General features: G+C 52.6%; 63 protein-coding genes and 1 tRNA gene. 21 read left to right on the top strand and 43 right to left on the bottom strand.

The window, feature by feature from the left end; translation table 11 throughout:
• Positions 1–51 precede the first annotated feature (51 nt).
• The gene (locus VE954_RS30760; protein WP_324960199.1) at positions 52–1,005 is read left to right on the top strand and encodes a deaminase; all 954 of its coding nucleotides are present in this window, start codon (positions 52–54) and stop codon (positions 1,003–1,005) included.
• Between the two features lie 331 nt (positions 1,006–1,336).
• Here VE954_RS30760 and VE954_RS30755 read toward each other — a convergent pair.
• Positions 1,337–1,422 (bottom strand) — tRNA-Leu (locus VE954_RS30755).
• A 139-nt stretch (positions 1,423–1,561) separates the two neighbouring features.
• Positions 1,562–1,993 (bottom strand): thioredoxin TrxC, encoded by a 432-nt coding sequence (gene trxC, locus VE954_RS30750; RefSeq protein WP_324960197.1) that lies wholly within the window; start codon positions 1,991–1,993, stop codon positions 1,562–1,564.
• Positions 1,994–2,187: 194 nt separating this feature from the next.
• Between trxC and VE954_RS30745 the strand changes: the two genes are divergently transcribed.
• Complete coding sequence (locus VE954_RS30745) at positions 2,188–2,568, top strand: PilZ domain-containing protein (RefSeq protein WP_324960195.1); 381 nt, start codon at positions 2,188–2,190, stop codon at positions 2,566–2,568.
• A 50-nt stretch (positions 2,569–2,618) separates the two neighbouring features.
• Here the strand turns inward: VE954_RS30745 and VE954_RS30740 are convergent, their stop codons facing one another.
• A complete protein-coding gene (locus tag VE954_RS30740; protein ID WP_324960193.1) occupies positions 2,619–2,945 on the bottom strand; it encodes a hypothetical protein in 327 nt (108 codons plus the stop codon).
• Positions 2,946–3,222: 277 nt separating this feature from the next.
• Between VE954_RS30740 and metH the strand changes: the two genes are divergently transcribed.
• Entirely contained in the window at positions 3,223–6,933 is a 3,711-nt protein-coding gene (gene metH, locus VE954_RS30735; protein ID WP_324960191.1) for a methionine synthase, read from the top strand.
• A gap of 10 nt (positions 6,934–6,943) precedes the next feature.
• Here metH and VE954_RS30730 read toward each other — a convergent pair whose 3' ends face one another.
• On the bottom strand, positions 6,944–8,026 hold the full coding sequence (locus tag VE954_RS30730; RefSeq protein ID WP_324960189.1) for a two-component system sensor histidine kinase NtrB: 1,083 nt from the start codon (positions 8,024–8,026) through the stop codon (positions 6,944–6,946).
• Between the two features lie 103 nt (positions 8,027–8,129).
• Between VE954_RS30730 and VE954_RS30725 the strand changes: the two genes are divergently transcribed.
• The 3 genes from VE954_RS30725 to VE954_RS30715 all read left to right on the top strand — a co-directional run bounded on the left by VE954_RS30725 (position 8,130) and on the right by VE954_RS30715 (position 10,156).
• Positions 8,130–8,600 carry a hypothetical protein gene (locus VE954_RS30725; RefSeq protein ID WP_324960187.1) on the top strand — a complete coding sequence of 157 codons (471 nt, stop codon included), beginning with the start codon at positions 8,130–8,132 and terminating at the stop codon, positions 8,598–8,600.
• A 97-nt stretch (positions 8,601–8,697) separates the two neighbouring features.
• Positions 8,698–9,189, top strand: coding sequence for a hypothetical protein (locus tag VE954_RS30720; RefSeq protein ID WP_324960185.1), 492 nt, complete (start codon positions 8,698–8,700; stop codon positions 9,187–9,189).
• Between the two features lie 313 nt (positions 9,190–9,502).
• A complete protein-coding gene (locus VE954_RS30715; RefSeq protein ID WP_324960183.1) occupies positions 9,503–10,156 on the top strand; it encodes a DUF4360 domain-containing protein in 654 nt (217 codons plus the stop codon).
• Between the two features lie 75 nt (positions 10,157–10,231).
• Here the strand turns inward: VE954_RS30715 and VE954_RS30710 are convergent, their stop codons facing one another.
• Complete coding sequence (locus VE954_RS30710) at positions 10,232–10,543, bottom strand: DUF4389 domain-containing protein (protein ID WP_324960181.1); 312 nt, start codon at positions 10,541–10,543, stop codon at positions 10,232–10,234.
• The gene (locus tag VE954_RS30705; RefSeq protein WP_324960179.1) at positions 10,540–11,526 is read right to left on the bottom strand and encodes an AgmX/PglI C-terminal domain-containing protein; all 987 of its coding nucleotides are present in this window, start codon (positions 11,524–11,526) and stop codon (positions 10,540–10,542) included. Before VE954_RS30705 ends, VE954_RS30710 begins: the two co-directional genes overlap by 4 nt.
• Positions 11,527–11,618: 92 nt before the next feature.
• Here VE954_RS30705 and VE954_RS30700 point away from each other — a divergent pair, with 92 nt between their 5' ends.
• On the top strand, positions 11,619–12,434 hold the full coding sequence (locus VE954_RS30700) for an MOSC domain-containing protein (RefSeq protein ID WP_324960177.1): 816 nt from the start codon (positions 11,619–11,621) through the stop codon (positions 12,432–12,434).
• A 40-nt stretch (positions 12,435–12,474) separates the two neighbouring features.
• Here VE954_RS30700 and VE954_RS30695 read toward each other — a convergent pair whose 3' ends face one another.
• The 10 genes from VE954_RS30695 to VE954_RS30650 form a co-directional block, all read right to left on the bottom strand.
• On the bottom strand, positions 12,475–12,765 hold the full coding sequence (locus tag VE954_RS30695; RefSeq protein ID WP_324960175.1) for a hypothetical protein: 291 nt from the start codon (positions 12,763–12,765) through the stop codon (positions 12,475–12,477).
• Positions 12,766–12,777: 12 nt separating this feature from the next.
• Positions 12,778–13,503, bottom strand: a complete 726-nt coding sequence (locus VE954_RS30690) for a hypothetical protein (protein WP_324960173.1) — start codon at positions 13,501–13,503, stop codon at positions 12,778–12,780.
• Positions 13,504–13,733: 230 nt separating this feature from the next.
• Positions 13,734–16,493: a 7TM diverse intracellular signaling domain-containing protein gene (locus VE954_RS30685; protein ID WP_324960171.1), complete on the bottom strand. Its 2,760-nt coding sequence runs from the start codon at positions 16,491–16,493 to the stop codon at positions 13,734–13,736.
• A gap of 69 nt (positions 16,494–16,562) precedes the next feature.
• Complete coding sequence (locus tag VE954_RS30680) at positions 16,563–19,226, bottom strand: ATP-binding protein (RefSeq protein WP_324960169.1); 2,664 nt, start codon at positions 19,224–19,226, stop codon at positions 16,563–16,565.
• A 38-nt stretch (positions 19,227–19,264) separates the two neighbouring features.
• Positions 19,265–22,066, bottom strand: coding sequence for a 7TM diverse intracellular signaling domain-containing protein (locus VE954_RS30675; RefSeq protein ID WP_324960167.1), 2,802 nt, complete (start codon positions 22,064–22,066; stop codon positions 19,265–19,267).
• Between the two features lie 115 nt (positions 22,067–22,181).
• Complete coding sequence (locus VE954_RS30670) at positions 22,182–24,827, bottom strand: peptidase U32 family protein (RefSeq protein WP_324960165.1); 2,646 nt, start codon at positions 24,825–24,827, stop codon at positions 22,182–22,184.
• 231 nt (positions 24,828–25,058) lie between these two features.
• Complete coding sequence (gene ggt, locus VE954_RS30665; RefSeq protein WP_324960163.1) at positions 25,059–26,801, bottom strand: gamma-glutamyltransferase; 1,743 nt, start codon at positions 26,799–26,801, stop codon at positions 25,059–25,061.
• A 267-nt stretch (positions 26,802–27,068) separates the two neighbouring features.
• Complete coding sequence (gene tatB, locus VE954_RS30660) at positions 27,069–27,728, bottom strand: Sec-independent protein translocase protein TatB (protein WP_324960161.1); 660 nt, start codon at positions 27,726–27,728, stop codon at positions 27,069–27,071.
• Between the two features lie 76 nt (positions 27,729–27,804).
• Positions 27,805–28,464, bottom strand: a complete 660-nt coding sequence (locus VE954_RS30655) for an O-methyltransferase (RefSeq protein WP_324960160.1) — start codon at positions 28,462–28,464, stop codon at positions 27,805–27,807.
• A gap of 82 nt (positions 28,465–28,546) precedes the next feature.
• Positions 28,547–29,578: a transaldolase family protein gene (locus tag VE954_RS30650; protein WP_324960158.1), complete on the bottom strand. Its 1,032-nt coding sequence runs from the start codon at positions 29,576–29,578 to the stop codon at positions 28,547–28,549.
• Positions 29,579–29,816: 238 nt separating this feature from the next.
• On the opposite strand from VE954_RS30650, the gene VE954_RS30645 reads away from it, so the two are divergent.
• The 3 genes from VE954_RS30645 (at position 29,817) to VE954_RS30635 (ending at position 32,220) form a co-directional block, all read left to right on the top strand.
• Positions 29,817–30,500, top strand: a complete 684-nt coding sequence (locus VE954_RS30645; protein ID WP_324960156.1) for an START domain-containing protein — start codon at positions 29,817–29,819, stop codon at positions 30,498–30,500.
• 82 nt (positions 30,501–30,582) lie between these two features.
• Positions 30,583–31,584: a hypothetical protein gene (locus VE954_RS30640; protein ID WP_324960154.1), complete on the top strand. Its 1,002-nt coding sequence runs from the start codon at positions 30,583–30,585 to the stop codon at positions 31,582–31,584.
• A gap of 84 nt (positions 31,585–31,668) precedes the next feature.
• Positions 31,669–32,220, top strand: coding sequence for a histidine phosphatase family protein (locus VE954_RS30635; RefSeq protein WP_324960153.1), 552 nt, complete (start codon positions 31,669–31,671; stop codon positions 32,218–32,220).
• Between the two features lie 10 nt (positions 32,221–32,230).
• Here the strand turns inward: VE954_RS30635 and VE954_RS30630 are convergent, their stop codons facing one another.
• From VE954_RS30630 to VE954_RS30620, 3 genes are all read right to left on the bottom strand, one after another.
• On the bottom strand, positions 32,231–33,748 hold the full coding sequence (locus VE954_RS30630; protein WP_324960151.1) for a hypothetical protein: 1,518 nt from the start codon (positions 33,746–33,748) through the stop codon (positions 32,231–32,233).
• A 48-nt stretch (positions 33,749–33,796) separates the two neighbouring features.
• The gene (locus VE954_RS30625) at positions 33,797–34,204 is read right to left on the bottom strand and encodes a hypothetical protein (RefSeq protein WP_324960149.1); all 408 of its coding nucleotides are present in this window, start codon (positions 34,202–34,204) and stop codon (positions 33,797–33,799) included.
• A 126-nt stretch (positions 34,205–34,330) separates the two neighbouring features.
• A complete protein-coding gene (locus VE954_RS30620; protein ID WP_324960147.1) occupies positions 34,331–35,194 on the bottom strand; it encodes a TIGR02147 family protein in 864 nt (287 codons plus the stop codon).
• 204 nt (positions 35,195–35,398) lie between these two features.
• Here VE954_RS30620 and VE954_RS30615 point away from each other — a divergent pair, with 204 nt between their 5' ends.
• The gene (locus tag VE954_RS30615) at positions 35,399–36,511 is read left to right on the top strand and encodes a hypothetical protein (protein ID WP_324960145.1); all 1,113 of its coding nucleotides are present in this window, start codon (positions 35,399–35,401) and stop codon (positions 36,509–36,511) included.
• Between the two features lie 13 nt (positions 36,512–36,524).
• Here the strand turns inward: VE954_RS30615 and murJ are convergent, their stop codons facing one another.
• Genes murJ through thiC form a run of 6 tightly spaced genes read right to left on the bottom strand, consistent with a single transcriptional unit; the run spans position 36,525 to position 43,405 of the window.
• Complete coding sequence (gene murJ / locus VE954_RS30610; protein WP_324960143.1) at positions 36,525–38,102, bottom strand: murein biosynthesis integral membrane protein MurJ; 1,578 nt, start codon at positions 38,100–38,102, stop codon at positions 36,525–36,527.
• 35 nt (positions 38,103–38,137) lie between these two features.
• Positions 38,138–39,589, bottom strand: a complete 1,452-nt coding sequence (gene thiE / locus VE954_RS30605) for a thiamine phosphate synthase (protein WP_324960142.1) — start codon at positions 39,587–39,589, stop codon at positions 38,138–38,140.
• A gap of 1 nt (position 39,590) precedes the next feature.
• Positions 39,591–40,379, bottom strand: a complete 789-nt coding sequence (locus VE954_RS30600; RefSeq protein WP_324960140.1) for a thiazole synthase — start codon at positions 40,377–40,379, stop codon at positions 39,591–39,593.
• Between the two features lie 2 nt (positions 40,380–40,381).
• Complete coding sequence (gene thiS, locus VE954_RS30595) at positions 40,382–40,582, bottom strand: sulfur carrier protein ThiS (RefSeq protein WP_324960138.1); 201 nt, start codon at positions 40,580–40,582, stop codon at positions 40,382–40,384.
• Between the two features lie 10 nt (positions 40,583–40,592).
• Positions 40,593–41,651, bottom strand: a complete 1,059-nt coding sequence (locus VE954_RS30590) for an FAD-dependent oxidoreductase (RefSeq protein ID WP_324960136.1) — start codon at positions 41,649–41,651, stop codon at positions 40,593–40,595.
• Positions 41,648–43,405, bottom strand: coding sequence for a phosphomethylpyrimidine synthase ThiC (gene thiC, locus VE954_RS30585; protein WP_324960134.1), 1,758 nt, complete (start codon positions 43,403–43,405; stop codon positions 41,648–41,650). The genes VE954_RS30590 and thiC overlap by 4 nt, the downstream gene beginning before the upstream one ends.
• A 290-nt stretch (positions 43,406–43,695) precedes the next feature.
• On the opposite strand from thiC, the gene VE954_RS30580 reads away from it, so the two are divergent.
• Positions 43,696–44,865, top strand: coding sequence for a hypothetical protein (locus VE954_RS30580; RefSeq protein ID WP_324960132.1), 1,170 nt, complete (start codon positions 43,696–43,698; stop codon positions 44,863–44,865).
• An 18-nt stretch (positions 44,866–44,883) separates the two neighbouring features.
• On the opposite strand, the gene VE954_RS30575 is transcribed toward VE954_RS30580, so the two are convergent.
• The 4 genes from VE954_RS30575 to acs form a co-directional block, all read right to left on the bottom strand.
• The gene (locus tag VE954_RS30575) at positions 44,884–46,050 is read right to left on the bottom strand and encodes a type IV pilus twitching motility protein PilT (RefSeq protein ID WP_324960130.1); all 1,167 of its coding nucleotides are present in this window, start codon (positions 46,048–46,050) and stop codon (positions 44,884–44,886) included.
• 75 nt (positions 46,051–46,125) lie between these two features.
• A complete protein-coding gene (locus VE954_RS30570; protein ID WP_324960128.1) occupies positions 46,126–49,980 on the bottom strand; it encodes a hypothetical protein in 3,855 nt (1,284 codons plus the stop codon).
• Positions 49,974–54,323: a hypothetical protein gene (locus tag VE954_RS30565; protein ID WP_324960126.1), complete on the bottom strand. Its 4,350-nt coding sequence runs from the start codon at positions 54,321–54,323 to the stop codon at positions 49,974–49,976. Before VE954_RS30565 ends, VE954_RS30570 begins: the two co-directional genes overlap by 7 nt.
• Positions 54,324–54,591: 268 nt before the next feature.
• The gene (gene acs, locus VE954_RS30560; RefSeq protein WP_324960124.1) at positions 54,592–56,571 is read right to left on the bottom strand and encodes an acetate--CoA ligase; all 1,980 of its coding nucleotides are present in this window, start codon (positions 56,569–56,571) and stop codon (positions 54,592–54,594) included.
• Between the two features lie 157 nt (positions 56,572–56,728).
• Here acs and VE954_RS30555 point away from each other — a divergent pair, with 157 nt between their 5' ends.
• Positions 56,729–58,249, top strand: coding sequence for a serine protease (locus VE954_RS30555; protein ID WP_324960122.1), 1,521 nt, complete (start codon positions 56,729–56,731; stop codon positions 58,247–58,249).
• Here VE954_RS30555 and VE954_RS43910 read toward each other — a convergent pair.
• Positions 58,172–58,450, bottom strand: a complete 279-nt coding sequence (locus VE954_RS43910; RefSeq protein ID WP_349263848.1) for a DUF962 domain-containing protein — start codon at positions 58,448–58,450, stop codon at positions 58,172–58,174. The two genes, VE954_RS30555 and VE954_RS43910, sit on opposite strands and share 78 nt — an antisense overlap.
• Before the next feature lie 103 nt (positions 58,451–58,553).
• Here VE954_RS43910 and VE954_RS30550 point away from each other — a divergent pair, with 103 nt between their 5' ends.
• On the top strand, positions 58,554–59,441 hold the full coding sequence (locus VE954_RS30550; protein ID WP_324960120.1) for a S1 family peptidase: 888 nt from the start codon (positions 58,554–58,556) through the stop codon (positions 59,439–59,441).
• Here the strand turns inward: VE954_RS30550 and VE954_RS30545 are convergent.
• Together VE954_RS30545 and VE954_RS30540 are read right to left on the bottom strand one after the other, a co-directional pair.
• On the bottom strand, positions 59,428–60,060 hold the full coding sequence (locus VE954_RS30545) for a Pr6Pr family membrane protein (RefSeq protein WP_324960118.1): 633 nt from the start codon (positions 60,058–60,060) through the stop codon (positions 59,428–59,430). The genes VE954_RS30550 and VE954_RS30545 overlap by 14 nt on opposite strands.
• Positions 60,057–61,112, bottom strand: coding sequence for a sterol desaturase family protein (locus VE954_RS30540; RefSeq protein WP_324960116.1), 1,056 nt, complete (start codon positions 61,110–61,112; stop codon positions 60,057–60,059). Before VE954_RS30540 ends, VE954_RS30545 begins: the two co-directional genes overlap by 4 nt.
• A gap of 542 nt (positions 61,113–61,654) precedes the next feature.
• Between VE954_RS30540 and VE954_RS30535 the strand changes: the two genes are divergently transcribed.
• Both VE954_RS30535 and VE954_RS30530 read left to right on the top strand, forming a co-directional pair.
• Positions 61,655–62,161, top strand: a complete 507-nt coding sequence (locus VE954_RS30535; RefSeq protein WP_324960114.1) for a hypothetical protein — start codon at positions 61,655–61,657, stop codon at positions 62,159–62,161.
• Between the two features lie 96 nt (positions 62,162–62,257).
• Positions 62,258–65,653 (top strand): hypothetical protein, encoded by a 3,396-nt coding sequence (locus VE954_RS30530; protein ID WP_324960112.1) that lies wholly within the window; start codon positions 62,258–62,260, stop codon positions 65,651–65,653.
• Here VE954_RS30530 and VE954_RS30525 read toward each other — a convergent pair.
• The 4 genes from VE954_RS30525 to htpX form a co-directional block, all read right to left on the bottom strand.
• A complete protein-coding gene (locus VE954_RS30525; RefSeq protein WP_324960110.1) occupies positions 65,650–66,021 on the bottom strand; it encodes a phage holin family protein in 372 nt (123 codons plus the stop codon). The genes VE954_RS30530 and VE954_RS30525 overlap by 4 nt on opposite strands.
• Before the next feature lie 107 nt (positions 66,022–66,128).
• Positions 66,129–66,725: a hypothetical protein gene (locus tag VE954_RS30520; protein ID WP_324960108.1), complete on the bottom strand. Its 597-nt coding sequence runs from the start codon at positions 66,723–66,725 to the stop codon at positions 66,129–66,131.
• A gap of 251 nt (positions 66,726–66,976) precedes the next feature.
• A complete protein-coding gene (locus tag VE954_RS30515) occupies positions 66,977–68,002 on the bottom strand; it encodes a TerC family protein (protein WP_324960106.1) in 1,026 nt (341 codons plus the stop codon).
• Between the two features lie 21 nt (positions 68,003–68,023).
• Complete coding sequence (gene htpX, locus VE954_RS30510) at positions 68,024–68,938, bottom strand: protease HtpX (RefSeq protein ID WP_324960105.1); 915 nt, start codon at positions 68,936–68,938, stop codon at positions 68,024–68,026.
• 244 nt (positions 68,939–69,182) lie between these two features.
• Between htpX and VE954_RS30505 the strand changes: the two genes are divergently transcribed.
• The 3 genes from VE954_RS30505 to VE954_RS30495 are packed head-to-tail and all read left to right on the top strand — an operon-like array spanning position 69,183 to position 72,138.
• On the top strand, positions 69,183–69,803 hold the full coding sequence (locus VE954_RS30505) for an exopolysaccharide biosynthesis protein (protein WP_324960102.1): 621 nt from the start codon (positions 69,183–69,185) through the stop codon (positions 69,801–69,803).
• Between the two features lie 57 nt (positions 69,804–69,860).
• Positions 69,861–70,343, top strand: a complete 483-nt coding sequence (locus VE954_RS30500; RefSeq protein WP_324960100.1) for a DUF3015 family protein — start codon at positions 69,861–69,863, stop codon at positions 70,341–70,343.
• The gene (locus tag VE954_RS30495; protein ID WP_324960098.1) at positions 70,324–72,138 is read left to right on the top strand and encodes a DUF4105 domain-containing protein; all 1,815 of its coding nucleotides are present in this window, start codon (positions 70,324–70,326) and stop codon (positions 72,136–72,138) included. Before VE954_RS30500 ends, VE954_RS30495 begins: the two co-directional genes overlap by 20 nt.
• Before the next feature lie 31 nt (positions 72,139–72,169).
• Here VE954_RS30495 and VE954_RS30490 read toward each other — a convergent pair whose 3' ends face one another.
• The 6 genes from VE954_RS30490 to VE954_RS30465 form a co-directional block, all read right to left on the bottom strand.
• Complete coding sequence (locus tag VE954_RS30490) at positions 72,170–75,253, bottom strand: FG-GAP-like repeat-containing protein (RefSeq protein WP_324960096.1); 3,084 nt, start codon at positions 75,251–75,253, stop codon at positions 72,170–72,172.
• Between the two features lie 118 nt (positions 75,254–75,371).
• Positions 75,372–76,082, bottom strand: a complete 711-nt coding sequence (locus tag VE954_RS30485) for a hypothetical protein (protein ID WP_324960094.1) — start codon at positions 76,080–76,082, stop codon at positions 75,372–75,374.
• A gap of 157 nt (positions 76,083–76,239) precedes the next feature.
• The gene (locus VE954_RS30480; protein WP_324960092.1) at positions 76,240–79,671 is read right to left on the bottom strand and encodes an ATP-binding protein; all 3,432 of its coding nucleotides are present in this window, start codon (positions 79,669–79,671) and stop codon (positions 76,240–76,242) included.
• Positions 79,672–79,794: 123 nt separating this feature from the next.
• Positions 79,795–80,112, bottom strand: coding sequence for a translation initiation factor (locus tag VE954_RS30475; RefSeq protein WP_324960090.1), 318 nt, complete (start codon positions 80,110–80,112; stop codon positions 79,795–79,797).
• A 9-nt stretch (positions 80,113–80,121) separates the two neighbouring features.
• Positions 80,122–80,418: a ribosome assembly RNA-binding protein YhbY gene (gene yhbY / locus VE954_RS30470; RefSeq protein ID WP_324960088.1), complete on the bottom strand. Its 297-nt coding sequence runs from the start codon at positions 80,416–80,418 to the stop codon at positions 80,122–80,124.
• Between the two features lie 56 nt (positions 80,419–80,474).
• A complete protein-coding gene (locus tag VE954_RS30465) occupies positions 80,475–81,419 on the bottom strand; it encodes a hypothetical protein (protein WP_324960085.1) in 945 nt (314 codons plus the stop codon).
• A 71-nt stretch (positions 81,420–81,490) separates the two neighbouring features.
• Between VE954_RS30465 and hisS the strand changes: the two genes are divergently transcribed.
• Both hisS and lspA read left to right on the top strand, forming a co-directional pair.
• Positions 81,491–82,828 carry a histidine--tRNA ligase gene (hisS, locus tag VE954_RS30460; RefSeq protein ID WP_324960083.1) on the top strand — a complete coding sequence of 446 codons (1,338 nt, stop codon included), beginning with the start codon at positions 81,491–81,493 and terminating at the stop codon, positions 82,826–82,828.
• Positions 82,829–82,896: 68 nt separating this feature from the next.
• Positions 82,897–83,547 (top strand): signal peptidase II, encoded by a 651-nt coding sequence (gene lspA / locus VE954_RS30455; RefSeq protein WP_324960081.1) that lies wholly within the window; start codon positions 82,897–82,899, stop codon positions 83,545–83,547.
• Here the strand turns inward: lspA and VE954_RS30450 are convergent.
• Positions 83,544–84,728 (bottom strand): aminotransferase class I/II-fold pyridoxal phosphate-dependent enzyme, encoded by a 1,185-nt coding sequence (locus VE954_RS30450; protein WP_324960079.1) that lies wholly within the window; start codon positions 84,726–84,728, stop codon positions 83,544–83,546. The two genes, lspA and VE954_RS30450, sit on opposite strands and share 4 nt — an antisense overlap.
• Positions 84,729–84,744: the final 16 nt, after the last annotated feature.

The raw sequence follows: 84,744 nt of genomic DNA, 5'->3' as shown, positions 1-84,744 counted from the left end.
CTCTGCGCAAAACCTCGCGGAGTTTACGGCGCTCATACGGCGATAATTCAATTGTGGCCACTGGCAATCCCTCCGATCGCCGTTGACCCTACTATCAAGTTGCAAAGTGATCAAAGACTTTTGCTTAGGTACCTAGCTTTCTCAGCTTCTCTGAGGACGGCTGACATGGCCAGACAGATCGGATCAGCCCTGGTGGATAAAGAAGGTACGCTTATTTCTGTGGGAAGTAATGATGTTCCAGCTTTTGGAGGAGGTCAGTATCCAAAACTTCATCTTGATGAACGAGATCATGCTCGCGGATTTGACACAAACACCATTGAAGTTGAGAAAATAAAAAAAGACGTTAGCTCGAAGTTTATAGAGAATTTTCTTGAAACTTTTGAGGTTGATGATTCAATCAAAACAGATATAACCCATATGATTACCAGGAATTTTACTTCTTCTCTGAAGCCTATTTCAAACATAACGGAGTATTTCAGATCGGTTCATGCCGAAATGGAAGCTATTCTAGCGGCTACAAGAACAGGGCGTTCTCCTTTGGGTGGAACCATATATACAACGACATTTCCTTGTCACAATTGCGCAAAACACATAGTTGGAGCAGGAATTGAAAGAGTTGTTTATATCGAGCCATACGGAAAAAGCAAGGCCGCTTCTCTTCATGCAGATTCCATTTCACTACAGTTTGATAGCGTTGTAAAAGACCGCGTTTGTTTCCAACCGTTTTTTGGAGTAGGTCCACGACGGTTTTGGGACTTATTTTCTCTTCATATGAGCACTGGCAATGAACTCGAAAGGAAAGATCCCGATGGTAAGAAAAAAAACTTTAAACCCGAAATAGCAAACATGCGCTTGTATTCACCCCTGCCGGCGGTAAAAGCGATGGAAGGTACTGCAATTGAAGTCTTTAAGAAAAATCACACTAAACCCAAGAAAGCGTTCGACCAACATCAAATCAAACTTGCTAGAAGACGGTTAAATCAAAAAAAGACGAAAATAAAATAATCGCCTCCTGAAATATGATGTTCCCGTTCTCAGTCTAAGCCAGAAAAAATAGTGCGTAAACTCCCGAGAATCTGACTGATCCATCATGATAGTCGCGTCTGTATTCGCGTTTCTCACATCGTCTTGGAATACGATTTTGTGCCGAGATGACGGTTGCGAGGGCAGATTTTGGGTTGATTGTCCGTCTACCATTTCGAGCCTCAAAATGAATCCAAAGTCTTCAGTAGCAACGGCTCGCGGGTAAAAAAGCGAATTGGTAACGCAGATCGAGTTCCGTATACCATTTCACACTTTCCAGAAACAAAAAAAGGGCTTCACGCCCTTTTTTTATTGGTACCTCAGGTCAGACTCGAACTGACACGTCCTTGCGGACACAGGATTTTGAATCCAGCGTGTCTACCATTCCACCACTGAGGCACTCGATCGGAAAAGATCTGCAGGGCAACCCCTGAGAGGACCCGATTATGCGGAGAAGCCTTGCGGCTGTAAAGAAAAAAATAAAAAAAATGCTGAGGGCGGCAACCTGACAGGAAATCCGCCTGCAGCTGGTTTTGACCTAAGCCCGACCAAGCCATTGAATGAAGTGTGGCATGGGCAATGCGCCCGATATTCTTTGTTTCTCCTGACCCTTATCAAACAGCACAAGCGTGGGAACGCCACGCACCTGATAGGTTTGCGAAGCCTGTGGAAATTTTTCTGTATCCACTTTGGCAAAGATAAAATGCTGCTTCTGTTGATCCGCCACGCGTTCATAGGTTGGTGCAAAGGATAAACAGGGACCACACCATGGAGCCCAGAAGTCGACGACCACGGGACGGTCGGCGGCTTGAATCAAGGCCTGAAGACCCGCGGGATCCTGTTCGACAAGGCCGCCATGGATCGGCAGGGGGCTTTTGCACTGGCCGCAGTTGGGATGGTGGTTGGTTCGTGCGATTGGAACGCGGTTCACAGCATGACATTGCAGACAAGCTACATAGGTTTTATCCATCACCGATTCTCCTGCATTAAACGTCATCTCCACACCGATTCAGCTCCATTTTATAAGATAAGTCGGCTTTTTCGTTACACAAGGGCCCCCCTGCAAACCTGTCTGATTGTTTCGTTTTCAGCATAGTCTGCGCTTTTTTAAAGTATTTTTCCGGAGGGACGATACAGAAGACGTAGAGTCGCAGCGGAGGAACCATGCTGTTAGCCAAGAAACCCTTTAAGAAACAAAGGGAACCTAGGGTACATGTGTTACCCATTGAAATTAAAGGCCTTTTGGTGAGCGATAAGCTGACTGAAGAGCCCATAACACCCTTTTTGGTCTGGGACATTTCGCCCAGCGGCCTGGGTATCCTTCTGTCAGATCGACTCAAAGCGGGCGATATTATGCGCCTTACGTTCAGTACGCCGATTGCTCTTACTGTGGTGTGCAGTGTGGTTTGGTGTGAATTGCAGGAAGCGGATTACGATTTTCAGGAGCCGAGCTTTCGAGTGGGTTTGATTACGGTCGGTAATAACAAACCGCTTCAACCTTTGGTGGATCGCCTGGATCAGGCCCGTCTGCAGCGCAAACCCTGAGCGATTCCTGTCCCCAAGTCCCTGCGGCTGCAGGGACCTCATGCCTCGGTTTAGGCCGATTCCTTGAGATTGCCCAAATGATCACGCAGCTCATTGACGATGAGCTTGAGCCTATTATGATGGGTCAGATCTTCCAGTGTCTTCAGCGAGATATGCACGGACTCGCAATGCTGGCAGCACAGAAGGCTGATCTCCTCACGCACACGCTCTTCCATTCCATGACCGCATTTGCTGCATTTATGATAGTGCTGGGTGCGCTCCAGAATATCCTTTTTCTGCTTCTCAGCCGCCTTCATCTTCTCGATGAGTTCACGGTCTTTCTTATAGAAATACTCGTCTTCAATGCGACTGGGATCGCCTGGGCCTTCTTTGTACATACCGTCTCCTGGATGAGTGAGCAGCGTCTCGCCAAAACTTATAAAGCCCCATCGGTTGTACTAATCTGACGCTGAGCGATGGAGTTTCCCTGGCTCCTTACAGGGGTTTGCGTCAAAAATTACCCGGAAGGAGACAAGGGCTAACCTTCAAAAATGCCATCCAGCCGTGCTAGCCCAACCGGGGTGTAATAAACTCCGTGTGCTGGACGGGAATCTTTGGTAATTTTTACGGAAGCTGTTAAGATAATGTGCTTTCGGACAGATATAAGGAAAAGCCATGAAACCCTTATCCATTCGGGGTCAGGAGCTGGAAGCAGCTCTTCGCGAACGCATTCTCATACTCGATGGTGCCATGGGTACCATGATTCAGCGCTACAAGTTGGATGAGTCCGCTTTTCGTGGCGATCGTTTTCCCAATCCCAAGGTGGATCTTAAGGGTAATAACGACCTGCTCTGTCTGACCCGTCCTGATGTCATCAAGGAAATTCATCTCGACTACCTCGAAGGTGGCGCCGATATCATTGAAACCAACACCTTCAGTTCCACCAGCATTGCGCAGGCTGATTATCATCTCGAACACATCGTGTACGAGCTGAATAAAAAAGCTGCCGAGCTGGCCAAGGAAGCGGTTGAAGAGTTCAAACAGAAGAACCCGGATCGCGATTGTTACGTCGCGGGCGCTCTGGGGCCGACGAACCGGACAGCCTCCCTGTCACCGGACGTCAATAACCCTGCCTATCGTGCGGTGACCTACCAGCAGCTGGTGGATGCGTACTACGAACAGATTCGGGGCCTGGTGGACGGCGGCGTGGATATCCTCCTGCCGGAGACGACCTTTGATACGTTGAATTTGAAAGCCGCGATTTTCGCGATCGAAAAATTCTTTGATGAACATCCTTATCGTTTGCCCGTCATGCTTTCGGTCACGATCACGGATGCCTCGGGCCGAACTCTGTCCGGACAAACGGTCGAAGCCTTTTGGTATTCCGTGCGTCACGCGCGTCCGCTCAGCGTGGGGATCAACTGCGCCCTTGGCGCCAGCGAAATGCGGCCTTATATCGAAACGCTGTCGCGGATTGCCGATTGCTATATCAGCTGCTATCCGAATGCCGGTCTGCCCAACCCATTGAGCGATACCGGTTATGATGAAACACCGGATATGACCTCAGCGCTCCTGGATGAATTCGCCAGCAGCGGTTTTATCAATATCGTCGGCGGCTGCTGCGGCACCACGCCTGAGCATATCGGAGCCATTGCTCACAAAATGCGGCAGCATCAGCCGCGCATGAAACCCAAAATCGAAGGTGCGACCCGCCTCAGCGGTCTCGAACCCCTGATTATCAAGCCCCAGGGCGGCCTCTTTTATATGGTGGGCGAGCGAACCAACGTTACGGGTTCCCCACGCTTTGCCAAGCTGATCAAGGAAGGCAACTTCGATGCGGCTCTGGCGGTCGCGCGCCAGCAGGTGGAAAGCGGCGCCAACATCATCGATATTAACTTTGATGAAGGCCTCCTGGATTCCGAAGCCTGCATGGAACGCTTTCTGAACCTGATCGCGGCCGAACCGGATATTTCCCGTGTGCCGGTCATGCTCGATAGTTCCAAGTGGTCCGTCCTGGAACGTGGTTTGCGCTGCGTGCAGGGCAAGTGCATTGTGAACTCGATCAGTCTGAAGGAAGGCGAAGCCAAATTCGTTGAACAGGCGCGCCTGATTCAACGTTATGGTGCTGCCGTCGTGGTTATGGCCTTTGATGAACAGGGCCAGGCCGCCACGCGGGATGAAAAAATTCGTATCTGCCAGCGCGCCTATAATATTCTGACCGAAGAAGTCGGCTTCGATCCGCACGATATTATCTTCGACCCCAACGTCCTCACCGTGGCCACAGGCATGGATGAGCACAATGATTATGCGGTCAACTTCATCGAGGCGGTGCAGGCGATCAAGAAAAATTGTCCCGGTGCGCTGACCAGCGGCGGCATTTCCAATGTCTCCTTCAGCTTCCGCGGCAATAACCCGGTTCGTGAAGCGATTCACTCCTGCTTCCTTTATCACGCGATCCGCGCGGGTCTGGATATGGGGATAGTGAACGCCGGCATGCTCGAGGTCTATGAAGAGATCGAGCCCACCCTGCGTGAAATGGTCGAGGATGTGCTGCTCAATCGCCGTTCGGATTCCACCGAGCGCCTCATTGATTATGCGGAAAAATTCAAGGATCAGGCACGCACCATCAAGGAATCAGACAAGAATGCCTGGCGTCAGCTGCCGGTCAAGGAACGCCTGGCCCATGCCCTGGTGAAAGGCATTGATGAACATATCGATGTCGATACCGAGGAAGCGCGTCAGCTCCTGCCACGACCGCTGGATGTGATTGAAGGGCCGCTGATGGACGGTATGAAAATCGTCGGTGGTCTGTTTGGTGAAGGCAAAATGTTTTTGCCCCAGGTGGTGAAAAGCGCCCGCGTGATGAAAAAGGCCGTGGCTTACCTGCAGCCCTTTATGGAAGCGGAAAAAGCCAAGGCCCAGAATGCCTCAGCCCGCAAAAGTCAGGGCCGCTTTTTGATTGCCACGGTCAGGGGTGATGTCCACGATATTGGCAAGAACATTGTCGGTGTGGTGCTGGCCTGTAACAACTATGAAGTTGTGGATATGGGTGTGATGGTGTCGTGCGAGGACATTCTGCGCAAGGCCAAGGAATGGAATGCCGACATCATCGGCCTCTCGGGTTTGATTACGCCTTCACTCGACGAAATGATTTATAACGCTGGTGAAATGCAAAGGCAGGGCTTCAACGTTCCGCTTTTGATCGGCGGCGCCACGACCAGTCGCGCTCATACGGCCATCAAAATCGCGCCTTCGTATCAGGGCGCCGTGTGCCATGTGGCGGATGCATCGCTGGTCGTCGAAGTCTGCAATGATCTGATGAGCGACGAGCGCCGGTCGAAGTATATCGAGAAAAATAAAGTCGATCAGCAGGTCCTGCGGGAACGTCACGCCGCGTCCATCCGCGACAGCGTCTTCCTCTCGATCGAAAATGCGCGGAAGCAGGCGTTCCAGAGTAATTGGGAAACGCAGCCGATCGATCGACCCACGCGCCTCGGTGTCTGGGAACACGAGGATCTCAAGCTGGATGAAATCGCCGCTTATATCGACTGGTCACCCTTCTTCTGGACCTGGGATATCAAGGCGCTTTATCCCAAAGTTTTGACTCATAGGACCTGGGGACCTCAGGCTCAGGAACTCTTCAAGGACGCCCAGACCCTGCTGGAAGATATCATCAAGAACCAAAGATTCAATGCCCGCGCCGTCACCGGCCTGTGGGCGGCCAACCGGGTGGGGGATGACGTCGAGGTCTATGCCGACGAGCAGCGCAGTTCGGTTTTGAAAACCCTTTATTTCCTGCGCCAGCAGAAGGAGCGGAGCGAGGGCAAACCAGCCTTCTGTCTCGCTGACTTCATCGCGCCGCGGGAGTCCGGGCGCCTCGACTACATCGGTGGTTTTGCGGTCACCTCCGGCTCGGAAGTGGACCAGTGGGCGCATTCCTTTGAAAAGAAGCATGATGACTATACAGCGATCATGATCAAAGCGCTCGGCGATCGTATGGCCGAAGCGATGGCCGAGATGATCCATAAAAAGATGCGTAAGGTCTGGGGCTTTGGTGTGAATGAAAACACCGGCATCGAGGATCTGATCAAGGAGCAGTATCGCGGCATTCGTCCGGCTCCCGGTTATCCGGCCTGTCCCGATCACACGGAAAAAGGCGCGCTCTGGCAGCTGTTGGATGTGGAAAGGCATGCCGGCATCAAGCTGACGGAAAGTTACGCCATGTATCCTGGATCATCGGTGTCGGGTTATTACTTCGCGCATCCGGAAGCGGAGTATTTCCGAGTGGGCTCGATTGATCGGGATCAGATGGAAGATTACGCGCGACGCAAGGGCATGGACCTGGCCACAGCGGAACGCTGGCTGCAGCCCAACAAGGGTTATTGATCATGCATGATCAGGACGCGCTACGCTCGGTCCTGGTCGGAACCTTAGGCAGCGAAATCGAGAAACAGGTCGCGCCAGGGCTGCTGATGAAACTGATGCGGCCCTCGTGCTCCTCGATCATGCCTTTGGCTGTGCTGAGACCCACCCCAACGCTTCGCATCTGGTCCTTGGTGGTAAAGAAAGGCTCAAAGATTTTGACCCGCAGAGACTCGGGAATTCCGGGTCCGTTATCCATCACCTCAATACTCGCCCGATCCCCATGATCCAAAGCCTGAATACTCACCTTGGGTTCTTTCACCTGCAAAGACGCTTCACAGGCATTGGCGAGCACGTTGAACAGCGCCTGGATCAATTGCAGGCGTCGGCCCTGCAGATTCACATCATTCAGGAGAGGCTGCCAGTAAAGTTTTACGCCCATCGCATGGAAAGTTTGCTCGCTGAGCTGCAGGGCGACCGACACGATATCGTTGACCGAACAGGTCTCAAAGGCATCATGGGACCCATCACGGGCAAAATGTTTCAAACTTTCAATAATGGCATGACAGCGTCGGCAGGCCTCCACAATCTTGCTGGTGGAAAACAGCAGTCGATCGTCAGACAATTGACCCTTTTGCGCCTGATTATGGAGTTGTTCGGCGTAGCCGCTAATGATAGCCAGCGGATTATTGATTTCATGGGCCAGACCGCTGGCAATCCCTGCCAATGAATTCAGCCGCTGCGACGCCAGCAGCCGATGCCGCTCGTCATCCAGGAACTGCTCCATTTGAAGATGCTTGGTCATGTCCTGGGTCATGCCCAGCACGGCCTGGATTTCGCCATTCTGTTGCATAGGCTGCAGAGTTGTTTCGTAGCTGGAACCTTGCACCGACAGGGTTATGCTGAAGCTGTGGCCGCCAAACGCCTTGCGGAAGTGACTTCGCTTGATAGGGAGAGCCGCGATCTTGAAGGCGGGCGTGCCTATGACCTCATCTGCCTTCAAACCCAATTGGGTACCGAGTCCTCCGTTGAGAAGAACCAGGCGTTCGTCCTTGTCGATGACGAAGCAGAGGATAGGTGTGCGCAAGAGTATATCTTCAAGTTTCCAGGAATGCATGCGTCCCCTGACGGTTGCTGCCTTTTTGATCTGGTGATCTCTTATATATTTTTGCATACTGAGGCATGGGAAAAGAGGGAACCTTTTGCCGAGGGGGGGCGCTGTGCTGCAAGTGACTGTGGAGCAGCAGGATCAACAAACGAGACTCATCCTGGCTGGCCCCATCGATGATCTGGCTGGACCGGTTCTGCGCGCGACGTTGCCGCAGATTAAAAAACAGGTCCTGATCAATTTTTCTGCCGTGGAATACTTCAATTCTCTGGGAATCCGGACCTGGGTTAACTTTCTGCGGGTGCTGCGGGATGGGCGCGAGGTGGCGTACGAGCACTGCCCCATGGATTTTCTGCAGCAGATCAATATGATGCCGGCGCTGTCCCAGGGTGTGGAAATTCAGTCCTTTCAAGCGGATTTCGCCTGCAAAAGCTGTGGGCTTGAGAAAACCATGGGCTTCACCTGCCGGGTCTCCAAGGAAGCGCTGCTGGAAGAGTTAGGGCGACAGATCTGCGAGCGATGCGGGTCCAGTCTCTCACTTCAAGATGATGCCGAAACTTTGCTCTTGTTCCTGAAAGAATAGGGACTTGGTTTTTGGTGCTTTTGGCAAAAGGACAGGAGATGACGCCTCGGACTCAAGTCTCCTGACCACACGCCGATGTTTCATCAGAGGATGGAGCATGAAACACTGTACGATCAAGTGGTTGGCCCAGAACGAAGTCGCAATAGCCGGCATCGTTGACGAGTATGCGGATTTTTCCGAATTCGCCCGCTGCGCCCAGAGTACGTTAATCGTCGATTTCGCGGATGTCACGCGGATGAACAGCTCAGGCATTCGCAGCTGGATCCAGGCGATCATGAAACACAAGATCAAACTCGTCCTGCGCAACTGCTCGTCGGTCGTGGTGGAACAGTTTTCCATGATCCCGGAGTTCGTTGGCAAGAATGGTTATGTGGAATCCTTTTATGTCCATTACCATTGTGTGTCCTGCGAGTATGAAACCAAGAAATTATTTATACCCGGTCGCGATATCCAGATATGTGAAGCCCCTCACGCGGCCCCACGCTTGAACGAAGCGTGTCCGAAGTGCGGTGATGCGATTGAACTGGATCATAATCCTGATATCTATTTTGCCTTCCTGCGTTTTATGAAACCCCGACAGGTCTCCTAATACCGACTCTTTTCAATTCCTATGAACCATTTTTGTCTTTGTGCATCTCAGCGTCTGAGATCATCGCAGAGATCTTTTTTGATCTTAGTGATCTTCGTGAATCTCAGTTGGCGAAACTCACAAAGTGGTCTGAATAAACGTGTGTATGCCATTGAGATGCATGCATAACTCATTGAATTTTAAGATTTAAAACAGATTAAGAAAATATAGCGACCACGGTGATCCGCGCTCATGCCTGGCACGAGCTCTGCAATATATCGCTCGTGTTGGAAATTGCTCCTCGACTCAATAATCTCTAGGAAAGGTAATTCGTATGAGCATGGTAGGAAATCTTGCTAAGGTACTCGCCCCCGCTGCGTTGTTGGTTTCTTCTGTTTCTTTCGCTGACGGCCTGGTTCCAGCAGAACCTGTCACCATAAAAAGCATCCAAGTAAACGGAACTGGCTGCCCGCTGGGAACCGTGGCTCAGAATATCTCGGAAGACAATCAAGCTTTCACGCTGACCTTCTCTGAATTCGTTGCTGAAACAGGCCCAGGCCTTTCCCCTACCTCTTCGCGCAAAAACTGCGTTGTCACCGCCACACTGAAAGTTCCAGTGGGCTGGCAGTATTCGATCGGTAGCTTCTTCTACCGCGGTTATATGGGTCTGGATGAAGGCATCCGCGCCACCCACTCGACCTCGTACTTCTTCGAAGGCCAAGGCAAGACCGGTACTTTCGCATCGGTTAAAGAAGGTCCTTTGGCTCAAGACTTTGTCTTTACAGACAAGATCGGTCTGTCGTCGGCTATCATGCCTGACACATGGTCTGAGTGTACGAAAGAACGCGCTTTGAACATCAACACTTCGATTCGCGTTTCCAACGTCAACGCGAACTCATATCCCAATGCTCAAGGCTTGATCACCAACGACTCGATCGATGGCGAAATTAAGCAAGTCTTTGGTCTGACCTGGAGACGCTGCCCGTAATGGTTGAAGTGTGAGGCAAGACTGAAGAGAGTCACTCACTGCCGCCCTTGCCTTCACGGGCAAGGGCTTTTCCATTTAAATTTCCTGGCATTCCTGCCCGATGTGGCAGCTGCTTGACCAGTCGGCGAAGGGAAAAATCTTTTGATCGCTATTATAAGTCAGGAAGAGCCAAAGATTCCGCGAGTAGTTGGCGAGATCAACACTGAACGCGTACAGGTTTTCCAGCCGCTTCTGGAAGAGGAGCTGGGCGAAGAACTGCACCAGCATGATGGCGATCAGGATCGGCTGGACCAGCGAATAAAAGGCGATAAATAGCACCAGCATGGGCACCGCTCGCCTCCAGGTCTCCACATTCTTAATGTTGTCCACGATAGCTTCGGGATTCATGGACTCGCCCTCCCCATGTCGTCTTTAAAGTTGAAATAAAATGTCACGCGACCGTCGAGGTTTTTCGCGATCGGAAATTGCATTTTGCCGAGTGCAAAGTACAGGCACTCCACCACCTTCTTGCTGTTCAAAGATCCCCCGCTGAATTTGATGTTCTGCATGGCACCGTCCGCGCTATTCACCCGAAAACGAAAGCTGAGCTGACCCTGCAGCGATCCATCGCGATCCAGCTGATCCATGTAACACGTTCTGAGATCCAGATCCTGCGAGGCCAGAGTATTCACAATGCTCTTCGAATAACGCTGCTCGGCTCCCAGATCGACCTTGTAATGCATGGAAATCTGGCGTTGCATGGAGAACGCGGCGCGTGCCTCATCGCCGGAACTGAAATCGTCTTCGGATTTGGCAAAGAGATCGGCTCCGCCTAACTTTTTCTGTACCTTTTGCGTATATCCGTCCATGACTGCTGCAAACGCGTCATGCTGAAAGGCATTGACGAACTGGTTGGCCGCAGGTTGAAAAAGCACCATGAGGGACTTGCCCTGACCGGGAGCCAGGACGAGGTTGCCCAGGTTCGACAGAAAGAGATGCTTGATGAAAATCTGCGGCTTGCCCTTGCTGATCCAGGTGCGGGTCAGACCCGAGTTATCGTTTAAACTGAGTTTGTGGATCACATAATTGCCGGCCGGAATTTTCCAGACCTTCTGCTGGCCGGTGGTGTCTGTCCCCAAGGCCTGGCTGACCAGGTATTTTTTTCCCTGCGTGACCTCGTGCAGGTGGATAAAGACATTGCTGGTGATAAAAAGGCCACGGGAATTCTTTTTAAAACCCTGCAGCCGCATTTTCACATAAAAACCGCCATAATCCTTGGGCAGAAGCTCGCCGCCCCAGGCTTCCAATGCGGTATAGAGATCTTCCGCGTGCCCACGCTGTGCCGACAGAGTCAGCACGAGCACATTTAAAATGATAAAAAGGAATTTCAACTGTGGGTCCCCTGACACGGGAATATAAAGCCTGCTGGCTCGATCTTAACATCCGTGATATGGGCAAATGTTGCTTTTAGAGAGGAGCGGCCATGATCATCTCGGAACTCTATCGTTACCCCCTGAAAAGCGGCAAAGGCGAAGCGCTACCCGAAGCCCCCTTGCTCGCCACCGGTTTTCCCGACGATCGGCGATGGCTCTTGGTGGATGCCCTGGGGCGTTTTATCAGCCAACGTGAATACGCAAAGATGGCTTTTATTCAAACCCGCGTGGATGATCGGCTGCACTTTCACTATCAGGATCAAACGCTGGCGGTCGATCGTGCCCAACCCGGTCACCCGACGCTGACCGCCACAGTCTGGGCCGATACGGTTCCGGCCTGGGATTTGGGTGATGAAGCGGCCGCTTTTTTTTCAAGCATCATGCAGCAGGAAGTCCGACTGTGCGAAGCGATGCCCGAGCATGCCCGGCACGTGGATACCAAGTACACCGAAACGCGTGCGGTGGATTACTTTTTTGCTGATGCCTTTCCTTATCTGGTCATCAGTCAGGAATCGCTCGATCTTCTGAATGAAAAGCTGCAAGCATCGGGTGAAACGCCGGTGACCATGGATCGCTTTCGGCCGAATATTGTCATCAAGGGTTGGGAGCCGCATGCTGAGGATGAGGTGCAGACACTATCCATCGGTGGACGTGTGGAGCTGCGCCTGACGAAACTTTGCAGTCGCTGCAACGTGACGACCATTGATCAAACGACCGCGGAATCCGGGTCGGAACCCCTGCGGACCCTGGCCCGCTATCGCAAGCTGGGGACGAGCAAGATTTACTTTGGCATGAATGCCTGGGTCCTGTCAGGAGCCGGGTCCATGATTCAGTTAGGTGATCAGGTCACCGTCGAAAGCAGGTGAAGCTCCCCCTTTCGGACTGAGGAGCTTCATCTCATAAAAATCAGTCGCGGGGTACAACCAGGAATGTCTTGTTGTATTCCACAATCGCTTCTTCCGATTTTTTAACGGTGTAGGATCCGGTCGGCAGCGTCAACGGCGCGACGTCTTCCACCGACAGGCGCGCTTTGGTTCGACGGTAGGTATTCCCATCGACTTCAATACGCGGCAGATTTTCATCAGCGGATTGTCGAGGACCGGTGCTGCCCCCAAACGTTGAGGCCGGGAGTTCGCTGACCAAAGGGGTCGCAAACAGGATGGCTGGAGCCAGGAATTTGAAGAGAAGTCTTTGCATGAGTCACTCACTTTAAGCAGATGGGCCCTTGGGATTCAAAACTGTACTGACGACAACGGTTGCGACACTTTGCGAACCTCGGCAGTTTTTGTCATCCATGATCGATTGGATGGATTTTTCAGCCAAGGTCATCACTTCTTGAAGTTTTTCGATTCCCTTATCATTGAGTCCTTCAATGCGCAGGGATGTGAAACTGCCCATCTGATCGGAACGTTCCCGATCAAAAAGGTCCAGGACATAACCCATCCACCGTAAAACACGTTCGGGGTTGGGATCAAAGAAATAATCAGCGGTGAGCTTCATGCGCTCTTCTTTGCGGCACAGAATTTCCGCATCGATGAGCGACTGAATGCAGCGCGCGGCACGCGTGCCCATGATGGTGTCCAATTCCTTGGCGTCGATGCCTCCGTCTGGACAGCTCAAAGCCACAGCGAGCATGGCTTCTTTACTGGAAATGGGATCATGTTTTTCATTGGGGAAAAAGCGGAAGGGTCGTTCCAAACCCAGGCGTGCTTCGGGAAAAAAATCCTGAACGGCTTGCCTTGTCTCTTCGGGACTCATGATCACCGATGCGAGTTGCAAAAGACTTTGTAGATTGGCTTCACCGTCACCCGACGCAAGTCGGCGTACCGTACTGTAACCCAGTCGGCTTCTTTCCGCCAAATGGAGCAGCGTATGGCGTCGGCTCGCCTCTGTCCATGCGGTGATTTTTTCCCGCAAAAATGACCTAAGATCCACCGTGTCGTCCCCCCGCGTGGCCTGGCTATGATGCGCGATGTTCTGTGACCGACGCTAATTCAGGCAGGGCCGCTTGTCAAGCCATGGTGAGCTGGTGGGCCGTTTCAGTACAGCCTGGGGAGGCCAGGAGAGACAGGGCTTCCAGAGCCTTGCAAATTGTTGAACAGGACATTTTGGAAAGTGACAGAAGCGAATGAGCGGCAGATGCTAATGGGCCAGGGGGCGCGCCCTTAGGCGGCCACGGATGCCATAAGATAATAAAAGTGTGACGGCAGAGTGATATGAAACGAGAACGGGATGTAGGTGGCTTGCGCATCCACGTTGTCAGGAAATTTAACCTGAATCGTTCCTCCGTGTTCACGGATATAACGGGACACAGCATCCATACCCACACCTCGACCGGAAATATCCGACACGGTATGGGATGTGGTAAAGCCACTGGTAAAGATGAACGCGACCATTGTCTCGACGCTGGGATTGGCGTCCGCGCCCAGCAGTCCGCGACGCAGGGCCGCATTACGAATGGCCTTCAAATCCAGCCCGCGGCCATCGTCAGAATAGTCAACGGTCATGGACGTGCGGTCGGCGCGCAAGTGGACCCGGATTGCACCCTTGGTCGACTTGCCTTTTTTAAACCTCTCGGCTGAACCTTCAATCCCATGATCCATACTGTTACGCAGAAGATGGACAAAAATATTCCGGAAGAGGTCTTCCGCTTCATGGGTGATAAGCACTTCGTCCAAGTCCATCTGAACGTACGGCACTTCCTTGGCCAGATCCTTGGCCAGGCGAGGCAGACTGGCAAAAATATCCGTGAAAACCCGATCCGGCGCCTGGTAATACAGCTGCGTGAAGAGCTGTCTGATATCAGCAACAAAGTTTTTTGTTTCATGGGAATTATTGATATCCAGGCGATCAATTCTTTGCACCAAAGGTTCCAGGTCTTTCATGGGGAGCAGCGCGTGCTCATTGATCTGCATCGATCGCCCCAGATCCTTGCTGCAGACAATTTCGTAGGTATCCAGCTGATTGTCGATATCCTGGATCGATTGCAGCAGGCGATCACGCGAAAATCCGACCTGACCCATCCGCAGGTCGGCGAGATGATGCTCAATATTATGGTAAATATCGGCTATCTTGTTCAGGTGGAGGCTCCGGGCCAGACCTTTCATCGTATGCAGATTGATGAAGAGGATCTTGTTGATTTCCGGATCGTACTCTTTGAGGTTCTGAATCAGCCGCTGGTTTTCCGCTTGAAAGGCTCGGCAGGATTTCATGAACCGCAGAAAGGCGGTAGGGTCGATATTGATGATTTCGCTGATCAGCTCAAGGCGCTGCATCTGCTTGTCCGATTGAACCTGCAGCGTTCGCAATGAGGTGACGTCCCGCACACTGAGCAGAATGTATTCAATATGACCTTCCGTATCCAGAATCGGATACCAGCCCATCTCCAAGGTCTGCTGCTCGCCTCGACGGGATTGACGCCGAACTTCCAAAGGAAAGCAGTCTTCATTCAGCTGAAAGGCCAGCTCCGGTTCGCCCAGGCAGGCCTGCAGGGCGGAATGCAGCTGGGCCATGCGATCCGCGCCCCATTGCGTGCCATGGAAAACAGTGGCAAGAGCCTCGCGTCCGTGCAGATCATTCTGCTCAAAGAGTTGGGTGCAGAAGGATGAGAAATCGCGGTGGATGGTCAGATCCTTTTGGATCATGAGCAGGCCCTGCGGAAGATTGGTCATGATCGAGTGTATTTCACGGGTTTTTCTATCCACCAGCTCGTTCACATGATGCACGTGCTGCTGCAAATCGTCATTGAGCGTGACAATTTTGTTATGGGCGCTTTTTTGATCCAGATGCAATTTATCGCCTATGCCCAGAGACAGCAGAATGGATTGCAGATTGGAGGCCGCAAAAAATGGCCAGAACGACCATTTGGGATCCACCAGACCCATGGCAATCGAGTTTTCCAGCGTCCCACCCAAAATAATCAGGAGGAAGCTGACCAGATAAAAGATGGCCGGACGACCGCGTTGCCAGACGCCCCGGAAACCGGCACCCATACAAAGGAGTGTAAAAGGCGTCAGCAGCAGACTAAAAATTTGAAAGCTGGCGGCCCGCGACGCAAATCCCACCAAGGCCGTAGCGATGAAAGCCCAGTAGAAAATCCGAAAAGTCCTCGTGAGACGCGGTGAGTTCGCATGCAGATGCAGAAATTGGATCGTGAAGTGGCAAAGGAAAACACACATGAAACAGGCCGAAGCCATCCAGGTTTTGGTAAAGAGCAGCCGCCATGGTGTCGGAATACTTTGCGAAAATCCAGACCAGAAAATCAAATACCAAAGTGTGGCTATGAGGAAGCCTGCATAATAAATCTGCTGTTTGAAGCGAAAGGTGACAAGGAGGAAAATATTGTAGAGCATCATGGCAAGGGTCACGCCCACCAGAATGGACGCTGCGACATCCTCCTTGTATTTGTTATGCTGAAAAGATTGCTCAGACCAAAGGCGCAGGGGAAGGCGCACAGATCCGACATGTTTCATATGAATATAAATGGACTGGGTACCGGGATAAAACAGCAGTCGATGGGCCGCATAACGGTGGAGAATAAAAGGCGTTCGATCAACATCATTACCGAAACTTTGATCGCTGCTGGGGAGAATCTGAACCATACGAACAAAATCACTGGGCCAGTTGTTTTCAAGCACCATGGCGACCGGTTCAGTTCCCGCATGATGAATCTGCAGGCGGAACCAGTAGGAGCCTTCACCCAGGGTGAGAAATGGAATTTCCGTGCCCTGGTCGGAGCAGCCCAGGCTGTCCCACTTTTGATGGATTTCCTCAATGGATCCGGGTACGGATGACTCCGGGCAGATGGTCAGATGCGGACCCAGATACATCCCATCACGATAGGCCGCTAAATCAAGCGGTTGCACGGCGGCTTCCAGAAGGCTGGAGCCGCAGATCATGATGAGTATGAGCCAGAAGCTTAACAAAGGCACCTCTTACACGGATACCTTTGTGTTATCGACCGGATTTGAAAAATCGGAACGGGAATTTTCTGCCTACGCCACCTGCTGGTAACCTGAACGTGGCCAATGAAGGATCAGTGTGGTCCCACGACCAACTTCACTTTCAAGCTTAAGGTCGCCACCTAACGCACGCACCGCCTGGCGTAAAGCTTCCATACCCAGACCGCGTCCGGAAATTTCCGTCGCCTGATCTTTGGTGGAAAAGCCACTGGCAAAGATGAATTCGTAAATTTCTTCCTTACTAAGATTTTGACAGGCCTCGGCGGTCACCAGACCCTTTTCCACAGCGCGGCGACTGATGATGTCGGGATCGAGGCCACGACCGTCATCCGCAATACGAATCGACAAACTTGCGCTGGTTTCATAAAAGCCGATCTCGATCCTGGCCTGAGAGGGTTTGTCCTCCCGATCCTCTGGGGCTTCAATCCCATGATCGACCGAGTTGCGCAGGGCGTGAGTCAGCTGGGCTATCAGAGGACTGACCCGATCGGGATCCAGCATCACATTCCCGCCGACGACAGATACGCTGACATTTTTACCCATTTTGTGAGCCAGGGCTTGAATTTGTTCGGGAACGATTCCCAAAAGTTCCTGGGCGCTGCGTTGTTTCGATTCCTGCATCAAGCGTCGGAAAATATCCCGTGCTGTCCCGAGATCGCGTGCGGCTTGCAGGTCTTTCCAATGCCGATCGATAGCGTCCTGAGTCACCGTCACACGCTTGTGATCCAGGTTCTTCAGATTCAAGACATCATCATTTTTATCGACAAATTCCTGTAGCATGGTGGTCAGCTGATTGAGTTCCTGAATCTGCACCCGATTTTGCGTTTCCAATTCATGGATAACATGGGCAAACTCATCCAGGCCGAACATCAGAGCATTGCCTTTGATCGTATGCAGCTGCATGCGGGTTTGGTGCAAATCAGACTGAGCCACAGCCTTACGCGCACGTTCCAGACACTGCGAGGTTTCCTCCATAAAGCGCTCAAAAGCTTCGCAGTGAGCAATGATCTTGAGCAGGCTGCGGTGCCTTTTGTTTTCTTTGAGCAGATGCTCCAGCTCCGTGATGTCACTGATTGAAAAGAGCAGTCGTTTGATTTCCTTCTTGTCGTTTTCAATGGCCTTGACGCTGATGTCATAGATACGATCTTCAATCGTAAAGCGCTGGGGGATCAGAGAGGTTGTGACTTCAAGCGGCATGATATTCTCAAAGATCTGCTCGCAGGCCAGGATAAACATGGCCCGCTTCTCCTGATCAAAGCGAAAAAGTTCGGCCACATCACGGCCCGCGAGTTCAGCGGTCCGGAAAATTCCAACACACGAGGCGCTGAAGCTGCCACCGACGCGGCGGTCTTCGCTCACCACCAAAAACCCATGTCGGACGTGATCGAGGATTTCCCGAATGTCGCGGGTACGGTCCTGAACCTTGAGTTCAAGTTCCTCATTCACCACTTTAAGCCTGGCCACTAAGCGTCGGTTTTGCACCAGCGTATCCGCCAGGGCGTTGGATGAAACCAGCACCTGGGCAATGATGGAAACGAGACAGCCTGAGAAGATCAGCTGCACCGAATTGATTTTGCCCAGAGCGATGAGGACATCGTGAATTCCCACCGTTAAAAAGAATGTGGCGGCAGCCCAGGGAAGATAGAGGCTGGACGTCCGGGGTCCCGGGCGCAAAAAGCAGCGAATGTAATTAACCTTGGCATGAATCACGGCCAGCAGTGCACTGAAAATGGCGATCTTGCGTGCCACCATCATCTGATCGAGATTGAATCGAACGCTGAGGATCACGAACCACAGGCTCAGCCCAAGACCCAAGCAGGCCATGAAAATGTTCCACTTGTGGCTGGCGCGAAACTGATGCTGTGCGAGGAGATTCAGCGAAAAAGGTCCCAGCACGATCCCGATGAAGTGCAGGCAAAAGTTACGTTGCGGTTCCACCAGGTTCTGCATGAAGTCAGAGGTATGCAGGAAGAAAGGAAAAAAGCCCAGACAGGCCAGGGTCGTCAAAAGATAAAGCGTATATTGAGTTTTGACGAAATAGAGCAGGAAGATGGCACCCGCAAACAAAGCAAAGAAAGCCGAGAATGCGCGCATATCACTGGAAAAGAAATGCCAGAGCCCCAAAGCCCGGTCGACGCGCTCGTAGGACCTGAGTTCAAATGGGAGCTGATAGACACCCACCATGTTCAAGGTATCCACGCGCATAGCGAAGGTGTGCTGAGTCTGCGTCACCGTGAAGATGATGGGAACCGCCTGGACACCGTAATATTTTTGTCCCGTTTGCAGACCAGCCCGCTCATACACGAGTGAACCATCGACATAGACCTGCATGCTGGCCAGAAAGCTGTCCACCAGGAGCACAACTTTCTTTCCCACCAACTCCGGAGCGAAATGGAAAACGCCGCGGTACCAGCCGACCTGAAAGTTTTTGCCATCGGCGTAAGCTTTGTTCCAGGCTCCGGGGGCCTTGACCAGGGTCCAGCTGCTGGTATCAATCCCGGGGTCCTTGTTGGAGAGCTGATCATCCCTGGTAAATTGCCAGTAGCCGGATAAACGCAGCGGTTCATCCAAACTGTTGACCTGAATGGAGCAGGAATCGCAAACAGGAGCGCTCCCTTTGTCAGCACTCCAGCCGATTGAGGCCAGTCCTGTGCCGATCCATCCTACCAAAAGCAGAATCATGAGTTTATTCAGCATGTATTGACCCCAAACTTGGAAATCCAAGGTTTTTCATGTCAGGCGGCCTTGGTCATGAAAAACCGATTCCCGACCGTAAAAAACAGCTCAAACGGCACGAACTCAGGATCGATGACCTGATCCGATGTGCAAAGATTGATGGAGACCGTCCCGTTGCTCTGCTCAACATATTCTTTGACCGCATTCATGCCTACGCCACGGCCGGAAATATCACTCACGTTTTCGCTGGTACTGAAACCCGGCTCAAAAATCAGATAGGCAAAATCCTCAAGATTCAGACGGTCGGCCTCCTTGATAAGCCCTTTCTTTTGCGCCATGCTGCGTATGGCTCGAATATTGAGACCGCGGCCGTCGTCTTTATAGCGGATCTGGATAAGATCGTCCCTCATCTCGACGAGGACGTCGATTCGCCCTTTGGCTGCTTTGCCGCTGCGCTGGCGTTCATCAGCGGGCTCAATGCCATGATCCATGCTGTTGCGAATGATGTGAAGAAAGGCTTTGCGAACAAAATCCTGGCCCTCGATGGACAGCCGGATGCCGCTATCCTGGATGACGATATCCGGGCTTTCCTTGCGCAGATCGCGAGCCAGCATTTCAGCATTGGAAAGAACTTCGCGAAAGGTGGATTCGGCGCGGACAAAGGTCTTATCTTCAAGATTTTCCCGGAATGGCTTGACGTTGGCCCGTAGGCTGGCTGCGGCGTCTTTTTCCACAAGGCACAGCGCATGGTGCAGACGTCCCACGAAGTCCGAAGTCAGCATGATGGCATCGGCTGAGTTACGACCCAATTTTGTCTGATTGAGGTCGAGATAGTGGTCAATGAGATCCTGGACTTTTTGTGTCCCTTGCAGCAGCTCATTGCGGTCCCACGGCTTTTCCTGCTGGAGGACCGACGCCATACCCTGCTCGACGTCATGAATCAAAGGCGTGAGGTGGCGGAGCTGAAGGGCCCGCGCCGACCCTTTGATCGTATGCATGTTGATCAGGAGGATCTTCAGAAGTTCTCTGTCGGCGTTCCTATTGGCCTTGAGCAATCGAATACTCTCGGCCAAGAGCGATTGGGCGGTGCTGATAAAAATCCCGAATTGCCGAGCCGGAACATCGAGGATTTCACCGATCAGCTCCAACTCCCTGGATTTTTCCGCCGTCTCGATCTCGAGTTTTTTCAAAAAGGAGATGTCCCGGATGGAAACCAGCATCTTTTCGATCTTACCGGATTGGTTGATCACGGGATTCCAGTCCAGCTGCATAATACGTTCGTCCTGACTGAATCGGCACACCAATTCGGCAGGCAACAGATGACTGTTCATCTCAAAGTTGATGCTGTCCTCATCCAGGCAATTTTCCAAGGCGTTCTGCGCCTGGCTTCTTTGTTCCTGGGACACGGTCGTGTGGCTGAAGAGGAGTTCGATGATCGGCCGGTTGGTGACTTCTTTGGTTTCGAAAAGTGTTCTGACTGAATCGGAATGGGTTGCCGTGATTTGCAGGTCGGGTTTTTTAACAACCATGATTCCAAGCTGGATATGCTTGAGAATGGACTTGATTTCACGGGTTTGCTCGTCGACCATTCGCTCCAGGTTGTTATTCAAAGCCACGACTTTGGAATGCTCTTTCTGAAGATTCTGATTGAGAATCTCAATGCGATCAAAGGCTGCTTGTTCCGTCACGCGCATTTTATCAGCCATAGCCAGGGACAGAAGAACGACCTCGAAGACGGAACCGATGAGAACACCCCAATCAATAAGGAAGGTGGCTGGAATGCTGCCGGCAAGCATGCCCATGCGCATAACGTTAGCAATAAGCATGACCGCCCAGGCTAGAGTAAAGAAATAGGCTGGTCGGAATCGATTGATGCAACACGCAATGCCAATGGCCAGAGTGATCACCGATGAGAGTAAGGCGGCAAGAACCGAAAGCTTGGCTGCCATGTTATATGAGGCAAAAGTTGCCATGACACCGGTCAGGGCCAGGATAATTTGCAGGACAGCCAACCGCATCAGCCAGGGATGACGCTTCGGCAACGAAAGGAAGAAAATCACAAACAGGCCGGCCATGACGAGGTTGACGTTAGCAATCAAAAGGTAGCCGTCATTCATTATCCAAATGGCATCTTGCAGCAAATGAACGCCAAGACCCGCAGTGATCGAGTACTGACTGCTGGTTGTAATGATGAAGCCAACGTACACAAGGTAAGTGAGGCGTCGGAGCTGAATCCACATCAGCAAGTTATAAAGGGCCATAACGATCAGAATGCCGAACATTGCCGAGAAAAATGCGTATTCCCTGACTTGGGTTGTACGAAAATCATCTTCCGATTGGGCGGTGATGTCAAAAATCAAGCTGCCTTGGGTTTTGATTCTGAAAAAGATCGCAGAATCGCCAGGAGGCAATTGTGTTTTGAAACTCGGTACACGGGAAACGATCTGCTGCAAACGTTGAGGCACGCGATCACCCGCCTGCCTATGTTCCACCACGCCTTGAGTCGGATCCACCCGCCAGAAATCGATCTGATCGACCAGAGCATAATCCTGGGTCAGATAGATTGTCACGGGTTGAGTGCTTGTATTGCGGAGCAGGATGCGGGCCCACCACTGCGCATTGGAAAAGCCGAAATTGGGCGTCCTTTTATCGGTTGGCGCGAACTGAGTCTGGAATGTCGGTGAGATCAGATCATCCGGGGTTTGGGTCAGCGCCACATCTTCAAAGAACCAGAGCGCAGGGCTAAGGTCGATGGAACGCAGCGTCTCGTTCACCTCGATAGGTTCCTGCGTCCGCACCGAGGACTCGGCTGCGCTGATAAATACACCCATTAACCATGAAAGGATTATAATTTTCAGCATTCTAAAGTTCTCCATGCTCTGGTATCGGAGTCCATGGAAATGACTTCAGAATAAAGGCTACACTTAGCCCATAACGTATGAATGGCAGGATCGATCCTGCCGGTTTGGAAAGAACTTAGAGCAGTTCCCTTTCGAAATTCGCTCCGTGAGTTTCTGGCAGTTTAAGGCCTTCACGGATCCCGTCGAGGATGACGGTCAACGCTTCAGCTGTGTATTCACGGGTCAGAAAATCGATGCGGAAATCGCGAACGCCGAGTTCCATGAGGCGACGGCGGTGATCGGAGACCGCGAAAGCCTCCTTGCCATAGACAATGGATTTGCAGCTTTCATGGGCCACAAAGAAACGTTCGCCTTCATCGTTTTCTATTTCGAGCGTGCGATAACCGCAGACCGAAGCCGTCGGACAGCCGTGATGCAAAGCCGTCAGAGAACAGGCTTCGGCGATGAATAGGGGAGTGTCCTTATAAAGGATAACCTGAGGCTCGGCGCCTTCCGGCCAATTGCGCAGCTTGGAGCGGAGGCTTGGCAAATCATCTTCCACCGAAAGGCAGACTCGCGTGACATTGTTTTCCACGAGAGTGTGCACGGCTTCGGTATTCAGCGCATAGAAAGTAAAATCAGAACCCAGATCGCAGTCCTCAAGGCGATAGCCGGCTTCCTCGATAAGTTCGAGAGCACCGAGGTTGCCGACTTCAAATCGCGCCTTCTCTTTGTCATCGCTCTTGAAAAGGCGCAGCCAAGGCCGCAGAAGGGGTTCATCCCAGGCACGGATCACGGTCGGCAGGGCGAGCCGCAGCTGGCAATTCATGGCTTCGGCGACCGCTTGCAGTTGAGCGAAGACAGCTTCAGCGGAGGTCTTGCCGAGGAAAGCCCGCTTCGGTTCAAACACAATCTCGTCGATCGCAAAATCAGGATGCGCCGCTGCATACGCCTGCATGGTTTGCAGATATTCGAGGCGATCGATCTTGATTTGATAGCGCGCGGCCTGAACCGGCCCCAATTTTTTACGCTGCAGGGACAGACTGCTGTTCGCCTTGTCCATCGAATTCTGCGTATAGGCCGGTACACTTTCCACAAGCTGATCGGAGACCTGTTTTTTCAGCTGTTTCAAAAGACTCTTGGCCACGAACCAATCAAAATCTCCGGTCCATGCAAACGATGCCGCCATGACCTCAGCTTCACCAAATATCCCGAACATCTCCTCGAGGTCTTTTTGCAGGCGTGCCTCACGGTTGGGTTTTTGGGCTGGGGTTTGAATCTCGACGCGCAGGAGCGTGGTGTGAGCCAGGCGCGCCTCGACGGTCAACACCAGCTGCTCACCTTGAATGTTCGAGGCAATTTTAAAATCCACAAGACGCAGGGGACGCAGGCGACTGTCATCAGGGGCCTGGCTCAACGCTTCGGTATGACGTTTCAATTCATTGGAACGGATTTTATAGATAAGGTCGCCCGGTCTTGGAGTCTTGATGTCATCCGGCAGCTGCAGACGCACGCGCTCACCCGCTGCGGCTTCCGTTCGCCGCTGCTGCAGGACCGTAAAATCACGCAGCGAGAACTGGCATTCCTCGCCTGCATACTTGCGATTGGCGGTTTTGAGATTGGCTTTGATGGCATCACCGTGTTGCGGCCTGGCGTGATAAACATCCAAAGCTGGATCGATGCGTACCCCATCAAAACGTTCCAGGGCTTCCTCGGACACAAATTCGATGGTGCGGCCTTCCACCTTGGCCACTTTTCCAATCAGGAGGCCCTTGTGGGTGGGGTTGGCCAAATCGATTACGTTTTCGTGATAGCGGCCTTTGACAAAGAAGGTCGTCATCTCACGATGAAAACTGAAAGCCATATCCCTTTGCCAATCGCGCACTTCATGCTGTAAAGGGCGAGGGGAAGTATCACGGCCGAACAGTTGATTGAGTTTATCGCGATAAAGCCCGACGCTGGTCGCCACATACTGGGCGTCCTTCTTGCGGCCTTCAATTTTCAAGGTATCGATACCGGCCGTGACCAGTTTATCCAGATCCTGGCTGGTATTAAGATCCTTCATACTGAACAGAAAGCCATGGCCTGGCTCACTGAGAATTTTATAGGGTTTACGGCAGGTATAGGCGCACTCGCCTCGATTGCCACTGCGGGCGTCTTCGGCTCCCGAAAAAAAGCAGAGTCCGCTGTAGCTGTAGCAGAGGCTGCCGTGACAGAAGGCTTCGATTTCCACAAGATCCCGCGGAAGGTCCCGGCGCACTTTACGCAATTCCTGGGCCGTCAATTCACGGGCCATGACCACGCGGCGAAAGCCAAGTTTCGCAGCCGCGAGCACACCGCTCAAATTATGGACAGCCATCTGGGTTGAGGCATGCAGACGAAGATTGGGAAACTCGCGGCGTATCAAGCGGGCCACGCCGATATCCTGAACGATGACCGCTTCCACTCCAATCCACTGCAGTTCGGCAAGATCGGCAATCAAGCGCGGAAGCTCGGCTTCCTTGAGCAGGATGTTGATCGTCACCAGCACCTTCATGCCGCGACTCCGAGCCAATGGTACGAGACTGCTGAGATCCTCCAGCGTGAAATTCTCAGCCCGCCCCCGGGCGTTGAATTCCTTCATGCCGAGATAGACCGCGTCAGCCCCTGCGTTCAAGGCGGCAAAAAACTGCGCCCGTCCACCAGCCGGGGCCAGGATTTCCGGCACCTGAAAGTCGCTGAAATTTCCAGCACTTGCGGCTACATTTCGCGACTCTGGTGAATGACTGCTCTCTCGTGACATGGGAATACCTCGGATATGACCTAAGATGGCTATCGGATAGCAGGAATTTTGAGGCAAAGCCAGCAAATTAGGGGGAAACATGGCGGTATCGCAAGCGGGCCCTAGGGTTGGTCAGGGTCACAAGGGACTCGCAGGCTGTCCGGAGAGAGCCTGCGAGTCGTTAGGAAAGCTCCTCAATGAGCAAGAGTCAAATACGGGACTTATATTGGAATCTGCGAATACTATTCATGTCTATTCCACAGCGACCGAACCCCCATGTCGTGAATCCGAGCCGCCCGACCATTGTTGTCTTTTTTTATCATAAAACACAGCCTGCACATCACCAAATTGAAAGACACGATCACCAAAATTATGGCCCATGCTCTGCATGATTTTCTTGGTGTCAGGGTTGATACCAAAGGGTTCGCTGAGGATGCGATCCGGCATCCATTGATGATGAAATTTAGGTGCGTCGATAGCGGCTTGAATATTCATACCAAAAACTAACGTATTCAACGTGACCTGAAATACGGAATTGATAATAGTCGGACCACCTGGTGAACCAAGGGCGAGAATAGGCTTGCCGTCTTCAAGAACAATGGTGGGTGTCATCGATGAGAGTGGCCGTTTTTTAGGAGCAATGGCATTGCGATCACCCTGCAGAAGCCCGTACATATTCGGTGACCCCGGTTTACTGGAAAAATCATCCATCTCATTATTCAGCAGGATGCCGGTCCCATCGGCAGTGGCACCGGAGCCAAAACTTCCATTGAGTGTATAGGTATTGCTAATGATCATTCCCTGAGCATCAACGATGGTGTAATGGGTGGTTTCCGTGCTTTCCTTATCGGAAAAATCTCCAGGTTTAATATCCTGGCTCGGGGTGGTTTTGGTCAGATTGATTCCGGCGCGACGCTTGCTCAGGTAGTCCGGGGCCAGAAATTTTTGCAGAGGATTCTGCGTAAAATCGGGATCACCGAACCATTCGGCGCGATCCGCAAAGGCTCGTTTCATGGTTTCCACCAGCAGATGATTATACGCAGCGGATCCAAAACCCAGAGCTTCCAAATCATCTTTTTCCAGCATGCCAAGCATAGCCAGAATCAAAGCTCCGCCTGAGGAGGGTGGCGGCGCGGTTATGATCTGATAATTTTTAAAGCGGCCCTCAAGAGGTGCCCGCTCCACGGCCTTATAATTCTTGAGGTCATCGAGAGTCAGGACGCCGCCGCCTTTTTTAATGGCTTTGGCCAAACGCTGCGCAATCTCGCCCTGATAGAATGCGCTTTCGCCTTGCCTTTGAATCTGGGTGATACTCCAGCCCAGTTCCGGCTGCACAAGCCGATCACCGGCTTTAAAGCCTTTGCCATCCTTCAAAAAAATGTGACGACTGCCTGGAAATTTCTCGAGACGTTCCTTGTTCGATTCAAGCATCGAGACAAAGGATTCATCCATCACAAAGCCTTCAATCGCAAGACGGCGCGCTGGCTCGAGCACCTTTTTCCAAGGCAATTTTCCATATTTTTTGTGAAGCATGGCCATGCCAGCCACCGTTCCTGGTGTGCCGACGGCACGATAACCCACAGTCGAGGCCCCAGGGATCACTTCGCCTTTGGCATCCAGATAAAAGTTTTTATCGGCGGCCGCCGGAGCTGTCTCCCGGTAGTCGATAAATGTACTTTTGCCATCCTGACCACGAACCAACGCAAAACCACCTCCGCCCAGGTTGCCTGCGGCAGGCCAGGTGACGGCCAAGGCAAAACCCACAGCCACGGCAGCATCCGCGGCGTTACCACCCTGACGAAGGATGGTGGCCCCTGCTTCCGACGCCAGCGGACTCACAGTTGCGACCAGACCGCGCTGACCCCAAACCGGAGCGCGTGTGGCCCCATGCAGCCAAGTGGCTTGCAAAAAGTACAGCGGCAGGCTGAGCCAAAGGACAAGTGTGGCGAGGGCTTGGCTTGGGAAAAGTCCCGTTCGTGGCGAAGTATCTTTCATGGCAGCATTCAACTCCAGATTGAGAGACTGTTGAGACGACTTTCGTCTGCAAAGTAACTCAAAACTGTGACGCGCTGCAAGCCGCCTTGCTCGGCTGCCGGCCGAAGGCCCCATGGCGGGGGTTAACATCAATTATGGTGAAAACGGCCTTGCAACGCGGTTGGAAAGCTGAAATGGAACACCAGGCAACAGGAGATTATTACTCATTTGGTAGGTGTGGTGAGTCGCAAGATGACAAGGTCCTCTCTCTTCATCTGAGCATAATCTTCAGCCTGGTTTGATCTCTGGCTTTTTCTCAACGTTTTCCGCTACGTTTTCAGGCTTTGGAGCAGGTATCGGTGCCGGGGTCTGGGCGGCGGTGACAGGCGCTGCGGTGCCCTCAGAGGCAGCGGGTGCAGCGGCACCTTCGGCCGGAGTTTCTGGCGGCGGCACAGGGAAGAGTTCACTCAAAGGCTTATCCCAGTTTGCATCATAACTGACAAACGTATCGGCGTTTTTCACAAACTGGCCATCAACATAGTGACCTTCATGATACTCGGGTGGATCCTGAGGCGTGGCATGCTCCGGTGTCACAGGATAACCATTCTCATCAAATCCCGGCAAGGGATGGCCATGATCATCAAGACCAGGGCCCTGCAGAGGCCGGGTTGCTGTGGTTTTGGAATCAGCCAGGGCAGCATCCAGAACCTGCTGGGGCGAGGTACTCTGCAACTTCTTCTGCAATTCGCGGATGCGTTCCAGTTCAAAATCGCGTTCGGCTTCATGAATGACATCGTTGAAGCTGCTTTTCACTTCATTCGCCTGGCGACGAACCTGCACGAAAATCTTTCCAAATTTACGCATCAGGTCAGGCAGCTTATCGGGCCCAATAAAGAGCATGGCGACGATGGCGACTACGATCAATTCCATGGGACCAATGCCGAACATAGAGAAATCCTTTCTCGGAGAAACGGGTCGAGCCTGACGCCTGCGCCCCTTATTCTAACCTGCGCCGCTCCAGGTGTCAGCCCTTCTTACGAATCATATACAGGCCATCGGCCAGAGAGAGCATGCTGGCTTCCACACGGCTATCTTTGCGCACAAGGGCATTGAATCGGCGCAGGGCTTCTGTTGCGGGCGAGGTATCAGCGGAATCGATGATCCGCCCGCTCCACAGCACATTATCGGCCAGAATCACTCCATTGGTGCGCAAAAGCTCCAAACCAATTTCGTAATAACTGCCATAATTTTCTTTATCGGCATCAATAAAAATCAGATCAAAAGTGTTTTTGCCGCGATTGGTCAGCAGCTTTTGCATCGTATCGATCGCTGGTCCCAGAATAATTTGGGCTTTTTTTTCCAGCCCGGCCGCCTTCAGATAATGACGGGCCACGGTCGCGGTTTCCTGATTGACATCGCACGAGATGATTTCGCCCCCTTCCGGCAGGCCCAGACCCATGCAGATTGTGCTGTAGCCCGTAAAACAGCCGATTTCCAGAACCCGGCGGGCTCCGATCAGGCGGACCAGCTGATTCATGAATACGCCCTGATCCACAGCGATCTGCATGCCGGCGTCAGGCCGCTGGCGCGTGACTTCGATGAGCTCAGGCAGGATGGGGTGAAGCGGCGTCTGATGCTGGGCAAGGTAGTCGTAAACGTTCTCTGTCATGGGAACTGTCTTCATCGGCGTTCCTCCACGGGCACAGTCTTCACCGGCGTTTCTTCCAAAAAAAAAGAGGAGCCAGACTCCTCTTTCTTATAGCCAATTACTTGGTGGATATCAGTTCGAGAAGCGCTTTTTGCGGATCCGCGAATTTTTTCAAACCGTCCGCCATCAGGAAGTTTTCCAGTTTTTGGAAATCAACATGCTGGTCGATCGCATCCAGCACAGCCTTGGGAGGCATTTGCTCAATCTGGGATGTGAAGGTCCGACCGCTGACTGCCACCGCTTCGTTGGTTTCCGGTGGATTGGTTTCGATATCGCTGCCTGCGAAGGCCTCGACGTACTTCCACTTCGGATCGGTCGGTTTTTTGGTGCCAGTGCTGGCAAAGATCATTTCCTGCTGCAGCTTCATCTTTTTATCGGCCCAGAAGGCCTTGTTTTTCTGCCAGATGCGTTTGGCGTTTACAATACCGACCCAGCCCTGGCCGACGCCAAGGGCGGGCACGTGCTCTTCGGTGTAAACATCAAGACGCGAAACGAAAATACTGTAGACGCTCTTGAAGCGATCGCGATTGGCAAGGCGTTGGGCGCCTTTCCAGACAGCATCGCGGGCTTTATTATACTGATCTTCCGAGAAAATCAGGGTGACGTTCAGGTTGACTCCGGCCGCTGCCAGTTCCTCAAGGGCATCAATCCCCGCCGGTGTTGCCGGAACTTTAATCATGCGGTTGGCATGACCTTTCGCCCAGTACTTGCCGAGTTCGATGTAATGAGCCACGCGTTCCTTATGCGGAGGACCGAGTTTCAGATCCTCGAGCAAGGGATCGACTTCGAAGCTTACATAGCCGTCGTTGCCATGGGTTGCTTCATAAACAGGCATGAAAACGCGTTCTGCTTCACTCACCAGGTGATTGGTCACTGTCCAGGCCACGTCTGCAGGAGATTTTCCTTCGGCGCGCAGCTCGCGAATCATGCCATCCATCAGGCCGGTTTTCACGATATTGGCGATGATAATGGGATTGGACGTAGCGCCCGTTGCGCCCTGATTCTTGCTCAGTTCGACTAGTTTCGGATCGATCGAGTCCAGCCACAGTTTGGTGCCGGAAGCGACCAAGGATTGGAGTGGTGCCGTCATAGGAAAATCCTTTCGCTGGGTCACAGTTCGGGGCGGATGCTAACACAGGGGCAGGGCGCGGACAATGCCCTTAACCAGCCCATTTTGAATCAAAAAGCATTAGCCTCCCGAATGACTTATGGGAAAGGAAACCCAAAAAACGATGTAATATTAAGTGGTTATCAGATGGCCTCAGGTCCTGAAGAAGAGTGCCGAATCAGGTTTCATCAGTTTGGATAATACAACCAGGAGTCGTGAGATGCAGGGAACTATTATAAAGGCCAGTATCATCCTGGCCCTGGGCATGATGAGTCATTTTGCTTTTGCTGGTTCAAAATGGGAACTGGTCAGCGAAAAGGACGGCATCAAGGTTTATCGCATGGAAATTCCTGGCAGTCCGCTGGTCGCTTTTAAGGGCGTAAAAATCATGCCGGTTTCCATTACCAAAGTCGCTCAGGTGATCCTTGATGAGGACACCGAGAAGAAAAAAGAATGGATCGACATGATCAAGGACTTCAAAATCATCGAAAAAGGCACGACCGAATCGGTCACCTATTCCGCTTATGATTTGCCTTGGCCGCTGGAAGATCGCGATTATATCGTTCATAGTCAGCTGAAGATCGACAATGAAGCCAATCAGATCGTCATCGAGTTGAAATCCACTGAGCACCCCAAATCGCCGCAAACGATTGGCGTCCGGGCTCAGCTCACCCGCAGTATGTATAAGCTCGTGCCCAAACCAGGCCGTACGACAGAGGTCACTGTTGAAATTCAGACCGACCCGAAAGGCGACTTGCCCAAATGGTTGGTGAACGTGATCCAAAAGGGTTGGCCGTCCAACACCTTAAAGAAGATGGAAGCGCAGGCCATGCGTCCGGATACCAAGGACAATGAATTCATCAAGGCGCGGTTCAAAGCCGCCAATGAACTGGCCAAACGCTGATCAGGTTCGCATATACAGTTGAGGGCTTCCAAACGGAAGCCCTTTTTTTATCGGTAGAGAATGAAATATCTTTGGAGGAAGCATGAAGAGCCTGGGTGTTGGACTGTTTGTTGTGTTGGGATTGACCGGATGTGGCGCCAGCAGTTCAGAAGAGGAAACCAGCAGTTCAGATGGTACGACCATAAGTGAAGGCTCTGGCAAGTTATCTTTGGATGAGCTCGCTGCACCCACAGATTTTCCCGCTATGACGCGATCTGATGTTATTTCCCATATGGAAGGGAATCGGTGGGACTTTCTTGCCACGGAAGCCGAGGCTACGACTGAAGAGGTCGAAACGTCTGAAGACGATCCTGCCTGTATGAATGATCCCTTCGGTGCCGCAACTATTGCCGCCGAAGGTGAGACGTTAACGGCCAACGTCAATATTGATTTGCTCAGCTGCTTCAAGACGTATTTCGAGCAGGAGCAGCCTGATGTGACCGTTGACTTAAGCAAAATGACCATGTCCGTGTATATCTCTCAGACCTGCGTGGGCGGCGATTTGAGTGCCTTTAATGGCAAGAAAGTTACTGAGATTGAGTCGGTTCCTGAGTGCGATAAAAATTTGATGTTGGTCAATTTTTCCAGCGAAACGGTCGGTTCCGTATCCAATGAGGGCAGGACCATCGATATCTCGGCAAAAACCGTCAATGCGGTGAGCACCGCAAGCAATGAAGCCTGCGTCATGACCAAAGATGGTGACAACTATTCTGAAGACGATGGCTGCATTGAAATTTCGAAGTCTGTCTCGCCTGACGTGGATGGCTCCAATGATTACGTGAAATACACGCACAAGAATCTGAAGTGGGTCACCTCCGATAAAAACTCCTGGTACACCTCGGGGAGGATTGACGTGAATCTGAACGCCTGGTCCGGCAGCGTGACCTTCCGTGGGGCCGACATCAATCCCCTGTATACGATGAAATATGGTGCGGATACGATCAACGGAACCTTGACAGTCCCGGCTTCCAGCTTAAGTTTGAAAGTCAAGGCTATGGGTCAGGATATGATCCGGAACGCCCGGATTCTCAAAAAACCTCGTTAATCTTACCAGCCTGAGGCGTGGCGAGGCAAAAAACCTCGCTAGCTTTTCATAAGGGATGCGTGGCGTGGAGCAAGGAATTTCCTGATGCGATCCTTCTACTTTCTTCGTCACGCCTTGACCGACGCCAATGCTCAAAAATTGCTGTGCGGCGGAGCCTGGGATATCCCTCTTAATGCTGAGGGCCAAAGGCAGGTTGTCCAGGCGTCCCGTGACTACGCTCGCGCTCTGGCCGAGGTGCGTACAATCTGCTGCAGTCCCCTCCTGCGGGCCCGCCAGACAGCGGATGCATTTGCCAAAGAACTTAAAATCCCCATCATTATTACGGATGATCTTAAAGAGCAGCTGCTCGGGGCTTGGGAGCAAAAACCCTGGCAGGATGTTCCTGAATTTTTTTCAGGGGAAAAGGATCCGCCGAACGGGGAATCGCGCCTGCAATTGGACGAGCGTCTGCAGCGGGCCTTGCAGGAAGTTTCTACTCACGAGGGTCCGGTACTCATCGTCTCCCATGGGTCCATTTGGTTTGCCCTGCATCGGCTGCTGGGACTTGAGCCTGATACGCCAGGCTCCTGCGTTCCCTTCCATTTTCAAACATTGGAATCGAAGGCGGGGAAAGCATGGACCCGATCCAGGATTTGAAATCCTGTTTTCAGGGCCGCTGCATGGTTTTTTCCAATTCGATTTTGACCAGTTTAACGGCTCGATTGTCCGGCGAGTTGACCTCTGCCGCATGGAAATAGCTGACCACGATGGTTCGTGCATCGGGGCTTCTTAAATGCAGGTGTTCGCGCGCATGATAGTTATCGAGCCCTTCCTTCGCTGTCTTGGGAAGAAAGCCGTAGCGACCTTCCGGGGTGCCAGGCACGGACGTGGGTTGACTCCATGGTCCCGTGATCTGATCGGCTATGCGCAACTCAACACCGCTGCCGGTTCCTGCTACACTGAGGTACTTGCCAAGGTATGGGTTCCATGTGATGGAGGGATGATAGCCCATGTAGGGCGGCCCTTCAAACAATCCGCCCTTGATGTGACTCGGGCATTCCTTATCATGGCAAAGCAGGGAGATCTGATTGGCATCCCAGGTGTTCGTCGACTCATTATAGTAGCGGTATGCGGCAGGATTCGTTGCACTCCCCGGGGACACGCGGGCTAGAAAACAGCGTGTGGACCAGCCTGGAGGCACAGCCTTGCACGAAATAAAAAAGCGGAAGCCGTCCTGCTCAATATCGAGAGGTTGATAGCCATCCGCCTGCCCTTGCGCCCACATCAGCACGCGCCCGTCGGCACCACGGGTGGTCGAGTCGCCTGGTCGGACTCGATCCAGATAGGTTCCGGCCTTGTGGATTCCGCCTTCGAAACCGCCACGGGTCCAAAACAGTAAAGCTTCGTCACCGCCAGCGGTTGGACGGATGAAGTTGGAAGTCGGCCAATGATAGTACCGTTCGTCTTTTTTGAGATCCTGATTGAAGACGAATTCAGGTTCACGATCGGTGTAGACCACAAACTGTTTAGGAATTCCATTTTGGAAATGTTGATCGGTGACTTTTGCGTCGTCCAATGGGGGAAAATCACCGCTGAACCAGCGACGTGTTCCATAGGCCGCCGTTGAGGTCCGCCACCAGCCGTTGCCCCACGTATCACCAAAATAGTAAAGAGCGTGATCCCGGAAAACCACCGCATTGCCAACGTCACGACCCTGGTTCGCACCGACGGGATGTGACATTGTTCCGGCAGCGACGGCGCCTTGCTGATTATACAGCGGGGAATTGGGTTGTCCGCTGGCCGCCGTTGTGAATTCAAGTTCAGGACCACAGGTAAAATCCGAAGAGTCGGAAGCCTTGCCGCAGACACGGTATCGGTACATGGTCTGAGGGGTAAGATCGGTCACCCACTCAGCGAGGCGATAAGCTTTCGTGCCGAGCGGCCTCACGTTCTTTTTCTCCAGGCTTCGCATGCTATCGTAGGGGGCGCATTCCAGAGTAAGAAAGACCCATTGGCATGTCGTCCACTCATAACGATAATCACAGGTTTGCGCGCTACAGGTCGATTGCGCCTTCAAACGTGCCGAGTTGGGTGCAATTCCATCCGCTGGATCTGTATGACCAACATATCCTGCAGCCATCAGTCCGATTCCGGCGATGGACGAGAAAGTGAACAACACGCTCATGGGTTATCTCCTTCAATATCGGGCTTGAGGCCCGAAGTTCGATGTCCTTCAATCGTGACAATGCTCCGAGTCATCCGAGTAGAGTCCGGTAGGGGTATTGACGCCTGGGACATAGCGAAGCCTGAGGCACTGATTCTTGTCCGCTGCCTGCTGGAGCTTGTCAATAAAAAATGCCCCGCTCACGGCTCCGGCGGCCCCACACACCACAGCGCCAATGCCTCCGATAGGAGCACAGGCAGTCGCTGCAGCTCCGGCAATAGCCGCCGTACTGGAGTTGCTATACTGGCAAAGTCTTTCGCAAAGTTCTTTGGTCGAATTCCGTGTCAGGTAAATGCTGCACGTGGCAATGCCGCAATTTTCCGTGAAGATTTCCGCTTGAACCTGGGCGGCTGGGGTTAGCATCAGAGCTGTCAGAAGGAAGGATCCATGGGAGAGAAAAGAGCGAGTTTTAATCATGGCACTGTCCTTTACACGTTCGGTGTTAAATTCCAACTGCCTTTCTTTAGGATATGGCCTTCGTCAGGGGAATACTTTTGCAGCTCTTTCGCTGATTTCTGTTTCCAAAATGGAAACAGGACTCTTTTAGGTTTTTGGCGAATGATCCCACGCCCGCAAAGGATAGATCTGCATGTTAAAACGTATGATGGTATCGGCATGGTTGGTTTCAAGGTCCGAAAAGGAGCGGAATACGTCCTGCTTGAGCTTTTTAAGGATCTTGATATACGTTTCCTTGCTGACACTCATCGTCGTTGACCCGAAGCAGCTCACTTCGGTATTCGGAAACCAATGAAGGATCTGTTCATGAGCATCGGAAATGGACTCCTTCAGGTAGCTGACTTTGGAGTTGTCGTCCGCATTCAGTGTGACGAACCGTGCGGTTTTTTCGGTGCGGATCAGGATTTCACCTTCGCGTCGAATGAGGCCATTGGCCAGCAATGTGCCAAGTGCATGCTGAATGTCTTGAACGCGTGACCTGCCAAAGTAGTTGATGAGCTCCCTTTCCGTCGGCTGGCCGCGAAAGAGATCGAAGGCACAAAGAATATCCGAAGCGAAAAGCGTGAGTCCCTGCTGCAAGCGAATGCGTGTGAATCGATCACGCAGATAAATCTGGATGGCCTTGAGTCTTTGCTCCACCGATGTCTTCTGGTGGACAAGGAGATCATCATCAAGCGCCAGCAGAAGCTCCATATACTCAGTCAGGACATCATCCCCTGTGATCGACTGCAGCAGGGGCCGCCGCATGCGAACGGGAATGGAACGTTTGCCATGAACCATCTGTGACAGCGTGCCTCTGGATTTGAAGGCAATCTTGCGAGCCACGAAGGCCAGCGAAAATTTGGGATCAATGGCTTTTCTGTAGGCAAAACTCTGCTGAACGGCTTCAGACCCCGTCGCCGCGTTCAGAATGACAAGACCCAGATGATCGATATGAGAAAAAACAGTCATAGACCCATCCGGAAACCAATATGCAGCCAGCGGCATCACTAACATCCCGCTGACGTCCTGTCCATCCTCGATTCCAAGGATGAACTCACGCGATTTGAAAATTGACAACAGTGTCAGTTTTTGTTTTTTGGATTGATTTCCTCCATCGTGACAACCGATACAGGTCCCCTGCTTTGTGACAATCCCATTCAGGAGAATCAAGTTATGTCCATGAATTACGCAGTCAGGAAATGGCTTATCCTTGTCATGCTACTGGGTCTTCCTGGCAAGTCTTTCGGCGCGTCTGCCATCGATAGCATGAAACAGTACCAAGGCTTCGGCATCGTTGTGAGAGTCTTTGGAACACCGGCTGAGGCTTTATACAGGGCTATGGCAGGTGCCTTGAAACCCCAGAATGAGGGCGCTGTTCTGGGCAGAAATCAGCTTTTTGCCTGCAAACCGAACCAGTGCTATATCGTGATCAAGGGCGATGAATTTATCGTGAAAGCACCCTCGCAGGAGAAGCCAGGGGTCGCCGAGTTCGTCACCTATGTCCCCCTCCTGGAACATGCCGTGGAATTGAGGCTCGTCTGGACTGAGGTCGCTGAAGCCGCCCAGCTTCGCTTAAATACCATGATCAGGATTTATCAGGGCGGTGCTCTCATCCTGAACTCCAGTGCGCAACCCGCCAAACCCTGCCTCAAAGTGCGTTCCGACATTGTGCCGTTTGATACTGCGTGCAGCTTTCAACTGGTCGAAGGCTTCGAAGGACTTCTCATGCAAGGAGGCAATGATGGGTATGCCGTCACATCCATCAGCTATCCGAACGTGGATCGGATCCTTTTCTCTATCACGGGGTCCGAGGCCAGGGCCATGTACCAGTGGCTGGAATCCCTGCAGCCGAGCAACACGGAAATCGTCTCTGAGAAATTTTCCCCTGACCTCGACCGTCTTTTTTATCAGGATGAAGTGTCCTGCTTTCGGCCCACGTCAACCCTTGTGGAAAAGACCTATCCTTACCGCTGCCACTTCTTTCTGGAACGTACCGCCGCGGGTTCTTTAGGAACTTCCGTTCCGCCTTCTTCTCTGACGTTCCGTCCTCATTTTATTCAGAACATTTTCGATGGCGGTCCGTTAACTTTGAGCTCCCCGTCGAGCCATGCAACTCTTGATCTGACTCCATGTCTTCATTGGAACGACAGCAAAAAAGACAAGCTTTATCCTTGTCTTTATAAGCAAACGCCCGACCTGGCGATCGATGACTATGTGCCTTATCCCAGTTACTATCCGCAAGGTGTGGCGGTCGGGTGGGGTGTTCAGCAGGATACCGAGGAGTGAACTAATCAGCGTCCTATTTCTTGCGGGGCAGGGGGACTCGGGTTCTGACTTTTTTGTAGAATGACTGCGATTCTGTCACTTTGAAGGTTAAGGTCAGACCGAGATAAAGTGTCCCAAACGATGCAATGGAAAATCCCCCGCTGATCCAAATGGGGAGAGGGAGCCTCGAGGCATAGTGGAAAACAGAATACGCAATGGCACCCGCCGTGAGCGCACTCAGAGCCAGGCTGCCCAGGTATTTGGCGGGCAGCGACTCAAATGGAACCTGCTGCAGCAGAGCCTTGCGTAGAAGAAAAAATTCCACCAGTCCTGCCACGCTGGATGCGAGACCGATCCCGCCGGTGGCCCAATCAGGGGGAATGGGCAAAAATCGCGGTAAAAGCAGGCTGAAAAAAGCCGCGAGAGCAATACTGACGGCGACACGCACGATGGAATAATGAAATGGTGTGCGGGTATTTTTTAAAGCATAAAAGGCCGTGGTCAGGAGTCGACCCTGCGTCGATGCCATAAGTCCGATGGACGAGGCCGCGAGAATAATCCAGACCCGTCGACCGTCTTCGGCGGTAAATTTACCTGTTTGAAAGAGAATCGCTGCAAGCACATGGCCCAGCATGAGAAAGGCAATCGACGACGGAACGATGAAAAAAGCCAGCTGACGCATGCCCTGGCTCAAGTCTTTCCCGATTTCCTGCCGCTGATCCGTCATCGACATATCCACGAGTTTGGACGCTGCAATGGAAGCTCCAAATAGACTCGTAGGCAGGGTATAAAGCAGTTGAGCGTAACCCAGGTTCGCAATCGAACCCGACCGCAGAAAACTGGCAATCATGGATTCAAAGAAAGCGCTGATCTGTACCACGCCTCGGGAAAAGAGCGAAGGCACGAATCGCGTTATCACCGTTTGCACGGGTTCCGACCGCCAGTGCAGACTGAGTTTCATGCCTTTCAAATAAGGCCATAGTGAAGGAATCTGAACGGCCAGCTGCAAAAAGCTGCCAAGCACAGCACCCCAGGCCAGATGCTCGGCAAAATTATAAGCGTCAGGATGCTGCCAAAAATAAGCGGTGGCAATGATCGCGCCGCTCCATAAAACAGGGGCTGCATAAGGGATGAAAAATCGCCGATGGCTGTTCAGAACGCCTAGGCAAAAGGCGGAGAGTACGAGCAGGCCAATTCCAGGGAAGAGAATGCGCACGAGGGTGATGGCCGCTTCGCGTTTGACACCGGTAAAGCCAGGCGTAATGAGATTCACCAGCTGAGGCGTGAAAAGATAACCCAACAGCACGAGAATTGATGTCAGAAGAGCAAGCATCGATCCAACCACACCAGCCACGCGCGCCGCTTCCTTGGGATCCTTTGCATGCAGTCCAGCATACACGGGAATAAATGAGGCGGACATGGCCCCTTCACCAAAAAGATTTTGCAAAAGATTGGGAATGCGAAGGGCCGCGCGAAAGACATCGGCGGCATCGGAGGCGCCCAGGGTATGAGCGATGACACGTTCACGCAGGAAACCGATCATCCGTGACAGTAATATACCCGCGCCTACAATCAGAGCTCCACTGCGTGAAGCTTTCGGCTTTTGTGTCATTGCTTCCCTTCCGTCAAAACCTCAGAAGCAGTTTATCACTGCCCATAAGGAGTGGCGAAGGAATTCAACCAGTCCCGGGTACGCGCTTCGGGATTCACATGGGCCAGGACATCTGTGATGACGGAAAGGCCCGATGCCCCATAGGACAGGAGGGTCGGGGCATGCTCCAGCTTCAGACCGCCAATAGCCACCAGCGGGATTCCGCCACAAAGCTCTTTCCATTCCCGCACGCGTTCCATGCCCTGGGGCCCAAACGCCATTGACTTGCAGGTGGTGTTGAAGATAGGACCAAGTGCGATATAAGAGGGACGCAGAGCGATCGCGCGCGCCGCTTCTTCATAGGAATGCGTGCTGACCCCAAGGCGCAGACCGCTTTTCTGCAGACTGCGAATATCCCGTGGCGAAAGGAGGTCCAGATCCTCCTGACCCAAATGAACACCAAAGGCTCCGACTTCGATGGCCAGCTGCCAATAGTCATTGATAAAGAGTTGAACGCCACGTTCGCGGCAGTAGACCACAGCTTCGCGGACGACGCGCGAGACCTGATCCGCCGACGCATCTTTCATCCGGAGTTGAAGACTGGGGACACCTTCATCGGCCATGCGCTTCACCCAGGCCAGATCAGGAACAATGGGATAAAATCCAATTTTCGAAAGGGGGGCAAATCCCTGCGCAAGGGGTTCCCCTGAATGATAACTCAGACCCGACAAAGGAAAGGGTCTGCTGTCATACTGAAGATAAGGCAGCGAGGCTTCCGCGCTGCGTGCCAAGGTACTTTGTAAAAATCCGTGCGCTGTTACCACCGCGTCCCGTAACGATAAACCCTTGCTGAGCTGAGCTGTGATGGCTGTAGCCAGCGTGCAACCGGTGCCCCGATAATCACGCGCCACGCGTTTGCCGATCAACCAGAAGGGGTTGTGTCCATCATCAAAATAATCAGCCGGTGTTGCCGATTTCGCATGACCACCTTTGATCAACACGGCGGCTGGACCCCAGGAACGCAATTCGGCAGCGGCACGCACGACTGATTCAGGATCGTTCATCCGGTACCCAAGGAGCTGCTCCGCTTCCGGAATATTCGGCGTTAAAAGGGTCAAACGCGAAAAAAGCAGTTCACGCCATGCGGTGACCAAAGTATCACGTGAAAAATTATGTCCAGAACTTGACGCCAGAACCGGATCGGCAATCACAGGCACGTCGGGCAATTCCGTCAGAACTTCGCGCAAGAAAACCAAAAGCTCACGATGATTCAAAAGCCCCAGCTTGATGGCCGCTGGTTTTTCCTGTTCACGCAGCGTCTGCCACTGCGCTTTGAGCCAGGGTTTGGGCACGGGCTCGCTTAAACTCACCCGGCGATCCGATTGCGCGGTAAAACTGCCGATAATGGTGCGCGTCATCACACCCAGCGCTCGCGCTGTCAGCAGGTCGGCCTGCACGCCTGCGACGGCATTCGGATCATGCCCACCAAAAGTCCACAGAGTCTTCATATCAATGAGCTCCTTCCTGATGCCAGAAAGGAAGGCCAACGGTGGGTGAGGAAGCCTGCGCGCGCGATGAAGGCTGCATCATCCCCGCTTCATAGCCCAGACGGCCAGCCTCGACCGCCGCTCCAAAAGCTTGCGCCATACGCACGGGATCATGAGCCAGAGCCACAGCCGTATTCACCAGCACCGCGTCATAGCCCATTTCAAGGGCTTGCGCCGCGTGCGAGGGACGACCGATGCCGGCATCCACCACAAGCGTCGCCTCGGGCAATCGATGCCTCAACGTTTGGAGCGCTTCGATGTTTCGCAAACCCTGACCGGAGCCAATCGGCGAACCCCAGGGCATGATAATACGGCAGCCGACGGACAAAAGTTTTTCCGCCACCACGAGGTCGTCGGTGGTGTAAGGAAAGACTTCAAAACCTTCGGAACAGAGAATACGGGCGGCTTCCACCGTTCCGAAAGGATCCGGCTGCAGAGTATCATCATTGCCGATGACTTCGAGTTTGATCCAGTTCGTTTGAAACAACTCCCGCGACATGTGCGCGGTGAGGATCGCCTCTCGAACGGAAAGACATCCGGCAGTATTGGGTAGAATATGACAACCGGTCTGGCGAAGATAATCCCAGAAACGATTGCCTGTATTTTGCTGGGCTGATTCGCGACGCAGGGAAACCGTCACCACATTGGTGCCGGAAGCCTTGATGGAATGCTGCAGAACTTCCGGACTGGGATAACGGGCGGTGCCCAAAAACAAACGGCTTTCGATGCTGCGATCAGCCAAGGTCCACATGGTCATCCTCCCGCCATCGGCGCCAGGATTTCAATTTCATCCTGATCCTTCACGAGTTTTTCCTGAAATTGCTGTTTGGGTATGCACTGCTGATTCAAGGCCACAGCCACGAAATGGTTGCGATAACCCAGGTCCTCGAGCAGACCTTCTATGGTTGTCGGGCCCTGGAAACTGCGAAACTGTCCATTGATGCGAACTTGCATAAAAGGTTCCTCAATGAAATTGCAAAAGCGAAGGATAGGGTATCGGTTTATCTTCCAGATAGAGCCGCAGACACCGAGCCAGTCCTGGCGCTACGAGAAATCCATGCCGGAACAGGCCATTGATGGCAATGCGTCCGGGCTGGCAGAACATGCGCGGCTCATTATGCGGCAGAGCCGGGCGCAGTCCACTGTAGGTATTCAGAATCGTGGCTTCGCCAAAACCTTTGTGCACGGAATAAGCCGCTGACAAAAGTTCCAGAGCGGAACGCACGGTGATCGGCGCGTCACTGTCGGATTCAATCATGGTGGCGCCGATGTAATAACGGTGATCGGCGCGCGGTACGATATAGATCCCATAACGGGGATGCATGAGCTTCACGGGGCGTTGTAATTGCACCGCAGGGGTTTCCACCAAAAATGCCTCACCGCGCACGCCGCGCAGCTCCGGCAAGGCCTTCTGAGCGCCTATGCCGCGACAGTCGATGACGAGATCATAGATGGTGCTGCCCTTGCCAGTTTCAATGATATGCGGCATCAGTTGCTCGACCGGTTCCCCAAAGAGAATACGGCAGTCGCTTTTCGCCAGATGCCGTATCAAGGCCGGCATCAATTCCGTGTTGTCGAGGTGACCTTCCAAAGGCAGGTAAAGCCCGCGTTCGAAGGTGTCACCCAGTTCGGGTTCGATATCACTGACACGAACCCACTGATAATGTTCCTTGGCGATCTGCTTGGTGATTCGTTGTGTCACTTGATCGAACAAAGGCCGGTCGCGCAAATGCGAAAGAATCAGGCTGCCATTGCGCTGAAAATGCACCCGCTCACCGATGGCCCTCATAATCTGAGGCCAGAGTTCCAAGGCTTCCATACCCATCGCATGAGTCATGGGATCGGAGCTTTCCAATTCCGTAAAAGGAACCAGCATGCCGGCTGCGGCAAAGCTGGTGGAACGGTGGTAATCCGCTTCCGTCCTTTTTTCAAAAATATGAACTTTCCAACCGAGGTCCAGCAGCTCACGTGCTGCCAGAAGTCCCATGATTCCTGCGCCGGCTATGGCTGCCTGTTTAGTCATGCCTCACCTGTGCCTCCAGCTATTTTTTTCTCGAGATCCTGGCTGATCCGCATCGAGCAGAAGGATGGTCCGCACATCGAACAGAAGTGAGCGGATTTGTACCGATCCTTCGGCAGCGTTTCATCATGATACTTGCGCGCTGTGTCTGGATCCAGTGAGAGATTAAACTGATCCTCCCAACGGAAGGCAAAACGGGCCCGAGACAGGGCATCATCGCGCAAACGCGCTCCCGGATGACCCTTGGCCAGGTCCGCGGCGTGAGCCGCAATCTTGTACGCAATCAGGCCCTGCTTCACGTCTTCACGGTTGGGAAGTCCCAAATGTTCCTTGGGCGTCACATAGCAAAGCATGGCAGTCCCGAACCAGCCAATCATCGCAGCGCCGATGCCGCTGGTGATGTGATCGTAGCCGGGGGCAATGTCAGTGGTCAACGGCCCGAGGGTATAAAATGGGGCTTCATGACAAACCTCAAGCTGCCGGTCCATGTTTTCTTTGATCAGGTGCATGGGCACATGGCCCGGACCTTCCACCATGACCTGGACATCATGTTCCCAGGCGCGCAGAGTCAGTTCACCCAGAGTCTTCAATTCACCGAACTGCGCGGCATCGTTGGCATCGGCCACCGAACCTGGGCGCAGACCGTCGCCGAGCGAGAAGGCGATATCATAAGCCTTCATGATTTCGCAAATTTCATCAAAGTGGGTATAAAGGAAATTTTCCTTGTTATGGTGCATACACCACTGGGCCATGATCGAGCCGCCGCGCGAAACGATACCGGTCACGCGATTTTTGGTGAACGGGATATACTCACGCAGGACACCGGCATGAATGGTGAAATAATCCACGCCCTGTTCAGCCTGTTCGATCAAGGTCTGCTTGTAAATTTCCCAAGTGAAATCCTCAATACGGCCGTTGACCTTTTCGAAAGCCTGGTACAAGGGCACGGTTCCGATGGGAACAGGTGAATTGCGCAGAATCCATTCCCGGGTTTCGTGAATGTTCTTTCCAGTCGAAAGATCCATCACAGTATCGGCGCCCCACCTGGTCGACCAGACGAGTTTTTCCACTTCTTCATCAATGCCTGAGCTCAATGCGGAATTACCGATGTTGGCATTGACCTTCACCAGGAAATTACGGCCGATGATCATCGGTTCCAGTTCAGGGTGATTGACGTTACAGGGAATGATGGCGCGACCCGCAGCCACTTCACTGCGGACGAACTCAGGCGTAATATAATCGGGGATGCGTGCGCCGAAACTATTCCCGCGCAACCGCTCCTCACGCTCGCGGGCCACCGGATCGAGGCTGTCCAGACGCTGTTTGTCCAAAGCGCGCTGCTGATTTTCGCGAATCGCGATGTATTCCATTTCCGGAGTAATGATGCCGCGACGTGCATAATACATTTGCGTGACGTTACGTCCCGCTCGTGCCCGCTGAGGTTTATGCTGCGACAGAGGCAGTTGACTCTGGGCCTGCAGTTTAATCAGCGAGCTATGCGCATCACCTGGGCTCACTTCAGTATCTTCACGCGCTTCAATCCAGGATTGACGAAGACGGGGCAGTCCGTGTTTGACATCGATCTGGGCTGAGGTATCCGTATAAGGTCCCGAAGTATCGTAAAGGTGCAACGAAACTTTTTCGCCCTGCGCGGATTTTTCCTGCAGCTGAATGCGTTTCATAGGGACCCGCAGATGGGTATGAATTTCACCAGGAATGTAGACTTTTTCGAAGACGGTTGGTTCTGTACCAGCCATGAAGAGGATCTCCTTGAGGGCATACGTTGGTGTCGAAGTAAAAACTTCCAGGTGTGCAAAGGAGAGGCCGGCGGCCGGATCGCTCTTCCTACGCTGGTGTTACCCAGTTCAGGTTCTAGAGTTGGAAGCATCTTTGGATCTTCCTCTCAGCCTTGCGGCACCCCTGGCGAATCCCCCCATGGTTATCACAGTCTCTGAAAAAAAAACAGGAAAAGACCTACTCAATGCCCAAACGGCATGTATGATGAACCGATGAATGGAACTTTCCTGATGATCAAGGCGGCCTTACCATGTACCACTACCAATTGACGCAATTTATCGCAGTTCTCGCGCTGCTGATCGGCTGTACCAGCAGGTCGCAGGTCGATGATTCGCTGCAGTCCAGCTCCAAACGCTTGAAGCTCCCGGAACTCAGCCAGGCGCCGCTGGCCCCGGCTGTAGCCTTGACCGCCGATTATTTTCGAAAATCCTATCCGTATCTGTCCGCGGAACAGTTTCAACAGAAGTGGGTTCATTCGCAAAAAAGCGGTCTGCTGTTCATGCGATCTTACGTCAACACCTGGTATGATGAGCTGGCTCGTGTGAGCAGCACGGGACCGATAGGACCCTGTCTCGGGGATCCGCATCCAGAAAATTTTGGTTATCTTTTATTTGGCGGAACGTTCGAGTATACCGCGAATGATGTGGATGACAGCGGCGCCTGCCCGGTGATCTTCGATGCCTTGCGTTATTTCACGACACTGAAATTTGTGATCAAAGACAGCGCTCTGGAAGCTGAGTTGCGTCGCGCCTACGTGGGATTTCTGAACGGCGAGGTCATGGCCGACAGACCTTCGCACAGTCTGCGTCCGGATGCGGCTGCTCTGGTAAATAAGCTCCTCAAACAGAGCACCAAAAAAGGCAAGATTAAACTCGAAGGGCCCATCGTGGCCCTTGCCGCGTCCCAGGGTCAAACTCTATTGTCCATACTGCAGGCCAACGGATGTCCGACCTGCAAATTTCTTGATGCCGCGCAGCTGCGGGTGAATTCCGGTGGCAGCGCGGGACTGGAACGCTATCTGCTCCTGGTGGAAGCGCCTGATTCCACGCCACAGCTTTTGGAATTTAAGCAGCTGACCGATCCCGCGGCTCAGCGTGGCCCTTGGGCTCAGCAACAGAAATTATCCCGCGGAGACATCCTTGAAGACATGTGGGGCAAGACCTGGCCGGATTATTTTGCGTTTGTCACGTGGGAAGGCAAGTCCTTCCTGCTACGCAATCGACTGAGTGCGGATCTCGATCTCAATCCCTTGAGTCCCGAGCAGAAAAAAGCGGTGCTGACGGAGCAGGTCTTTATCCTGGCCCAGCTTCACAAAAAAACCCTGAATGGCAGCACTTTACTGGAAGAATGGTTGGGTCGGCAGAGTGAATGGCAGAGCCAACGTTATGCCGAAGCTCTGTTAGGTGCGCGTGGCCATTGAAACTGGCGAGCACGCGCCCTATTTTTTTTCCAGATCGCGGATGGCTGTCCAAAGATCATCATCCGGATCATCGATGGTATAAATACCCTCGGTGGATCCTTTGCTGGATTTTTTCGAGGTCTCCACCGCGGGCTCATAGCGCTCTTGAATCAAGGGTTCGGCAGGGGCCGCTGGCACTGGGGCATTACGTGGAGGCTTGATCAGTTTCGGTTTGGATTCCACCCACTGCCGATATTTCTCACGTGTCAGGCAACCGGCTTCCGTCGCCGCATAGTAGGTGTCAGGGACGGCATTGATTTCGCCGTTGCGAATCTTGGATTTGGCTGCAATCGACGTAAAGAACAGCTCACAGACGGGCACAAGTTCATCGAACTTGGGAATATAGGTCAGAGTTTGACAGACCACAGCCTGCAGCACCTGAGCCAGCTGATCTGCACTTTGCTCGCGTATTTCCGCCGGAAAAGCGCTCAGGATGCGCTGGATCGATTCGCTCACGTTCGATGAATGAAGGGTCGCCAGCACGAGGTGCCCTGTCTCGGCCGCATTCAGGGTCAGTTGAATCGTTTCCCGATCTCTGAGTTCGCCGACCAGGATCACATCCGGGTCCTCCCGCATAGCGTCTCTCAGTCCCTTATCAAAGCTCGGTGTATCACGACCGACTTCCCTCTGCCGAATCAAACAGTTCTGGTTGCTGTGAAAGTATTCAATCGGCTGTTCGAGGGTCACAATATTCAGTGACTTGCGGACATTCAATTCATGAATCAAAGCCGCCAGCGTGGTGGATTTTCCGGATCCGGTCGGGCCTGAGATCAGCACAAGTCCATTCTGCAGTTGCAGAATTTTTTCGAAATGCGGATGCAGGTTTAAGCCGGATAACGTAGGCTGGCTCTGGGCCAGCAGACGAACGGAATAGGACAATCCGCGGGCGCTATAAAAAATATGGATACGGCATCGGGCGCCCCCCAGCTGCTCGGAGAGGTCAAAGGATCGCTCCGATTTCAGGGTTTCATAACGAGGTCCCAGCAGGTCCATGGTCCACTGGCGAAGCTTATCGAAACTGATAACGTCACCTTGACTTTTGACCTTCCCATCGCAACGGAAATAAACTCTGCCGCCAGATTCCAAGTGGATATCGCTGGCTTGCATCCGTCGCGCCTGCTGAATCAAATCCGAAAGACTGTTCATGCCCCATCCCTTGTCCCAGGTTCCTTGTCTTATTTATCGTCAGGAACCTGAGAGTATCTTAAGGGTAGTCGCTCGTCAGGGGAACATGCCAGCCACGATGGAATTCAAAGCTGCTTTGAGATAAGGCACCACGTCCTCCGGAATGCTTTTATCCTCGGGCCTCAGTTTGGAATCATAGATCATCAACCACTGACTGGAATCGTTACACCAGGCTATCTTCCCACAGTCCACGACGTGCATATTGCCAATGTGGTAATCCAAGCCTTCAGCTTTGCCCAGGGGTTTACGGCCATCAGGCACGGGAACCATCGGACTCAGGTCGACGAAAAATTCGGTCGAAATTTCCGCGCCGGTAAAGGGGCGATCCAAAAGCCGATGCAGGGTCACGTTACGGATGGGAATAAACCCCGAAGCTTTAGGTGAATTGGTTTCATAATCAACATAATGCCGTAGGAAGTTCCCGTGCTGGGTTTTCACAGCTCGCATGCGAATCGACTCATGGAAGATCAGATTCTCTTCAAAACCCTGGGCGTATTCGGGCCAGCGGTTAAAGTCGAAGAACTGTCCCTCGACCGAAGGCTTATCCCCCCGATGCAGCTGATACTGATCCTTGCTGACCAAAGTAAACAGGCGGACCAACGTGTAATCGTAGATGGGGCGGCCGCGTTCATCCTTTTCAATCACGCCGTTGACCATGCGATACACAACGCGCGCGGTCGCGCAGGACACATCATAGAAAACCTGGGTCTGGCATTCGCTTTCCACTTCTGGAAGGGTTCCAATTCCCCCGAGCTGCCATGGAATCTGATTGAAATCCATGCTCAGGTTATAAGGAATGGGATCCCCATCGGCGTCGCCAGGATTGCCGCCTGGGCCAGGTGTTGGACCAGGAGTGGGAGTCGGCTCCGGCTCTGGATCAGGCAAAGGTTCGGGATTCTCCGGCATATCCGGTTTCAAATCACAGTGGCCGGTATAGGGATAGGATTTGATCGGCGCTTTTAATACAAGCGTGCTGGCTGCATGCTGGCGAGGGACCGGCATGAATGCCAATTGCCCGGCATCCAGTTCCAGGCCGCAGGTCTTGAGTCCGGTCAGAGGCAATTCACGGAGTGTATCATTCACCAGGGGCAGGAAGAGTTCATCCACCATGCTATTGACGGCTGAACGCAATTTTTCCGTGTCAAAACCAAAGGGATTGTCCTCTGGACCTTCCAGCACTTCGACCATGAAATCCAGTGAATCGGCACTACGATCGATGACGAGGCTCAACGCCCCCACCTGATCAAAAGCTTTCAACTTTTTCGGATTGCTGTAATTCCTGAAACCGAGTTCGCTTTTGGAACGCATGGCCATGCGTATGGTCGCCAGCTTATAAGCGCGGCCATCATGTTGACCTTTAACCTCCATCAGCATGTCGCCGAAGGCCAATTCGAATTTTGGCAGTGCGCGGCCATCACCCGTGCCTTCGGTGGGCAGGAGATGCAGGACGGGCGGCAGAAGGGGCCGAATGCTGAGGTTAATGATATCTTCGCGCCCAATTGTGATGGGTTTGCCATCGGTACCGATCGCCTGCACCCGTGTCAGATCACTGCTCATCAGTTTGGGAATGAATTCCGCCAACAGAATTTCCTTGCCGTTCTTGAGCTGATTCGGATCAAAAACAGCAAAACGTTCAATCGTTCGGATCACCTTTTGATTCAAACTCAAATTGAACATGCCCTTGCGCCAAATATCCTGGAGCGTCTGATTCAAAGCGTCCACCGGAAGGGCGAGCAAAGACCCCGAGCCCACCGATATACCCAATTCCATGGGTGTGGGCAGAGTCCCTTTGCTGAGCTGGAGCACGCCGCTGTCGCCGTGCATGGCAGGGGGAGGTTCCTGACCATCCACCGGGATGCCCTCGATATTCACACCGATTTTGGCCATGATATACCGATTATCTGCCGTGGATTCCAGTCCCAGCCCATCGAAAATCTGACCTTTGATTTTGGCCTTATAGGATGCGATCGGCTCGGGAAGGTAGTAGGGCATAGGCAAGGTCAGACCCTGTCCCAGCTGATGAGCGATCGTGCTGAGACTGTTTGGGGCCACGATCTGAATGATATCCCGCGCAATCCCGTTGACGATCTGAGGCTTGAACGAATCGACCTTTTCCCGAACAGCCTGGTTGACGATGTAATTCACAATGCTGGCCCAAAGACCTGAGTTGCTATCAATCTGCTGGGGATCCGCAACTGCAACATGATCCGACCAGTCCTTGGTGTCAAAGAACATGGAACCATTCTCGTCACCGTTGCGCGAGTTGCGCAGATCAAAACCTTGAATACCGCGAATCTGGAGTGAAATACGCCCACCCTGGGCATTCATATCCGTTTTTGCGTGGGACTCGCGCAGGGGTCCATCCATTTGGAAGGACGTATCAAAAACAAAATAGCCCGTTGCTCCTGGGACCGAAATTCCTAAATATTTGGCCTCATCGATGCGAATGATAATCTTCAGACGACCATGAAAGGTTTTGACTCCCATATGAACGGCAAGATTATCCCGCTCCGGAATCAGGCGGGCACTGACATTGCCGGGGGTTTCCGCAATTTTCATTTCCGTGACATAGATATCACTGATGGCCTTATAGTTGACCTTGCCGACCAGCCCGCCGAGAATCGGTGTCTGACCGCTCACAGGCAGATTGCAAAACGGTCCGAGGTTTTGCAGGTAGATAAAACTGGAACCCGCCCGGCCATCGCATCCCGAAGGAAAAGCGCTCGGATAGGACGCCTTTTTAACTTCCATGATGCCATTGAAGCCCAATTTCGGAAAAAGTCGTCCAGCTTCGTCCACGAAATCCATGGTGAAACGGCCTGCAGCAAAATCGCTGATCAGCCGGGCAAAAGCCGGCAGACCATTGTTCGCATCGAGTGCGGCGTGAATCAAAGTGGAATGACGCGCTTCCGTCAAATCACCCCAAACAAACGCGAGCTGTCGATAATAGGTTTCCCCGCGTTGACTTGTGATCGACCATTCATAGGCATTTATGCCCGGCTGCGGGGCCAGCGAGTTTTCCAAAGTTACAGTATAATTCTTCGCGGTGCAGTTCGCTTCACAGGCCAGCCAACTGTCTTTGGAACCCAAGCGGCGCAGGCTGATGCGTTTGGCATTCGATGCATCATCGAGCTGGCTGGATAGCACAGGTTTCGGGTGCAGCATGCGATTCAACTGCAAACCCTGCTTAAGGGAAAGGTCCAGGCCATCCATACGATGGCTCATACGAAAGGCCGAGCCGGTGACAAGCTCAAGATGAAACGGGGTCAATGGACGACCCTGATTGGAAATCGGTCTCTGCTCAGAACCTGGTTCGGACAGAATCTGCACACGATAGGTTTCGTCGGGGCGCAGTTCCTGATAGGGATCGAAAAGCAGGGTTCGATTATCCTTCCAGACCAGAGTGCCGTTGATCTTTTGACCTTTGCTGTCGAGCATTTGAAAATTCCTGTTCACCTGTTCCGGTGCCAGTTGCTCCACCAGACCGCCGTTCCCGCGCTGCAAGGAAAAATTCAGAGTGATGGTATCGAAGCGGGAAATCGTGCGTGCCACCCCGGACTTCCAGCACACTTCAAGACCGGTCTTGCCGAACTCGGTATCATTACAAAGGCGGCCCGTTGCGGCCAGCACCCGATCGCGCGCCGGCACGCTGTCATCAATTGGAGGCAGAGGGTTGGGCGCCGATGGATTGGGTTTGGGAACCGGCAGGAGATCCGGTGATTGCGACGGCGCAGGCGTCACGGGTCGATCCGGTAAAGCCGGCGGCAAAGGACTGGTGACTTCCGTGGCCGGCGTGTCCTGATGTGCTGTGGTTTTCGGCAATTTTTTGCTCGAACCGCTGCAGGCCGTGACAAGAATCAAACAAAGGCTGAGGCGTATGGGGCTTAACATGCTGCATCCTCACTCTGACAGTTCTGCGTGACCGGGTCCGGTTGCAGCCAGTTGCGGAGAAGGTTCAACTGATCCCGCAGGTGCTGTTGACCATTTTCCATTTGATGATCCAGGGTTTTAATAAAATACTGATAGCTGATGGCACCGGTTCCGCGCCACTGCACATTCTTCTCGAAGTAGAGCAGAACCTTTTGCGTGGAAATCGCCAGGTCTTCCCACTCGTCAAACGCCGCCAGAACCTGATCGGCTTCAAGAGACCACAGAGTTTTTAACAAAAAGCGCAGGTCCGTGCGCAACGCAGGATCCCGCATCTGCTCCAGGATAATGCCGTTTTCACCCAAACCCAGCCTTCGATCCTGCAGCAAGCCCCAAAATTGGCGTCCATCGTGCTGCAGAGAACCCTCGGTCATGCCGCGCCAGGCTCGAAGCATAAGATCAAAGCTTGCATCGGCAGGTATTTTTTCAAGCCAGGCCGTCAGCTTCAAAGAAGCGTTCAGAGTGCTATGCATCACCTGATCCAGATTTTCCAAAAGGGACGGCTGCCAGGCATTATTCAGATCGACCAAAGGTTCCCGCAAATGATGCACGAGTCGAATGACCGAAGCGAGGGCATCATCGGCAAGACCTTGACGCAGAAGATCTTTCCATAGCTTCGAAAGCTTCCCTTGATCATCGGCGCTGTGCAAAACATCGGCGGTAAAGCGCAGCAACTTTTCAGTATCCACGGCCATGGTGGGAAGGTCCGGGTAGCCGGCTTTCGCATCCTGATAAATCTTCCACAGTTTAGGCGACAGGCGATCAAAAGCCGCGACCAGGCCCAACATCAGGCGTCGATTTTCGGATTGGAAGGCCAGTCGCATCAGTTTGTAACTGGGATGATCCCACGCAAAATCTTCGAAAACTCCGACTTTCATAGCCTGGGGAAAGGTATAGGCCAGGAGAATGCCGGCAAAGGGATCCTCGGGCTTTTCCAGCAACCGGCTCGTGGTTTGAATCAATAGAGGATCCTGGCTGATGCGATCGGCCAGCCTTAGAATAAAAGCAGCCGTGCTATCCCCCGCCTTCACACTCGCCTGATAGGATTCGGTGATGGTATGGATCAGATCAAAAACCGGATTGGCCCCATTGCTGGACTGACGGCCTAACTTTTTCACGGCATCGGTAAAGGGGCGATCACCGATTTCATGATTATAGGCGGCCATCACATGATCGATCATACCGGGAGCATGCCATCGGAAGGCGGCATAGACACCTTCCCTATGCTGGAGCCGGGCATTGGCTACGGGAATCCAGAGCGGCGTCAGTTCGTGGAAGCGAACAAATTTCTGATAATCACCGGACACCGGTTTCAGCTTGAGGCGTCGGATGACCTCGGGCAATTGCTGCAGACCCGATTTCAATTGAGGATTGCGGCCCATCTGTAAAACCGTCATCCAGTTTTGTTCCCAAACCTTGGCTGGAATGCTCCCGGATCTCCAGGCCTGATTCCCCACACAAAGTTGGGCGATCTGGGCCGGGCTGTCCTGGAATCCGAGAGCATCGCGCCACCGCATTTGAAACGTGGCGCTGAACGAGTCGTTGTGAATGAAGGGACAGAAATGATCCAGCACCCGCTCTTCCATAAAGCGGCGCCAGGTGTTGAAACTATCGACGGTGAAGGGGCATTCGCCCACACCTTGACCGTTGGCGCAGAAGGCATCAAATCCAACTGCCGGCACGATCTGATGTTGACCTCGTGATTTATAGAGCGAGCTGGCGGCCTGCAGCTGCACCAGAATTTTTTGCTGTGCCGTAAGTTTATCCCGGTCGATGAGGTTCAATCGACCCTGCGTGACGATCTGCGGTGTCTGCGCAGCTTGCAGAAATTCCTGTTTCGCTGCAGCCTCATCCTGAGGAAGCCGAGACAAAATAGTCTTCAACGTGGTCTGCTCAGCAGAAAAAATTCCGCTGTTGAACGCCCAAAACCCTGCCCAGGTTTGACTCGAGCCAGCCAGCACGGGAATGCCTAAAAAGGCCTGCGGCGCGTGGTCTTTGGTTAACGACGGTGTTTCCGGCTGACGGGCAATCTTCGTCTGAGCGGGAAGCCGGGGCTGCACACCCAACCAATTTTGGGCTGCAAATAGCGTAAAGATTCGGACATCCTCGCGCGTGAGGGCTCGACCTTGAAAGAGATCCAGCGGCAAATCATCCGTGCCCAGGCCCAAACTTTTTTGTAAGGATGCGGACCACTCCGTCAGGTATTGATTCTGAATCCATGCTTCCAGGGCCTTGGCGCGGGACGGATCGGCTGCGGCGGTCAGCAACGGCAACTGGTCCCGATAGCGGGACAGCATCATCCAGCCGTTGGCAGCGTCACTGACCAGGCGATCCGCTCCATAAGGTTGAACCTGATTCACGGGGCTGCCATCGGGTCGATAGGAAAGATGCGAGGCCACACCACCGGGCCATTCCGTTGTCATTTTTTCAGTTTCCGGTTTAATGGAAACCTGGGTATTTTTGATCTGACTCGACAGTTCCCGCAGAGGATTCAGAATCTGACTGAAGTTGCCTTCATCGATCACACCCGGTAAGTCCGCCTGCAGTTTCTGCCAGGCCTCATGCACAGGCAAGGCCCGCGCATAGGCGTCATCCAAAGTGCCAAAGGCATAAAGTCCCAGCCCCACACGCTGCAGTTTGCTGTCGCTGTTTTTCTGAAACCAGCCTTCCGGATTTTTAGCATCCGGCCAGATATCATGGAATTCATCAGCCAGGGTGTTAAGCTTTTGCAGGGTAAGACCATACCAGGCTTCCAGGAAATCCTTTTTAAGAAGGGCCTGGAAACGTGGATCCTGCGCGATCTTTTCGTCAACCTGCACCAATTCCTCGGCGGTTCGAGGCAGATGCTCGTGCCAGAAAATTTTCAGCTGTTCCAGGGTTTCACCTTCGATAGGTCCATAGGCCAGCTGCCGATTTTTCAAGCGGTAGGGATCCGCGCGCAGCTCCTTTTCCAGCCAACTCCAGGCGAACGTGCCAAGCCTGGTCAGGTCCGCTGCATCAACCTGGACTTCATCGGTCATCCAGCCTCGCGCGCAGACACCGGTCCGGCAGTTAAGTCCAAGGGTTTCATCCAAATAAAGCAGAAGTGGAATACGACCCTGACAGGCAGCCTGCGGCGTCAGAAGCGGTTGAAGAATGGCGCGCGGATGGATGAGACCAGGCTGAGATTTCATGCCGGCAAATTCCATCGGACAACTCTGCAAACGCCCGCCTTCCCAAATAAAATCCTCGACCAGCTCGTGCAGATAGGTCGAGCCGGCTTTCTCTTCAAAAGCATCCCGGTAACTGGGGTTGTCCTTGATCTGATTCAACCCGTTCATCGCCGGTTGCAGATCCTTTAAACTGGTTTGCAGTGCCTGCTCCAGAACTGCGCGCAGGTCCGTTAGAAAATGGGTCTGTCTGAGAGCATAGGATCGCCCCAAGTCATAGAGGTCATGCGTGCGCCGCAGCAGCTCATCGACCTGGGTTTCCAGACCCATTCGCAGAACGGCGGCTGTAGTATGAGCCCAGCGCTTTTGCTGATCGATCGAAGCCTGATTCCAAAAATGCTGCGCATGTCCAAAGAAAGTTTTAGGGTCCTCAGTTCCTGACGATTGGCCCTGCCACGGGAAAAATCGAGGCTGCCAGAGCTTGTGCAGGCGCTCTGTAAAAATGGGATCATCAATGGTTGCGCGCTGCAGCTGCTGGATATCGCGTCTCGTCCCGGCATCAGTCAGAACTTTGTGGGCTAGCCCAGAAATGGCACCGGCAGGCAGGGCATCACTCCACGCAATCAGTTCCGCTACAAAACCATCCAGCGCTCCCGCGTCTTCCAATGCCATCAGAAATTGCAGAACAGGGCGCGGTCGTACCGAGCTGAGTGAAGTCTGCAGAGTGCTCCACCGATCTTCGGTTCCCGTTAAAGCCAGACCCCTCTCATCATGCGTGCCGCGGTCCATGAGCGTAATCACAGCGCTGAGGTTGGGATAAACGCCGTCCTCGGCAAAAGACGCGGGGCGGAGCAGGAGCAAATCCATGGCTTTTTGTAAAGGTTCTGGACCCACCGCATCGATCAAACGTAAAGTTTGATCAAAGGTTTCCTGCTTGTCATTTTTTTGAATGGAAGCGCAGCTGATAAATTTGCGCAGAAACACGGCGGTCCAGGCAGCATCCCGCGCGAGGTTGAGATCTTCACAAGCGACCAGCGAAGTCTGGCTCTTGTTCTCAGGGTCAGACGCCTTGGGCAGTTTGGCTTTCTGACAGGCAGCCACCATTCCGACCGAAAGCGTCAGGATCAGGGTCCAACGTTGTGTCCGAAAGTTGCTCATGATCACCGCTTATCCTTGATATTAATCTGACTAATCCTATTAACAAGAATAATGGGGTGAGTCCAATTCTATGTGCAGGCTGCAAAACCTTGAGTTACGCTAAGTTCATGGCACGTGCCGCAATTTCAGATAATTGCTGGTGTCTTCAGCGGCTTGCTGGTGAACCTTTGTAAGCTATTTGGGAGGATGCTACAGGATTTCGAAAGTCCTGGAAGAAGCTACGCTTATGGTGGAGGGAAGGGTGGGGCCCTTCCACATCCGGAAATTTTTACAGGGATTCCTGCTCTTCCACCTGCCGCAGACGTTCCAGAACGCCCAGATCTTCCAGCGTTGTCATATCTCCGCCGGATGTTCGACCTGCGGCAATATCGCGCAAGAAGCGGCGCATGATCTTGCCGGAACGGGTCTTGGGCAGCGATTCGGTGAATCGGATATCGTCGGGTCGAGCCAGCGCTCCGATTTGTTTGACGACATGCTGGATCAATTCATTCTTGAGATCGGCACTCGGTTGGGTTTTCCCTTCGAGGGTCACAAAACAGGAGATGGACTCACCTTTGATCGCATCGGGACGACCCACCACCGCAGCTTCGGCCACAGCTCCGTGGCTGACCAGAGCGCTTTCGATTTCCATGGTGGACAGGCGATGACCGGACACATTCAGGACATCATCAATGCGCCCCATGATCCAAAAATTACCGTGTTCATCGCGTCTCGCCCCGTCACCGGTAAAATATACGCCAGGCACATGCGACCAATACTGCTTGCGGTAGCGTTCGTCGTCGCCATAGATGGTCCGCAGCATGCTGGGCCAGGGTTTTTTGATAACCAAAAACCCGCCCGTGTTGTCGGGAACCGAGCGACCGTCGTGATCTACCACATCGACCTCGATGCCAAAGACAGGTCGAGTCGCCGTTCCAGGAAGGGTCGGCGTGGCACCGGGCATGGGCGCAATCATGATGCTGCCGGTTTCCGTCTGCCACCAGGTATCCACGATAGGGCAGCGATTGCCTCCAATCTTTTCGCGGTACCACATCCACGCTTCAGGGTTGATCGGTTCGCCGACCGTTCCCAGCAAACGCAGGGATGAAAGATCGTGCTTATCCACAAACTCATCACCCCACTTCACGAAGGAGCGAATGGCGGTCGGCGCGGTATAAAAGATGGTGACCTTGTGCTTCTCAATGATCTGCCAGAATCGGGAAGCATCCGGATGGTTCGGAGCCCCTTCATACATCACAACTGTGGCCGCGTTCGCGAGAGGTCCGTACACGACATACGAGTGACCCGTGACCCAACCGACATCGGCCGTGCACCAGTACACATCACTGTCGCGGTGATCAAAGACTTCGGCAAAGGTCATGGTGCAACCCAGAAGGTAACCGCCGGTCGTATGCAGAATCCCTTTGGGTTGGCCGGTACTGCCGGATGTATACAGCAGGAACAGGGGATGTTCACTGTCGAGTTCTTCCGGAGCACAGACATCACTTTGCTGTTTCATCAGCTCATGCCAGTCGTAGTCACGCCCTTGCACCCACGGGGCTGCAGAGGGCTGACGTGTACGCTGCAAAATAAGCACTTTTTTAACGGTCGGGGAATGGAGAAGAGCAGCGTCGACATTTTCTTTCAAAGGCACGATCGCGCCGCGACGATAGCTGCCATCGGCTGTGATGATGAGTTTCGCCTTGGCATCATTGTTGCGGCTGGCTAAAGCTTCCGAACTGAAGCCGCCGAAAACGACGCTATGGGGCGCGCCGAGACGGGCACAGGCCAGAAGCGCGACGACAATTTCGGGTACCATGGGCATATAAATGGTAACGCGATCACCTTTCTGAATTCCCAGCTGTTTGAGGGCGTTGGCGCAACGGCTGACATCCTGCAGCAGTTCAGCGTAACTGATGCGTCTTTCTTCGCCAGGCTCACCTTCCCAAATGAGTGCTGTTTTGGAGCCGAGGCCCGCCTGCACATGGCGATCGAGGCAGTTCACGGAAGCGTTGAGCCTGCCATCGGCAAACCATTGCGCGTGCGGCAATTGCCAATCCAGGACCCTGGTAAAATCCTTTTGCCAATGCAAATATTCCCGGGCTTTCTGAGCCCAAAACTGATCAGGGTCCTGCTTCGCTTTCTGTCTGATGTCTTCGTATTGAGCCATCGATGCAATCTTCGCCTGAGCCTGGAATTCCTTGGGCGGCATGAAGCTGCGTTCTTCGTGCAGCACGCTGGTAATGTTTTGTGGGTGATTGTCGGTCATAAGACTCCCCTGCCTGAAACATTGGATTAGAGTGCCGGAACTTTAGCGAAAAACCGTGGGCTTGTCGAACTCCATGCGTCTGGTCAACTTGCCGTGCGACGGGCCAGGTAGTCTATGCTAGAACAGTCGCGAACCTTAAACCCGGTTGGGGATCCGCATGCATCGTTTCTCACTGTTGGTTGTCACTGTTCTGTTTGCCTGTCAAACATCATACAATTCAAAATTTCAAAATGAAGAAGGTGGCTTTCCCGAGCCGTCTGTCCTACTGAAAAATGCTCATGGGGCCCATCAGCCGCTGGCTTCGATCGGTCGTTTGCAAGGCGCTATGAACTGCACAGCCTTTCTTTGGAAACCTGCAGGAGCGTCGTCTTCAACGTCAGCGACGGCTTTGACCAATGCCCACTGCGTGATGCCCTACACCGATCGTGCCAGCAGCTATGAGGTGTGGGTGAATCGAGCCGCACCGTCTTCATGGAATCTGGTTCTGAATTATTTTGTCGATACGCCGGCCGCACGGAAAACGGTTCAAGTGCAATCCATCGTTTATGCCAGCATGAAAGCTGTGGATCTGGCTGTGGTGGAATTGAACGTCAGCTGGGCTGAATTGGAACGCGAGGGTTTTCAGGCCTTGCCGCAGGCATCGGCTCCTGTGCGAGCGGGAAGTGCGATTCAAACCGTGGGCATTCCGGAAGGGAATTTCCCTTCTGAAGAACAGTTTTTACGTGCGGCTCATTGTGTGGAAGAAACGCGGGTTTCTGTGGTGGAATGGTTTTGGACGTGGTTCGACACCCATCGCAACGGCTGTGCTGATATCCAGGAAGGCAGTAGCGGATCGCCTGTTCTGAACGCCCAGGGCGAGGTCTACGCGGTCATCAACACCACCAGCGGCACGGGGATCAGCGAGAGCTGCTACCTGGGCAATCCCTGCGCTATGCAAAGGCCTGGTGCTTTCATGGTTGCCAATAAAAATTATGCGATCGACATCGTGGGTCTGGATCGCTGCTTTGCTGAGAAAACGCTGCAATTTGGATCAAAATGCGCGTTACCACCGCCCTCGACTGTGTCTTATCGGGATGCTCTCAACACCCCGACACGACCGATTGATGCCCAGAATCAACCCATTCGCTGGAATGTGCAGGCACCCGGAGCCCTTTGGAAGTTGGGACCTGTTGGTGAAGTGGACTGTCGTGACGAGGATGATTATCTCAAGACCCCTTTACCGAGGACGGACCTTCCCAGGGACAACGGCGTTTATCTTCTTTGCCTTCTCAAGGCTGAGGCCGACGCGCGATTTCCTACAGTGGTTGTCTTAAGCATCGACACCCGCCCACCCACCTTAAAACCAGACCTTGCCATGAGAGCCACCGACCTTGGGTTGACCTTTGAACCTATTTTTCAGGTTCCTGAGCTGTCCTTTTTTTGGATAGGTTTTGGTCCTGCAAATTCCACACGTTGCGAAAGCCTGACTCTTGCGCCTTACCGTCGTATTCCCACGCGAATCAGGAGCCAGGAATTACCCGTCAAAATCTGTGTGCAGGGCGAAGATCACGCGGGTAATCGCGGTCCCCTCTTCGATTATCTGGTCACAGCCCAGGACGTATCAGCTCTTCGTTCGAATGTGCGGCCCAAGTCGTCCGGTCAAAAAGCGAAACAGCATAACGTAATCCGCAAGGAGTGAATAAAACGGATATTGAAATGTGGCGGGTCGATTTTTTTCGACCACAAAGTGCCCGATCCAAGCGGGTCCATAGCTAGCAGGAAGCGCTGCCAGGCAAAGCAGGCCGCTGCCACTGGCGACACCTCCAATCACAAGTCCCAGCGACACAAGGCTGCCTCCATAGTGCAACGCCCGGCTGTGCCGATCCTGATGCTGGCTCATATAAAACGGCCAAAATTCCACAAAACTGGTAATTCGTTTCTCTTTCATGATCCCCCCATGGTAAAACAATAAGACAAACATGATCCATCGCGGAGGAAGACGCATGCAGAGACATCAGGCTCGGCGGGGAGGACTTTGTCTGTCCATTATGATTCTGGTGTTGGCCCCGTCCTGCAAACATCTCGGTGAAGATTCATCCGAGAAGATCGTAAACGGCGAACGGGTTGACCCCGAAGATCCGATTGCCTCGCATACGGTGTCGATTATGGATCCAGATCCTGATGTTGGTCAATACTGTACCGCGGTGGTGTTGGCTCGTGACGTTCTCTTGACCGCGGCTCACTGTTTTAACGATAAAAGTCGTCGCGCTTACGCTCTTTTTAGTACGGCTTATAATCCCAAACTGGGTATGAAGCAGCAGCCTCTGATCAAGATCCGTCGCATCGCGGTGCATGCGCAATATACCCAGGACAAGGGTGACGCCTATGATAAAAAAATTGTCAATGCTGAGCGCCCGGACCAGCTGCTGAGCCCCGGTCGACCTCTTTATGATATTGCGTTAGCCTATTTGGATTCGAGGATTCCTGACGCCTATCAACCCGCTCCCCTGGCAGGGAGTGGTGTGGACTTCATCAATGGCCAGATCACAACCGCGGGCTACGGATGCACAACGACCATCTGCCGTGGTAAAACCAACATCCTGCGGAAAATTCCCCTGCGTTATGTGCGAACCTTTCCCGAAGCCAGCATGGTCGTGCTCAGCGCTGGATCGCGTCATGGGTCCTGTTCAGGGGATAGCGGTGGTCCGGATTTTATCGACGAGGGCGGGATTCTGCGGGTTTTTGCCTTGGTTTCGACGGGGCCGGATGCCTGTGAAGCAGGGCTGTCTGTGGATACGCTGGTTGAACCTTACAAGGGTTGGATCGAACAGGCGACGAGTGCCGTTCGATCCGGACGTCGCGGATCCAGCTATACGCTTACGGACTTTTGAGCGGTTCGCGGCGGAGCCTGTTGTTGGCGAGGATGATGACGACGCCCAGCAGGCCGATGCCGCATGCCATGGCTCCATTCCACACCGCCCACTTACCAAATCCCAGTTTATCAATATCCAGAAAGGGATAAGGGTACCAGGCCCGCATGCTACCCAGCAGCATGATCACGATCCCATAAAGCAGTGGATAGACCAGCCAGACGATAAAGAAACGTTTGCACATACGCGTCTGAGGGCGATCCCAGAGCCAGTCCAGCAGCAGAAAGCTGAGGGCCCCGGAGTGTAAAAAAATATTGGCGGCGGTGGCGGCTGGCGAAACGAAATGAATCAGACCGTGTAGGAACAGCCAGTAAATGCTGGTGGTCATCGACATGTAAAGAATCAAGGCGCCGCGCGTCCGATCATAGACGCTTCGGGACAGAGGTTGATTCCGCCAGCGCAGGACGGCCTCGATGACAAAAAACAGAGCCACGAGCAGGTTGCTTTGATTGGTGAAGAAGCTGAAGAAACTCAAAGACGAGAACTGCGGCCGAACTTCAAGCAAATGCGTAAGTATCGTGGACACCGAGGTCACAATCAGAAGGCTTATGATCAGGCGTAAAACGCGAAGGGCGTTCAAGGGGTTTCTCCCTTGGATTTGGGATCCTGCCAGTATCCGCTGAGGCAGAGCAAGGACACAATAGCCAGAGCGAATGCGGCCTGCGTGAACATCGGTTGGGCCAAGCCTTTGAGCATGAACACCAGGAGCAGGAGAAGGGCTCCCACAAAAGCAGCCCAAGACAGTTTATTGTGGGTTGACGAAACTTGCGGATCATACTTATCACGCGGAATCAGAGGCGGCACCTTATCACCATCCACTTCATTCCAGCCAGGCGGGTAGGCATTGTATTTCATGTTCAGCCACAGTCCTTTGCCTTGGCCCTTTTTAAACAACTGCCGCCACGGATCGAATTGAGCGACCAGAGGATTCCAGCTTTGCATCGCTTGGGTGATTCCGTAAACCACCGGTTCCTTCTCGGGTTCAAACGTCCCGAACATCTTGTCCCAGATAATCAAGGAGCCGGCATAGTTTTTATCGATGTACTGTGGATTGCGCCCGTGATGGACCCGATGATGCGAAGGGGTATTGAAGACGGCTTCGAACCAGCGCGGGCATTTATCGATAGCTTTGGTGTGGATCCAGAATTGATAAACAGTATTCAGAGCGCTGCAGGTGAAGGCCACGGCAGGTTCAAAACCGAAAAAAGCCGGCACCATTAAAAAAGGCAGAACGTGCACGCCCTGCAGCCAGCTCTGACGCAAGGCAACGGACAGGTTGTACTCCTCGCTTTGGTGATGGACGATGTGCCCCGTCCAGCCCAGTCCTGTGCGGTGAAATGTCCGATGAGCCCAATAATAAACAAAGTCAACCAGCACGAGGCAAAGGATGAACGTCAAAATATCGGTTTTGCCCCTGAAAAGGCCCAACGACCAATTTTCATAGACCAGCGGATATAACATCAGCACCAGCGCCAGCGGAATAAAGGCGAGGGTTTGGGAAAAGATCCCAGCGTTCAGGTTGCTGAGCGTATCGTTCAGGCGATAGTACGGCAGCTTTTTTGCGCGCGCGTAAAAAAATTCGACGATCATGGCCCCGATAAAAAACGGAATCGAATAGAGGATGATATCCATGCTGCCCTCGTTACGGTTACACAATCACCCTTTGGCGCAATCTTGGCTCTGACGTGCAGCCCAATACTGTCCAACGTTGACCTTTACCATTGTATCGCAATTTCATCGTATTGATGACATTTCAGGGACTTCTGTCATGAGATGGACTGTCGAACACCAGAGTCGGCTGGTTTTTGCCCTGGGGACCCCAACCGCCGGGGTGTTGCCATCCACCCCCTTCCCGATGCGGCAATCCACAGCTCCATGAAGTAGTCCGTGCCGTCTAAAAAAGCCAGCTGAAACCGGCTCTTGACGCCGAACTTACCGAGGGCTTGCCAAACCGTCTACAGAAAATCGGAGGCTGCTGTCGATACTCTGTTCACTGCTGTCAGAATGTACGGAAATTTTTCCATGGGCACGGTGCTGCGCATGGGTTTTGGCTAAAGGGCCATGTATTAAACCCATGAAAAAGCACAGAATGTTTCTGTGAAATTCCCATGGCATGGAACTTGGAATACGCGATGCACCAGTTAACATGTTGAAACTCAGGCTAGGGGATACCAATGAGAGCGCATTCGATCGTAGTTGCCATAATCATTACAATGATGGCCGTTGCATGTGGAACCGAACGGCCCAATCCCGAAGATTACCGTCGCACGCAGACCGGGACTCCGGATAGTGCTACCAAGCCGACTGATAAGAAAACTGATGGTAAAACGGCGAATACGACGCCAAGTACGGTGACGCCGACGCCCCCAGCCGATGCTGATAAGCCTGCGACGGCTACGCCACCGGCAACTCCTCCAGCTAATGTCGCAGCTCGAGCGATTCCTAATGCAGCTGAACTGACTGCAGCAAGAGCCTATTACACAGCTAGCTGCACAACTTGTCACGGGGCTTTCCCGGGAGCCAAGAAAGGTGTAACGGATATCAGACTGAAGGCAGCGGAAGCCACAGTACCACTAGCCCATACTAATGCTGCTGTTAAATTTCCAATCGATACCTCGTCGAACGATGGCGTGGAGAATGAAAATTTAGCTAGAGCGGCCCTTATCGAAGCTATGAAATAATTGAATAACATATAAATTATACCATATTGCGCCTTGACAAGCAGTGGCTTTACTCATAAAAGTGGTGTCTCTTTGACACATACAGAATAGGTGAGTATGAAGTCACTGCTTTGGTTTTGTGGGTTCCTCTTGATCGCGGGCTGTCATCGTCTGAATAACTCAGTCCAGGATCTTGCCGTTGAGTGCGCCTTGCCGTCCTCTGCCACAGGGCGGTATATAAAAATTCTAAACGATAGCGGCCTCTCTTTTTATGGTGAGGGAGCAAAACGTTTACAAGCCCGGTTTGTAAGCGAACAGGGTTTGATAAAAACTCTGGCGGTGACTAACGGGGGTTGTATCGAAGTTCCTCAGGAGCTGGGTTCAATCACGGTTGTCGAAGCCCAATCCAAACAGTCTTTGACCATTGCCCTTGACCCCTCGTATTTTTCCAGCTCATCAGTCATTAAGAAAAATTTACAAACTCTCAGTGATTTTTCCTTGTCGCTGAACTGCCCCCCGGAAGGCCACTATGCCGATGAGTGGCTCCAATCTCCTGAATCTTTGGCATTTGCCGGGGATGTTCATGGCCTCGAGTACCGTCTCGACCTGTACACCACTAATAATCAATTTCTTCGCACCATGTTTGATAAACGTTTAGGCTCTGGATCCCTTAACTCACAGGCAAAGGTCCCCGTCGCCGATCTCCCCGAAGGCGCTTATTCTATCAGACTTTATGGACGGCATGTTGCCAACGGTATTGATGCTATGCCGGCCCTCCTAAATTCCGAAAAGTCCTGCCCGCTCTACATTCTTCATGGCGATGTTAAGTTAAGTGGTGCCATAAATGCCCATCCTATAGTCGTTGCCAAGGGTAAAACTTTGGATTGGAAACCAGCAAGATTCGGTGAGCAACTTCTCGTTTGCAGAGAAGAGCGTAATAGCTGCGTTCCTAAAGCATGCAAAGATTCGGGTGTCTTCCAGCGAGTCGATGAAGTCATTGCGTCAGAGAACGGCGTGTACGATTACCATGTTTACGCAAGCGATAAATTAGGTCGTAAGTCTCCGCCCTCCTGCCAAACAATAATTGTTACCGACAGTAGGCCCGATCTGTCCTTGGAATGGAAGGCACAGGATTTAAAGGTTCCGGGCTCCGTTTTGAGAGTTCCCTATGCAGTCATCGAAGCGAGTATTGGTGCGAGTCATGATCTGGTTGACAAGGATATTCTGAACAAGAATTTGCAGTGCAAAGTAAGCTTCGAGATCTTAGGTCGGGATCAGCTCGCTGGCAACAGCGTGATCTGCACCAAAGGGCAGTGCAAAGGGAAAGGCATGGGAGAATTTGTTCCATGCGACCCGGAATTGGGATTCTCCATAGTGCAGGCTTGGGAGCAACCTCTGGTCTCAAATTCAAGATTGCGATTGATTGTTCGAAGCAGCGACAGCGCAGGGCACGAAGCTGAAGCGGAGATTTCTTTTTGGATCAACAAGTCAACCTGGGAAACGAAAAAACTTGATTTCCAAGAGAATGGTGAAAATTGGAGTGTTCAAGGGCATTCTGTAACCCAATCAGGTATTCCGCTGGTTAATTTTAGCAATGACACAGGAAGTTCTAGAACTGCTAGATATGTAAATGATGCATGGGAAGTCTGGTCTGAGTTTAATGATGCATCTTATTTTAAGTTTCACAAGGCACCCGATGGTGCCCTCTCCGCATACACTGTATACAGATCCCCGGATCAACAAGTTCGAAGTGAATATCTACAATTCGATGAATCGGGACGGATCGAAAAACGTACTGACCTCAAAAATGGTTATGAATATCATTGCGGCTTTTTTAATATAGACAAAAAGGGGCGATTATGGTGTTCGGGACACAACGAATTCGCTTATTTTGCAGATGGATCATGGCATAAGCTTTCCAAGTTCAGTGAAGTTTTACAACCGGGTGATGATCCAGGTTCCACGGAATACCCTTGGCTGGTCGATCAGAATTCACGGCTCTGGAGAATGGGTAGAAAGGTTTTCTTCATTCACGAAGACGCTTCAGGTTGGCGCCGATTGGATCTGAGTCATGACTTGAAGAACCTTGAGTTTGGCGACGTCGTAGAAGACAGCAAAGGGCAGATTTGGGTTACAAGCTATGATCCGAGTAATTTTCTAACCCAAAAGCTATATAGGCTGGAAAATAATCATCTCCAAGAATTCAAAAGTCCTGAGCCATTGGCCGGATATTTCTATTATCCTACGTTCGAGACTAAAATCATGTCTTTGAAGCAAATCCAGATAGGATTTCAAGTCTTCAACTTTGAAACAGAAACTTGGACAGTTTTAGAGAATGGTATTGTCTTACCCGAAGAGCTAGGAATGGCTGATAACAAGGTGACCGAAATGGGTCGAGGAATTCTATCTTTACCTAATCACGGGTTTTTTGAAGTCCAAAAGGAACTTGTCTATTGGCCTACCAAAAATCTAGGTTTCAACTGTTCATGCGTCCCATCAGATCATGAATCCGGACAAGACTTCTTCTTCCTCGTCAAAGATCAAAACGGACTTGACCAGTTGACGCGACTGAAAACGCACAAGTCGAGTCTTTTTGATGGAAGTATGTGGAGTTTTTATGGAAGTTATGCAGTGGATTCGTGGCTCGATGGACAGGGTCATGCAAATTTCGCGATGGCGAATAATTCGATACTTCAGATGACGCCTGAAGGAGTTCGAAAGCTTCCGGTTCGGCTTCCTGCTACAGCGTTTCGAGTCACTCCTCTTTCCGGAGGACGTTACTGTGTATGGGGTTCAAATACGATATCTGTAGTCGACCCTAACTCGAATGTCCAAAAGATTTATGAAGGTCCACAGTATGATTCGCCTACCTACTGTCGAGAGGATAGCCGTGGCCGATTTTGGTTCGCAACCTCAAAATCCGTAGGATTCGCTGATGACCAGCGTATTTTTCATCCTAAATTTGAATCGACGAGTCAAGCGACAGGGCTCATGACGACCCTGGTTATGCTTGATCAAGGTCAGACTCTATGGATTTCGTATGAGAAGTTGATCCGGATAGTTGCCATTGAAACAGACGAGGTCAAGGACATCTGGTTTGATCAGCTTTTTTCAGGTGCCCAGATCGCAGAAGTTTATCAGCCGGGGCAAATCAGTGAAAACGAGTTCTCCATTCATTCTATTGACGTGAATGGAATCCATAAGAATTACATTTATGATCTAAAAACGGGACTTTTGACCGAAGATACCTCGCTCTCACAGCTTGATCTCAACTATGCGGCCATTGGAACTCGATTCCGAGGTGATAAGGCTTGGGCCTATGCTTATGGCAGCGACAAGAAATTTGCCTTACTGACTCGAACCAACAAGGTTTGGTCAAAAGTCAGCGATGACGTTTCCCGTCCTTGGGTCGACGTGCGAGGGCCGGCCATCCAATGGGTCCCGGATCTAGTCGGTCGCATCTGGTTTATGTCCAGCTACCCGAACTACGAATTCTACCGCTACGACCCCTAAGCAAACGTCTCAAACGCAGCCCGAAACACCCACTGAATCACGGTCAACACCACCGCCCCAATAATCGCCGGCAACCAGCCGGCGATCGTAAATCCAGGAATCACCGCAGCCGAAATCTTCAGCATAGCCCCATACAGCACAAACCAAAAAATCCCTAATGTCACAATCGTAAGGGGCAGGGTTAAAAAGGTCAAAATCGGCAAAAGGAAGTGATTGGCCACCGCCAGCACCAAGGCAGCCAGCAGCGCGGACCCAAAGCCTTTCACCTGCATGCCCTTAATGACATTGGCAGTCACCATCAAAGCGGCGGCATTCAGAAGCCAAATAATCAGGCTATGGATAAGGGTCGTGTCTGAAAAACTACGCATGCTGAATCTCCTTCAAGGCGATACCAGCCTTGACCTTCCTGGGTTCGCGGGAATTTGTAAAGATGCCGTTTAGGCCGAGTTGGCTCGGCCCTATCGGTGTGGACGGATTAAAGGCGCTCGACCTTGATGGTACTGCTGACGTTCACACCGATGGCGCTGACGGCCTCCCCTTCGGTCTGAGAGCCAACATTCACGGCCACCTTACTATCGGCGAGGTGACCCGTCTGAGCGAGTCGCACGGTCAATTCTGTCTTCACATTGACCGTAACGACGATGCAGTACCAACCATTGGGATTGGTCAGCTCCCAGGTCGGGGTACCGCCGACGTTCACGCCTGCATAGAGAAGCGTGAGGGATGCACCCGTGGTCTGAGCTTTATCCTGGAGCGTCACGCCGGTGCTGCCGACGCTGACGTTTGCATAGATCTTGCGAACTTTTTCAAAACTGACCGGCGGATCCTTGCCCCAGGCTTTGGCGCAATTGCCGATCGATTCCTTTTCTGTTTCTGTCGGTGGTTCCAAAACCACGGTCCCGCCTTCAACCGATGTCGGACCCACAACGTTTGGATCCATGGCATCACCCGAGTTACCAATCAAGGCCGATTGGTCAGAACCCTTGGAACCATTCTTACCTAGAAATCCGGCACTGCCGCAGGCTGTCAGCAGCCAGACGGATACAAGTGACAATGAAACGGTGATGCGCATTTGCGTGCCTCCAACACTCTGTTCGTGTGGTGCTAATCATGCAAATTTCGGGCCTTTTCCCGCTCATAACAGGGGTTTACGGAGGGGTAAAAAGCTGATTCACTCTTGGGCCTTAGGAATTCTTTTACAAAGCTTTCCGCACACCAAGCCTCGCGTGTCGGAACCTTCGACAGTTTCTGCCTAAAAAAATGCTCCCCGAAGTCCGTAAACTCTGGGGAGCGGAAGTTTGGAAGATGCCTGTCTTGTAGGGATCAGGCGGATGGTACTTGAGCGCTCTCCTTGCCGCGAGGCTTGAAGAGCAGAGAACAGATGATGGAAATAATCAGGATGCTGGTGATGATGCCAAGCGACCAGGTAATCGGAAACTTGCCGTCAAACAGATGGTTCAACCAAACCATTTTCAGGCCGACAAACATCAGCACAAAAGCCAGACCATGTTTCAAATAATGAAACTTATGCATCACGTTGGCCAAGAGGAAATACATCGACCGCAAGCCAAGGATGGCAAAGATGTTGGACGTGAAGACAATAAACGGTTCCTTGGTGATGGCAAAGATCGCTGGAATGGAATCCACGGCAAAGATCACATCCGAGAATTCCAGAAACACGAGGCAGAGGAACAGAGGGGTGGCCATCAGGACCCCATTCTTCCGCACAAAAAACTTGGCACCTTCAAGGGTCGGCGTAACCGGCATGAATTTTCGTACGAACTTCAGAAGAGGATTCTTTTCGGGATCCATTTCCTTGTCCGACGTGAAGAGCATTTTCAAACCCGTGAATATGAGCAGTACGCCAAAGATCACCACAACCGCATGCCAGGTCATCAGCACAGAACCGATCGCGATAAAGATCGCCCGGAAAAAGAGGGCACCGAGGATGCCATAGAAAAGGATGCGATGCTGATACTGCGACGGGATCCTGAAGTAACTGAAGATCACGATGAAGACGAAAATGTTATCGACCGCCAGAGCCTTTTCAACCACATAGCCGGTTAAAAATTCCAAGCCCACCTGTTTGGAGGCGAGAATGGGATCAAAGCCTGGTATGGCCATCAAACGCGGATTATTGGCAAAACTGTGGGCCGCATAATGCAGCAGCCCCCAGTTAAAAAGAAGTGCCAGGGACACCCAGACGACCGACCAAATACCGGCCTCTTTCATCGATATGCTATGGGCTTTGCGATGAAAAACGCCCAAATCCAGGACGATCATGCAGCCGACAAAGCCCAGGAAAGCAAGATAGAGCCACCAGTATTCAACGATCGGAAACAGTTCCATGGCGAGGATCCTTTCTTAACCTTATGATGCCCGCAAATCCCGCAGGCGAGCGATGCGGGAATCAAGGGATGGGTGACTTGCAAAAAAGCGCATCAGGCCTGAGCCACGACCACCTTCGATTTGCATCGTCTTGACAGCTGCCGACGTGGTTTGAGGTTGAGGCAACATCATGTTGCGCTTCAAAGCTTCCAAAGCTGCGATCATGTTTTCGCGACCACCCAGGCGAGCAGCACCCGCATCAGCACGGTATTCACGCCAGCGTGAGAACGCGGCTATCAGCATGGAACCCAGGATCATGAACACGATTTCAAGAATAATCTGCGTGGCATAAAAAATGCCCATCGACGGAGCTTCATCTTCATCACCACGGAAAAATTGCGAAGCACCATAGGCAATGATGCGAGCCAGGAACATGACAAAGGCGTTCACCACACCCTGCAAGAGGGTCATTGTCACCATATCACCGTTAGCAATGTGCGCGACCTCGTGGGCCAATACACCGCGCACTTCACGTGGATTCATGTTGTATAAAAGACCTGTGGACACAGCCACCAGCGACCGGGCTTTGGTCGGGCCTGTGGCAAACGCGTTCATATCAGGCGACTCATAGATACCAACTTCAGGCATGGTTGAAAGTCCGGCCTGGCGGGCTAAAGTATGAACCATCTGCTTGAGTTCGATCAGACGCTGATCGTAGGTATTATCAGGAATAACTTTCACGCCCATCATCCACTTGGCCATCACGCGGGACAGACCCAGTGAGATAAAGGCACCACCCATACCCCAGACCAGACAGAAAACCATCAAAGCTTGCATATCCAGACCGTTGGCCGTCAGATAACGGTTCAGCCCAAATACGTTGGCAATCACAGAAAGACTGATCACAATGAGCATGTTTAACAAAAAGAAAAGGCCAATACGTTTAAACCATTGCATAGACATCTCCCTTGGAAAGGCGCTGCGTTGACAGCAACGCAGTCTCCATCTTTACGGCAGCTGGGGTTTATTGGAAAAATGGATAAAATCGAGCTAGTTCTTCGTTTTAAAGAATGATAATTTTGGAGGAATGGTTAGTAAATTCAATGGATTAGACTTCTTAGATTGTCATCATGCGCGCACATTCTATCATGGGGCCCTGCGGAGCATCGGGCCTGCGATCACTTTGGACGGGAGCTTTTGATTGAACGTACACGATGAGCACAGTCTGTCCCGCGAGTTTCAGGAGATAGAAGATCTTTGCGATCATGGCAGCATGACTTTGCAGCGCATCATAGATCACATTCATGGGCGGGGCGAGGCCATGCTAACCTTGGTGCTCGCCGGACCTTTTCTTTTGCCTATTCCCCTTCCCGGTCTTTCGATTCCATTCGGTGTTTTGATTGCGATTTTTGGTTTTAGTTTGAGCACGGGTTGGAAGCCCTGGCTGCCGAAAACCTGGCTGAATCGTAATATTCCCGAGGATTTGATTCGCCGCTTTTGTCGCACAGCGCGCAAGTTCCTGAGCAAAGTCGAACGCTTTATCCGTCCCCGCTACGGTTGGGTGCACAAAAACAGGGTTTTCAAAGGTGGCGCCGGGACAATGATTACGATTTGCGGCGCGCTCCTGGCTTTGCCCTTGCCTCCAGGCACCAACGCGCCTCCTGCAGCCGCCATCGTTTGTCTGTCGGTGGCTCTCCTCGAAGGGGATGGTCTCCTTCTGATGGTCGGCTATGGGCTGTTTGCGTTCAACGCTGCATTTTTTACCCTGCTCCCCATCGTGGGCTATGAGGCCATCCTGAAGATTCTAAGCGTCGGCTTCTAAGCCTGCATGGCATCTGCTACAATGAATGCAAAGAACTCAGCCTTTGCAGGAGATGCCATGCGCTTTCAAGCAGCTTTCTTTGCCCTGTTCATGTTGGCCTTAAGTGGGACCGTGCGCGCGGCCGATGGCAGCAGCGGTTGCGGTCCAGGCTGGTATATTTTGAAGCAGAATACGATGCTGTCGTCGATTGGTCGTGCCATCACCAACTCTTTTTTGTTTCCCGTATCGACGATTGGAATGACCTTCGGAACGTCCAATTGTGCGAAGCACTCGCTGGTCGAAGAGAATCAGCGGAGCCTGCATTTTGCGACCCGCAGTTATGATATTTTGCGGCAGGATATGGCTCGCGGCGCCGGTCGCCACCTGGACGCTTATCTTGCGACCTTTGGCTGCAATGTGCTGGCCCGACAAAACCTGGCCGGACAGATGCAGGCTGCCTTTGAAAAAGAACTTTTCTTGACCATTCAACCGGAAGCCTTGGTTGAATCCACAGCTGAAATGATCCACGCTTCGGCTGCTCTTGCGTCGTCCTGTTCGTGATATGAGCCTGCGGTCGCTCGTTCTCCTCCTTTATCTGCTGATACCATGCTCGGCACAGGCGCACGATCCTGCGCCTGCGGAGCATCCGTCCTGGTTACGTCTCCTGCATTATGATTCCACGCTGCTGGGTTCATGGCAAAGCAGTGTGCACGCCCCGGATTTTTTTCTGACTCCTCATGGTCGTCATGATCCTCAGGCTGAGTGGAATGCTTGGATGCAAACCCGCTCACCAGACCAGCAGCGTGACCTTGCGTGTCGATTTCCAGCTCGTGTTCTCATCTCTCAACGGCTCACTGGCCAGATCTGGCCTGTCCCACCCTGTGTTGAGTATGGGGATTGGAAGAAGCGTCTTGATTTCCATTCCCTCAGCCTTGTTTATTCCACAGCTTACGCTGGCAATCCGGCTTCCGTGCTGGGGCATAATATATTGAAACTCAACCGTGAGGACCCTTCCACACCTGCTTATGTCGAATCCGGTCTGCCGCTTTTGGATTACGGCATTGGCTTTCTAGCCCGCAGTGATCCCCAGGACGGGCCCGTTTTTTATGTATTGAATGGACTCCTGGGAGGCTATCCGGGATTTTTTGTCCTGCAGCCTTATTATGAGCTCGTGAATACCTACGCCTATGCTGAAAATCGTGACCTTTGGGAATTGGAAATCAAACTGGATGCCGACGAACGTGAACTTTTTTTGGCCCATATCTGGGAACTCATTCACTACGCCTCGGCTCCCTATCATTTCACTCATGTGAATTGCTCCACCATGCTGCTCGAAATTCTGGAGGCCGTCAGGCCACACTGGAATCTGCGGCAGCGTATTTCCGGTCTCGTGCTGCCGCATGCCGTGATGCAAACGGTAGCCGAGCAGCAGGGGGCGTCCAACGAAAGTTTTTGGCCGTCGCAAAGGCGAATCTTTCATGAACATTGGCGTCAGCTGAACGGCGCGCAGCAGGAGAAATTTCTGGACTGGCGTGACGGGTCGGATGCGGTTGCCGTGGCAGATGAGCCTTTGGTGCTTGATGCGATTATGGATCAACTCAATATGCAGAAGTCTCGTTTGGACATCACGGAACAAAGCCGACTGCGCGTACAGGAGGATCAGATTCTGCTCGCTCGATCCCGGCTGCCGGCGTCCACGCTTCAGCCGCCCGATCGTTCGCGCGCTACCAATAATCCACTCTGGGCTCATGGTCTGCATAAGTTCAGTTTGCTGGCTGGCCTGGAACGCGAGGGGACACTCCTTTCGCTCCGCCTTCGGTGGGGGTTGCATGATCTTTTGGATGAACCTCAGGGTTTCGATCCGTATTATCACATTAATTTTTTTGATTTGAGACTGCGGCAGACGACCCGGACTCGTGCACTGGATTACACGCTGGACGTTGTGGATCTGATGTCGCTGCATCCTTTTGAGCGCGTGGAACCGTCTGGCAGTTGGGCGATATCCGCAGGCTTGCATGACACAGAGGATGGAGCGCGACCGCATGTGCGTGGGTCTTATGGGGTGGCGTGGGAAATGCGAGCGGATCGATCGTTGATTTATGCGTTACCTACGACGAAACTTACCATAACCAGTTTTGAAGTTGGGTTCCGGCTGGGCTGGTATCACGCCTGGACAGCACGTTGGAGGCAACTGCTCGAAATCCTTCCACGCCAAAGTCTTAGCCGCAAGGACAGGGTGCATTGGGATTGGAGCTGGGAACAAAGGTGGAGCTTGAACCGAAGCTGGCAGGTGGAGTGGCGGTTGGCCCGTGAGGATCGCTGGCAGTCTCTGGTCGGTATCGGACAGTTTTTTTAAAGGCCGCAGCCTGAGCTGCGGCCTTTCGTTCTCAGGGGCCTTCGATACGATAGAGCGCATCGGCCTTCAGCGGACCCAGGATGTCCTGCTTACTGCCATTGGGCCACTGGATTTCAACCTTGGCCACTTCCGTGTCCTTGCCCAATCCGAAATAGACCAATGGTGCATCAAAACTCTGATAGCCCCCACCACTCTTGATTTCCCGGATCTGGGCTGGACCCCTCATGGGATGTACAATCACGCGGGCATTCAGGTTGGCCGTATTTCCCGACTTGCTGTGCAGCGCCAAGGCTATGCTGTGGTGCGCGCCCGTGCTTTGGTTTTCATAGACCTGAGGCGGACCTTCCGAACCATTGCCAATGATATCCAGGTCACCGTCATGATCATAGTCGATCAGCACGAAGGAAAAGAGATTAAAATCATTGGTCAGTCCTGCGCTGAACTGTTTCTGCACAAAATGCCCTTGCTCATTGTGCATGTAAACGTTCCAGCCGAATTCACCCATCCGTACAGCACCTTCCGCGTTGAAGATATCAACCCAGCCGTCATTATCCAAATCCACGAAACGGGATGACCAGGTCCAGCCTCCCGGATGATCAAAGCGATCCTTGCTCACCACGTTCAAGCCGCCATCTGTCTGCCCCAGATAAAGCACAGCCTTATCCATCTGCGGGGCTTCCTTCGCAAAATTTTCCCGTTTGTGATAAGCCCCGGCTGTGCGCATCAGCTGACAGACTTCAAGGATCCGGGGATCGAAGCCATAGCGCTGCTGACAGTCCGATTGCTCATCATTATTGGTCACAATCATCCACATCATACTCAGAAGGCAGGAGTCGCGTTGATCTGCATCCTCAATTTTCTGGCAGTCACGCACATCAAGGTTCTTAATGCGGTGAAAGGGAATGAGATGTTCGGTGCGGCGATTGCGCTGGCAATTCAGACGATACTCAGGATCCTTGATGCGATCGCAGTATTCCACCTTGTCCTTGGCTTTTTTGTAGTCAGTGGCCTGGACTCCATCGATCACCTGATTGCCCAGGTCCTGCTTGGCTGCGATCGTTCCGGTGATCAGAAGATCCATTTTCAAATCGTTGTTGACATCGGCCGTGTCCACCGACATGGAAAAGAGCGGGGTCGGGAAGCCGGTAATGCCCGGAGCCTTGAGACGACGCAGGCCGTCTTTGCTGCCAAAGTAAAGATAATCCGGAACCACGAAGTCATTGTTTTCGTAAAGGTCAAGGAATCCATCACCGTTGATATCACTGATAATTGACGCCATGGTTTCGCCATCATCTTCGTCCGCCATCGGTTCAAAGACAAAGCCTTCCGGCCTGTTCCAGGTGATTCCGTTTTTGCGCCCTTTGCCATAGGCGCGGAAGCCTGTGGCAATCCCCAGCACCATATTGCCGTTAAAAATATCAATGCGACCATCACGATTGAGGTCTGCAAAAGCTGGAGCAATCGTTAGCACGCCGTCGCCATTGGGAATGACCGACGCCGTGGACGCGAACGAGCCCTGGTTGTTCCGAATCCAAAAATTGCCGCGGTTAAACGTTGTCAGGAAAAGATCAGGCCAGCTGTCGCTATCCAAATCCACAAAGGCCACGGCAAAGACTCGTGTCCCTTTCAAAGATGGAATAGCGAGTGGCACTTCAACAAAGCGGCCGCCGATATTACGATAGAGCAATGGGCCCTGGTCACTGCCCAGAGCGATATCCACCCAACCGTCCTTATTGAAATCACCGGCACTGGTCCCGCGGCCCACCCAGAACGGATCCGGGTAATCGCGAACGGTATACATGAAACCACGTTTGATCCCAAGATCTGCGCCTTCATGCTGGATGAATTTTCCAGTGGCCGCGTTTTTGGGAAAGAACGGAATGCGTGTTAGCATTGTGGAACCCTGGGTCATCGCTTCGGCAGCCGGCAAACTGGTCACGACATCGGCCTTGGCTGCCAGGCTGCTGACGACAGGAACGTCTGCCTTGGGAACCGTCGAGGCGGTCATGGCCCGATAGTTTTCAATATTGGGATTCATATAAAATTTTTCATGCAGGATCGGAGCCATCATTCCAATGGGAATGATCAAGACCCAAAGTCCGGCCGCGATGTAAAGAGCCCAGCGACGCGAGGCACTTTGCCAGGTGATCATAAAGGAATAGAAGCTGTAAACACCAAGGCTCAGAAGGAGGACCATCGACACATTTTGCGGAAGGCCAGCCGAGAAGAGTGCATTGGTCAGGACCACATCAAAGGCCATGGGCACTGGCAGAATAAGGCCCACTGTGGCCGCCAGGACCAAAGGAATCATTCCGCCTTGACCCTGCAGGGCATCCAAAGGCACGAGGTGACTCAGCGAGGCCCCCAGAAATCCGGCCACCAGCATCAGAGGTGCCGTGCGAATGAAAATCGTACTCAGCTGTCGCCAAAAATCTTTCAGTAAACCCACAAACGAAGCCGCAAAAGACTCCTGGATCGGAACGTTGCAGGAGTCTGCGGCGAGTCTGGCTTCCAACTGCTGAAGATCCTTGACAGGCGCATCTTGAAGCCAACGGGCCAGGAGCGGCACACCAATCATGATAATGCTGAGGTTAAAGAGGAGTTTGGTCATGGCCATATAAAAGGGCAGCAGAGAAAACCCCATCGTCAGCACCACCACATTCAAAGTTGGTGAGGCAAACATCAGAGCCAGGGCCATTTCAATGCGTCGGGAGCGAAGCGCCCCCTTAAAGACCGGTGCCGCGCAGTTAACGCAAACCCCAAGCGGCGAACCCAGGATCATTCCATAGAATGCACTTCGGAAACGGCCGCCTGGATTGAATTGAAGATAGCTTAACCAGCAGGAGAGCAGCGCGGCGAGGGTAATGCCAAACGCCATGCCTTTCTTATTGTCGTTGGTCCAGTTGACGGTCGTATACGCAATCTTTTTCCACATGGGATCGTTAGCCGTGACCTTGAGAATGGGCCACATGGCAATCGTATCCGCAACCGTGTGATTTTCCGCAACCATCGCTTTGCGATTCAAGTCGGGGTATCGGGAAAAGTAACCAAAGGTAACGACAAGCGTGACCACCGCGAGCGTGGCGAGGATAAAGCGTATCCTGTGTGTCAGCACGGTTTTTTTCTCCTCAAAGCTTTGTGGTGCCCCTTATTGTACCAAAATATGCGAGGATCCGCTCACTGCCCTGATGGGGGCAGGGCGGATCTTTTAAAACTATAAAAATTGTCAGGAATTAGATTTTGTGAAACGGAAGGGCATTGGACATATCGCGAGCGCGATTCTTCACGCTGTCGCCCACAATTTTTCCACAGCGCTGCGCGTCCAGATCGTCCTTGCGGCAAACTTCGGCGAAGTAGAGATTGTCTTCTTCCACAAAGATGGTCACATAGGTGTTGACCGTCTGATCACCTATTTTTTGGGTGTAATTCATTTCCACGGTCTGGTCTTTCAAGGTACGACCGAGCTTGAAGGTAAAAGCATTCAAGGTTGGAAACCACAAGTTTTCCAGCTGCGCGAGTTCGGCTGCGTTGAGCGGAGCGGCCGGGGGAACCTGAGCGGCGCGTTCGGCATTGACCTGAGCGATAATGCCATCCACATCCGCTTTGGTGAAGCGCTTGGTGCAGGCAGCCGCAGCGTATGAAATCGTTTTCGAGTTGGCATTGCCGTCCGCTGCAAATTCGTATTGTACGATGAAGCTGGCCTGCAGCGAACCGGGCTGGTTTGCAATACAGTCGCTGGCCCATTTGCCGACTAGAAAATCAGGTGCGGTTCCTGGAACGTCAGGTGTCGCTGCATCGTCCGTGGCTGGATCCGTGCCCTCTTCAGAAGCTTGATCCGCCGCGGCCTGTTCAGGATTGGATTCCTCTTCGGATGAACTGCTTTTTTTCGAGCAGGCGAAACCGAGGACTAGAACCAGGCCGAAGACAAGGTTACGACGAATCATGAAAAATCCTCCAAGTGTGCAGCTCTTCTCAATCTTTATATGGAGTAATATTCTGCAAGAACTGGGCCATGTTACGGCCCACGGGAAGACAAGGGGTTGGGATGCAAAACGCCGGCAACTGTCCAATGCCTGGTCAGACAGGGTGTCTGCCTTTTATTCAGATGGCAAGGGCAACCTGGTGTCCCGGGGGAAGAATTAAAATGAAAGTCGTGTGTCCGGCGTCCCGACGATGGATAAGTTCGCCATGGAGTTGGCGCGCCAAACGCCGGGATATGAAGAGGCCTATGCCTTTGGCTGTTTCACCCTTGGTCGTAAAACCGCGTTCAAAAAGATGCTCCTGCACATGAGCTTCGAGCGGTCTGCCGCCATTGCTCACGCGAATCAAAACCTGCTTTGTCTGAGGATCAATCGCCAAGGCGACGGCGATCCAGCGTTCATCGCCTGGCAAATCAGCCACGGCATCCATCGCATTGTTGAGAAGGCAAAGCAGGATATGCTGCACGTATGAAGTAACCGAGAAAACTGTGATGGGCTCCAGGTCCATACGCATCTGAATACCAAGGCGACCGGCGCGCATCCGCAGCAAATGATAGGTACGTTCAACCGTTTGCTTAAGATCAATGATGTGTTCATCCATTTCGTGGCGACTGAAGGCCAGGATGCTTTCCATCAATTCGCGACTGTGACGCGCCGCCTCCGTCAGATGCAAATAGCTTTGACAGAGATGAATCATTTCGCCGAGCTGCTGAATCTCGTCCACCTGAAGCTGACCGATGCTGCGCCAAAGGCCGCGGGCCTGTTCGGATGAAAGAGTCAGCTGACTGATGACGGTACGAAGATATTGTAGTTCATGGGCTGCAGGATGTTCGGGGCTGGGCGGTCCCATGCTGTCGAGCAGGTTTTCAACCGGCTGCACTTCACCTTTCTGATAAAGCAACCTGACCAGCAGATCGCGTTGCATCGAAGGGAGTGGCAGAAGACGCCCGACTCTCTGCACGCGTTCTTCAGGCTGACGCATATCCTCGGCTATGGTTTGATGAATGCTGTGCCATTCGCGAGCCAAATCACCGACGACCTCGCCCAGCTGCGACATGCGATCCTGATATTCCTGCCGGGCCAGGCGACGATTGTCATCATAACGGACCAGGATATTGCGAACCCTTAGGCGCAATTCATCAGGCACCAATGGTTTCGCCAGATAATCATCGGCTCCCAATTCAAGACCCATCAGCTTGTCTTCTTCGGTCGCGCGCGCGGTGATCAGGATCACTGGAATATCCCGCAGTCTGTCCTGATTTTTAACATATTTCATGACGTCTTCGCCGGAAACATCCGGCATCATCAGGTCGAGCAGAACCAGGTGGGGATGCAGAACTTCGATCTGATGAATGCCGTCCTTGCCACCGGTCGCAATCATCACGCGATAGCCATCCATCTGCAAGAGTTCCTGCACCACTTCACAGTTCAATTCATTGTCGTCGACCACCAGGATCGTAAATCGGGACGGATCGGGGAGGGACGTTGCCGAGTTTTTCAGCTCCGGCAGGTTATCCAAAGCCTCCGACGCAGGCGAAGGACTGGCTGGAGAGGCCATGACAGAAGGTTCCTGTGACCTTGGATCGATGGCAACTTTTTGTTCGCCGATCCAGACTCTAAAGGTTGAACCCTGCCCGGGAACGGATTGAACTTCGACGCGACCATGCATGAGTTCCAGGAGGTCATGGACGATGCTGAGGCCAAGGCCGGTCCCTTCGTAGGAACGGCGGGCATCGCCTTGCAGCTGGGAAAATTCTTTAAAAATGTATTGGGTCTTGTCAGCAGGGATGCCAATTCCGGTGTCCGTGACTTCGAAGTAAAGACCTTCGGCATCGGTTTGCATCAGAAGGCTGACTTGATTCACCGCATCTCCACGCGCGAACTTGAAGGCGTTGCTCAGGAGATTGCGCAGAATGGTAATGAGTTTCTCGGCATCATGCAGAAAAATCTGATCATGATCGATCTGGTTATGCTGGATGAATTGAACGTGAGGATATTTGAGTCGCAAACCATCGATGCAATCCTGCACGCGACCCACCATTTCACCCAAGGGAAACTTTTGCACGTGCAGATTCAGTTCACCACGCTTTGATTTCGCAAGGTCGAGAATGGTATTGACCTGATCCTTCAGGGATTCTGTCAGGCGTGTGACCTTGAGCACCTGAAGGCGCAGGCGGTCACTGATGGGACCGTATTGCCCTTTGCTGATCAGGCTAAGGAATCCCAAGATGCCATGCAGGGGTGTGCGAAGCTCGTGGGACGTGTTGTGAAAGAAGAGCGTGCGGGCTCGATCCTTTTCCACCAATTCCTTGGAGAGTTGCTCGGCTCGACGAAAGGCGCTAGCCGAACGTTTGGCAACAATCTGGGTTTGGCAGATCATGAAGAAGGCTGTGCCTATTTCGAAACCCATGGGCGAAAAACTGGTGTTGCCCAGAAACCATAGGAGACTGCTCAAGCCACTGATGGTTAACGAAATAAACCCTAAAAGAGCGATCAACGAACCCTCTTTTTTCTGAAGCGCAGCTTGAATCAGAATCCATACGGTTGGCAAGGCACAAAGGGAAGCATAAGCATAGAGCACCATGACCAGGTATTCCGAGTGCACCATGCCCGTGGCGAGAAACATGCCGCCCAGGCCCAAGGCTATGATCCACGCCGCACGGCCGATCCGTGCCGAAGCTTGTTCGGGAAAGCAGGCGGCTGTAAAGCGATAGAACCAAACAGCAGCTAAGGCCAGGGTCATATAAATTAAATCCCAGAGCAGCTCCCAGCCCCAGTTGGAATGGATCAGAAGGAACCGTCCTCCCGTGGCAAAGAGGGCGCCGCGGAAGAGCATGATGGCCGAAAAGATTGCCAGTTCACGGGTGGACTTGTCTTCGCGCCGACGTAAAAAGAGACTGATGCTATGGACCGTACAGAACAGCATCACACCGAATAGGAAAACGGCGCTGAGTAATTCGGCGCGTGGAAAACCATCGTCAACCTTATAGAGGGCCGGCGGTTGCCAAAGACCACCCCAGTAGAAATGAAAGTTGCTGACCTGAATCAGGATGTAAAAGGATGTCTCATCCCGCACTTCAAAATTCGGCGTCAGGATTGTACCGATGAGCGGTTTCTCTTGCGAAAATTCAGTCGCCACGGACCCCAGTTCGAAGATGGGCAGCGCGTGGGATGGCGTCGTGGCATCAAAGACGAAAATTTTTCCAGCGACGTAAAGCTGCGGCTGAGCAAAATAAATGCGACAACGCTGACAAGGACTCTGCACGCGCATGAGATAGGTGCCAAAACCCTGATTATCGAGATTATGACCTTGCAACGCACGAAAGGGCTGGCCTGGCTTCAGAAAATACGCTTCGGTCTCGCTCAGACTTTGCGGAATCTGCTCCGGAGTCAAAAGTTTCTTGGGAAAGAAGCGCCAATCACCGTAAATGCGCAATGCTTCCTTGCCATCCCAATCCCGCAGATCCACTTCGCCCTGGACCGCTTCTCGTATGACCGCTGCGGTCAGGGAGGTCGGGAGACAAAGTAGAAAAATGAGAAACAAAGCGCGCATGATTCGTCCAGGTTGTTGGCATCCGACTCCTTGGGAATCGGCAACTTGGCGGAATAATAAAGAGATTTTACAGACGAAAGGCTGTTTTTGGGGATTTTATAAACAATTCCAGGTGGTTATGGACTAACCGCCAGCCTGCTGGAGCTTCCAACCCTGTTCCTGAAAATAGGCCAGGGCCTTGTCTTTCACATCACCTTGGAATTCAGCGCGGCCATCCTTGAAGGTGGCGCCACAGGCCGAGCGCTGCTGAATCGCTTTGATAATTGTTTTGACTTCATCTTCACTGAAAGGAAAGTTCCATAGCACCGTGACTGTTTTCCCGCCTCGGCCCTTGAGTTCCAGGCGCATTTTGGTTGGACCTGGGGCCGGTTTATAGGACTTTGTTTTGTCGTCCTTACGGGTGGAACCTTGGCCTGTGACGTAGACCAGCTTGTCCGCCATGGCTTTTCCTTAGACTGGAATTTTGATCTTCTTTTCCTGGCTTTGGCGATAGAGCACGGCCTTATGTCCAATCACTTGAACCAGGGTGGCTTTCACACCATCAGTCAGGCGATCCATCATATCGTGAAGCTCGGTTTGATCGTCGCAGCGGATCTGCACTTTGATCAGTTCGTGATGTTTGAGCGTAATTTCCACTTCACGGAGCACCGCTTCAGTGACGCCATGTTGGCCGACGATGACCACCGGACTCAAATGGTGAGCCTGGCCGCGGAGGTAGCTGATTTGCTTGCTTGAAAGTTTTTTCATCTTCATTCCCTCGATAAGGACCCTTGATTTAGCTCGAACCCGCCAGGATTGCAAGTTTAAAGCAAGACGAAAAAATCCAAATCGGCTGTCGGCAGGAACCGGCCATCATCAATCTTTTCGTCGTCCAGGTCACGACCGCTGACCACCTGATAAAGGACCCCGATACCCAGGCGGAATCCCACCTGTGGGCCACGCCATTGCTGAGCCAGGCTGCAGCCGAAGCGATCCGCGCGAAGATCAGCCAGATCAAAGCGGGCGACATGCGCCGCCAGCACCAATGTTTCGGTCGGCGATCGCTGGATTTCACCGGTCAGTTCAAAGCGCTCCTGAGCCAGACCTAAAAGGGACTGCAGAAGGAGTGATCGATGCGTGATGCTGTAATTTTCATGAATGCGTGTTCCATCATCCCGCACGGGATGGCCGTTTTCATCGCGGGCATCATAGTCGGCCTGGGGATACTTTTTATTCCATAGACGTCGTTTGCCTTCTTCACTCAATTCCACTTCGCCCTTGCCCGAGCCGGCTTCCCAGGAACTGTGCACGATCAGACGTTCCGAGATCGCATGGCTGAAGACCAGGCGGGGGTGTACGCCAGTCACATTGAGTTTGGCGAAATTGTCTTTTTGTGATCCCCAAAAGAGGGAGTCACGGCTCATGCGTACCAGATCCAGACCGAGTGACAGGCTCTGACGCCCGTTCTGCCAGACCTGACCGCGCGCGTAAATGTTGGTCGCTCCGGCCATGAATGAGGGCAGATCCACACCAACGCCCGTGGTCGGTTGAAGACCATACTCCGTCTCAGGTCCAATCTTCCAAACGCCCTCGGGAACATAACCGTTCGTTGTTTTGCTCATCAAACTTGAAAGCGGCGCTACAGGTTCATTTTGAGCCAGGGAAGCGGTTGCAAATCCCAAGCAATAGCATATGATAAGCGCCGTCATAGGCCCCATGAGACGAGACGGGGGAAAGACAGCCGAGGGTAAGGTTGCGATTCTTTTCATTGCGGTCCGCCTGATCGGTTGTTCGCGCACATTTGCCTTATTACTTGAGAGAGCCAAAGGGAGCAAGCAGTTTGAGCACGCAAGAACGAATCACGCCGCGTAAATTGAAAGGCTTCCGTGACTATCTGCCGCAGCAGGCCGCCCTGCGTAAGCGTATCCAGGACCGCATTTATCAGAAGGCAGAACAGGCCGGCTTCCTGCCGATCGATACGCCGGTCGTCGAGTATGCGGAAACCCTTCTGGGAACCGGCGGCACCGATACCGATAAGGAAGTGTATCGGTTTGAGGACCATGGCGAACGCATGGTGGCTCTGCGCTTTGATTTGACCGTTCCCTTTGCGCGTTTCGTGGCCGAAAATTATTCCGAACTGGTTTTCCCGTTTAAAAAGGTGCAGATCGGCAATTCATGGCGCGGCGAAAAACCTCAGAAGGGTCGCTATCGGGAATTCTGTCAGGCTGATTTGGATATCATCGGTGTGGATTCACTGGCCGCGGATGTCGAGGTCCTGTCCTGCATTACCAGTAACCTCGTCGAGCTGGTGCCGGGTTCGTTTACCATGGCGATCGGTCATCGCATTATTCTTTCGGCGTTGATTCAAGGCTGTCTGCCGCAGCTTGTGGCGGGTGGTGAGAACAGAACTCTGATCGCGCTCGATAAACTGGCCAAGATTGGTGAACCGGCTGTCAAAGACCTTATTCTCCAGATTGAAGGGGCGGACGCTGCGGGTGCGGATCGCCTCCTGCGCGTTCTGCAGGGACGTGACGCGGCAGGCCAGACCGATTTGAATCCCATCAAGGAAATTCTGGCTGGAACCCCTGCGACTCAGGAGATCAAAAGACTCGAGGAAACAGTTGGTCTTTTGCAAAAACTTTATCAAAACACCAAAGCCAACATTCGCATGGATCTGACCATCGCGCGTGGACTGGGTTATTATACAGGGATCGTTTTTGAAACCACGATTGACGGTTTGGACGGCTTCGGGTCCATTTCCTCGGGCGGACGTTACAACGGACTGGTCTCGCGTTTCTCCAATCAGGAGCTGGCCGGCGTTGGCGGCTCGATTGGAGTGGACCGACTGCTGGCCGCCTTGGAACAACTGGGTCTGACCGATGACAAGACTCGGCGCGGGATCTTTATTGCCTTGGCTGGTGAAGAAGGTCGCAGTTATGGATTTGAGCTGCTGGCCGAGCTGCGTGCCGCGGGAGTCATGGCAGACATTGCTTTGAAAGAAGGCAAACTGGGCAATCAATTCAAGTTTGCTGATAAGCGTCAGTATCAATATGTTTTGACCCTGGGCAGTGATGAGGTGGCGAGTAAAACCGTCAGCATCAAAGATCTAGCCAGTGGTCAGGAAAGAAAGTCCGTGCCCTGGACAGAAGCCTTTGCGGAACTGTCGCAGCTCAGCTGAGCTTGCGCGTCCAGGGGATGATAGGATATTTTGAACTATTGAGTGCCTAACACAAGGAATTCTCGCTGATGGGTATGACTCTGCGTTTTATGAAAACGATTCGTGGCAAACAGATTGCAGCTGCATTGGTGTTGGTCTTCCTGTCCACCGTCGCCCTCGATCAAGTCAGCAAACGCCACGCTCAAGCCAGTCTGATGACCTGGTCACATCCCACCAATCTGGACATGCATAAGTCGCGAGTTTACCCTGTGGCCTCGGTAGGCAACCCCGAAGCTCCGCGTGAGGCCAATGCCTTTTTCATCCAATTGAATTTTCAGTATGAACGCAACCGCGGGGCCGCGTTCAGTATGCTTTCCAATCTGCCGGACTCCATCCGCGTGCCATTCTTTTATCTGGTGACGCTGATCTGCGTGATCTACATCTCGATCTATTTGCGCACGCTGCCGATCAATTTTCATTTAACCCGATTCGGTTTGGTCATGATTCTGGCCGGCGCCATTGGCAATTTTATCGATCGTCTGATTCAGGGTTACGTGATCGACTTTGTTTCAGTCGGCTGGAATATCATGGGCTGGCGCCATGACTTCGCGGTGTTCAATGTCGCCGATATTGCCATCAACATCGGTATCATCGCCTTCATTCTGGAAATTGTGCTGCGCCGGAAGCCTCTGATGGCTGACGACGGCACTCCAGTGACGCCCGCCAAGGCCAAAGGTTAATTCTTCAGAGCAGCCAAAGCCTCGGGAAGGCGTTCCTGCAAAAGGCGTCCCGCGGCTTCGAGCGTTTCGATCTGCTTGCAAAATGCAAAGCGGACCAGACGCAGGTTGGCGCTTGCAGCCGCAGCATCCAGATAAAAATTGGAAATCGGCAGACAGGCCACCCCCACTTTTTCCGTCAGCCAGGTTGCAAATTCCATATCAGGGACATCGCGGATCGACCGATAATCGGCGGTAATAAAATACGTGCCTTCTGGCGCTTTGCAGACAAAGCCATGCCTGCGCAGAATGGCTAACAGCGTATCGCGCCTTCTTGTGTAGAGCTCACGGAAATCCAGAAAATACTCCTGGCCCAGCTGAAACGCAGCAATCATACCCGCCTGAAGCGGTGTGGCGGAACAGAAGACGGTATACTGATGCGGAATGCGGATCAGTTCCGTCAACTTTTTCTCAGCGAAGGCAAAGCCCACCTTCCAACCGGTTAAACTAAAGGTCTTGGCCGTGGACGAGATGGTGATCGTGCGGTCCCGCATGCCGTCGAGCCTGGCCATCGGTAAATGCCGGGCCGGCGTGAAAATCAATTCTTCGTACACTTCGTCCGTCACGACGATAAGATTTTTTTCCTGAACCAATTGCGCGAGGCTGAGAAGTTCATGGCGAGTGAAAACCTTGCCGCTGGGATTATGAGGGCTGTTGAGTATGAGAACCCGGGTTCTCTCCGTGATCGCGTTTCGCAAATCCTCGATGGCAAAGGACCAGTCCGGGGCTTTCAAGGGAACTGTTTTCAGAACAGCCCCGGCCATGGCGCACGCCGCCGGATAACAGTCGAAAAAGGGTTCGAAGGTCAGGACTTCATCACCCGGTCCACAAAGTCCCATCATGCAACAAAAAATGGCCTCGGTGGCGCCGGAAAAAACCGTGACCTCGGTGGCAAAATCATACTGCAATCCATATTGTGCGGCCTGTCTCTGGGCCAGCTGGCGCCTTAATTCACCCAATCCCGTGCTGGGCGCATATTGATTGAAGGCACCTCGGATGGCGGCAATGGCGGCTTCCTTGATGACATCGGGGCCATCAAAATCCGGAAAACCCTGGGCCAGGTTCACGGCCTGATGCGCGGCAGCCATCTGGGACATTTTGGAAAAAATGGAGCTGGAAAAAGCCTGCCATCGCGATGGGAGCATCCTGATTCCTCGACTG

The sequence above is a fragment of the Oligoflexus sp. genome (assembly GCF_035638955.1).
Classification (GTDB): Bacteria; Bdellovibrionota_B; Oligoflexia; order Oligoflexales; family Oligoflexaceae; genus Oligoflexus.
The sequence above is the reverse complement of the archived record's forward strand: the minus strand, read 5'-3'. Positions and strand labels throughout refer to the sequence as shown.

What these genes read in the sequence shown, in the direction of transcription:
- trxC (WP_324960197.1), bottom strand. Translation starts at nt 1,993, where the DNA reads ATGGATAAAACCTATGTAGCTTGTCTGCAATGTCATGCTGTGAACCGC.
- VE954_RS30745 (WP_324960195.1), top strand. Translation starts at nt 2,188, where the DNA reads ATGCTGTTAGCCAAGAAACCCTTTAAGAAACAAAGGGAACCTAGGGTA.
- VE954_RS30740 (WP_324960193.1), bottom strand. Translation starts at nt 2,945, where the DNA reads ATGTACAAAGAAGGCCCAGGCGATCCCAGTCGCATTGAAGACGAGTAT.
- metH (WP_324960191.1), top strand. Translation starts at nt 3,223, where the DNA reads ATGAAACCCTTATCCATTCGGGGTCAGGAGCTGGAAGCAGCTCTTCGC.
- VE954_RS30730 (WP_324960189.1), bottom strand. Translation starts at nt 8,026, where the DNA reads ATGCATTCCTGGAAACTTGAAGATATACTCTTGCGCACACCTATCCTC.
- VE954_RS30720 (WP_324960185.1), top strand. Translation starts at nt 8,698, where the DNA reads ATGAAACACTGTACGATCAAGTGGTTGGCCCAGAACGAAGTCGCAATA.
- VE954_RS30715 (WP_324960183.1), top strand. Translation starts at nt 9,503, where the DNA reads ATGAGCATGGTAGGAAATCTTGCTAAGGTACTCGCCCCCGCTGCGTTG.
- VE954_RS30710 (WP_324960181.1), bottom strand. Translation starts at nt 10,543, where the DNA reads ATGAATCCCGAAGCTATCGTGGACAACATTAAGAATGTGGAGACCTGG.
- VE954_RS30700 (WP_324960177.1), top strand. Translation starts at nt 11,619, where the DNA reads ATGATCATCTCGGAACTCTATCGTTACCCCCTGAAAAGCGGCAAAGGC.
- VE954_RS30695 (WP_324960175.1), bottom strand. Translation starts at nt 12,765, where the DNA reads ATGCAAAGACTTCTCTTCAAATTCCTGGCTCCAGCCATCCTGTTTGCG.
- VE954_RS30680 (WP_324960169.1), bottom strand. Translation starts at nt 19,226, where the DNA reads ATGCTGAATAAACTCATGATTCTGCTTTTGGTAGGATGGATCGGCACA.
- VE954_RS30675 (WP_324960167.1), bottom strand. Translation starts at nt 22,066, where the DNA reads ATGCTGAAAATTATAATCCTTTCATGGTTAATGGGTGTATTTATCAGC.
- VE954_RS30670 (WP_324960165.1), bottom strand. Translation starts at nt 24,827, where the DNA reads ATGTCACGAGAGAGCAGTCATTCACCAGAGTCGCGAAATGTAGCCGCA.
- ggt (WP_324960163.1), bottom strand. Translation starts at nt 26,801, where the DNA reads ATGAAAGATACTTCGCCACGAACGGGACTTTTCCCAAGCCAAGCCCTC.
- tatB (WP_324960161.1), bottom strand. Translation starts at nt 27,728, where the DNA reads ATGTTCGGCATTGGTCCCATGGAATTGATCGTAGTCGCCATCGTCGCC.
- VE954_RS30655 (WP_324960160.1), bottom strand. Translation starts at nt 28,464, where the DNA reads ATGAAGACAGTTCCCATGACAGAGAACGTTTACGACTACCTTGCCCAG.
- VE954_RS30650 (WP_324960158.1), bottom strand. Translation starts at nt 29,578, where the DNA reads ATGACGGCACCACTCCAATCCTTGGTCGCTTCCGGCACCAAACTGTGG.
- VE954_RS30645 (WP_324960156.1), top strand. Translation starts at nt 29,817, where the DNA reads ATGCAGGGAACTATTATAAAGGCCAGTATCATCCTGGCCCTGGGCATG.
- VE954_RS30640 (WP_324960154.1), top strand. Translation starts at nt 30,583, where the DNA reads ATGAAGAGCCTGGGTGTTGGACTGTTTGTTGTGTTGGGATTGACCGGA.
- VE954_RS30635 (WP_324960153.1), top strand. Translation starts at nt 31,669, where the DNA reads ATGCGATCCTTCTACTTTCTTCGTCACGCCTTGACCGACGCCAATGCT.
- VE954_RS30630 (WP_324960151.1), bottom strand. Translation starts at nt 33,748, where the DNA reads ATGAGCGTGTTGTTCACTTTCTCGTCCATCGCCGGAATCGGACTGATG.
- VE954_RS30625 (WP_324960149.1), bottom strand. Translation starts at nt 34,204, where the DNA reads ATGATTAAAACTCGCTCTTTTCTCTCCCATGGATCCTTCCTTCTGACA.
- VE954_RS30620 (WP_324960147.1), bottom strand. Translation starts at nt 35,194, where the DNA reads ATGACTGTTTTTTCTCATATCGATCATCTGGGTCTTGTCATTCTGAAC.
- VE954_RS30615 (WP_324960145.1), top strand. Translation starts at nt 35,399, where the DNA reads ATGTCCATGAATTACGCAGTCAGGAAATGGCTTATCCTTGTCATGCTA.
- murJ (WP_324960143.1), bottom strand. Translation starts at nt 38,102, where the DNA reads ATGACACAAAAGCCGAAAGCTTCACGCAGTGGAGCTCTGATTGTAGGC.
- thiE (WP_324960142.1), bottom strand. Translation starts at nt 39,589, where the DNA reads ATGAAGACTCTGTGGACTTTTGGTGGGCATGATCCGAATGCCGTCGCA.
- VE954_RS30600 (WP_324960140.1), bottom strand. Translation starts at nt 40,379, where the DNA reads ATGTGGACCTTGGCTGATCGCAGCATCGAAAGCCGTTTGTTTTTGGGC.
- thiS (WP_324960138.1), bottom strand. Translation starts at nt 40,582, where the DNA reads ATGCAAGTTCGCATCAATGGACAGTTTCGCAGTTTCCAGGGCCCGACA.
- VE954_RS30590 (WP_324960136.1), bottom strand. Translation starts at nt 41,651, where the DNA reads ATGACTAAACAGGCAGCCATAGCCGGCGCAGGAATCATGGGACTTCTG.
- thiC (WP_324960134.1), bottom strand. Translation starts at nt 43,405, where the DNA reads ATGGCTGGTACAGAACCAACCGTCTTCGAAAAAGTCTACATTCCTGGT.
- VE954_RS30580 (WP_324960132.1), top strand. Translation starts at nt 43,696, where the DNA reads ATGTACCACTACCAATTGACGCAATTTATCGCAGTTCTCGCGCTGCTG.
- VE954_RS30575 (WP_324960130.1), bottom strand. Translation starts at nt 46,050, where the DNA reads ATGAACAGTCTTTCGGATTTGATTCAGCAGGCGCGACGGATGCAAGCC.
- VE954_RS30570 (WP_324960128.1), bottom strand. Translation starts at nt 49,980, where the DNA reads ATGTTAAGCCCCATACGCCTCAGCCTTTGTTTGATTCTTGTCACGGCC.
- VE954_RS30565 (WP_324960126.1), bottom strand. Translation starts at nt 54,323, where the DNA reads ATGAGCAACTTTCGGACACAACGTTGGACCCTGATCCTGACGCTTTCG.
- acs (WP_324960124.1), bottom strand. Translation starts at nt 56,571, where the DNA reads ATGACCGACAATCACCCACAAAACATTACCAGCGTGCTGCACGAAGAA.
- VE954_RS30555 (WP_324960122.1), top strand. Translation starts at nt 56,729, where the DNA reads ATGCATCGTTTCTCACTGTTGGTTGTCACTGTTCTGTTTGCCTGTCAA.
- VE954_RS43910 (WP_349263848.1), bottom strand. Translation starts at nt 58,450, where the DNA reads ATGAGCCAGCATCAGGATCGGCACAGCCGGGCGTTGCACTATGGAGGC.
- VE954_RS30550 (WP_324960120.1), top strand. Translation starts at nt 58,554, where the DNA reads ATGCAGAGACATCAGGCTCGGCGGGGAGGACTTTGTCTGTCCATTATG.
- VE954_RS30540 (WP_324960116.1), bottom strand. Translation starts at nt 61,112, where the DNA reads ATGGATATCATCCTCTATTCGATTCCGTTTTTTATCGGGGCCATGATC.
- VE954_RS30535 (WP_324960114.1), top strand. Translation starts at nt 61,655, where the DNA reads ATGAGAGCGCATTCGATCGTAGTTGCCATAATCATTACAATGATGGCC.
- VE954_RS30530 (WP_324960112.1), top strand. Translation starts at nt 62,258, where the DNA reads ATGAAGTCACTGCTTTGGTTTTGTGGGTTCCTCTTGATCGCGGGCTGT.
- VE954_RS30525 (WP_324960110.1), bottom strand. Translation starts at nt 66,021, where the DNA reads ATGCGTAGTTTTTCAGACACGACCCTTATCCATAGCCTGATTATTTGG.
- VE954_RS30520 (WP_324960108.1), bottom strand. Translation starts at nt 66,725, where the DNA reads ATGCGCATCACCGTTTCATTGTCACTTGTATCCGTCTGGCTGCTGACA.
- VE954_RS30515 (WP_324960106.1), bottom strand. Translation starts at nt 68,002, where the DNA reads ATGGAACTGTTTCCGATCGTTGAATACTGGTGGCTCTATCTTGCTTTC.
- htpX (WP_324960105.1), bottom strand. Translation starts at nt 68,938, where the DNA reads ATGCAATGGTTTAAACGTATTGGCCTTTTCTTTTTGTTAAACATGCTC.
- VE954_RS30500 (WP_324960100.1), top strand. Translation starts at nt 69,861, where the DNA reads ATGCGCTTTCAAGCAGCTTTCTTTGCCCTGTTCATGTTGGCCTTAAGT.
- VE954_RS30485 (WP_324960094.1), bottom strand. Translation starts at nt 76,082, where the DNA reads ATGATTCGTCGTAACCTTGTCTTCGGCCTGGTTCTAGTCCTCGGTTTC.
- VE954_RS30480 (WP_324960092.1), bottom strand. Translation starts at nt 79,671, where the DNA reads ATGCGCGCTTTGTTTCTCATTTTTCTACTTTGTCTCCCGACCTCCCTG.
- VE954_RS30475 (WP_324960090.1), bottom strand. Translation starts at nt 80,112, where the DNA reads ATGGCGGACAAGCTGGTCTACGTCACAGGCCAAGGTTCCACCCGTAAG.
- yhbY (WP_324960088.1), bottom strand. Translation starts at nt 80,418, where the DNA reads ATGAAAAAACTTTCAAGCAAGCAAATCAGCTACCTCCGCGGCCAGGCT.
- VE954_RS30465 (WP_324960085.1), bottom strand. Translation starts at nt 81,419, where the DNA reads ATGAAAAGAATCGCAACCTTACCCTCGGCTGTCTTTCCCCCGTCTCGT.
- lspA (WP_324960081.1), top strand. Translation starts at nt 82,897, where the DNA reads ATGGGTATGACTCTGCGTTTTATGAAAACGATTCGTGGCAAACAGATT.
- VE954_RS30450 (WP_324960079.1), bottom strand. Translation starts at nt 84,728, where the DNA reads ATGCTCCCATCGCGATGGCAGGCTTTTTCCAGCTCCATTTTTTCCAAA.